This is a genomic window from Roseateles rivi, assembly GCF_043555845.1.
GTDB classification, from domain to species: domain Bacteria; phylum Pseudomonadota; class Gammaproteobacteria; order Burkholderiales; family Burkholderiaceae_C; genus Roseateles; species Roseateles rivi.
Genome location: NZ_JBIGHZ010000005.1, coordinates 281998 through 397340, shown reverse-complemented (window position 1 = coordinate 397340; position 115343 = coordinate 281998). Strand labels below are relative to the sequence as shown.

The following is a 115343-nucleotide window of genomic DNA, read 5'->3' as shown; positions in this document are numbered from 1 at the left end:
GGGAGTGGATGTCGAGCCGGTGTTCGATGCTGCTGATGCGTGCCTGCACCCAGCGGTTGCCGTGGCGCACCCAGTATTTGCGGCCCACTTGCGCGGGTTCGGTGTCCAGCCAGGCCAGCGTGGCCTGGAACTCTTGCACGGGTGTGGCGCTGCCGGGTGTGGCCACCCAGTCGCCGCGGCTCACGTCGAGCTGGCGGTCCAGCACGATGCCGGCGGACTCACCCGCCACGGCGTGTGCCACCACCTCGCCCGCGCGGCGCACTTCGGCCACCACGGCGCGCTCGCCGCTGGGCAGGATTTGCACTTCGTCACCGGCTTTGACTTGGCCGTGCGCAATGCGGCCCCACAGCACGCGTGCGGTGTTGCCCACGCCTTCGCCGTCCTTGGCCACGTATTGCACGGGCTGCAGCAACTGGCCTTGCACGGGCTCTTGCACGCTGGGCAGCGACTCCAGCACCTGCAGCAGTGAGGGGCCGTTGTACCAAGCCGCGTCCAGCGGCGCGGTGACGTTGTCGCCGCGCAGGGCCGAGACCGGCACGATGGCGCTGAAGGCGATGCCTGCTTCTTGCGCAAAGCGGCGCAGCGCGGCGGCGACTTTGGCAAAGCCTGTGCCGGGGTCGCCCAGGGCGTCGATTTTGTTGATGGCAAACACGATGGAGGGCACGCGTAGCAGGTGCGCCAGCAGGGTGTGGCGGCGCGTTTGCGGCAGCAGGGCGACTTCGGCTTGATCGAGGTCGAGCTTGGTCACATCCACCAGCACCACGGCGGCATCGCTGCCCGCAGCGGCGGTGACCATATTGCGCGTGTACTGCTCGTGGCCCGGGGCGTCGGCAATGATGAACTTGCGCGCGCGGGTGGCGAAGTAGCGGTAGGCCACGTCGATGGTGATGCCTTGCTCGCGCTCGGCCTCCAGGCCGTCGGTCAGCAGCGAGAGGTCGATGGGCGCGCCTGCAGCGCGCTTCTCCAGCGTGTCGAGCTGGTCGGCCAAGATGGCGCGGCTGTCAAACAGCAGCCGGCCAATGAGGGTGCTCTTGCCGTCGTCCACGCTGCCGCAGGTCAGGAAACGCAGGGCGCGGTGATGGGTGTCGACGTCGGCTTGGTGGACGATTTCGGGGGCGGTCATCAGGGCACTCATGATCAGAAATAGCCTTCTTTCTTGCGGCGCTCCATGGAGGCCTCGGAGGTGCGGTCGTCCATGCGCGTGGCACCGCGCTCGCTCACCGTGACGGTGAGGGTCTCGGCCACGATGTCTTTGGCGTCGCGTGCATCGCTCTCCACGGGGCAGGTGCAGGTCATGTCGCCCACGGTGCGAAAGCGCACGGTGGCGGTTTCCACCTGCTCGCCCGCTTCGGGTGGGGTGACGTCGGTCAGCGGCACCAGCAGGCCTTTGCGGCGGATGACCTGGCGCTCATGCGCGTAGTAGAGGCTGGGCAGCGGGATGTTTTCGCGGGCGATGTAGAGCCACACGTCCAGCTCGGTCCAGTTGGAGATGGGGAAGGCACGGAAGTGCTCGCCGGGACGGATGCGTGTGTTGAAGAGGTTCCACAGCTCGGGGCGCTGTTCTTTGGGCTGCCATTGGCCGAAGCTGTCGCGGTGGCTGAAGATGCGCTCTTTGGCGCGGGCCTTTTCCTCGTCGCGGCGTGCGCCGCCGATGAGCACATCAAAGCGGTGCTCTTCAATGGCTTCGAGCAGGGTCACGGTCTGGTGGCCGTTGCGCGACTCCAGGGGGTGGGCCAGGCGCACCGTGCCGCGGCGCATGGAGTCCTCCAGATGCGCCACCACCAGGCGGTCGCCCAGCTCGGCCACGCGCTGGTCGCGGAACTCAATGACCTCGGGGAAGTTGTGCCCGGTGTCCACGTGCAGCAGCGGGAAGGGCAGCTTGCCCTTGAAGCGGCCGCTGTGCTCGGGGTCGCGCATTTTGAAGGCCTTCTCGGCCAGATGCAGCACCACGCAGGAGTCTTTGCCGCTGGAAAAGAGCAGGCCGGGGCGCTCAAAGCTGGCGGCCACTTCACGCAGGATGAAGATGGCTTCCTCTTCCAGATGGTCCAGGTGGCGGTGGTCCACCGAGGTCAGCAGGTGTTGCAGTTGGGTCGGAGCGTTCATGATGCGGTGCTCGAGAAAAATTCAGTTCTTGTGGTGCGTCTGGTGCAGGCCGCACTCTTTGGCGCTTTCTTCCCACCACCAGCGGCCGGCGCGGAAGTCTTCGCCCACGGCGATGGCGCGCGTACAGGGCGCGCAGCCGATGGAGGGCATGAACTCGTCGTGCAGCGCGTTGTAGGGCACGTCGTGGGTCTGCACGAAGTGCCAGACATCGGCCCAGCTCCAGTCCGCCAGCGGGTTGATCTTGTCGCGGCCCTGGCCGTCGGGCTCGACGTGGGGCACGTCGGCGCGGTTGGCGCTTTGCTCGCGGCGCAGCCCGGTGATCCAGGCACTGCGTGCGGCCAGCATGCGGGAGAGCGGTTCGAGCTTGCGCACGCCGCAGCAGGCTTTGCGCAGCTCAATGCTTTCGTACATGGCGCGCTCGCCGTGGTCGCGCACAAAGCTCAGCACGGCTTCTTGTGCCGGAGCAAACACGGTGACGCGGCGGCCCCAGCGCGCTTCGATGGCGGGCAGCAGCGCCAGGGTTTGCGGGTGCAGCGCGCCGGTGTCCAGCGTGGCGATGTCGGTGGGCAGGCCCTCTTGCGCCAGCAGCGCGGTGATGACCATGTCCTCCACGCCCAGGCTGGAGGACTGCAGCAGGCCCGCGCCGTGTTGCTCGTGGGCCTGGCGCAGCACGCGCCTGGCCGTGGCCACGCGCTCCTCGTGGCCGGCCGTGTGGCGGGCATAGAGGGCGATGGCGGTGGATGCGGGGCTGCCTGGCAGGGGGCTCAGGGTGGCGAAGTCGCTCATGGTCTTGGGGCGCTGGCGGGGTGCGGGTTTGGGGCTCAGCCCTGCGCGAAGTGGGGCTTGGGCTCCACGGTGTCGCCCTGGTAGTGGCCAGGGAAGAAGGCCAGCGTGCGCTGGGCGGCTTCAATGCTTTGGTCGGCGCGCAGCACGGCGACGTCCACCCCCGTGCGTTGCAGCAGCAAGGCCATGTCCACCAGCACTTCGCCCGTGGCGCGGATTTCGCCCTGGAACTTCAGCCGCGTGCGCAGCAGCCGGGCCTGGGTGTAGGCGCGGCCATCAACCCATTTCGGGAATTGCACGGCCACCAGGCTGAGCTTGGGCAGATCGGCGGCCAGCGTCTCAACGTCCAGGTCGTTGGGCAGCTCCACGCCCACGGGCAGGCCCGCAGGCCAGTTGTCGCGCACGGCGTGCCATTGCTCCAGCGTCAGGAGCAGGTGGGGTGCGGCGGCGGGGTGAGGCACGGGCCCGTCCTCCCCGTGCACGCGGTGCCAGGGGTCGTTGTGGTCGGGGTTGTGGGCAAGCAGGAAGCGGATGCGGCTCATGGCGGGTCGGAGGCTGGAGTCGGTCTTCAGGCGTGTTGAGTGGCGCCCTCTCAGGCGCTTGGGGTGGCGGTGGTGGAGCGCACGGCGTTTGCGGCCTGCTTGAAGGGCTCCAGACCGACACGGCGCACGGTGTCGATGAAGTGCTCGGCGGCTTGGCGCTGGGCACGGAAGGTGTCGACCACGGCTTCCACCGCGTCGGCCACTTCGTCAGCGGCAAAGGAGGGGCCGATGACCTTTCCCGGCACCGGCGCACCCGACAGCGTGGAGCCGTCCGAGCCGCCCAGGGTGACTTGGTACCACTCGGTGCCGTCTTTATCCACGCCCAGAATGCCGATGTGGCCGCTGTGGTGGTGACCGCAGGAGTTGATGCAGCCGCTGATGTGCAGGTCGATGTCGCCCAGGTCATAGAGGGCGTCCAGGTCCTGGAAGCGCTCGGTGATCTCGGCCGCCACCGGGATGGAGCGGGCATTGGCCAAGGCGCAGAAGTCGCCGCCCGGGCAGGCAATCATGTCGGTGAGCAAGCCGATATTGGGCGTGGCAAAACCGTGCTCACGGGCCAGGGCAAAGAGGGCGGGCAGATCGGCCTCGCGCACCCAGGGCAGCAGCAGGTTTTGGTCGTGCGTGACGCGCAGTTCGCCGTGGCTGAACTGGTCGGACAGCGCCGCGGCGGCGTCCATTTGCGCGTCCGTGGCGTCGCCCGGGGGCAGGCCCACGCGCTTGAGCGAGAGCTGCACGCCGTAGACGCCCGCAAAGCGCGTGTGCACCACGTTGCGGGTGAGCCAGCGGCGGTAGGCCGTGTCTTGCACACCGGCGAGCAGGTCGCCACTGGCGCCTTCGTGCACGCCCTGGGGCAGGGTGAAGCTGGCGGCCACGCGGTCGAGCTCGGCCTGCGGGATGAGGTGCTCGTGCCCGGCCGGGTCGTCTTGCAGGATTTTGGCGAACTCGGCGTTGACTTCGTCAAAAAAGCGCTGACCTTCGGCCTTGACCAGGATCTTGATGCGCGCCTTGTACATATTGTCGCGGCGGCCCCAGCGGTTGTAGACGCGCACGACGGCCTCGATGTAGACGAGGATTTGCTGCCAGGGCAGGAATTCGGTGGCCACAGAGGCGATTACCGGCGTGCGGCCCATGCCGCCGCCGACCAGCACCTTGAAGCCGACCTCGCCCGCCTCGTTCTTGAGCAGCTGCAGGCCGATGTCGTGCCAGGCAATGGCGGCGCGGTCTTCCACGCTGCCGGAGATGGCGATCTTGAACTTGCGCGGCAAGAAGGCGAATTCGGGGTGCAGGGTGCTCCACTGGCGCAGCACTTCGGCGTAGGGGCGTGGGTCGACGATTTCGTCAGCCGCCATGCCTGCCAGCGCGTCGGTGGTGATGTTGCGGATGCAGTTGCCGCTGGTCTGGATGCCGTGCATGTCCACAGCGGCCAGCAGGTCCATCACATCGGCGGCCTGGGGCAGGGGAATCCAGTTGTATTGCAGGTTTTGGCGCGTGGTGAAGTGGCCGTAGCCGCGGTCGTAGTCGCGGGCAATGCGGGCCAACTGGCGCAGCTGTGCGGCCGACAGCACGCCGTAGGGCACGGCCACGCGCAGCATGGGGGCGTGGCGCTGCACGTACCAGCCGTTTTGCAGACGCAGGGGGCGGAACTCTTCGTCCGAGAGCGTGCCGGCGAGGTTGCGCTCGAGCTGGTCACGGAACTGTGCGGCGCGGGCGCGCACGAACTGGCGGTCGAAATCGGTGTAGGCGTACATCGCGATGGCTGGCTGTAGTGGGCGCGCCAAGACTCAACTGTCAGGGCGGCCATGGGATGAGCGGCGGAGTCTAGGGGTCTTCCATATATTTCAAAACTACATATTTGCATGATATGTATGCGAATATGAATATATGGGGTCAAAGCGCCGCCCAAATGGCAACGCCGCCCACAGCCGGTGAGGCGGAGGGCGGCGCGGGGCGCAGCGCGCTTGGGCGCTGCGGCGGTTGGGCTTAGGCGGCCTGGCGCTGTGTGGGCAGGCCGTGGCGCAGTTCGCCAAAGAGGTTGCGCGGGTCGGTCATGTCGGGGATCAGGCCCAGCTGTTGGCCCAGGCCCAGGGCCTTGGCCTGCTCGGCCAGCCAGCGCAGGGTGGAGAAGTCCTCCAGCGCGAACCCCACGGAGTCAAACACCGTGACCTGCTCGGCGCTGTGGCGGCCGCTTTCCTGGCCGTTGAGCACCTGCCAGAGCTCCACCACGGGGAAGTCGGCGGGCATTTGCTGCACATCGCCTTCGATGCGCGACTGCGGTTCGTACTCCACCACCACGCGGCCCATTTCCAGCACACCGCGGTGCAGCTCGGTCTTGCCGGGGCAGTCGCCGCCCACGCCGTTGACGTGCATGCCGGGGCGCACCATCTCGGGGGTGAGGATGGTGGCGTTGGTTTTGTCCGCCGTCACGGTGGTGACGATGTCTGCACCCTGCACGGCCTCGGCGGTGCTGGCGCACACCGTGAGCTTGAGCCCCGGCGTGCCCTGGAGGTTGCGCACCAGCTTGGCGGTGGCTTGCGGGTCGATGTCGTAGAGGCGCAGCTCTTCAATGCCACAGAGGTGGTGGAAGGCCAGGGCCTGGAACTCGCTTTGCGCGCCGTTGCCAATGAGGGCCATGACGCGGCTGTCGCTCCTGGCCAGCGCCTGTGCGGCCAGGGCCGAGGTGGCGGCGGTGCGCAGCGCGGTGGACAGCGTCAGCTCCGACAGCAGCTGGGGCTGGCCTGTGGCCACATCAGCGAGCACGCCAAAAGCCATCACCGTGGGCAAGCCGAAGCGGTGGTTTTTGGGGTGTCCGTTGACGTACTTGAAGGCGTAGAGCTGGGCGTCGGCGGCGGGCATGAGCTCGATCACACCGTCTTGCGAGTGCGCGGCCACGCGGGCGGTTTTGTCGAATTCGTTCCAGCGCAGATAGTCGGCGCGGATGTACTCGGCCAGTTGGCGCAGGCTTTGCGCAATACCGTGGTGGTGAACCAGGCGGGCGACGTCGGTGGTGCTCAAAAAGGTCGTCATAGGCAGGCGTGTTTGTTGTCGATGCCTGGATTCTTCTCAAGTCCAGTGTTAGCGAGAAGCCAATATACTGATCAAAATTTATTGAGCGTTGTGCAAAACGGCAGAGAAAAATGTCGTTTTGTGCAATTCGTGAAGCATTCGACAACCCAAATCGTGGGGGTGTGCTGCAGCCGCGCTGTGGCGAAACCTCGGGTTTGTGCTAGGGGAGGTGCGGTGGTATGGATACCTTGGATCAACAGCTCATTGCCCTGCTGCGCCAGGACGCGCGCGCCAGCGTGGCGACCCTGGCGCACAAGCTCAAGGTCTCGCGCGGCACGGTGACCAACCGGCTCACCAAGCTGGAAGACGCCGGGCTGATTGCGGGCTACACCGTCAAGCTGCGCGCGGACATTGCGCCCAAGGCCATAGCGGCTTGGTGTTCGATTGCCGTGGAGGGCAACCGCACGCGCGAGGTGGTGGGCATCTTGATGGGCGAGCCCGGCGTGAGTGGGTTGTTCGACACCAACGGCCGCTGGGATTTGCTGGCCGAGCTGCGCGCTGAAAGCCTGGCCGAGCTGGCCGAGATCCTGGAGCGCGTGCGCCTGATCAAGGGCATAGGCGCCACCGAGACCAGCATCCACTTGCAGACTTACAAGCTCTCCTGAGCTTTCGGGCGGCAGGCTGGCGCCGCCAGTGCGTTCAAGGTGCGGCCGTGATGCGGTGGCGCAGCTCCCCGGCCAGCAGCGGCGTGGGGCGTTGCGCCGCCCAGTCGGGCTGGCTGGCGCCCCAAAAGCGCGAGAGCGGGTGCCCGCTCTGACCGCCGGGCAGGGCCAGTATGGCCAACTCTTCGCGCCCGGGCGAGACCACCAGGCGCTGCGATTGCCCAAAAGCCGGTGCGCTCACGTGGGGCAGGTGGCCGTCGCCGCCTTGCGCTTTGCTGGGCATGTTCAGCAGCGTCCCGATCAGGGGCAGGGATTTGCTCAAGGGGTGTTGCAGCTGGCTGCGGTTGTGCTCACCCCAGCGTGCCTGCGCCAGTGAGCCGCTTTGCTGGGTGATGTCGGCCACGGCCGCGTCGAGCTGCGCCAGCAGCAGGGCCTCCCAGCTCTTGAAGCCCGCGGGCAGCAGGTGCGCCGGGCGCTGGTCCAGGGCGGCGGCGGCGCTGTATTCAAACGTGGCCGGCCAGGCGGCAGCCTGCTCGGATTTGTTTGGTTTGGTGGGCACGAAGGGGGCGCTCCATTGCGTCCACAGCAGGTTGAGGGTTTTCTGGCGCGTCAGGCGCAGCAGCCAGTAGGCGGCTGAGTCGGCGTCGGCGCGGCCATTCCATTGCTGCAGCAGGGTGGCGGCCTCGCGGTGCGCAGGGCTTTGTTGCAGCAGCGGCAAGAGGCGCTGGGCCCAGCTCTTCATGAAGCGCGCTTCGTCGTCCAGCTGCAAGGCGGCCATGCTGGCTTCGTCATGCAGGGGGCGTTCGCTGAGGCGGTCGCGGATTTGCTGGGTGCGCGCCCCCAGGTCAAAGGCGCCCGCGCCGATGAGCTCGCTGCCAGCGCCGCCCAGCTGGCGGCTGTTGGCCGTCCACAGCTGACCCGAGGCGGGCTGGCGGATGAGCGGCACCTGAGAGGCGGGCAGCCAAGCTGGCGGCGGTGCGTCAGCGTTCAGAAAGTGCGCGTAACGGTCGGCGCCGCTGCGGGGCTGCCAGAGGCGGCCGCTGAGCGTCCAGGCGATCTGGCCTTGGCGGTCGGCCACCATGAAGTTCTGGTGCGGCATGCCCGCGCGGCGGGCGATGTCGGTGGCCTCGTCAATGCTGCGCGCTTGCAGCAACTCGTCCAGCGCAAGGTTGAAGGCTTCGCCCGCATGCGCCACCCAGCGCAGCGCAAATTCGCGCTGGCCTTCGCGGCGCAGCAGCGGTGCGCCTTGGTACTCCCGCACCGTGATGGGGTGCGGCGCCTGGCCTTTGACGCGTATGGTTTCCTCGTGTTGGGTGAGTGTGGCTTTGGGGTCTACCTCCAGCCACTCAAACCACTGCCCGCCCGCATTGGTAAAGCCCCAGGCAATGTGGCCGTTGCTGCCCACCACCAGGGCGGGCAAGCCTGGCAGCGTGACGCCTGCCGCACGCAGGGCTTGGGCGCCGCTGCCCAGCTGCAGCTGGGCGCGATACCACAGGCCCGGCACGCTGAGCTTGAGGTGCATGTCGTCGGCCAGCAGGGCGCCACCGTGGCGGCTGCGCGTGCCCGCCACCGCCCAGTTGTTGCTGCCGTACAAGGGAGGGGGCTCAGCGTTGAGCGCTTGCGCGGTGAGTTCGGTGGCGCGTGCGCGGCGCAGGTCCAGCAGTTCGGGCCCGGGCAAGGGCGCTGCCTTGGGTGTCACGCCGTCGAGCGTGGCGTCCCAGCGGCCGCCCTGGGGGTGGAAGAAGTCCAGCAGGGCGTCACCCGCTTGCTCGCGCAGCCAGGCACGCTCGAACACTTGCTCGTAATGCCGTGCCTGCAAGGTGAAAAACATCTCGGCCACGACCAGGGCGGAATCGACAGGCTGCCAAGGCTGTGGTGTCTGGCCCAGCAGCCAGTACGCCCAGGGCCGCGCTGGCAGGGCCTGGAGCCCGGCGTTCACGCCCTCGGTGTAGGCACGCAGCAGGGCAGTTTCGCTCGCGCTGAGGCTTTCCAGGCGCTGCTGCAGCCGTGCGCGCATGCGGTGCTGTCGGCGCTGCACATCGCGCTCCAGGGCTTTGTCGCCGAAGAGCTCCGAGAGCTCGCCTGCGGCCGAGCGCCGCGTGAGGTCCATCTCGAAGAAACGGTCTTGGGCGTGGACAAAGCCCAGGCCGCGCGCCAAGTCCTCGCGCGTGGCGCCTTCCAGCACCACGGTGCCGCGGGCGTCGCGCCCAATGCTCATGGCCGAGCTCAAGCCCGGCAGCGTCAGGCGCCCGTCCAGCTGCGCCAGGCTGGCGCGCAGCAGGGCCCACGCCGCCAACGTGGCCAGCAGCAGGGCCAGCAACAGGCCTAAAGCGATGCGCCAGACCCAGCGCCATTTGCGTGGGGCCACTGCACTTGTGACGGAGAACTCGGGGGCGGGAGGCATACCCATGTCTTTCTGCTGACTTTTGATGGGTTCATTGGCGCACAAGGGCGCTCGCTTGGCCTCTCAGGCCTTTCCCTAGAATCCACGACATGTCGAATTCGATAAAAACAATTGATTGCGCAGCGTCGCGTCGCCAACTCCTGGGGCGTGCGCTGGCCGGTGGCTTGGCGGCGGGCTTGTCGGCCTGCTCCGTGATGGCGCCACCGCCGCCCGCACCCACGCCCGAGCCCCCAAAACCCGCCACACCGCCGCGCCCACCGCGGCTGGGCTTGGCGCTGGGCGGCGGCGCGGCGCGGGGCTTTGCGCACATCGGCGTGCTGCAGGTGTTGGAGGAGGCGGGCATCAAGGTGGACTTGCTGGCGGGGACCTCGGCGGGCAGCCTGGTGGCCTCGCTCTACGCCTCGGGCAAGAGCGCGCGCGAGCTGGCCCAACTGGCTGAGGCCATGGACGAAGGCGCCATCACCGACTGGACTTTTCCCATGCGCGGCCTGATCCGCGGCGAGGCCCTGGCGCGCTATGTGCGCCAACAAACCGGCGGGCGGCTCATTGAGCAACTGCCCCTGCCGCTGGGCGTGGTGGCAACTGATCTTTACGACGGCTCGGCCGTGCTGTTTCGCTCAGGCGATGTGGGCACGGCGGTGCGCGCCTCATCCAGCGTGCCCGCGGTTTTCCAGCCCGTGAAGATTGGCGAGCGCGAGTATGTGGACGGCGGGCTGGTCTCACCCGTGCCGGTGCGTTTTGCGCGGCAGATGGGCGCGGAGCTGGTGCTGGCCGTGGACATCAGCGAGCCGCCGCAGCCCAAGCCCCCGGGCGACGCCATGCGCATGCTGCTGCAGACCTTCTCCATCATGGGCCGCTCCATCAATCAGTTCGAGCTCAAAGACGCTGATGTGGTGGTGCGCCCGCGCCTGGACGGCGTGGGTGGGGCGGACTTTGGGGCGCGGCGGCGCAGCATTCAAGCCGGCCGGGAAGCTGCCCTGGCCGCCTTGCCGCAGCTGCGTCGGCTGCTGGCGCGCAGCCGCTAGCGCCACGAAAAAGGCCCAGCACGAATGCTGGGCCATCAAAGGTGCCAAGGGGAGTCAGTCCACCGGAGGCACCGAGGAGACAAACTCGTGTCGATCAGGCCGCGGTGGTGCCGCGCTTGGCGCCGTTGCGTGCAGCGTTTTGGCTGGCCTTCACCGCCGTCGAGGTGACGGCATTGAAGTTGGACTCAGCCAGCTCGGTGGCTTGCTTGGCGGCCTTTTGAATGCTTTCGTAGGCGTTGTTGGCAGCGGCCATGGCGGACTTCACCAGAGCCACAGCGTTTTCGCTGCCAGCCGGGCCGTTTTTGGCGGCGGAGTCCACCACGGCGTTGGCCTTTTTCTGCAGCTCAGACACTTGAGCTTCAGCCAGCTTGCCGAATTCGGCACCGGTGGCGGAGGCGATGTCATAGATGTGGCGGCTGTAAGCGGCAGCCTTCTCGGCGCTGGGTTGCAGCAGGGAGGCTTGCAGAGCCAGCAGCTCTTGAGCGTCCTTCACCGACAGGGCGGCTTGCACGGTTTCAGCGGTTTCGCTCAGGGCGGTCTTGGCCACTTGAAGGTTCAGCTCGACGAGCTTTTCAACACCTTCAAAGGCTTTGCCGGTCAGGCCAAACAGGGTTTCCAGGTTGGCTTTGTGGGCGGCGACAATTTGTTCGGCGGTCAGCATGATCAGTCTCTCCAGAGGCGGGTTGATTGGGCTGTTGCATCAAATGCTGCACTGCAACATGAGTGAAGTATAGAAAGCTCAAACAGGAATGCAAGCCATATTTTGTGCACTGCAGCATATTTCTCGCCAAAACAGGGGATGCCTGTGCCGGCAGACGCAGCATGCCGCCGCACTGTGTCGCCGCCATGACGCTGGGCGGACCCTCGTGGCGCGCTTGCGCTAAGGTGGGCGCACCATGCTGGCTTTCTATAGCGACCACCACCCGCTGGGGCTGCCCGAGCAGCACCGTTTTCCGCAGCACAAGTACGCTGCGCTGCGCGAGGCGCTCATGGCTGAGCCTCGCGGCTTGCGCCTGCAGGCGGCGCCGACGGTGTCGCCGCAGACCTTGATGCTGGCGCACACGCCGCAGTACATCGAGGCGGTGCTGCAGGGCCAGCTCAGCGAGGCGGCGCAGCGCGAGATCGGCTTTGCCTGGTCGCCCGCTTTGGTGAGCCGCTCGCTGCACTCGGTCGGCGCCACGGTTGCTGCTGCAGAGGCCGCAATGAAGGAGGGGTTGGCTGCGAATTTGGCTGGTGGCACCCACCACGCCTATGCCGACCGCGGCAGCGGCTACTGTGTGTTCAACGACGTGGCCGTGGCCGCACGGCTGATGCAGTCGCAGTGGCGCGACACCCACGGCTCGCAGCGGCCGGGCTTGCGGGTGCTGGTGATTGATTTGGACGTGCACCAAGGCAATGGCACGGCGGCGATTTTTCGCGACGACCCCAGCGTGTGGACCTTCTCCATGCACGGCGAGCGAAACTTCCCCTTTCGCAAAGAAGCGAGTGATCTGGATGTAGGGCTGCCCGACGGTTGCACCGATGCCCCGTATCTGGAAGCGCTGGACCAGGCCCTGGAGGCGCTGCAGGCCGGGCCCCTGGAACAGGGCCAGGCGGCGCCCTGGCTGGCTTTCTACCTGGCTGGTGCTGACCCTCACGAAGGGGACCGCATCGGGCGGCTCAAACTCAGCACAGAGGGCATGCGCCAGCGCGACGAACGCGTGCTGCAGTGGCTGCGCCACCGGCGCATTCCCGCCGCACTGTGCATGGCCGGTGGCTATGGGCAGGATGTGCCGGCCATGCTGGCCGTGCAATGCAACACGCTTTGGACTGCGGCGCAGAGCTGGGCACAGTGGCAAGACGTGGTGCACCAGCAAATCGGGGTCTCTGTACCCTGAAGACGACAGGCCGGCCAACTGGCGCGAGGCCCGCGTTGGCTCTGGCATGCTGTGAACAGAGTCAAAAAAACGCTGTCTGGAGATTGCATGAGCCTGCCACGCGAGTTGCCCGATCCCTTTTTGCCCCCCACACCTGCCCAGACCGAGGCAGTGGACGCAGCGCTGTTGACGCGCCGCTCCATGCGCGCCTTCTTGCCCAATGCGGTGCCGCGGCGCCTCATTGAAGAGCTGCTGCTGGTGGCGTCGCGGGCGCCGTCGGGCACCAACACCCAACCCTGGCAGGTGCATGTGCTCACGGGCGCGGCCAAAGAGCGCTTGAGCAGCCGCATCCAGGCGGTCTATGCCGACCCCGAACAGCTGGCCCAGCACACCGAGGAATACGCCTACTACCCCAGCCAATGGGTCTCGCCCTACGTCGACCGGCGCCGCAAAGTGGGCTGGGATCTGTACGGCTTGCTGGGCATTGCCAAGGGCGACAAGTTCCGCATGCAAGCCCAGCACGCGCGCAATTTCGATTTCTTCGATGCGCCCGTGGGCCTGGTGTTCACCATCGACCGCGTCATGGCGCAGGGCAGCTGGCTGGACTACGGCATGTTTTTGCAAAGCATCATGGTGGCGGCGCGTGCGCGCGGTCTGCACACCTGCGCGCAAGCGGCGTTCACGCAGTTTCACCGCATCATTGCTGACGAGCTGCAACTGCCCGCCGAGCACATGGTGGTGTGTGGCATGTCGCTGGGCTGGGCCGACCCGCAGGCGGTGGAAAACCAGCTGGTGACCGAACGCGCCGCGGTGGCGGAGTTCACTCACTTCCGCAGCGAGTAAGCGCGCGGCCCATGTCCCGTGCTGCACGAGCACGGGAGTTTCCCCAGGTGAGCCCGCACGCGGCCCGAGCAGGCCTGTGTGCGCGGCATCATGCGGGGCATGAAATTCTTGAACCTTTGGGTGGGGCTGGCCCTGTTGGCTAGCGGTGGGCAGGCGCAGGCCGCGGGCCTGGATGGCGCGGCACTCAGTGCGCTTTGGGGCTTGCCCTTTGCCGGCATGCTGCTGTCGATTGCGCTGGCACCGCTGTGGGTGCCGCACTGGTGGCATGCGCATTACGGCAAGGTGGCCCTGGGCTGGGCCGCGCTGCTCTTGCTGCCGCTGGCGCTGCATATCGGCGCGGGCCAGACGGGCGCCTTGCTGCTGCACATGCTGTTGGGCGAGTACCTGCCCTTTGTGGTGCTGCTGTGCGCGCTCTACACCGCGGCGGGCGGCATCTATGTGCGCGGCAATTTGCATGGCAGCCCCGCACTCAATGCCGGGCTGATGGCCTTGGGCGCCTTGCTGGCCAGCGTGATGGGCACCACGGGGGCGTCCATGCTGCTCGTCCGCCCGCTGATTCGCGCCAACGACCAGCGAGCGCGCTCGGCCCATGTGTTTGTGTTTTTCATCTTCATCGTCAGCAATGCCGGTGGGGCGCTCACGCCGCTGGGCGACCCGCCTTTGTTTCTGGGCTTTTTGCAGGGTGTGAGCTTTGGCTGGACGCTGCAGCATCTCTGGCCGCACACCTTGTTCTTGGTGGCGGTGCTGCTGGCTTTGTTTGTGGTGGTGGATGCCTGGTTCTTCCGCCGCGACCCCGCCTTGCCGCGCGACCCCACGCCGGACGACCACCGCTTTGGTGTTGAAGGTGCCATCAATCTGCTGCCCCTGGGCTTGGTGGTGGCGCTGGTGTTGATGAGCGGGCTGTGGCACAGCAGCGTGGTGTGGCAGGTGGCGGGCGTGGAGCTGCCGCTGCAAGCCGTGGTGCGCGATGTGGGCTTGGTGGGGGTGACGCTGCTGTCCTTGGTCATCACCCCCCGCGTGTTGCGCCAGAAAAACCAGTTCTCCTGGGGCCCCATGCAGGAGGTGGCCAAACTCTTTATTGGCATCTTCGTCACCATGCTGCCGGTGCTGGCCATGCTCAAAGCCGGTGAGGCGGGGGCCTTTGCGGCCGTGGCCCGCGCCGTGACGGGCGAAGACGGCCAGCCGCGCGCCTGGGCCTATTTCTGGCTGACCGGCAGCTTGTCCAGCTTTCTGGACAACGCGCCCACCTATCTGGTGTTCTTCAATCTGGCCGGTGGCCAGGCGTCCTGGCTGATGACGCAGGGGGCTCAGGTGCTGGTGGCCATTTCAGCCGGTGCCGTGTTCATGGGTGCCAACAGCTATATCGGCAATGCGCCCAACTTCATGGTCAAGGCCATTGTGGAAGACCGCGGCATCGCCATGCCCAGCTTCTTTGGCTATATGGCCTGGTCCAGCGCGATCTTGCTGCCGCTCTTTGGGCTCATGACGCTGATTTGGTTTGTTTGAGCACTTCACAATGCCCGCCATGCAGCCCCATATCCTTGTCACGCGACGCATCTTTCCCGAAACCATCGAGCGCCTGCGCGCCCATGCCGTGGTGGACTGGCATGACGCCGACACGCCCTTGAGCCCCGCGGAGCTGGTCCAGCGCTTGCAGGGCAAGGTGGCGGTACTGGGCTCCAGCACCGAGCGTTTTGACGCTGAATTGCTGGCGCAATGCCCGCAGCTGAAGGCGGTCTGCCTGCTCACCGTGGGCTACAACAATGTGGACTTGGCGGCCTGCGCCGAGCGCGGCGTGGCGGTGAGCCATGCGCCCGATGTGCTGACCGAAACCACTGCGGACTTCGGCTTTGCGCTCATGCTGGCCGCAGCGCGGCGGGTCAGTGAGAGCGAGCATTTCCTGCGCGCCGGGCGCTGGGGCGATTGGTCTATCGACCTCTTTGCCGGGGCCGAAGTTCACGGCCGCGTGCTGGGGGTGTTGGGCATGGGGCGCATCGGCCAAGCCATTGCACGTCGCGCCCACCGGGGCTTTGATATGCCCGTGCTCTACAGCAACCGCAGCCCGCTGCCCGCGCAGCGCGAGGCCGAGCTGGGCGCACGCTGGGTGGACCGCAGCACGCTGCTGCAGCAGTCGGACCACGTGATGGTGGTGACCCCCTACACGCCGCAAACCCACCACCTGGTGGGCGCGGCCGAGTTGGCGCTCATGAAGCCCACGGCCACGCTGACCAATATCGCGCGGGGTGGGGTGGTGGACGATGCCGCACTGGCCCAGGCCCTGAGTGAAGGACGCCTGGCCGCCGCGGGCCTGGATGTGTTTGAGGGCGAGCCCGAAGTGCACCCCGCGCTGCTGCGCTGTGCCAACGTGGTGCTCACCCCGCACATTGCCAGCGCCACCCAAGGCACACGCCGCGCCATGTGCGAAGTGGCGGCGGACAACCTCATTGCCGCGCTGCACGGCCAGCCGCTGCCCACACCAGTGCCGGGATCGTGAGGGTGCCATGACAGGCGCAGGGCTGGCCGCCTGTGCTTATGCCTGGGCCAACTGCACCTGCAGCGCACCCAGGGCTTGATGCAAAGGGGAGATGGGGCTGGACATGGCTGCTACAGGGTTGGCGGTACCACCCGCAAGCATCAGCGACCTGCGGGCGCATGGCACTGGAGCAGCCGCTGGCCAGCAAGCGCATCGAGGGCCATCAGCCCAGCGCCGAGTTCCTGGCGGACATGGAGGCCATGGTCGACAGTTAGCTCAGCGCCGAGGAGGTGCGGCGCAGGATCATTGAGCGGGCGCGGGCGGCGGATCGGCGGGTGGGGACTTAAGATTTAAGACTTGCCCCTGATTTCCTCTGTACGAACGCCCATCATCAACGGAGCAAAAAATAGCTGATGACGCCAATGGCAAGAACAACCACTATGCAGTACGCAATACGCCAGCCTCTCGACATGGCCCGATATTGCTCATCACGCATCCCAGGAGCAGGCATCGATCACTTCCCCTTCTTTTCGGTGCTCCACCCGAGTCCCATTCGGGTCAGGTCTTGCATTTTGCCAAAACCATCCCCCATTTCGCCACAATCCGACTCACCCGGGACACCGACAAGCCGACTTCCCGCGCGATGTCCGATAACGAATGATGTGACTCTCGGTGCGCGCGCACGAGTGCCTCGTCGCGATCAGCGCAGGCATCCAGCCATTGACGCACACTCATCGGCGCTGCTCGCTGGGCACGGGGAATGTCTGTTTGACCTTCCTGTTCGGCAGACATCGCTGCCTGCATGCGAGCAACGAACTCCGCATCGCCAAGATAGATTTGCTGTCGCAAAGCCTCGTCCCACAATCGCACCGCATGCCCCGCCGCCACGTGGCTGGCATAGCGTTCTGCGGCCAGCGCTGCATCCTTCGGCGATTGCACCTCACGACCCAGCAACGTCTGCCAGACGCCGAGCCTGTCCAGCCACGCAGGCGCGTTTGCTAGTCCCGTGTGCGCTGCAAAACTTGACCACGCCCAATCTCCCGCCGACGTCACCATGCGCGCGCGCACTGGGTTGAGTTCGATGTATCGACACACCTCCAGCAAATACGCCTCGCGGTCTACCAGCACCGCCTTGAATCTTCCCTGGAACAAATGTCCAACCAGCCCGTGGCGTCGGTTGTACCGCTGCGAATACACCCCATTGATGTGTCGCATCACCAGCGACAAATTCGCCGCCCGGGTATGCACCAGCAAGCGGTAATGGTTGCCCATGAAACACCATGCGAGCACCGACGCATCAAACCGATCCAACGCCGCGCCCACCACCTCCAACAACGCTGCTCGGTCTTCATCGTCCTCGAAGATCGGCTCGCGCCGATCGCCTCTCGACGTCACGTGATACAACGCGTTGGGAAACTCGATACGGAGGGGATGGGCCATGAAAACATACTATACTCATAAATGGGCAAAAGGCAAGACCTGACCCCAATCTCGACGATGTAATCCACTAAAGGCAAGAGAATCCGCCGTAAGGTGGATTCTCTTGCCTTTAGTGTGACAAAAATTTTCAAACGTCTTAAGATTGCATGAAAAGTCTGCAGTTGTATTTTGGCACTTTTGCAATTGAGATGGAAATCTACTGCAAATTTATTGCCGACTGGATAAAAGAGTTTTTGGGTGGAACTCCAGAAGTAGCGCTCCCTAATGACTGGTTTAGCTCGAATGAAATTCTTAGCTATGCGGAAATAAGGAGATCATCCAAGTTTGAAAACGTTGACAAAACAAGCTGGAAAGACCTAAATTTCGATCGGTACGTCTCATTGATCGCGGGAAATGGAAGCATACTTGCAAAGCAGATAATTTGCAAAAGAATAATTTATGGCCAATCCGCCGAAGACATCAAAGAGTACATAAATTGGCATCTTGAAGCGGGCATGTATGCAACTTCACTAATAGGTCCTCGTTGCAAGCCGCTTCAAAAAATTTCTCACGACTTAGTGCCAGCCATCTTCCTTGAACACTTGCCAAAGATCCCAGTCACGACGCGAATGGTCGTGTTCTATGTTGGCCTCCTAATTTTAAGTGCTACGGCCGCATTTTTGGGCACTCCATCCCTTGGAGCACTCGGCGCATTTGCGGCTTTTCTGTTTTACGCAACCGTTACCGTACGAACCTTCGCCGACTATTGCAACTGGACAAGATTGCAGGACTCCCTTACTCGCCTGCTGATCGTTGCTGAAGATTTGATGCGGCCAGATATTGCAGGCTACCTTCGCACCAAAGAGGAGGTCGGCGAATGGAGAACTGAAATCGCAAGCATTCGTAGAAGGATATCACCACCCGTCAGCAGTGGAATTTTCATTGTTGGCGACTATATCCAAATGTTCACATTGAGAAATCACTGGCAAGCTCACAAAAAACTATCAATTGTTCGTGAGAACATGTCATTTTTTGAGGCCGTCTTCAAATTCGTTGCGAATTCGGAAGCAGATTTCGTACTATATGAGCACATTAGACAAAATTCCACCTACATCAGTTGGCGAAAGCAGTCATTATTCAAAGAATTTAGGTTTGATGACCTTTTGAACCCAAATGAATTAGGTGGCGAACCAATGTCTGTAAACTGCGCAGGTACAGGTGCATTTATCACTGGGGCCAATGGTGCGGGGAAGAGCACGCTGCTGCGAGGACTTGCCATGAATTTTGCCATTGGAAATTCACTTGGTTTTTGCTACGCAAAATACGCATGCATTCCAAATGCACCTGTGAGAACAAGCATGGTCGGCTCGGATGAGCCCATCGCAGGCTTGAGCTTATATATGTCGGAAATGCTAAGAACAAGTGAAATATTATCGGATGTTCAGGCTCGTGTATGCGTATGTTTCTTTGATGAAATTTTTAAGGGGACAAATTACGTTGAGTCTCTAGCCTGTGCTGCAGCGATTCTTCGATATCTGGAAGTCAATGCAATCGCAATTTTCTCCTCACATCACATTGAGCTTGGTGAGTATATTTCCAGAAAATTTGATCGATTTCGTCTCATCAAGGAGGGAGGCAGGGTTTTAGAGGCGGGGATCATTAGTAAAACAAATGGAATTGCAATGATGGCAGAATTTAATATTCCAAAATCCATCATCTTCGATGCGGAAACTATTTCAACGCACATGACGACAAAGCTGGCCAGGACAAATTCTGGCGTAAGCCTCCCCTGAAAACGAAAGCGTCGAGCGTCTAGGACAACCATCGAACGGCACGAATCGGTAATGCCGATAGAGTTCGGCTTTGGTTTCTTGGGTGTCACAGAGCGCGGGTACTCCACCACCCCAGAGTCCCGACCCATTATTTATGGAAAATATGAGTAGTTTAGCAAGCACACTTTTTGTAGTAATTACGATGGCGGCATCTTTTTTCATCCATAACCTTTTTGATATATCTATCTATTCATCTTCAGCCACCGCTCTATTATTAAACTTGCTCGCCCAAATGGCCATGGGATTTTTGGTTGGAATTGCCGCCATTTCTTTCTATCTGGTCGCCTCAGCAAAAATCCACGCCCCCAATTCCCCCAAATTCGACATCGGTAATGTCGATAGAGTTCGGTTTTGATTTCTTGGGTGTCCCAGAGCGCGTTGGATCCCAGAGCGCGTCGAACTGAGCATCAGGGGAGTTGTCGTAAATTTCCAGGCTAACCCTTGCGTGGAATTCGTGGAATTCGGGGTCAAGTCTTAAATATTTACCCTCTGCACCCCAAGGCTAGTCGGCAAGCATACTTGCCTTCATGTCTCGTCCTCTGCGTATCGAGTTCCCGGGTGCGCTGTAACACGTGACCGCGCGCACAAAAATCGGCGCAGGCCTTAATTCTTAAGTCCGGGCCTGTCGATCCGTGCCCTGGGCGCGCAGGATGATCCGCCGCCGCACCTCTTCCTCACAAAGCCCCCCGGTGATGAACGCCTCCATATCGGCGAGGAACGCCGGGGTGGGCTGATGGCCCTCGATGCGGCTGCTGGCCAGGGTCTGTTCCAGGCACATGCGCCGCTCTGCGCTCAGGTGTACAGCTGGTCTTCCTGCCCGAGGCGACAATCCACCCATGACTGTGATCGAGATGCTGATGTTGGGCGGACTGGCCGTGGTGCTGGTTCTGGTGTGGTGGAACGGGCGGCGCCAGCAGATGCAGAGCGAAGCGCCTGTGACAGCTGAGGTGCTGGCGCAGCAGGCCCAAGCCGTGGTGCAGCTGTTGGGCGGCCCGCTGGCGCGCCTGGAGCGTGAGCTGCGCGACGAAATGGCCCGGGGCGCCACGCAAGACCGGCAAGAGCTGTTGGGCCAGCTGGTGCAGTTCCAGCAGACCCTGTTGACGCAGGGCGAGGCCGCCGCACGCACCCAGAACGAGCACATTCACCACCTGCGCGAGCAGCAGGCCCAAGCCCTGCAGCGCCTGGCCGATGCGCTCACCGACCAGCTGCGCACGCAGTCGCAAAGCCAGGTGCAAAGCCAGACCGAGATGCGCCAGAGCATGGAGCAGCGCCTCACCCAGGTGCAGGTGCAGGTGGACCAGCGCTTGGCGGCGATTCAGCAAGACAACGAGAAAAAGCTCGAGCAAATGCGCGCCACCGTGGACGAAAAGCTCCACGCCACGCTGGAGCAGCGCCTGGGCGAGAGCTTCAAGCATGTGGCCGACCGACTGGAGCAGGTGCACAAGGGTTTGGGCGAGATGCATGTGCTGGCGCGTGATGTGGGCTCGCTCAACCGCGTGCTCAACAACGTCAAGACGCGCGGTATTTTTGGCGAGGTGCAACTGGCCGCGCTGCTGGAGCAGGTGTTCACGCCCGAGCAGTACGCCGCCAACGTGGCCACGGTGCCGGGCTCGAGCGAGCGGGTGGAGTTCGCCATCAAGCTGCCCGGTGCGGTGGAGGGCGGTGTGCCGTTGTGGCTGCCCATTGACGCGAAGTTCCCGCGCGAAGACTACGAACGGCTGCTTGACGCGCAAGAGCGCGCCGACCTGCCCGCCGCCGAGGCTGCGGGCAAGGCCCTGGAGCTGCGCCTGCGCCTGGAGGCGCGCACCATCCGCGAGAAGTACATCGCGCCGCCGCACACCACCGACTTCGCCATGCTGTTCGTGCCCACCGAAGGGCTGTATGCCGAGGCGCTGCGCCGCCCCGGTTTGGTGGAGAGCCTGCAGCGTGAGTTCAAGCTCATGCTGGTGGGGCCCACCACCTTGCTGGCCACGCTCAACAGCTTGCAAATGGGCTTTCGCACCCTGGCGCTGCAAAAGCGTTCGGCCGAGGTGTGGGAGGTGCTGGGTGCGGTCAAAACCGAGTTCGACAAGTTCGGCGAGGTGCTGGCCAAGACCAAGAAGAAGTTGGCCGAAGCCAGCAACACCATCGAGGCCGCCGAGCGGCGCGCGCGCGTCATGGGGCGCCAGCTCAAGAGCGTGGAGGCCATGCCGGGGCAGCAGGCTCAGCAGTTGCTGGGCCTGGACGATGAGCCCGACGCGCTGCCTGAATCGGACGCCGATTGAGCGCCGCGCTCACCCCTGACCACAGCGCCAGCAGCAGACTGCCGCCGCGCTTTGTGTGGCTGGTGGCCACGCTGGTGTGTCTGCACGCCAGCATGGCCACCACGCGTGTGGCGGCCAGCTTGTGGGTGTTGCGCCAGGGCCTGGGCGAATGGGCCGTGGGCTTGGTGCTGGCTTCTTTTGCGGTGGCGCCCATGTTTTTGTCCATGTGGGCGGGGCGACAGGCGGACCGCTATGGCCTGCGCCGGCCGCTGCGCATCGCCCTCGTCATGGCCTTGGCCGGGGCGCTGCTGTCGGTGGTGTTTGGTCAGCTGTGGGCGATTGCGCTGGCCTGCTTGCTCACTGGCGGGGCGCTGTCGGTGGGCGCAGTGGGCATTCAGCGCGAGGCCGGGCGCATGGCGCCTGATGCGGACACGCTCAAGCGCTTGTTCTCCTGGATCTCGCTGGGCCCGGCGCTGTCCAACACCCTGGCCCCGCTGGCGGCGGGCTTGCTCATTGACTGGCAGGGCTTTGGCGCGGCTTTTGCGCTGGCCCTGGCCTTGCCGCTGCTGGCGGCTTTGTTGGCAGCGCGCATACGCGCGCAGCGCCCGCCCGCCTCAGTGCAGGCCCAGACGCCTGGGCGTGCCTGGGCCTTGCTGCGTGAACCGCAGTTGCTGCGCCTGCTGCTGGTGAACATCATCCTGGCGGCCTGTTGGGATGCCCATGGCCTGGTGGTGCCCGTGGTGGGCCATGCGCGTGGCCTCAGCGCCTCGGCCATCGGCGCGGTGTTGAGCAGCTTTGCCGTGGCCACCATTGCCGTGCGCCTGTTCATGACGCGCTGGAGTGGAGGGCTGGACGAGCTGCGCGTGCTGCGCCTGGCCATCGTGGTGTCGGCCGCGACGTTGGCGGTCTATGCCTGGTTGCCGGGCACGGCGGGTTTGATGCTGGGTTCGGCCTTGCTGGGGGTGGCTTTGGGTTCGGTGCAGCCCATGGTGATGTCTTTGCTGCACCAAGTGGTGCCCGCCTCGCAACAAGGGCAGGCCCTGGGCTTGCGCATGACAGCCACCAACGCAGCCACCGTGGCCATGCCGCTGGGCTTTGGTCTGTTGGCAGCGGGCACGGCCGCCATGGCGCCGCTGTGGCTGATGTCGGCCATGCTGGTGGTGGCGCTGCGCGCTGCGCAGGGCTTGCGGCAGCCGAAAGATCACGCAGGGCCAGACGTCGAGGGTTGATGCGGTCAAACCCGCACCCCAGCTTCTGGGGGATTCCGACTTTTGGGGGTGCTGTTTTGCGCACCTTTTGACCCTGGCCAAGCGGCGCGTGTCGGATGATGCGGCCACCCTGAGGGCGCGTGTTGGTGTGCTGCTTCTCGGGGCCATCGCAACAAGGAGACATTGTGAAGAACACCCATCTGGGTCCCGCCCTGCATGCACTTGCCCTCGCGTTGAGCTTGGCCTGGCCCATGAGCACGCTGGCAGCCCCGGCCAAAGCAAGCACGCCCAGCACGCAAGCAGCCGCCAAACCCCAGCTGGCTGTGCGCGCCGAGTTCGTGCGGGAAATGGGTGGGATATCCGAGTACCGCCTGCCCAACGGGCTGCAGATTCTGCTCTTTTCCGACGAGGCCCAGAGCACCACCACGGTGAACATCACTTACCGCGTGGGCAGCCGCCACGAGGTGGTGGGTGAGTACGGCATGGCCCACTTGCTGGAGCACTTGCTCTTCAAAGACACGCCCAAGCACAAAGATATTCCCGGCGCCATGGCAGCGCGCGGCGTGCGCTTCAACGGCACGACCACGGTGGACCGCACCAACTACTTCGGCAGCTTTAATGCCAAGCCCGAGACCCTGGACTTTGTGCTGGCGCTGGAAGCTGACCGCATGGTGAACAACCCAGTGGCTCAGTCCGACCTGGACAAGGAAATGTCGGTGGTGCGCAATGAATTCGAGCGCGCCGAAAACCAGCCCATGCAAGTGCTGTCGCAGCGTGTGGCCGCCGCAGCCTATGCCTGGCACCCCTATGGCAAACCCACCATCGGTTCACGCAGCGACATCGAGAAGGTCTCCATCGACAAGCTGCGCGCCTTCTATAAGCGCTACTACCGCCCGGACAACGCCACCTTGTTGGTGGCAGGCAAGTTCGATGTCGAGGCCACGCTGGCGCGCATCCAAACGCATTTCGGCCCCGTGGCTCGGCCTGCCGAGCCCATCGTGCAGCCCTATACCGTGGAGCCCGCGCAAGACGGTGAGCGCAGCGTGGTGGTGCGTCGCGTCGGTGGCCAACCCCTGTTGCTGAACCACTACCACGTGCCCGCCATCAGCCACCCGGACACACCGGCCCTGATTGTCTATAGCGCCTTGCTGAGCTTGCGGCCCAGTGGGCAGCTCTACAAGGGCATGACCGAGACCAAGAAGGCGTTGGGTGCGGGCTTGCAAAGTGGCGGCGGTGTGGAGCCCGGTGGGGCAAGCCTGTTCGCTGTGTTGCCGCCTGACGCGGACGTGGACAAGATCGAGCGCGAGCTTCAAGACATCGTCGAAGGCCGCAGCCTCAAGCCCTTTGACGAAGCCCAGCTGCAGCGCGTGCGCGATATGGTGGCTTTGGGCTACCGCGAGGCGATGAAGAATCCTGAAGGGCTGATTCAAAGCCTCTCCGGCTTGGTGGCCGCTGGTGATTGGCGCTTGCTGTTTCAGCTGATTGAGGACCTGCCCAAGGTGACCCTCGCTGATGTCGAGCGCGTTCGCAAGCACTACTTCCGCGCCGCCAACCGCACCAGCGGGCGCTACCTGCCGGCCCAGGAGGTGACACGGGTGGAGATTCCTGCTGCACCGCCTCTTGTCCAGCGTTTGGCCGACCTCAAAGGGCCGCCCAAGGTGGAGCAGGGCGAGGTGTTTGAGCCCACTCCCGAGCGCTTGACCCAGCGCACCCAGGTGCAACGCCTGCCCAGCGGCATTGAGCTGCTGTCACTGAACAAGCAAACGCGCGGCAACACTGTGGTGCTCAAGCTCGACCTGCGCTGGGGTGAGCGTGACGCCACCTTTGCCCGGGCGGGCACCGATGTGGTGGCCCAGCTTCTGAGCGAAGGCAGCGCCTCGCTGGACAAGCAGGCTCTGCAAGACACCATGCTGAAGCTGCGGGCCAACCTGTCCGTGGCCAGCGAGGACCAAGGGGCCACGCTGACCCTGACCACTGAGAAAGACACCCTCATCCCTGCGCTCAAGATTGCTGCCGAGCTGATGCAGCAACCGCGCTTGCCGCAGGACGCGCTGGAGCGCGTGCGAAAGAGTGTGCTGGCTTCGCTTCAAGGCGCCCGGCAGGACTTGGGGGCTTTGCGCCGTGAGGCGGTGCGTGAGCACTACAACAAGGCCTATGGCGTGAGCTATGGCCACCCCGACTACCAACAGAGCTTGGATGACCGCATCTACAAAATCCAGAAGCTGACGCTGGAAGAGGTGCGGGCTTTCCATCAGGACTACTGGTCAGCCAACGAGGCGCGCGTGTCCGTGGTGGGGGCTTTGCCCGAGGGCCTGGCTCAGGCCGTGGAGCAGTACTTCGGCAGCTGGAAAAAGCCCCAGGCAGCACGTTTTGTTCGCCATGAGGCCAAACACCAGGCCGTGCCCAGCGCGCGCTTTGACGTGGTGGCCAAAGACAAGGCCAACGCGGTGGTGCATCTGCAGCAAAACCTACCCATCAGCCAGCGCGATGCCGACTACTCCGCCTTGGTGCTGGCGGCGCAGGTGTTTGGCGAGAGTGGGCTCAGCAGCCGCCTTTCGCAGCGCGTGCGGCAAAAGGAAGGCCTCAGCTACGGCATCAGCGCCGATTTGAACGCCCCCTACTGGGGTCAGGCCGGTGATTTGAGCATTTCGGCCAGCTGCGCACCCGACAAGCGCGACGCCGTGCTGGCCGCTGTGCAGGACGAACTGCAGCGTATGCAGCAGCAGCCCATCAGTGCCGAAGAGCTCGAGCGTGCCCGCACCCAGCTGCTGGAAGCGCGCAAGCAAGGGCGCAGCGCTGAGTCCAACCTGGCCGCACAGCTGCTGAACCAGGCCGCACGGGGCACGAGCTGGGCCGATGTGCAGGCCTTTGAGCAGGCACTGCGCGCTGTCACGCCCGAGCAGGCCAGTGCGGCCTGGCGCCGCGTGGTGCGCAGCGACGGGTTTGTGATCTCCACCGCCGGAGATTTCAAGTCCTGAGAGCGTATTTCCAGTGTCAGACTGAACCCGACATTACCCCCTTGATTGAGGGGGTATCGGGTGCGGCAGTGAGCGCGCAGGATGCGAGGCTAGAGCACCGCTCGCGATGGCGAGCACCCCGAGCCGATGGGGTGCGTCTTGCGGCGGGCGTCCATGTCTGATCCATGTCTGTATTGCCTGCGCCTGTTGACCTCACTGATGCGGCCCGGCGCGCTGTAAGGGCGTGCAAGGGCCTGCTGCTGCTGCAGGTGCTGGTGTTGTGCGTGATCTATATGGATTGCGTCGATGTGCGGGCGGCTGCCACCAAGGCGGTGTACACCGGCACAGTCTTTGCCTTGGTGAGCTGGTACATCGCCCGCGTCACGCCCTATCCCATCAACCGGCAAGGGCGCATGCTCTTGTTCGTGAACTGCATTGCCTTCCCCTTGTTTTGGCCCCTGCGATTGGCCACTTTGCAGGGTTTGCTGGACTACACGCAGTGGATGGGATTTTGGGGGCTGGCAGTGGGCGGTGTGATGGCCTGCTATGCGTATGAGGAGTTTGCGCGGCTGGAGTCGCGAACGCGCGAGCCTGGCGTCACCGCTGATGCAGCCCTCAGTGGCGTGGCGGTGTGCTGCGGTTTGGGTCTGGCGCTGTTTCGCGTGGTGGAGCGCGGCGTAGCTGTCGCACCAGCGGAGGTGTTGGTGGTGGCGGCGCTGTTGGTACCCACCATCGTGGTTCTGGTGGGTTTGGTGGTGACCATCACTCCAGCTACGGGCGGTCTGGTGTGGTCAGATCTGCCCCGCATTGTGATGGTGCTGGGTGTTTGCGTGATGTTCCTGTCCTACGCCGCGATGGCTGTAGCCGAGCAAGCGGTGGGAGGGGATGTTTTGGCCGCGCAGTGGTCACGGGTGTTTTACTTGGCGACGGTGGTCGCCGGTACCTGCTCCTTGTGGCTGCTTTTGCTGCCCCAAGCACCGCCGCCCGCCGCGGCGCTGCCTGTGGGCTTGTCTCAATCGAGCCGAACGGCAGCAGCCCTATGCCTGCTGGCCTTGCCCTTGGGGCATTGGGGGGCGGTGACGTTTGACCCGGCGCACTTGCCGCCTGCCGACGCTTACATCATCGCAGCCGTGCTGTGCATGGTGGGCTTGACGGCCCGTCTGATGGCGCTGGTTCTCAGCACCGCACGGCTGCGCGATGAGTTCCGCTTTCAAGCCCTGCACGATCCCCTCACCGGCCTGCTCAATATGCGTGCCGTGAGCCCACATTTCGGCCAGAGGGAGAAGGGCGATGGCCCGGAGCCTCTGGTGATTTGCATTGATTTGGACGATTTCAAATCCATCAATGACTTGTACGGTCACCTGGTGGGCGACGCCTTGCTGATTCAGGTGGCACACCGCTTGCGCGATTTGGCGCAGCGCCTCACGCCGCGCTTGAGTGACGCCGTGCAGGTGGCACGCATTGGGGGCGACGAGTTCCTCATGCTGCTGCCGGGGCTGCACGACGAGGGGATGTTGGTCGCCGACATGGTGAGCAAGGAGCTGGACCGCTGGTGGCTGCTGGGCGAGCACCGTATCTATGCCAGAGCCAGCGTGGGCTGGGGCCAGCATGCCGACTGGGTGCAGGCCCGCAAACAGGCAGACGAGCGCATGTATGCCGAAAAGCGCCATGCGCCAGCCACGCCCTTGCTGCCTGAACCCGCCAACTCCGTGCAGCGCCAACGCATGCGCGAGTGGCTACACGGCTGTTTGCAAAACGCTGCGGTGGTGGTGGCGCTGCAGCCCGTGGTCAGCCTGCAGCATGGTGGCGTGGTCTGGTACGAGGCCTTGGCGCGGCTGCAGCACCCCGAGCAGCATGGACGCTTGCTCTTCCCGCGCGAGTTCATGGATGTGGTGCGCAGCGATGGCAGGCACGAGGAGCTGTTTCAAGCCGTGGCCTATCAGTTGATGCAGGCGCGTTCGCGCTGGGAGGGGTTGAAGGTCTCGATCAATATCGAGCCCAGCTATTTGCAAGGCCGTGGCCGCGCACAGACGCTTCACGAGGTATTGAGCAAAGCGGGCTTGAGCCCGCATGAGCTGACCATTGAGTTGGTGGAATCGACAGAGCTGGAGGGCCCGGCCCTGCGTGAGGCACTGCTGCAGTTGCGCGAGCTGGGCTACACCCTGGCACTGGACGACTTTGGCGTTGGCCACAGCAATTTGATGCGCTTGATGGAGCTGCCCATCACGGTGCTCAAGGTCGACGCCAGCTTGCTGCAGGCGGCCGTACAGGGCGACGAGAGCCTCATTCTGGCCGTCATGCGCGTGGCCCAGCAGCGTGGGCTGACCCTGGTGGTGGAGGGGGTGTCGGATGCGCGCCACCGCGATGTGGCGCGCCGCTTGGGCGTGGACTTCGCCCAAGGCTTTGTGCTGGGTTTGCCCCAGCTGCTGCGCCCGCGCTTGGTCACGGCCTAGCGGCGCGTGCGGCTGCGGCAGCGCAAGCCTCAGGCGCTCATGCCCTGGTGGCGCAGCAAGGCGTCGATCTGCGGCTCGCGCCCGCGGAAGGCCTTGAAGTTGTCGATGGCGTCGCGCGCGCCACCGGCCTCCAAGATGTGCTGCAAAAAGCGCCGCCCGGTGGCGGGGTTGAACACGCCTTCTTCTTCAAACGCGCTCCAGGCGTCGGCGCTGAGCACCTCGGCCCATTTGTAGCTGTAGTAACCCGCCGAATAGCCGCCCGAGAAGATGTGCGAGAAGCTGTGCTGAAAGCGGTTGAAGGCCGGTGGCGGGTTGACGGAGGCCTCGCGGCGCACCTCGTCCAACACGGCTTGCACGCGTGCTTCCTGGCCGGGTTCGGCATGCAAGCGCATGTCAAACAGCGCGAACTCGATCTGGCGCAGCGTCTGCAGCCCGCTTTGGAAGTTCTTGGCCGCCAGCATCTTGTCAAAGAGCGCGCGCGGCAGCGGCTCGCCCGTGTTCACATGGCTGGAGAGCTGCTGCAGCACCTCCCACTCCCAGCAGAAGTTCTCCATGAACTGGCTGGGCAGCTCCACCGCGTCCCACTCCACGCCGGAAATGCCTGACACCCCCAGCTCGTCCACCTGCGTGAGCAAATGGTGCAGGCCGTGGCCGAACTCGTGGAAGAGGGTGGTCACGTCGTCGTGCGTGAGCAAGGCGGGCTTGTCGGCGCTGGGGGCGGCGAAGTTGCACACCAGCTGCGCCACGGGGATTTGCGCGGTGCCCTCGGGGCGTGCCCAGCGGCTGCGCACCTCGTCCATCCAGGCGCCCGGGCGCTTGCCGGTGCGGGCATAGAGGTCCAGATAGAACTGCCCGATGAGCACGCCTTGGCGCTCCAGGCGGTAGAACTTGACCGTGTCGTGCCAGACCTCGGCCTGGCCTTCGATGACCTTCACGTCAAAGAGGCGCTCGATGATGTCGAACAAACCCGCCAGCACGCGCGGCACGGTGAGGTATTGGCGCACCTCCTGGTCGCTGAAGGCGTAGCGCGCTTCCTTGAGCTTTTCCGACACATAGGCCTGGTCCCAGGCCTGCATGTCGGCCAGGCCCAGCTGGGTGGCGGCGAACTCGCGCATCTCGGTCAGGTCGCGCTCGGCATAGGGGCGGGCGCGGGCGGCGAGGTCGCGCAAAAAGCCCAGCACCTGCTCGGGCGACTGGGCCATCTTGGGCACCAGGGAGACTTCGGCAAAGCTGCGGTAGCCCAGCAGCTGCGCTTCTTCCTGGCGCAGTGCCAGCAGCTGCTGCATCAGCGCGCTGTTGTCGTGCTCGGGCTTGGCGCCGAGCTCGCTGGCGCGGGTCACGTAAGCGCGGTAGAGCGTCTCGCGCAGGCCGCGGTTTTGGGCGTACTGCATCACCGGGAAGTAGCTGGGGAAGTGCAGGGTGAGCTTGTGGCCCGCTTGGCCTTCGGCCTCAGCGGCAGCACGGGCGCTTTGCACCACATCGGCCGGCACACCGTCCAGCTCTTGAGCACTGGCGTAGTAGGCAAAGCCGTCGGTGGCGTCCATCACGTGCTCGGAGAACTTCTGCGCGGCCTCGGCGGCGGCTTCTTGAATTGCCGCAAAGCGCTCACGAGCCTGGCCCTGCAGCTCCGCGCCCGAGAGCACGAAGTCGCGAATCCAGTGCTTGAGCGCTTGCTGGCGGGCCGGGCTCAGGCTGGCGGCATGGGCCGCGATGGCCTTGTACTTGGCGTAGAGCGCCTCGTCCGCACCCAGGGCTGTGTAGAACTCGGTGACGGGGGGCAGCATGGCGTTGTAGGCCTCGCGCAGGGCCGGTGTGTTGGCCACGGCGTTGAGGTGGCCCACAGCGCCCCAAGCCACGCCAAGGCGCTCGGTGGCCACGCTCAGCACGCGGCTCAGGGTGTCGTAGTCGGCAGCAGTGGCGGGATCGGTGGCCTGGGCCAGTGCGGCGCGGGCTTCGGCCAGCAGCTGCTCAATGGCGGGCTGGATGTGCTCGGGCTGAATGCTTGCAAAGGCCGGCAGCAAGGCCGTAGACAGCAGGGGATTGCTCATGGCGCTTCAAAAGGTGTTGGGCAAAAGGTGCGCCATCTTAGGGGTGGTGCCAGCCTGTCGCTCGCGCAGACACGACCAACACGCTGTCGGGGCTCTTTCGTTCCAGGTCTTGAGTTGAGTGCAATAATGCGAACAATTCGCAATAGCAATTGGTGTTTCGCTGCGCTGCGAAATCAAACAGGGGTGCCGCGGCCACGCGCGCAGCCAAGGGAGGGGGGTTATGCACATCAAAGAAATCGTGTCGCGCACGGCAGCGGCATTGCTGGGCAGCTACATCGCTTGCTGGGGCCTGGCGGCCTTTGGCATTGCGCTGGCGGTGACCTTGGGCGCGGACTTTGAGGACGCCCAGGCCGTCGCGGCCATGCTGGTGTTCCTGGTGTTTCTCTGTGGCTTTTTGTGGGCCTTTGGCACGCAGCGCCTGGCCGCGGTGTGGCGCGTGCAAATGGGGCTGGGGTTGGTGCTGACGGTGCTGGCTCAGTGGCTGCAGCAGCGCTTGGTTTGAGTTTTTGAGGGAGTGACGATGTCGCCGAATTTCCGTCAGTCCATGGCCTGGGTGCACACCTGGTTTGGTTTGGTCGTGGGCTTTGTGCTGATCGTGGTGTTCTTCTTCGGCACGCTGTCGGTGTTTGATCGCGAGATTGACCGCTGGTCGCTGCCCAACACCCGCTTCGAGCCCCAGCCCATGCCCTCGTTTGACAAGGTCTTGCTCCCGGCAAGCCGTCTGGCCACACCCACGGACGAGGCCATGGCTGAGGGGCAGGCACTTTCCAAAACGCCTCTGCCTTCGCGCCAGGACTTGGTGGCCGATGAAATCTGGGCCTACACCACCCACCGCGACCCGCTGCTGCGCATGGGCGTGGACTTTGCCGTGCCCAATCCCATAGACCCGCACGCCCACAACCACATTGGGAGCGATTTGACGATCGACCCCCGCAGCGGTCAGCCCATCAGCAGCAGTCAGCTGGCCTTGGGCACGGGGTTTATCTTCCCCATGCACTACTCGCTGCATTTGCATTGGGCGCATCTGGGCATCTGGCTGGTGGGCTTGTGCGGCCTGGTGCTGATGGCGGGTTTGGTCAGCGGCGTGGTCATTCACCGCAAAATCTTTCGCGAGTTCTTCACCTTCCGCCCCAACAAGCATTTGCAGCGCAGCACGCTGGATTTGCACAACCTCACCGGCGTGGTGGCACTGCCGTTTCACTTCTTCTTCGGTCTGACGGGGCTGATGATTTTTGCGGCCATCTATCTGCCCATCACCGACACCCAGCTCAAGCCCCTGCATGAGCGCCACGAGGCTGCCGCGCACGCCGCCAAAGGCTTGCCCGAACACCGTGCGGGCGTGGCCGCACCGCTGGCCTCGGTGGACGCCATGGTGCAGGACGCCAAAGCGCGCTGGGCTGCACGCGGCATGCCTGGCGAGGTGGGTTTTTTGCAGATCCACCACCTCGGTGATGCGAACAGCTACGTCAGCCTGCACCGCGCAGGCAGCGACCGCGTGGCCTTGGTGGGGCAGACCATTCACTACGCAGGCGCCACGGGGCGTTTGCTGCACGAGGAGCCCGAGCGCTCCAAGGCCGCAGGCCTGCACGAGTTCTTTGTGGGCTTGCATCTGCAGCACTTTGAGCACTGGGCGCTGCGCTGGCTCTACGTGCTGGGCGGCCTGCTGGGTTGCGCCTGCATTGCCACAGGCTTTGTGTTCTTTGTTGAGAAGCGCAAGGCTCAGCATGCCCGCCAAGGGCGCAGTGGCGCGCGCTGGGTGGACGCGTTGGCGGTGACCAGCGTCACAGGCATGGTGCTGGCGACCTTGGTGCTGTTGTGCAGCAACTGGGTGCTGCCCACGCAGCTGTCCGAGCGGGCGCAGTGGCAGGAGCGCTTGTTCTGGGGGGCATGGCTGCTGAGCTTCGTGCATGCGGCTTGGCGCAGTGCGCCGGTGGCTTTGGCACGGCGCAACCCGGCCTGGGCCGAGCAGTGCTGGGCTGTGGCTGCTCTGGCGCTGCTGGCGGTGCTGCTCAACGCCTGGGCTACGGGCGATGCGCTGTGGCGCACGCTGCCCCAAGCCTATTGGCCTGTGGCGGCCATGGACATCTGCTTGCTGCTGACGGCAGGGGTGTCTGCTTGGGCGGCACGGCGCCTGGGTCGTGCGCGTCAGGGCCAAAGCGCGACTGTGACGCCACTGCGCCAGGAGGGTGCCCATGCTTGAGCTTCATGCTTCTACCGTGTTGCTGCTGGCCGCGGTGCTGTGCAGTGTGCTGGGCATGGCCTGCTTGGCGCTGAGCCAAGAAGCCCACTGGCTGGCTGTGCTTCCCAAAGCCCAGGCGCTGAACCTGCGCCAGCAACGCCTGGCGCGCGTGCTGGGGGGCATGGCACTGCTGGGCGCTGCGCTGCTGTGCGGCCAGGCCGACCACATCAGCATGGCCGTGCTGGTGTGGCCTTTGCTGCTGAGCGCCGCCGCAGGCCTGGTGGCCTTCAGCTTGAGCTGGCGCCCACGCAGCTGGGGGCTTTTGGCCGCATTGCTGCGGCGCTGCTGATTTGTCTTGCGCAGCCCCTCCCTGGGTTGCGCCCACCTCATGTGGCCCGCCATCGCCAGTGCCGCGAACTTTTGTACTGATATGTCCGGACACCGTTTCTTGCTCCAACCCAAGCCTGTGACCCTCGCCACCTTGGCCCTGCTGTGCAGTGCCCATGCGGCTTCCTGGGCGCAGACCCAAGCACCCGCCACACAGACTCAGGCCGAAGAGGCTTCCCTGCCCACGATCAAGGCTCGCGCCAAGCGCGAGTCCAGCGGCTACACCGCGAGCCAAAGCCGCTCCGCCACGGGCTTGAACCTCAGCCTGCGCGACACCCCGCAGGCCGTGAGCGTCATCACGCGCGAGCGCATGGATGACGCCGGCATGGCCACCATGGCCGACGTGTTTCGCAGCGTGCCGGGCCTGTCCGTGGTTGGCAATGACAGTGGCCGCTCCACCATCAGCGCACGCGGTTTTGATGTTGAGAACCTGCGCCTGGATGGCATGCCGCTGGAAACCAGCTGGGGCTATCTGGAGCGTCTGGCGACGCCAGCTTTTGAGTCGGTGGAGGTGACGCGCGGCGCTACGGGGCTCACCGCCGGGGAGGGAAACCCCTCCGCCACCATTTCCATGGTGCGCAAGCGCGCGCAGGCCCGCGCCCTGACCGGGCAGCTGCGACTGGCTCTGGGCACACAGGCCCTCAAGAGCGGCACGTTGGATCTCAGCACCGCGCTCAACAGCACGGGCAGCGTGCGCGCACGGGTGGTGGCTCACGCCGAGCACCGCGACGGGCATCTGGATTTGGAGCAGCGCCGCACCCACCAATTCTTCGTCACCGCAGAAGCCGATCTGAGCTCCGCCACGCGCCTGACTCTGGGGCACCTCTACAACCGCAGCGCCATCGATGGCGGCTACTGGGGTGGTCTGCCCCTGTACTACAGCGACGGCTCGCGCACCCACTTCAAGCGCGGTGCCACCACGGGTGTGCGTTGGAACGAGTGGTACGAAACCCTCAACTCCACCTTTGTGAAGTTGGAGCATCAGCTGAGCAACGATTGGCGTGTACAGGCTGAGCTCAGCCGCGACCACGGAGACGCGCACTACAAGATGGTGTGGGCCACCGGAGAGGTGGACCGTAAAACCGGGCTTGGACTCACGGGCATTCCCTATTTCTGGGAGCCACGCCCGCATCAGCTCAACGCCATGGTGGGGCTGCAGGGCAAGTTCCAGGCTTGGGGACACAGCCATCAGGTGTTTGCCGGCTTGCAGCGCTTGAGCGCGCCCGGCGGCTGGAAGAACCGCGACCTCGTGGGCGATCCGCCAGCCATGGAGTCTTTGCACCAGTGGACTGGCAACTGGACGCCACCAGCGGTGAGCGAGGTCTACAACGGCGGAGACAGGCAGACCACGCAAACCGCCGTCTATGTGGCCAGCCGCTTGCAGATCAGGGACGACGCGCGCGTGATTTTGGGCATGCGCCTGTCGGACTACCGCTTCAAGCAAGAGGTGGGCGCCTGGAACCCCGAGCCCTATGGCATTCGCCACAAGAACGTGCTCACGCCCTACGGCGGCTTGGTGTGGGATTTGAGCTCGGGCGTGTCGGCCTATCTCAGCCACTCCAGCATCTTCAAACACCAAGCCGCTCAAGACCGGCATGGCAAGTACCTGGACCCCATCGAGGGCGTGAGCCAAGAGCTGGGTCTGAAAGGCGAGTGGTTGGGCGGCGACTTGCAGGCCTCGGCCACGGCCTTTCGCATTGAGCAAAACAACTACGCCGTGCCAGACCCCGGGTACAAAGTGCCCGGCACCGCCGACGACGCCATGCGTGGGGTGCGTGGCGTGAATTCGCGCGGCGTGGAGCTGGAGCTGACGGGTCAGCTGCAGCCCAATTGGAAGTTGGGGGCCTCGCTGAGCCACTTCCGTGTCAGCCATCCCGAGGGCGAGGTGGTTTTGGCCCATGTGCCGCGCACACTGTTCAAGCTTCACGCCCAGCATCGCCTCAGCGGTGTGTTGCAGGGATGGCATGTGGGCGCTGAGCTGCAATGGCAGGGCAGTGATCGCTATGAAGCCGAGAACCCTGCAAGCAAGGCCCAAGAAGCCATCGGTCAGAAGGCCTACGGCCTCTTGGGGCTGACGGCGCGCTGGGACGTCACGCCCAAGTGGCAGTTGCAGCTCAATGTCGACAACGCGCTGGACCAGCACTACCGCCAGATGCATGCGTGGAGCCCAACCTATATGGACGGAGCCCCCCGTAGCATCAAGCTGGGCTTGAGCGGGCGCATCTGAAACTCAAGGCCCGCACCCACGCGGGCCCTGGCGCGTCACGCCTGAGCCGAGCGCAGCCACGCGCTCGGCAGATTCCAGCGTGTTGACCAGCCGCATGGCGATGGGCTCGGGGCCCACGCCGCTGGCCGGTCCGCCTCAGCGCGGCTCATTGGCCTTGCGCAGCAGCTCTGCGCTGCATTCACCTCATGTGGCCCGCCATCGCCAGTGCCGCGAACTTTTGTACTGATATGTCCGGACACCGTTTCTTGCTCCAACCCAAGCCTGTGACCCTCGCCACCTTGGCCCTGCTGTGCAGTGCCCATGCGGCTTCCTGGGCGCAAGCCCAAGAGCCCAGCGCACAGACTCAGGCCGAAGAGGCCTCCCTGCCCACGATCAAGGCTCGCGCCAAGCGCGACTCCAGCGGCTACACCGCGAGCGAAAGCCGCTCCGCCACGGGCTTGAATCTGAGCCTGCGCGACACCCCGCAGGCCGTGAGCGTCATCACGCGCGAGCGCATGGACGACGCCGGCATGGCCACCATGGCCGATGTGTTTCGTGCAGTGCCTGGGTTGGCAGTGTTAACCAATTACGGCGATGGTGCCTCCGTCAGTGCGCGCGGCTTTGAGGTCAACAATTTGCGCCTCGATGGCATGCCACTGGATACCAGCTGGGGCCATCTGGACCGACTGGCGACCGCGGCGTTTGAGTCGGTGGAAGTGACCCGAGGGGCCGCCGGGCTCACGGCGGGCGTGGGCGACCCCTCGGCCAGTATCTCCATGGTGCGCAAGCGCGCGCAGGCCCGCCAGTTTGAAGGCCAGGTGGCTCTGACGCTGGGGACGCAGGCGCAGCGCGGTGGCACGCTGGACCTGAGTACCGGGCTCAATCGCGAGGGCAGCCTGCGCGCACGCGTCGTCGCGCATACCGAGCATCGGGACGGGCATTTCGACCTGGAGCGACGCCGCACCCAGCAGCTCTTGATCACGACCGAGGCCGACCTGGGCTCTGCGACGCGCCTGACGCTCGGTTACCTTCACAACCGTGGAGACGTGGGTGGGGGCAGCTGGCAGGGGCTGCCGGTGTTCTACTCCGACGGTAGCCGCACGGCCTTCAAACGCGGTGCGACCCTGGGGGTGAGTAGCAGCTTTCGGAACGAGACGCTCAACTCCACTTTCCTGAAGCTCAATCACCAGCTTTCGCCTTTGTGGCGCCTGCAGGCCGAAGTCAGCCGAGACCAAGGCGCGGTTGATTTGTCACAGGTGTGGCTGACTGGGGAAGTGGATCGTGGGACGGGACTGGGTTTGAGTGGGGAGCCTTCCGTTTATTGGAACAGACCTCAGCAAGTCAACGCCATGCTGGGCTTGCAAGGGCATTTTGATGCGTGGGGGCGCCGGCATGAGCTGAGCGCAGGCGTGCAGCGCCTGAATGCAAGCATCGGTTGGCAGGGCAGAGATATCGTCGGCCCTAAGCCTGCGATGGAGTCGCTGCACCAATGGCGTGGGCTGTGGTTGGCACCACCCTTGGGTGAGGTCTACAAGGGCGGTGATTACCACATCACGCAAACCGCAGGCTATTTGGCCAGCCGATTGCAGCTCAGCGATGCGGCCAAACTGATCCTGGGCGCGCGCGTGTCGGACTACCGCCACCAGCAGGAAGTCGGAGCCTGGAGCCCCGAGGCTTACACCGTGCGCAATCAAAACGTGGTGACGCCTTATGGCGGCCTGGTGTGGGACCTCAACGAACAGATCTCCGCCTACCTCAGCCATGCCGGCATCTTCAAGCATCAGGCGGAACGCGACCGCAATGGCAAATACCTCGACCCGCTGCAGGGGCAGAGCCAGGAGCTGGGCCTCAAAGGGGAATGGTGGGATGGCAAGCTGCAAGGCGCGCTGACCTTGTTCAACGTTGAGCAGCACAACTTTGCGGTGGAGGACGTGGGCTTCAAGGTGCCCGGTACTGCTGAAACGGCCAAACGTGCGGTGCGTGGCGTGCGCTCTCGGGGTGTGGAGTTGGAGCTCCATGGGCAGCTCAGCCCCACATGGAAGCTCAGTGGCTCGCTGAGTCACTATCGCGTGCGCCACCCCCAGGGTGAGGTGGTGTTGGCCTATTTGCCGCGCAGTCTGTTCAAGCTGAGCACGCAGCATCGACTCAGTGGCGCTTTGCTGGGCTGGCATGCGGGCGCCCAGCTGCATTGGCAAGGTGCTGACGAGGTGTATACCGATCATCCGGTCAGCAAGCAGTCGGTCTATGTGGGGCAAAAGTCCTTTGCCTTGCTGAATTTGAACCTGCGCCGCGATTTGGGCCGCCAGTGGCATGCCCAGCTGAACATCGAGAACGCGCTGGATCGGCGTTATCGGCAGATGTCATGGGGCGACGCCAACTACAAGGATGGCGCCCCGCGAACCGTCAAGCTGACGCTCAACGGTCGCTTCTGAAGGCCAGCTGCTGCGCCGCGTGGGGGGCGAGATCAGCCCGCCACGCGCTCGGCAGATTCCAGCGTGTTGACCAGCAGCATGGTGATGGTCATGGGGCCCACGCCGCCGGGCACGGGGGTGATGTGGCTGGCGACTCGCTTGACGCCTTCGAAATCAACGTCGCCGCAGAGCTTGCCCTCGTCGTTGCGGTTCATGCCCACGTCAATGACCACGGCGCCGGGCTTGACCATGTCGGCGCGCAGCACATCGCGCTTGCCCACGGCGGCCACGATGATGTCGGCTTGGCGCGTCATGGCGGCCAAGTCCGCCGTGCCGCTGTGGCAGATGGTGACCGTGGCGTTGGCCTGCAGCAGCATCATGGCCATGGGTTTGCCCACGATGTTGGAGCGCCCAATCACCACCGCATGTTTGCCGCGCAGGTCTTTCATGCCGATGCTCTCCAGCATCTTCATGCAACCGTAAGGGGTGCAGGCCTTGAAGCCCACTTCACCCACCATCAGCGCGCCCGCGCTGGCGATGTGAAAGCCGTCAACATCCTTGGCCGGGGCAATGGCTTCGATGACTTTGTGGTCGTCAATGTGCTTGGGCAAGGGCAGCTGCACCAAGATGCCATGGATGCTCGGGTCCTTGTTCAGGGCGTCGATGCGGGCCAGCAGCTCGGCCTCGCTCAGGCTGGCTTCGTACTTTTCCAGCACGGAGTGCAGGCCTGCGTCCTGGCAGGCCTTGACCTTGTTGCGCACATAAACCTGGCTGGCTGGGTCTGCACCCACCAGGATCACGGCCAGGCCGGGCTTCACACCCTTGGCGGTCAGCGCGGCGGCGCGCTGGGCCACTTCGCCGCGGAGTTGCTGGGAGAGGGCGTTGCCGTCGATGAGGGTTGCGGACATGTCTGGGGTCTCCGTAAAGACTGTGTATTGTCGGGACAAAAAGCAAAAGGCCGCTGCAACAGCGGCCTTGGTGGGAGCCAGTTTGGGTGGGGCGACCGCTCAGGCCTTGGCTGTTGCGCCCAGCGCGATTTTGAGCAAATCGGCGACGGTGTTGGCGTTGAGCTTCTCCATGATGTTGGCGCGGTGCGCCTCCACGGTTTTGATGCTGATGCCCAGGTCGTCGGCAATTTGCTTGTTCAGGCGCCCGGCCACGATGCGCTCGAGCACCTGCGCTTCACGCGAGGTCAGGCGCGACAGCAGCGCGTCGCGGCTGGCGGCCTCTTGCTGCGTGGCAAAGGCCTCACGGGCGCGCTCGAGCATGCGCTCGACCAGCGACACCAGTTCGTCTTCTTTGAAAGGCTTCTCGATGAAATCGATAGCCCCTTTTTTCATGGTGGTCACGGCCATGGGCACGTCGCCGTGGCCGGTGATGAAGACGATGGGCAGGGGGCTGCGCTTTTCAATGAGCTTGTCTTGCAGCTCAAGACCGCTCATGCCGTCCATGCGGATGTCGCAGATCAGGCAGGCGACTTCGCGGGTGTCGAGTCGAGCCAGGAAAGCTTCGGCGGAGTCAAAACATTTGACCCTGTAGTCTTTGCCTTCCAGAAGCCATTGCAGCGAATCGCGCACGGCTTCGTCGTCATCGACCACGTAAACATTGCCCTTTTTTGGAATCAAGCTCATGGTAGTGCTGTGGAGTTATGCGTGGGGCCCGAGGTGGACTCGGGGCGCGAGACGTCGACGGGGATGGTGAAGGCGAAGCGACACCCGACCACGGCAGTCCCATTGTATAAGTTCTCGGCCTTGATCCTGCCTTGATGGGACTCAACGATGGAGCGGCATAACCCTAGGCCTATGCCCAAACCATCTGTCTTGGTGGAGTAGAAGGCTTCGTACATGCGCTCAATCACTTCCTGTGGTAGGCCTGGGCCCATGTCGGTGACCGAAAACTCAATATTCGGGCCCAGGTCTTGTGTGTGTTTGGGTACCACACGCAGCTCGATGTGGCGGCGCGAAGGGGGTAGGCCCGCATTGTCTATGGCTTCGGCTGCGTTCTTGAGCAGGTTCAGCAAGACCTGCTCAATCAAGATCGGGTCCACCATCATGGTGGGCAGGCGCTGCGCCACGTAGGCGTGTATGGCCACGGAGCGGCGGCGCAGCTCGATGCTGGCCAGCTCTACCGCATCTTCCACAATGGCCGAGGCGTGCGCGGTCTGGCGCTGCGGTTCGCTGCGTTTGACGAAGTTGCGAATGCGGTGGATGACCTGGCCGGCGCGCTGTGCTTGCTTGGCGGTCTTTTCCAGGGCGCCAAGCAAGTCGTCTTTGGAGATGGTGTCGGCGCGCACGCGCGAGACCATGCCGTTGCAGTAGTTGGTGATGGCTGTCAGCGGCTGGTTGAGCTCGTGTGCCACGCTGGAGGCCATTTCGCCCATGGTGATGAGTCGGCTGGTGACCTGGGCTTTTTCGGCCTGCTGCTGCGCCAGAGTCTCGGTGCGACGGCGCACGGTGATGTCTGTGGCGATGAGCATTTGCGCCAGGCGCCCGTCGGTCCAGGCCAAGTAGCGGCCGCGCACATCAAACCACATGTCCAGGGCTTCGATATAGACCTCGCGCGGGTCGGAGCCTGCTTCGGTGAGCTGCTGGGTGGGCAGCCCGGAGTAGTCGTCGACTTCATCGGCGAGATGCTCATCTTCGCCACGCTCGGTGCGTTGGCCCGCAAGCTGGTTGTGCCCGCCGGGGTCGGCGCCAAACCACAGGCGGTAGCTGCGGTTGGCAAACAGCAGCTCGCCTTGCTGCACCGACAGTACCGACACGGCCGCTTCCAGGCCTTCGAGCACGGTGGTGAAGCGCTCGTGCGAGGCGCTGAGCTGGTCGCGCACGCGCTTGGCCTCGGTGATGTTGGTCATCGAGGTCATCCAGCCGGTTTGCTTGCCCTTGGGGTCAATCAGCGGCGAGACGTACATGCGTGCATCAAAAATGCTGCCGTCCTTGCGCATGACCTTGACCTCGGCCCCGCCTGCCGGGCTGCGGCCCTGCATTTCTTGGTGCAGCAGGCGCAGGTTTTCGTCGTGGCGGTCCGGGGGCCAGAAGGGGAAGGGGGGCTTGCGCCCCATCAATTCGACCTCTGAAAACCCCGTCATGGCGCAAAACGCTGGGTTCACATAGCTGATGCGCGTGTCCAAGTCCATGGCGCGCATGCCCGTGAGCATGGAATTCTCCATGGCGCGGCGGAAATTGGTCTCGGCCGAGAGCGCGTTTTGCACCTGGGCGCGGCGGCGCATGTGTTTCCAGGTGCCCAGCAGCATCCACACTGTCAGTGTGGACAGCGCCACCACCATCCAGAACAAGGTGTTGCTGATGAGGCCAATAGAGGTGCGGTAGCCCTGGCCGCGCAGCACCAGACCGTTCATGGCCGGTGCCATGGGGACCTCGTGATAGATGGGCGCTCGTGCCAAGCGCTGGCCCGGCATGGGGGTGACGGTGGCGGCAATGATTTGGTCGCGTGCGTCCAGCACCACCACGGCGTGGCGTGCGGCCACGTCGGCGGGCACATAGAAGCGCAGCAAGGCCTCCACCGAGTATTCAGCAATCAGCACGCCGGAGAAGCCGCTGCGGTCGGTCAGCGGCACTTGCAGCTGGAACACCGTGGCGTTGTTGGCGTCGGTAAAGGAGGGCGAGTACTTGGGCTGACGGCTGTCGCGCGCGGCCTGGAAGGCTGCCTCAGGGGCGGAGCCCAGCATGCCATTGGGTAGCGAGGGATCTTCGCCGTCGAGGTGGGGGAGTTGGTCGGTCTCAAAGCCTGCAGCGGCGACGCTGGCGCGGCGCTCGCGCTTGGGGCCCAGCCAGGTGATGTGGGTGATTTCGGGGCGCAGCCGCGCAAAGGCAGCGGCTTGGGCCCCAAAGTCTTGCGGCGTGATGGCGCGCGTGACCACGTCGCGCGCCAGGCGCGCCAGATGCTCTTGGTTCTCCACCAGGCGCAAACGCAGTTGCATTTGCACCACCTCGGTATCGCGTTTGACGGCCTCGGCCTCGCGTTCGTTTTCTTCATTGCGCAAGTACCAGAAGGCCGCAATGATGGCCGCTAAAAACAGCGCCACCGACAGCAACGGCCCGAGGGTGGCAAAGCGGTCTTGGCGGGAGGGGGACTGGCGACGCCACCAGCTCATTGCCAGGCGTCGGGCGGGAAGGTTGAGGCGACGTACGGCGTCCGATAGGGCGGAGGTCAAGGGCATGGGGTGATTATCCCGACCGCTGACTGGCCCACCGCCAGCGTGGGCGGTCTGTGCCCTGGGTGAAACCCGAACAATTTCATATTACGAAATACAATCGCGCTATTTGAAAAAATTTGGACTTGTGCGAAACTTCCTTCGACTCTTTCGAGAGTCGGGGAGGTGCTCGCCCGTGTTGCCCGTGTAGTGGGGGTGGCTTGCGTCTCTACCGTCCAACCCCAGTACAGGAGACACCTCTTATGTCCGCGCAGTCACCGTCGGCACCCGGCCAGGCCGCTCCCGATACCGATGCTGTCGAAACCAAGGAATGGCTGGACGCGCTGAGCGCCGTCATTGGCGAGGAGGGCGGTGAACGCGCCCACTACCTGTTGAACCAGCTCATTGATCACGCGCGCCAGGCCGGCATTGATGTGCCGTTCTCGGCCAACACGGCCTATATCAACACCATCCCGACCGACCAGGAAGAACGTTGCCCTGGCAATATCGAGATCGAGAAGCGCCTGCGCGCCTACATGCGCTGGAACGCCATGGCCATGGTGGTGCGTGCCAACCGCCTGAACCCGGACGATGGCGGTGACCTGGGCGGCCACATCGGCTCGTTTGCCTCGCTGGCCTCCATGCTGGGTGCGGGCTTCAACCACTTCTGGCACGCCGAGAACGAGAACCACGGCGGTGACCTGCTCTACATCCAGGGCCACAGCTCCCCCGGCGTCTACGCCCGTGCCTTCCTGGAAGGCCGCCTCAGCGAAGCGCAGCTCGATAACTTCCGTCAGGAAGTCGATGGCAAGGGGCTGTCCAGCTACCCGCACCCCAAGCTGATGCCCGAGTTCTGGCAGTTCCCGACCGTCTCGATGGGCCTGGGCCCCTTGATGGCCATCTACCAAGCGCGCTTCCTGAAGTACCTGCACGCCCGTGGCATTGCTGACACGGCCAAGCGCAAGGTCTGGGCCTTCATGGGCGACGGCGAGATGGACGAGCCGGAAAGCCTGGGCGCCATTGGTCTCGCCGCACGCGAAGGCCTGGACAACCTGGTCTTCGTCATCAACTGCAATCTGCAGCGCCTCGATGGCCCGGTGCGCGGCAACGGCAAGATCATCCAGGAGCTCGAAGGCGAGTTCCGCGGCAGCGGCTGGAACGTGATCAAGCTGATCTGGGGCAAGGGCTGGGACGAGCTGCTGGCGCGCGACAAGTCCGGCAAGCTCAAACAGCTGATGATGGAAACCCTGGACGGCGACTACCAGGCCATGAAGGCCAATGACGGCGCCTTCATCCGCAAGAACTTCTTCGGCAAGTACCCCGAGACGCTCAAGCTGGTTGAGCACATGAGCGACGAGGAGATCTTCGAGCTGCGCCGTGGTGGCCACCAGCCCGAGAAGGTCTACGCAGCGTTCCACCGTGCGCACCACAACACCACGGGCCAGCCCACGCTGCTGCTGGTCAAGACGGTGAAGGGCTACGGCATGGGCAAGGCCGGTGAAGGCAAGAACACCGTGCACCAGACCAAGAAGCTCACGGACGACGACATCAAGCACATCCGCGACCGCTTCGGCATTCCCATCCCGGACAGCGAGCTGCCCAAGATCCCGTACTTCAAGCCGGCCGACGACACGCCGGAAATGCGCTACCTGCACGAGCGCCGCCAGGCCCTGGGCGGCTACCTGCCCAAGCGCCGCGTGAAGGCCGATGAGACCTTCGAAGTGCCGCCCCTGGAGACCTTCAAGGCTGTGCTGGAACCCACTGCCGAAGGCCGTGAGATCTCCACCACGCAAGCTTATGTGCGCTTCCTGACGCAGCTGCTGCGCGACAAGGCCCTGGGCCCGCGCGTGGTGCCCATCCTGGTGGATGAGGCCCGCACCTTCGGCATGGAAGGCCTGTTCCGCCAGATCGGTATCTACAACCCCAAGGGCCAGCTCTACACCCCGGTCGACAAAGACCAGGTCATGTACTACCGCGAGGACAAGGCCGGCCAGATCCTGCAAGAAGGCATCAACGAGGCAGGCGGCATGGCCTCCTGGATCGCCGCGGCCACGTCGTACTCGACGAACAACCGCGTGATGGTGCCCTTCTACGTGTATTACTCGATGTTCGGCTTCCAGCGCATTGGCGACTTGGCCTGGGCTGCGGGTGATATGCAAGCGCGTGGCTTCCTGCTGGGCGGCACCTCGGGCCGCACCACGCTGAATGGCGAAGGTCTGCAGCACGAAGATGGCCACAGCCACATCCTGGCGGGCACCATCCCCAACTGCATCTCCTACGACCCGACCTTCGCGCACGAAGTGGCAGTCATCCTGCACAACGGCCTGCAGCGCATGGTCGTGAACCAGGAGAATGTGTTCTTCTACCTCACGCTGCTGAACGAGAACTACGCCATGCCAGGCCTGACGGCCGGCACCGAGGGCGAGATCTTGAAGGGCATGTACCTGCTGCAAGAGGCCAAGGCCGATGCGGCGCTGACGGTGAACCTGCTGGGCTCGGGCTCCATCTTGCGCGAGTCCCTCTTCGCCAAGGAATTGCTGGAGCAGGACTGGGGCGTGGGTGCTCACGTGTGGAGCTGCCCGAGCTTCAACGAGCTGGCCCGCGACGGCCAGGACGCCGAGCGCCACAACCTGCTGCACCCCACGGGCGAGCAGCGCCAGTCCTTCGTGGCCAAGCAGCTCTCGCGCACCAGCGGCCCGGTGGTGGCCTCGACCGACTACATGAAGAACTATGCGGACCAAATCCGTGCCTTCATCCCCGCCGGTCGCAGCTACAAGGTGCTGGGTACGGACGGTTTCGGTCGCAGCGACTTCCGCAAGAAGCTGCGCGAGCACTTCGAGATCAACCGCCACTACATCGCGGTGGCGGCGCTCAAGAGCCTGGCCGACGAAGGCAAGCTGCCCGCAGCCAAGGTGGCCGAGGCCATCGCCCGTTACGGCTTGAACACCGACAAGATCAACCCCCTGTACGCCTGAGTGGGCACTCGCGGTGAGGGCGCGGCAGGCTGACAAAGCCCGCCCCGCCCGCCACACCGCGCCGTTGGAGACAAGACATGGCATTGGTAGAAGTCAAGGTTCCTGACATTGGCGACTTCAAAGACGTCGCCATCATCGAGCTGCTGGTCAAGCCCGGCGACAAGATCCGCGTCGAGCAAAGCCTGCTCACCGTGGAGAGCGACAAGGCGTCGATGGAGATTCCCTCCAGCCACGCTGGCGTGGTCCAAGAGCTGCGCGTGAAGCTGGGCGACACCGTCAACCAAGGGCAGGTGCTGCTCTTGCTCGAAGCCAGCGATGCCGCGGCCCCAAGCGCGCCCGCACCGGCTGCTGCTGCACCTGCTGCGCCCGCTGCGGCGCCGGCGCCTGCCGCTGCACCAGCTGCTGCGCCCGCCGCCGCTGGCCTGGTGGAGGTGGTGGTGCCCGATATCGGCGACTTCGACGAAGTGGCCGTCATCGAGCTGCTGGCCCAAGTCGGCCAGAGCGTGAATGTGGAGCAAAGCCTCATCACCGTGGAGAGCGACAAGGCCTCCATGGAGATTCCCTCCAGCCACGCCGGTGTGCTCAAGCAGCTGCTGGTGAAGCTGGGCGACAAGGTCCGCAAGGGCAGCAAGATCGCCGTGCTGGAAGTGGTGGGCGCTGTTGCCGCTCCCGCTGCTGCGCCGGCCGCTGCAGCGCCTGCTGCGACGGCCTCGTCGGCACCTGCGGCGGCCCCCGTGGCCGTGGCCAGCGTGGCGCTGCCCGCGCACGACCCCAGCGCGCCCAAGGGCAAGCTGCCCCACGCCAGCCCCAGCGTGCGCAAGTTCGCGCGTGAGCTGGGCGTGCCGCTGGCCGAGGTGGCTGGCAGTGGCGCCAAGGGCCGCATCGTGCAGCAAGACATCGAAACCTTCGTCAAGAAGGTCATGAGCGGCGCGCTGCAAACCGGCGCGCAAAAGGCTGCGGCACCCGCAGCCAGCGGTGGCGGCGCACTGCCGGGCTTGCTGCCTTGGCCCAAGGTCGACTTCGAGAAGTTCGGCCCCATCGAGCGCAAGGAGCTGGGCCGCATCAAGAAGATCAGCGGCGCCAACCTGCACCGCAACTGGGTGGTCATTCCGCATGTGACCAACCACGACGATGCCGACATCACCGAGCTCGAAGCCTTCCGCGTGCAGCTGAACAAGGAAAACGAGAAGAGCGGCATCAAGGTCACCATGCTGGCCTTCATGATCAAGGCCGCCGTGGCCGCGCTCAAGAAGTTCCCCGAGTTCAACGCCAGCCTCGAAGGCGAGGGCGACCAGCAAAAGCTGGTGCTCAAGCAGTACTTCCACATCGGCTTTGCCGCCGATACGCCCAACGGCCTGGTGGTGCCCGTGATCAAAGACGCCGACAAAAAAGGCATCTTCCAGATCAGCCAGGAAATGTCCGAGCTGGCCAAGAAGGCCCGCGACGGCAAGCTGGGCCCGGCCGACATGCAAGGCGGCTGCTTCAGCATCTCCTCGCTGGGCGGCATTGGTGGGCGCTATTTCACGCCCATCATCAACGCCCCGGAAGTGGCCATCATGGGTGTGTGCAAGAGCCAGATCGAGCCCAAGTGGGACGGCAAGCAGTTCGCGCCGCGCCTGATGCTGCCGCTGTCGCTGTCGTGGGACCACCGCGTCATCGACGGCGCTGCGGCTGCGCGCTTCAACGTGTACTTTGCGTCGCTGCTGGCGGACTTCCGCCGCATCGCGCTGTGACCCAGGAGAACCTGACATGGCATTGGTAGAAGTCAAGGTTCCGGACATTGGCGACTTCAAAGACGTCGCCATCATCGAGCTGCTGGTCAAACCCGGCGACCGCGTCGCCGTGGATCAAAGCCTGATCACCGTCGAGAGCGACAAGGCTTCGATGGAAATCCCCTCCAGCCACGCTGGCGTGGTGCAAGAGCTCAAAGTGGCCCTGGGCGACAAGGTCAACCAAGGCACGCTGCTGCTGGTGCTGCAAGCCGAAGGCGCGGCGCAAGCCGCTGCACCTTCCGCTCCCGCACCTGCTGCTGCGCAGGCCGCACCGGTGGCTGCTCCGGCACCGGCACCGGTGGCCAGCAGCTTTGCGGGCAGCGCCGATGTGGAGTGCGACGTGCTGGTGCTGGGCGGTGGCCCCGGCGGCTACTCAGCGGCCTTCCGCGCGGCTGACCTCGGCCTCAAAGTGGTGGTGGTCGAGCGCTACGCCACGCTGGGTGGCGTGTGCCTGAACGTGGGTTGCATCCCCTCCAAGGCCTTGCTGCACGTGGCTGCGGTGATGGACGAAGTCAGCCACATGGCTGATCTGGGCGTGGACTTCGGCGCCCCGGCCGTCAACATCGACAAGCTGCGCGGGCACAAAGAAAAAGTCATCGGCAAGCTCACCGGCGGGCTGGCGGCCATGGCCAAGATGCGCAAAGTCACCGTGCTGCGCGGCGTGGGCCAGTTCGTGGGCGCCAACCACCTGGCGGTGGAAGCCACCGAAGGCGAGGGCACCCAGCGCAGCGGCGCCAAGCAAGTGGTGGCCTTCAAGCGCGCCATCATTGCCGCAGGCTCCCAAGCCGTGCGCCTACCCTTCCTGCCGCAGGACGATCGCATCGTTGACAGCACCGGCGCCCTGGCCCTCAAGGCTGTGCCCAAGAAGATGCTCATCATCGGCGGCGGCATCATCGGCCTGGAAATGGGCACCGTCTACTCCACGCTGGGCGCACGCCTGGATGTGGTGGAGATGATGGACGGCCTCATGCAAGGCGCCGACCGCGACCTGGTCAAGGTCTGGGAAAAGATGAACAAGCACCGCTTCGACAACATCATGTTGAAGACCAAAACGGTGGGTGCCGAGGCCACGCCCGAGGGCATCAAGGTGCAGTTCGAAGGCCTGGATGGCACGAAGAGCGAGGGCGTGTACGACCTCGTGCTGCAAGCCGTGGGCCGCACGCCCAACGGCAAGAAGCTCGGTGCTGAAAACGCTGGTGTGGCCGTGACCGACCGCGGCTTTATCAACGTGGACGTGCAAATGCGCACCAGCGCTGCGCACATCTTCGCCATTGGCGACATCGTGGGCCAGCCCATGCTGGCGCACAAAGCCGTGCACGAAGCCCATGTGGCCGCTGAAGTGATTGCGGGCGAACTGCTGGGCGACGCCAAACTCGCCAAAGCCCAGTTCGATGCCCGCGTGATTCCGAGCGTGGCCTACACCGACCCCGAAGTGGCCTGGGTGGGCTTGACCGAAGAGCAGGCCAAGGCCCAAGGCATCAAGGTCAAGAAGGGCCTCTTCCCCTGGGCTGCATCGGGCCGCGCCATTGCCAACGGCCGCGACGAAGGCTTCACCAAGCTGCTGTTTGACGACAGCCCCGAAGCCCACGGCCACGGCAAGATCCTGGGCGGCGGCATCGTCGGCACCCATGCGGGCGACATGATCGGCGAGATCGCCCTGGCCATCGAAATGGGCGCTGACGCGGTCGACATCGGCAAGACCATCCACCCCCACCCCACGCTGGGCGAAAGCATCGGCATGGCGGCGGAAGTGGCGCATGGCTCCTGCACGGATGTGCCGCCGGCGCGCAAGTAAGCCAGCCTACCTGTCGTTTTGACGGAGTCTGATCCGTGGACGTTTGTATTGCCCCCGCAAATACCGTGTTCGGTGATGCGGGGGCAAGACCAATGGCACCACCGATTCGCCTGCGGAAATCGCCAACCGCGACACCGATTTACCGGTCTCGTCCGCAGGCCGCACAAGCGTTGCCTTCCCTTGAGCCAACCAATGTCTGCGCGCCAATAGGGCATCTCAATCCCAGCAGACACACTACACCTTGTCATCGTTACGTTCCTGCCCCTATCTTCAAAGATTAGCAATGGGCGGAGTCCGCTCTGTGACGGCCGCCCCCGATTTTCTGGTGCTCAGTCACCTTTTGCTTGCGCCAAAGGCGTTACAACCGCCTCTATCATCCAGCCCCGGCGCCATACGTCACATAAAAACAATTTCATAGGAAGATAAATACCTAGCTGCGTGGCGCGCTGGGTGCTAGTGCTTTTCCGCCTCTGTCATGGCAGTAATCAAGTTTTCTGGATGCCCAGTCGGCATCATCGCCAGCAATCTGATCCTCGGCACGGACTCAGACTTCGTCATCAATGCAGCATTGGCGCCGCAACACCTGTGGTCAGGTCAAAGCGCGCCTGCGCTGACGCCCGTGCGTGCGCATGGGCGCCAACTCCCAGCTCACCCATACCTTGGGCGGCACCTCCATCGATGTGGACTGGTGCATCCGCGTGCGCGAGCTGGGCCTGGCCGTGCGAAATGTGCACCTGCTAAGCATGGTGCACCACGAATCCAAATCACTCGGGTTTGACTTCATGAACGAGCGCAAGCAAAAGCGCGGAGCATGAGCGGGACCAGATCTTGCAAAGGTATCCCAGGCACTTTACGGGCGATGATGCGCGGTCTCCACGGTTGAGTGGCTGGTCGGGTGCGCAGAAAGGCCTCTTGTACTAATTTGATTTGCCGCGTCTTTTTTGTCAGCTTAGGTCTGATAGATTTATTTTTAGATTGTGAGGATGAAAATGAAAGTCAATCAATTGCAGATAAGTGGAAATATATTCCGTAGACCAAAATATTCTGCGCCATCTGCCTGGCATGCTCATGTGCCATTTATGTTGTGGCTGGTTTCAGTAATCAGGCCGAAGAACTTCGTAGAGCTTGGTACCCACTTCGGGGTCTCATACTTCTCGGCCTGCCAATCTGTGGCTGACCTGGAAATCCAATGTGCTTGCTACGCGATTGACAGTTGGAAGGGGGATTCGCAAGCTGGTTTCTATGACGAGTCTGTATATGAGTCAGTTAGAAAGTACAACGACGAAAACTATAGGGCCTTCTCCAGTCTCATTCGGAGCGACTTTGAGGCTGCAGTGAGTGGTTTCGAAGATTCAAGTGTCGATCTACTGCATCTCGATGGACATCATTCATATGAGTCAGTGTCAAAAGACTTTGAAAATTGGTTTCCAAAATTGTCAGAGTCAGCAGTGGTCATAATGCATGATACAAATGTTAGAGAAAAGAACTTTGGCGTGCATAAATTCTATTCTGAGATATCGAAAAAATACAAATCGTTTGAATTTATTCACGGGCACGGGCTAGCCGTAGTGCTTGTTGGGAAGGAAACCAAGCATCGATCTGAGTTCCAAGAATTGCGGAAGATTTGTGGAACAAAACAAGCCCTTCAAGATGCGCGGGACTTATTCTCGTTACTCGGTGAAGGGGCAGAGAACCGATGGAAGCTTAGTGCCGCTCAAGATGAGTTGGTCAAGCGAAGAAAGGAAGTTTCCATTCTTCGCGCAAGAAATAAAGAAGCTCTGGAAACGAAGGGGGCATGATGGTGTCGGACGCATATTTGGCAAAAATCAAGGGTTCCGAGCTCTTTGATGCGGACTGGTATAAAAAGACATATTCAATAGAAGTAGAGCAAGCTCTCCACTACTTGACAGTTGGATATACCGAGGGTTGTCAGCCATCATTGCATTTTGATGGGGATGAATACTGGCGCCGATACCCAGACGTACGGATGGAGAATTTCAACCCGCTCTTGCACTACTTGGTTCACGGAAAATCAGAAGGCCGAAGATATGTATCGGTTGCAAATCCGATCAAGTCGAAGGTTGTAAAGACATCTATCGAAGCGAACACCGTGCCCAAGCCTCTGGCAAAGGCTGAAGTCAAAGTTGCTGCAGCAAAGCCGGCAGCGCTAAAAGGTGCATTAAACACTCAAAAAAATAACGAAACATTTGTTAAGGGGTGGCTGGCGCTGATAGGTGACGAAGCGCCTAGAAGGGCTAAGCTGGTCATTGATGGAGAGGTGTTTCTTGTCGATGCCAATATATATCGGGCGGATCTAAAGAAGAATAATATAAATTCAGGAAAGCATGCGTTCGAATTTGTGCCGCCTATATCGATGATCGATGGGCGGGCGCATAAAGTAGAGTTAATCGATGAGGCAACTAGCGCCTCAATCGCATCGGCGAACTTTACTTGGCGGCAGGAGAGGGCGTTCTCCGACTTTCAAGGCTTCATGTGTCAATCGATGCTGTCGCCACTTATAAGTGCGCCATTTCGCGAAGAAGATAAACGCTGCTTTGCATTCATGGAGAATGTTACTAGGTCCCTTTGTTCTAGGGCAGAAAAATCACAAAAGCCGCTGGTATCTGTCGTTATGCCAATGCATAACCGGCAGACTACCGTTGCGTGGGCAATTCAGTCGGTACTCGATCAGACGTATGGGAATTTTGAACTAATTATCGTTGATGATGGTAGTTCGGATGAATCGGTATCCGTTGTTAAGGGAATAGATGATACTCGAATAAAGTTGCACATCTTGCCTGAGTGCGGAGGAGTTTCCAGAGCTAGAAATATTGCGGTTCAGCAATCTATAGGCGAATACATATTTTATTTGGATTCTGACAATACCTGGCGTAAGGAATATTTGGCCGCCATGGTTGGTGCATTTGACGCTCTGCCAACGGCGGATGCGGTATGCAGTGGGCAACTGTTGTATAGAGGTGATCAGCCCGAGCCGTTTGCAGCGCGGTTTGGGTCTGTAAATATATCTCTGCTCAAAAACAGAAATTACGTCGACATGAATGCGTTTGGGCATCGGCGCGAGGTTTTTGAGAGGCTTGGTGGTTTTGATGAGGCGCTAAGGAGATATGTTGATTGGGATTTGATATTGAGGATATCTGAATTTGGTGGGTTGTATTCAATTCCCGTGCTATTAAGTAATTACTATTACGATAAGGCGCCAAATGCGATTACCAACGACCCAACGCACATTGCGCACATTAATGTAGTGCGAGAAAAAACGAGCGCCCGTGCCAAAAAACGCGAGAAAAATAAAATAGATGCGCCAGATGTGGTGCGTCGAAAGGTAGCGATAATTATCCCCAGCTATCAGGCGCTTGAAGATATTTTGGAGTGCATCGATTCAATCACTTCTCAGGGTATATCAAGTTGGTGCGAGATAATTGTTGTCGATAATGCATCGGAGGCTCCGGTTGTCGAGTCCCTTCGCAAGCTGCAGGAGGCGGGGCAGATCACACTAATTGAAAATTCATTCAATTATGGATTCACATATGCTGTGAACCAGGGTATTGCTTGTGCGCCGGCCGAAGCAGACATCGTTCTTCTCAATAACGATGCTGTAGTTTCGGCTGGTGCACTTGAGCATCTTCAGGACTTTGCTCTAAGCTCTAACGAGTGCGGTTTGGCAGTGCCTGCACAAGTTTTGCCTGGAGGGACGAAGACAATTGGTGATCACGTTCCACATGCCGATGGGAATTTCGAGTGTGATGTAAATATTTCAGCGCATCACAAGAATATCTTGAAGGTCCCTCTATTTTTCAATGGCGGCCCGTTAGAGATCTCATTTGCGCCATTTTTCTGCGTCTACATAAAGCGTAGTGTTTTAGATCGTACTGGTTTACTTGATGCTGAGTTCGGGCGGCACTACAGGTCTGACAGGTTGCTGTGCGATTATGTACGTCATATTTTGAACATGAAGATATTTCATGTTCCGCAATCTATCATTTACCACAAGTTGCAACGCTCCACCGACGGCATGAGAGATTCGGGAGAAAAGACTAAGGAGTTCACCTACATCTTCAAGAGAAACCAATGGGAACCAGAGGTGAGAGACAGGTTGGGCTACGTGGACGCGCCGTGGGACTTGTTTTAATCTGACTGGAAAAATTATGATTGGCTTACTGGAGTTTTATTCGGCTGAAAGGATTTCAGGGTGGGCTAGGTTGCCATTGGAGGGTGCGGACTCCACGCTTTCAATCTTCCTTGACGGCAAGAAAGTAGGGGAGGTCAAGCCTGACTCATCGGAGTCTGGAGGAAGTTCAGGGGGACGGTTTTCATTTGCGCTAGATTTGGAAGTTAATCCACTCACTGCCGTTCGAGTTGAGGTGGTCACAACTGGTAGCGGTAAACATCTTCAGAACTCCCCAGTCAGAACTGTCTTTCCGTCGCCAGAATCGATGGCACAAGTAATCGTCGGAAAGGATGACTGGTTGTTCCTCGCAAACGACTCCAATAGGTCACATGAGCAGATGCGAGGTGAGGCCAAGCTTGGTTCAGATTTTGGAGACAGGTGGGAGCGGTTCGGCCATGGGCTTAATGAGATCGAATCGACAGGGGTTCGATGTTTTCTAATGGTTGTGCCGAACAAGGAATGTATCTACCGAGATGAGGTCTCTCCATTTCTTGATATTTCGCAGTCCCGGCCATTGTTTGAAGTAGAGGCCGCACTATCTAGATCGTGGAAAGGATTTGGTAGGCGATACCGATATCCCATCCATGCCCTCACTGATGCTCGTTATTCAGGGGCATTCCCTAAGGGGGACACCCACTGGTCAACTTACGGGGCTTGGTTAGCCTTTAGGGAGTTATTTGAGACTGATTATCCAGAGGAAGTCAAGGCGCTTGAATTGGAAATTGAGAGAGCGGGCTGGGCGGATCGGATGGAGCATGGGGATTTGGTCTCGAAAATGGGGGCGTTGTGCGTTGAACCAAAGAAGACAGCCAAGATTAGAGGCCCGAAGGTGCGGCAAACAAATGGTTTGAATAATTCAGGCTCTCAGATACATGCGGTCGATGCGTCAGTCTTGCACCCTCGGAAGATTCTCTTCATAAGAGATTCTTTTGGCTCTGCACTGATGCCTTTTGTAGGTCGTGCGTTTGGTGACGTAATGCTATCTTGGACAGGTAATGTGTCAAAGAGATTGTTAGATCTCTACAAGCCTGATGTTATTTTCATTGAGCGAGTTGAACGCTTTCTTGTGCGCCCAAGTGAAGTGGTCGCCGAAGAAGTCAACGACTTTGCCTTCATTGAATGAGGCCTAGCTTTCTATGTCAATCGTAGTCACTGGCGGCGCCGGCTTTATCGGCAGCAACTTTGTGTTGGACTGGCTGGCCCAGTCTGATGAACCCGTCCTCAATCTAGATGCGCTGACTTACGCAGGCAATTTGGCCAATCTGGCGTCGATGCAGGGCAACAGCCGCCATGTTTTTGTGCATGGTGACATTGGCTACAGGGACTGGTTGATCAACTGCTAAGGCGATCTGATCCCGCTCAGCGTCTACGGTGCTACCACTCAGGTAAAGCCAATAATTTATATAGCGTCAAATCAGGTGAGGAAAAATGAAAATCGCAGTAGCAGGCACAGGTTATGTTGGCCTTTCAATCTCGGTGCTGCTGGCCCAGCACAACGAGGTGGTGGCCTTGGACATTGACCAGGCCAAGGTGGACATGCTGAACGACAAGATCAGCCCCATCCACGATGTTGAGATCCAAGAATTTTTGAGAAACAAGGCCTTGAGCCTGCGCTTCACGCTCGATAAGGAGCGTGCGTATCGGGGGGCAGACTACGTGGTGATTGCCACGCCCACCGACTACGACCCCGAGACCAATTACTTCAACACCAAGTCGGTGGAGGCGGTGGCGCGTGATGTGCTTGCCATCAACTCGAATGCCTTGATGGTCATCAAGTCCACGGTGCCGGTGGGCTTTACTGCAGGCTTGTGCCAGAAGCTCAACACGCAGAACATCGTGTTCTCGCCAGAATTTCTGCGCGAGGGCCGGGCGCTCTACGACAACCTGCATCCCTCTCGCATTGTGGTGGGCGAGCAAAGCGCCAGGGGCGAGTCCTTTGCGCGCTTGCTGGCTGAAGGCGCCGTCAAGCAGGGCGTGCCGATCCAGCTTACCGGCTCTACGGAGGCCGAGGCGATCAAGCTCTTTGCCAACACCTACTTGGCCATGCGCGTGGCCTACTTCAACGAGCTGGATACCTACGCTGCCACACACGGACTGGATACGCGCCAGATCATCGACGGCGTGTGCCTGGATCCGCGCATTGGCAGCCACTACAACAACCCCAGCTTCGGCTATGGCGGCTACTGCCTGCCCAAAGACACCAAGCAGTTGTTGGCCAATTACGCCGATGTGCCGCAGAACATGATCGAGGCGATCGTGAATGCCAACACTACGCGCAAAGACTTTGTGGCCATGGACATCGTGCGCCGCAAGCCGAAGGTTGTTGGCGTGCACCGCCTGATCATGAAGGCCGGCTCCGACAACTTCCGGGCCAGCAGCATCCAAGGGATTATGAAGCGCATCAAGGCCAAAGGCATTGAGGTCATCGTCTACGAACCCGAGCTGAAGGATGATAAGTTCTACGGCTCGCGTGTGGTGCGCGACCTGACTGGCTTCAAGGCCGAAGCCGACCTCATCGTGGCCAATCGCCGCGTGCCCGAGTTGGATGATGTGAGCGACAAGATTTACACCCGAGATCTGTTCGGCGGAGATTGAACCCTGGGACCTAAGGAACCTCTGCATTAACCCCGTGCAAATCAGCTACCGCGCGTGCTGAGTCGCTGAGACGATGGAGGGCATGAAGCAAACGAGTCTGGGCCTGGGGCAATCGAGCAAGCGCACGCGCCGGCGTGTGTTTCTCGAAGAGATGGATCGCGTGGTGCCATGGAATGAGCTGGTGGCGTTGATCAGCCCGTACATGCCCGAAGGTCGGCGCGGTCGGCCACCGTTTGCGGTGGAGGTGATGCTGCGGGTTCATTTCATGCAGCAGTGGTTCAACCTGAGTGACCCGGCGATAGAAGAGGCGCTGCACGACATGGCGCTGTTTCGGGACTTTGCGGGCCTGGAGGGCTGGGAGGGAGCAGGTCACAAGGTGGAGCACCCGTTTCGGGTGATCAAGCGCCAGTTTGGGCATGTAAAGGTGCGCTACCGCGGACTGGTCAAGAACACGGCGCAGTTGCACGCGCTGTTTGCGCTGTCCAACCTGTGGATGGTGCGCCGCCAATTGGGTGGGGTGCAGGCATGAGTGCGCCTGCAAACTGCCAAGGGGCCGCCGCAGCGGTTCATGCGCATCGAAATGTGGCAAATGCCGCTGCCGATGAAGCAGAAATCTTGATCAACTCGCCTCTGACGACGCCTCGCATGACTGGGGGCGATTAATGCAGAGGATCCCTAGGTCGACCCGAGGCGCAGCTTCAGCGCTAGGCCCAGGCAACCCAGGGCGAAGCTGCAGGCCGACCCGGCGGCGCTGATCTCCTCAAGCTCGGCCGCCATGGCCTGCGCCCAGGGCGCCTGTGTTTTAGGCATGAGGGCCAGGCATGCGCGCATCAGCCCCCGTGCGAGCATCAGTCTCAGCCCGGTTTGCGCGGGGCGGCTCATGAGGGTTTGGCCGATGACCGCGGCGCCGCAGCCCAGCCGGCTTGGGGCTCGGCAGCCTGGCGACGCGCTCGCGCTTGTTCGAGCGCGTCGCCCATGCCGGCCAGCCAGGCACGGCCCGCTGGCGTCAGCCGGTAGGCCGCCAGCCCATGCGCGTCGCGCCAAGCACAAGGCCTCAAAACCGCAACCTTGACGCACGCTGCACGCTTTCAAACACAGCCCGCAGCGCGCTGTCGATTGCGCAGCAGCTGCGCGCTCAGCGGGCGGGCAAGCCTGCCTACGCCATTGGCAGGTTTGGGCCCCAATGGCAGCAAAACACCGCACTTTCTTGCCCTTTGCTTTCTATGCATATGCGCGTTTCTTCTGGGCACGACTCCTGCTTACGACTGAGGTGATGCTGGCATTTCGGCCTCTCCGAATTCATGCGCAATTCAGGCCGCATGCAGGCGTATTTGATTTGTCCAATGACAACCAAAAAGGGTGCTTCGTGCGTCGAATCTCTGCTCAGTCCTCTTCTACTTCTGCCGCCTTGCGCGCCCTGCGCCTGCCGGCCATCCAAGCCCAAGCACTCGGACCGGTGGCCGCCGCCGCCCTGGCCACCTGCTTGAGCCTGTCAAGCCACGCACAGTCCAATCCAGCAGTGCCTGCAACTCAAGCGGTGCCGACGGACCAGGCCAACAAGGACGACAAGGGCCCCCAGCAAGACAAGGTCCCCGAGCAAGACAAGGCCGGCAATAGCGGCGTGGCCACACCGGCCGCTGGCACCTTGGCACTGGAGGGCATCACAGTGCGCAGCCGCAATCGCATCGAAAGACTGCTGGACGTTCCAGTGTCGGTCTCTGTGGTGCAGGGCGCTGAGATTGACCGGCTCAGCGCCTACGGCATTGAAGACCTGACCAAACGGGCGGCCAATGTGTCATGGAATCTGGGCAATCAGCGCACCAGCAGCATTTCGATTCGCGGGGTCGGCAAGGTCGGGCAGACCGAGGCGCAAGATCCCAGCGTGGGCATCATCGTTGACGGTGTCAACTATGCCTACAACGCACTGACCTCCAGCTTTGACTTTGTGGACATTGATTCCGTGGAGGTCACCCGCGGCCCGCAGGGCACCTTGCTGGGCAAGAACACCAGCGTGGGCACGGTGATCTTCACCACCAAGCGCCCCTCTTTCACGCCCACGGCGGACTACAAGATTGAGTTTCGCCAGCGCGACGGCCTGTTCGCCTCCGGCGCGGTGGGTGGGCCCATCATTGACGATTTGCTGGCCTACCGCTTTGCCTTCTCGGTCAACCGGGGCGAGGGCGATATCAGAAACCGAGCCCATCCGGACATGACCTTCACCAACAAAGACCGGGTCTCAGGCCGTGCACAGTTTCTCTTGACCCCCAGTCCTGATTTCAGCGCCAGGCTGGCTTTTGATCTGCAACCCCGGGCTGGCGAGGCCACCAATGGCCGTGTATTCCCAAAGCGCATCACCACGCCCTATCTGAATGGCGAGCCGGTGTCACAGTCGGTGTCGCGTTATGAGAGGCGCTGGTTCAAGGACAACAAAGCCTACACGCCCGAATTGGCTGAGACCAATATCATCCGCGACGGGGCGCGCCCACTGGTGACCGGCAGCCGGGGTGCCACGGCCGAGTTGAACTGGAAGCTGCCCGAGCACAGCATCACCTCGATCACCGCCTACAAGGACTACCACTTCAACGCCTACAACGACGAGAACTCGCCCTTTGACATTGGGCGCAACTCCGGCGGCTTCTACATCGACTACAAGCAGCTCAGTCAGGAGGTTCGGCTCAGCTCGGCGGTGGGCGGTTTGGTGGACTACCAGACCGGCATCTACCTGCTGGGCGTGAAAAATAAGGCCACCAACTACCGGGGCTATGGCAACGATGCGGGCGCTTTCTCGGCCAGTGACTCGCAATATGCGGCCCTGGACGCCGATGGCAATGGCCGTTATCTGCTGCTCAGCTCGCTGGCCAATCTGCGTGGCGCCCTCAACGGTACCGGCGGGCAGGAAAGCATTCGCAACAAGAGTGCGGCCGTGTTTGCTCAGGCCAACTGGCACTTGGGCGACAAGTTCACATTGACCACCGGTGTCCGCGTCACCCGCGAAGACCGCCGCAACACCACCCAGACCCAGATCATTGACCAAGGCAGCGCGCCTGAGCTCAATCCCTCCAGCGTGAACGGCGTCAAACTCGGTGGCTTTGATTCCTACTGGAACAACGGCGCGGCCGACCGCTGGGTGCTCAACGGCAGGGTGGTGGTGGCGGGTACCGCCGGCGCCATCCTGGTGCCCGCAGGCGGCTATGCCCTGACCACCGACAACCGCGACACTGCCGCTGTGGCCACGGGTCAGGCGCAGGCCGATTTTGCGGCCAAGAAGTACTTCAATGCCAGCAGCTGGTCTGCCCTCACGCCGGAGCAGAAGAAGCAGCTCTATTTTGCTCAGACCATCCGCAAAAACGCCGTGGGCCAGCTCTGGAACCCGGTAGACGGCACGCCTTACAAAGCCACCCAGCCGACGCTTTTGATCAGCCCCAGCTACAAGCTGGACCGCGATATCAATACCTACTTCTCCTTCCAGCATGGCGAGAAGGCCGGCATTGCCCAGGTCTTCAACGGCAGTCCCTATTCGGTGGAGGCGGAGAAGACCAATAGCTTTGAACTCGGTTTCAAGTCGGCCCTGCTGAACAGGCGACTGATCCTCAATGCCGATGTGTTCCTGTCCAAGGTCAGCAACTACCAGCAAGGGGTGCGCATCATTGACACCAAGGCCACGGAGCAGGCGAAAGCTGCCGATCCCAAGGCCATCCCGATCTACTCAGGCATCACCGGCAATGTGCCGCGCGTCAAACTCTATGGGCTGGAGTTTGATGGCCTCTATAGCGGCCTGCCCAACACCACGCTGCGTTTCTCCGGTGCCATCAACGAGGCCAAGTTCGCCAAGTTCCCCAACGCGGCATTCCCAGCCGAAGAAGGCAATGTCGCGGTGCCAGCGGGCAAAGACTTGAGTGGCCGCACCATGGCCGGAGCCCCCAAGTTCAGCTTCAATGTCGGGGGCGATTACAACCTGCCCATTGGCAGCGACCATGTGCTGCGCTCCAGCGCCAATGTGGCCTACACCAGCAGCTACCTCTCGGATGGATCCTTGTCCATCTACTCCAGGGTGCCGGCCAATGTGCTGGTGGACGCCTCGCTGGGATTTGGCAAGCTCAACAAGAGCTTTGAGGTGGTGATCTTGGTCAAGAACTTGTTCAACAACAAGACAGTGATGAGCCAGAGTTGGGGCGAATACGCGCCGGCCCTGCCACGCACCGTCGCAGTGGCCTTCTCGACCCGCCTGTAAGTTCCCCATAGCGCCCGCCTCTAGGAGGTGCTTGCGGCCCATGCCGCAAACAGGGGAGCGCAGCCGCGCCCCCTGTGTTCACTTGCTTACTCAATTTCCCCATACACCGATTTGCCCTCGACACAGGCCAGCGCTTCCGGCTCCGTGGCCGGTGCAGCCCCAGCCAGCGTGGCTGCGGTAGAGCGACGCGATCTGCGCGTCAGCATCCATGCCATGGTCTCATTGGCCCTGGCCATCGAAATGGGCGCTGACGCCGTGGACATCAGCAAAACCATCCACCCGCACCCCACGCTGGGCGAGAGCATCGGCTTGGCGTCGATGCCGCGCTGCTCAGGCTAGGGCTGATTTGGCCTTTGCCGCCGCCGCCGCTTCGCGCAGCTTGTCCTTCTTGCTCTTGCGCAGGCCTTTGACGCCGCCGGTGGCAGGCGGGGCGGCGTCAAGATCGGTGGGCTCGAACCCGGCAATTTGCTCACGCACCACCCGCTGCGCCTGGCGCTTTTCGATCAGCCGGAAGTGCGCCTCTCCGTTGCTGCTGTGGCCGCTGACAAAGCTGATGGCTACGCCGTGCTCGCCCGCCCGGCCCACGCGGCCAATGCGGTGGGTGTAGTCGGCGGTCGAGCGCGGCAGGTCGTAGTTCACCACCACGGGCAGGTTTGGAATGTCCAGGCCGCGTGCCGCCACATCGGTGGCCACCAGGACTTGGATTTCTGAGCTCTTCAGCGCGGCCAAGACCTTGGTGCGCCCGCCCTGACTCAATTCGCCGTGCAAGGCCGCGGCATTGATGCCTTGCTTCCAGAGTTTGTCCGACACGTGTTCGGTCGCGTATTTGCTGGCCACAAACACCAGCACCCGCGTCCAGCCTTCGGTCTGCAGCAAATGGCGCAGCAAGGGCGTGCGGCGGCTTTCATCCACTTGAATCGAACGCTGATGAATGGCGGCGGCGCACTCGGGCTCGGCCGCAATCGTGATGCGTTCAGGGTTGTTCAGCAGCCCCTCGGCCAGCGCCTGCACTGCTGGCGCAAATGTGGCCGAGAAAAACAGGTTTTGGCGTGCTTGGGGGCATAGCGCCAAAACCTCTTGCAGCTCATCGGCAAAGCCCATATCGAGCAAGCGATCGGCCTCATCCAAGACCAGCGTCTTGACGGCCGACAGGTGCAAGGCATTGTGGTCGAGCAGATCGAGCAGGCGCCCGGGCGTGGCCACCACGATGTCGGCGTTGCCGCGCAAGGCCATCATCTGCGGGTTGATGGAAACACCGCCGTAGACGGTGACCACCTTGATCGGCACTGGCAAGTCCTGCGCCAGCACCTGCAGCGCCTCGCCGATTTGCGCCGCCAATTCACGCGTTGGCACCAGCACCAAAGCGCGCGTCTGGCGCACGCCAGCGCCACGTTGCAGCAGCAGGTTTTGCAAAAGCGGCAAGGCAAAGGCCGCAGTCTTGCCGGAGCCGGTCTGCGCCAGCCCCAACACATCGAGGCCACGCAATATGACGGGAATGGCGGCGGCCTGAATCGCCGTGGGCGCTTGATAGCCCTGTTCGCGCACGGCGCGGATGAGGGCGGGCGACAGGCCCAACGTAGCAAATGACATGAACAGGCCTTGGGCAAGAAACAAGGCGCGATTTTAAGGACGGCTCACTCAAACAAAAAGCGCCCTGATCCTTCAGGGCGCTTTGTAGGGGCTGTGCTGCGGCTGGGGCTTTAGCGCACGCGGCCGTCTTTCCAGGCGCCCAGCAGTTTGTCGTAGGCAATGGTTTCGCCCTTGGGTTTTTCGTTGGCCAGTTTGGCCCAGGGGGCGCCTTTGTCAGAGAGCCATTTGGCGGCGGTTTCTTTCTTGTTGAGCTTGGGCGCGCACTTGGCCATGCCAGCGCGTTCCAGGCGGGCCAGCACTTGGTCCATGTCCTCGGCCAGGCTGTCCATGGCGGCTTGCGGGGTTTTCTCGCCGGTCACGGCCTGGGCCACGTTCTTCCACCAGAGCTGGGCCAGCTTGGGGTAGTCGGGCACGTTGGTGCCGGTGGGGGTCCAGGCCACGCGCGCCGGGCTGCGGTAGAACTCGACCAGGCCGCCGTATTTGGCGGCGTTTTTGGTGAAGTAGTCGCTGCGGATGTCGCTGTCGCGGATGAAGGTCAGGCCCTGGATGCTCTTTTTCAGGCTGGTGGTTTTGGCGGTGATGAACTGGGCGTAGAGCCAGGCGGCGGCCGTGCGGTTGGCGTCGTGGTTGGCGAAGAAGGTCCAGCTGCCCACATCCTGGTAGCCGTTTTGCATGCCTTGCTTCCAGTAGGGGCCGTTGGGGCCGGGGGCCATGCGCCACTTGGGCGTGCCGTCGGCGTTGACCACGGGCAGGCCGGGCTTGGTCATGTCGGCGGTGAAGGCGGTGTACCAGAAGATTTGCTGCGCAATCTGGCCCTGGGCGGGCACGGGGCCGGCTTCGCCAAAGGTCATGCCGGTGGCTTCTTTGGGGGCGTATTTCTTCATCCAGTCCACGTACTTGGTCAGCGCGTAGACGGCGGCAGGCGAGTTGGTGGCGCCGCCGCGGGCCACCGAGGCGCCGGTGGGCGTGCACTTGTCGGCTGCCACGCGTATGCCCCACTCATCCACCGGCATGCCGTTGGGAATGCCCTTGTCGGCCGTACCGGCCATGGACAGCCAGGCGTCGGTGAAGCGCCAGCCCAGCGAGGGGTCTTTCTTGCCGTAGTCCATGTGGCCGTAGATGGGCTTGCCGTCGATTTGCTTCACGTCGTTGGTGAAGAACTCGGCAATGTCTTCGTAGGCGCTCCAGTTCAGCGGCACGCCCAGCTCGTAGCCGTACTTGGCTTTGAACTTGTCCTTCAGGTCTTTGCGCTCGAACAGGTCGGCGCGGAACCAATAGAGGTTGGCGAACTGTTGGTCAGGCAGTTGGTAGAGCTTGCCATCGGGTGCGGTGGTGAAGCTGGTGCCGATGAAGTCCTTGAGGTCCAGCCCCGGGTTGGTGAATTCCTTGCCCGCACCGGCCATGTAGTCGGTGAGGTTCATGACCTTGCCGTAGCGGTAGTGGGTGCCGATGAGGTCGGAATCGGAGATCCAGCCGTCGTAAATGCTCTTGCCCGACTGCATGGAGGTCTGCAGCTTCTCGACCACGTCGCCTTCCTGAATCAGGTCGTGCTTGACCTTGATGCCGGTGATGTCCTCAAAGGCCCGGGCCAGGGTTTTGGCTTCGTACTCGTGGGTGGTGATGGTTTCGGACACCACGGCCACTTCCTTCACGCCGCGGGCCTTGAGCTTTTTGGCGGCCTCGATGAACCACTTCAGCTCGGCCATTTGCTGCTCTTTGCTCAGCGTGCTGGGCTGGAACTCGGCGTCGATCCATTTCTTGGCCTCGGCCTCGCCCGCCCAGGCGCTGTGCGCCACGCCCAAGCTCAGCAGCAGGGCTGCGCTGGCAACGGCGGTGAATTTGCTTTTCCTGACTTGCACGTTCGTCTCCTTGATTGAACCAAGATATCCCCCCGAACAGCGCAACAAGGCCCCGGGGAATGGAGGGCCGGATCAGGCAGACGGGCCCGCCCGCAGCGGGGCTTCAGCCCTTTCGCATGATCAACACCAAGAGCGCCACTGACGCGGCGAAACTGAACCACACGCTGGGCTCGCTCTGCAGCGCGAGCCACTCGGCCATGCGCCCGGCCAGGCCCACAAAAGCCAGGTTGAGGTAGGCCGCCGCCAGCAAGCCGATGAAGAGCCGGTCGCCGCGCGTGGTCTTGAGCGGCAAAAAACCTTTGCGCAGCGTGGTGGGGGACTTGAGCTCCCACACCGTCATGCCTATGAGCAGCAGAGCGATGCCGCTGAAGAACACGGCCACCGGTGTGGTCCAAACCATCCAGTCAAACATGCCTCACTCCTCCAATGCACACCATCGGGCAGGCGCTAGGTGGGGTCATACCCGCCCCATGGCAAAGCCCTTGGCGATGTAGTGCCGCACAAACCAAATCACGATGGCGCCGGGCACGATGGTCAGCGTGCCTGCGGCGGCCAGCGTAGCCCAGTCCATGCCCGAGGCGCTGACGGTGCGCGTCATGGTGGCGACGATGGGCTTGGCGTTGACGCTGGTGAGCGTGCGCGCCAGCAGCAGCTCCACCCAGCTGAACATGAAGCAGAAGAAGGCCGCCACGCCCACCCCGGCTTTGATGAGCGGCAAAAACACGGTGAGGAAAAAGCGCGGGAAGCTGTAGCCGTCGATGTAGGCGGTCTCGTCGATTTCGCGCGGAATGCCGCTCATAAAGCCTTCCAGAATCCACACCGCCAGTGGCACGTTGAAGAGCAGGTGGGCCAGCGCCACGGCGATGTGCGTGTCCATCAGCCCCAGCGTGGTGTAGAGCTGGAAGAAGGGCAGCAGAAAAACCGCGGGCGGCGTCATGCGGTTGGTCAGCAGCCAGAAGAACACATGCTTGTCACCCAAAAAGCTGTAGCGGCTGAAGGCATAGGCCGCGGGCAGGGCCACGCTGACGGAGATGACGGTGTTGATGGCCACGTAAATCAGGCTGTTGATATAGCCCGAGTACCAGGACGGGTCGGTGAAGATGGTCTTGTAGTTGTCCCAGCTGGGGTGCTGGGGGAAGAAGCTGAAGCTCGAGAGGATTTCCTGGTTGGTCTTGAAGCTCATGTTCACCATCCAGTAGATGGGCAGCAGCGTAAAGACCAGGTAGGCGATCAGGAAGAGGGTTCGCTTTTTGAAGCGGCGGTCATCCATGCTGGGCCTCGCTGTCGGTGCTGCCCAGGGCCTGCATCCAGTTGTAGAGGATGAAGCACAGCAGCAGGATGATGAGGAAGTAAATCAGCGAGAAGGCGGCGGCCGGGCCCAGGTCGAACTGGCCCACGGCTTTTTGCGTCAGGTACTGGCTCAGAAAGGTGGTGGCATTGCCCGGGCCGCCGCCGGTGAGCACAAAGGGCTCGGTGTAGATCATGAAGCTGTCCATGAAGCGCAGCAGCACGGCAATCATGAGCACGCCGCGCAGCTTGGGCAGCTGGATGTAGCGGAACACGGCGAACTTGCTGGCGCCGTCAATGCGCGCGGCCTGGTAGTAGGCGTCGGGAATGGAGCGCAGGCCCGCAAAGCACAGCAGTGCCACCAGCGGTGTCCAGTGCCAGACATCCATCACCAGCACGGTGAGCCAGGCGTCGGTGGCGTTGCCGGTGTAGTTGTAGTCCACCCCCAGCGCCTGCAGCGTGGCGCCCAGGAGGCCGATGTCGGCGCGGCCGTAGATTTGCCAGATGGTGCCCACCACGTTCCAGGGGATGAGCAGCGACAGCGCCACCAGCACCAGCACGGCCGAGGCCTTCCAGCCCTGGGCGGGCATGGACAGGGCCAGGGCAATGCCCAGGGGAATTTCGACCGCCAGCACCGCGCCCGAAAAGCCCAGCTGGCGCAGCAGCGCGCCGTGCAGCTCTTCGTCGCGCATGACGGCGGCAAACCACTCCACGCCCACGAAGACGCGGCGCTCGGGCGAGATGATGTCTTGTACCGAGTAGTTCACCACCGTCATCAGCGGCAGGATGGCCGAGAAGGCCACGCAGATGAACACCGGCAGCACCAGAAACCAGGCTTTTTGGTTGAGGGGTTTGGTGCTCATGTGCTGGGGGCCTCGGCGGTGCTGATGAGGCGCTCGTCGCGCCCGTAAAAGCAGGTGTGGGGGCCCAGCACCTGCAGCCAGACGGCGCTGCCCGGCGCGGGCGGCTGGCTTTGCGCGGGCAGCCGCACCTTGAGCGTTTGCCCGCCCGCGCGGGCGCTCAAGAGCCAGTAGGTGCCAATGTCTTGCACCTGCAGCACCTGCGCGCGCAGCGCCTCGGGCTGGGCGCTGGGGCTCACGCGCACATACTCCGGGCGCACGCCCAGGGTGAAGTCGCCCGCCGCTTGCAGCAGCTGCTGCGGGGCGTGGGGCGGCAGGGGCAGTTCTTGGTCGGCCAGCGCCAGCACGCCGGGCTGGGGGCAGCGGGCGGGCAAAAAATTCATGCCCGGCGAGCCGATGAAGTGGCCCACAAACACATGCTGGGGCTGCTCGAAGAGGGCGTGGGCCGTGCCCATTTGCACCGCGCGGCCGCGCGACATGACCACGGTTTGGTCGGCAAACGTCAGGGCCTCCACCTGGTCGTGGGTGACGTAGATGAGCGTGAGCTTGAGCTCGTGGTGAATTTGCTTGAGCTTGCGCCGCAGCTGCCACTTCAGGTGCGGGTCAATGACGGTGAGCGGCTCGTCAAACAGCACGGCTGACACGTCTTCGCGCACCAGGCCGCGCCCCAGCGAGATTTTTTGCTTGGCATCGGCCGTGAGCCCGGCGGTGCGCTGGTCGAGCTGGGCGCTGAGCTCCAGCATCTCGGCAATCTGCCCCACGCGGGCTTGGATGCGCGCTCGTGTGAGGCCCCGGTTCTTGAGCGGGAAGGCCAGGTTCTCGGCCACGCTCATGGTGTCGTAGATGACCGGGAACTGGAACACCTGGGCGATGTTGCGCTGCTGGGGCGACTGCGCGGTGACGTCGCGCCCATCAAAACTCACCGACCCCTGCGAGGGCTGCAGCAAGCCGGAGATGAGGTTCAGCAGCGTGGTCTTGCCGCAGCCCGAGGGGCCCAGCAGCGCGTAGGCGCCGCCGTCTTCAAAGCGCATCTTCAGCGGCAGCAGGGCGTAGTCGGCCTCGCTTTGGGGCTTGGGGCGGTAGGCGTGGGCCAGGTCCAGGTCGATGCAGGCCATCTCTTCAGCCTCCGCGGCGTTGCGGCGCCAGCAGCAGCGCGCCGTGGGCGTCAAACACATAGGCTTGGGCAATGTCGGCGTAGAGGCTCAGCGCCGCACCCAGCTCGAAGTGGTGCACGCCGCTGAGCTGGGCCACCAGCTCGCCCTCGGCGCAGTGCACGTGCACAAAGGTGTCGGAGCCCGAAATCTCGGCCAGCTCCACGCGCCCTTGCAAGGCCAGCTCGCCCGCGCCGCCGCCCTCAAGCCGCAGGGCGTGGGCGCGCAGGCCCAGGGTCAGCGGCCCTTGCAGCGCCTGGGGCAGGGCCTGGCCCAGCGCCAGCACCAGGCCGGAGTTCAGGCGCAGGCCCTGGCCTTGGCCCAGAGCGGGCAGCAGGTTCATGGGCGGGTCGCTGAAGGCGCGTGCCACGCGCAGCGAGGCCGGGCGGTGGTAGACCTCGGCCGTGGGGCCGTACTGCAGCAGCTCGCCCGCGTCCATCACGGCGGTGTAGCCGCCCAGCTGCAGGGCTTCGGCGGGCTCGGTGGTGGCGTAGACCACGGTGGCGTCGCCACTGGCAAAGAGCTGGCTGAGTTCCTCGCGCAGCTCTTCGCGCAGCTTGTAGTCCAGGTTCACCAGCGGCTCGTCCAGCAGCATCAGGGGTGCGCCTTTGGCCAGCGCGCGCGCCAGGGCCACGCGCTGTTGCTGGCCGCCCGAGAGCTGGGCGGGCAGCTTGTCGAGGTGCATCTCGATGTGCAGCTTCTGGGCCAGCGCGTCCACCTGTTGGTCGATGCTCAAGCCGCGCGGCAGGCCGCCCGCGCTGGTGCGGTGCAGCTTCAGCGGCGAGGCAATGTTGTCGCGCACCGTCATGGACGGGTAGTTGATGAACTGCTGGTAGACCATGGCGACATTGCGCTGGCGCACGGGCAGGCCGGTGACGTCTTGCCCGTCCACCAGCACACGCCCGGCGCTGGGTTTGTCCAGCCCGGCCATGAGGCGCATGAGCGTGGTCTTGCCCGCCTGGGTGGCACCCAACAGCACGCTCACGGCCCCGGCTTGCAGCGTCAGGTCCAGCGGGTAGAGGTGCTGGGCCGCACCCACCCGGTGGCTGAGGGCTTGCAGGCTGAGTTGCATGGTCGCGGGTCTCCTGGCTTCAAGCGGGGTTCTGGGCCAGCCAATCGGCCACGGCCTGGCGCTGCTCAGCGCTGTAGTGCAGGCCGAGCTTGGAGCGGCGCCACAGCACGTCCTCGGCGCTGAAGGCCCATTCCTCGCGCTGCAGGTGCTGCAGCTCGGCTTCGTAAAGCCCCGGCGCCACCTCGGCACCCAGCGCGCGGGCGCTGCCTGCCTGGCCCAGCACGCGCTCCACGCGCGCACCGTAGGCGCGGCACAGGCGCTGTGTCAGGGCCGGGGGGAGCCAACCATGGCGGCGCTGCACGGCGTTTTGCAGGCGTTCAAAGTCGCGGTCGGGCCGCTCGGGCGGGCCTATCCACTCACGCAGGTCGCCGCCGGGCAGGTGGGCGCCCAGGGTCCAGGGTGCACGGGCTTGGCCCAGCAGGGCGCTGAGTTTGTCGGCGGCTTCTTCGGCCAGCTTGCGATAGGTGGTGATCTTGCCGCCCCACACCGTCAGCAGCGGGGCGCCGTCGGCATGGGTTTCCAGCAGGTAGTCGCGCGTGACGGCCGAGGGGTCGCCCGAGACATCGTCCAGCAGCGGGCGCACACCGGCGTAGCTCCAGCACACCTCCTCGCGCTGCAGGGGCTGGGCGAAGTAGCGGCTGGCCTGCTCGCACAGGTAGGCAATCTCCTGCTCATCAATGGCCGCGCGGTTCAGCCCGGCCAGTGCCGCCGGGGCCAGTTCCACATCGGTGGTGCCAATCAGGGTGAAGCGCTGCTCGTAGGGGATGGCGAAGATGATGCGCTTGTCGGGGTTTTGGAAGATGTAGGCGTGGTCGTGCGTGAAGCGGCGCGGCACCACGATGTGGCTGCCTTTGACCAGGCGCAGGTGCTTGGTGGCCAGGGCCTCGCCCTGCGCGGGCCGTGCCACCTCGCGCAAAAAGCTCTCGGCCCAGGGGCCTGCGGCATTGACCAGCGCGCGCGCATGCACCTGGCGTGGGCCTTGCGGGGTCTGCAGCGTGGCCAGCCAGCCGCCGCCCTGGGCCGCGGTTTGGCGCTGCACGGCGGTGACGGGGCTGCGCGTGAGCAGCTCGGCGCCGCGCTCGAGCGCATCCATGGCGTTGGCCAGCACCAGGCGGGCGTCGTCCACCCAGCCGTCGGAGTACACAAAGCCGCGCCGGTAGCTGGGCTTGAGCGGCTGGCCCAGCGCCGAGCCCGCCAGCACCACGCTGCGGGAGCCCGGCAGCACCTCGCGCCGCGCCAGGTGGTCGTAGAGGAAGAGGCCCGCGCGGATCATCCACGCCGGGCGCATGCTGGGGTCGTGCGGCAGCACAAAGCGCAGCGGCCACATCAGGTGCGGGGCGCTTTTGAGCAGCACCTCGCGCTCCTGCAAGGCCTTGCGCACCAGGGCGAACTCGTAATGCTCCAAGTAACGCAAGCCCCCGTGGATGAGCTTGGTGGAGGATGAGGAGGTCTGCGCCGCCAGGTCCGAGGCCTCGGCCAGCAGCACCTTCCAGCCCCGCCCGGCCAAGTCGCGGCAAATGCCCACGCCGTTGATGCCGCCGCCCACCACCAGCACGTCCCAAGGCGGCGCATGCGGCGCATGCGGCGCTGCAGGGCTGGCGGCGTTGGGGCTGGCGTGCGGGTGTGGGTGCAATTGGCCGACCTCGGTTGGGGGCGAACTTTCGAGGTTCGCGAACCTGTGCTTCCTTTTTCGTTTTAACGCGTTAGTGCGCGATGTGCGCTGGGGTATACCCGTCTGATGCTTCGTTTTGCTTCGTTTTAGGCTCTTGGGCGTCCCAACCCGGTGCCCCCGTGGCGCCTGAAGCTGTCCGCCATGATGCCCAGCCACCCCCGTCAAAACGAGTTGCTGCAAGAGGTCAGAGCCCGGGGCACGGTCAGCGTGGAGGCCCTGGCCGAGCGCTTTGGCGTGACGCTGCAGACCGTGCGCCGCGATGTGCAGCGGCTGGCCGAGGCTGGCCTGGTGGCGCGCTTTCACGGCGGTGTGCGCGTGCCCGCCAGCACCACCGAGAACATTGCCTACCGCCAGCGCCAGGCCCTGCAAGCCGAGGCCAAGGCCCGCATTGCCCGCGCCGTGGCCCAGCGCATTCCCAGCGGTTGCTCGCTCATCCTCAACCTGGGCACCACCACCGAGGCCGTGGCGCGCGCGCTGCTGCAACACAAGGGGCTGCGCGTCATCACCAACAACCTGAACGTGGCCAGCATCCTGGCCGACAACCCCGACTGCGAGCTGGTGATGGTGGGCGGCACGGTGCGCCACCGCGATCGTGGCGTGGTGGGCGAGGCGGCGGTGGACTTCATCCGCCAGTTCAAGGTGGACATCGGCCTGATCGGCATTTCCGGCATTGAAAGCGATGGCAGCTTGCGCGACTTCGACTACCGCGAGGTGATGGTGGCGCGCACCATCGTCGAACACTCGCGCGAGGTCTGGCTGGCCGCAGACCACAGCAAGTTCAACCGCCCGGCCATGGCCGAGGTGGCGCGCCTGCCGCAGATCGACCTCATCTGCACCGACGCCGCACCGCCTGACCCCTTTCCAGCCCTGCTGGCCGAAGCCGGCGTGGAGCTGCTGCTCGCGCCCTGATGCACCCACCCCACGGAGGCCCGCCCCATGACCTATTTGCTTGCCCTGGACCAAGGCACCTCCAGCTCGCGTGCCATCGTGTTTGATGCCCAGGGCCGCATTGCCGCCATGGCCCAGCGCGAGTTCCGCCAGATCTACCCCCAGCCCGGCTGGGTGGAGCACGACGCGCTGGAGATCTGGGACACCCAGCTCGCCACCGCGCGCGAGGCCCTGGCCAAAGCGCAGCTCAAGGCCGCCGACATCAAGGCCGTGGGCATCACCAACCAGCGCGAAACCACCGTGCTGTGGAACCGCAAGACGGGGCAGCCGCTGCACAACGCCATCGTCTGGCAAGACCGCCGTGCCGAGCCGCGCTGCGCGCAGCTGCGCGAGCAGGGCCACGGCGCGCTGGTGCAAGGCAAAACCGGGCTGGTGATTGATGCCTACTTTTCCGCCACCAAGCTGCAATGGCTGCTGGAGCACGTGCCCGGCGCGCGCGCCCAGGCCGAGCGCGGCGAGCTGGCCTTTGGCACCGTGGACAGCTGGCTGCTCTGGCGCCTGACCCGCGGCGAGGTGCACGCCACCGATGTGAGCAACGCCGCGCGCACCATGCTCTTCAACGTGCATGACAACCGATGGGACACCGAGCTGCTGGCGCTGCTGGACATTCCCGCCTCGCTGCTGCCCAGCGTCCACCCCTCAGCGCACGACTTTGGCCGTGTGGCCGCCGAGCACCTGGGTGCGCCCATCCTCATCGGCGGCATGGCCGGGGACCAGCAAAGCGCACTGTTTGGCCAAGCCTGCTTCAAGGCGGGCATGGCCAAGAACACCTACGGCACGGGCTGCTTCATGCTCATGCACACGGGCCAGCAGTTCCACAGCTCGGCCAGCGGCCTCATCACCACCAGCGCCGCCCAAACCGGGCCCACGCCCGAGTTCGCGCTGGAAGGCAGCGTGTTCATCGGCGGCGCCGTGGTGCAGTGGCTGCGCGACGGGCTGCACGCCATCGACAGCAGCGCCGAAGTGCAAGCCCTGGCGCAAAGCGTGCCCGATAGCGGCGGCGTGCTGCTGGTGCCTGCCTTCACCGGCTTGGGCGCCCCCTACTGGAAGCCCGAGGCGCGCGGCGCCATCGTGGGCCTCACGCGCGGCAGCACCATGGCCCACATCGCCCGCGCCGCGCTGGAGAGCATCGCCTTCCAAAGCGCCGCTCTGTTGCAAGCCATGAGCGCGGGCACCGTGACCGAGTTGCGCGTGGACGGCGGCGCCTGCGTCAACGACTTGCTCATGCAATTCCAGGCCGACTTGCTGGGCATTGCGGTGGTGCGCCCGCGCGTGACCGAAACCACAGCCCTGGGCGCCGCCTACCTCGCTGGCCTCACCAGCGGCCTCTACCGCAACCTCGACGAAATCGCCACCCACTGGCAAGCCGAACGCGTGTTCCACCCCCAAATGCCCCGCGACCAAGCCGCCGCCCTCATGGCCGGGTGGGAGCGGGCGGTGCGGCAGGTGTGTGCATCCTGACCCCGCAGCAAGCCCTGCAGTGGGCGCAAAACAAGGCCCTGGAATAGATGGGCTCACAGGTGGTTCTCCGCGCATGAAGGTGGTGTTGATTTGCGCAGCGGTGGAGTTGCTGTTGTTTTTTGCAGGTCTTGCCCTGACGGGTAGTTTGGTGTGGGGTCTGTGTTTTGCGGTTTTTGTCGGCCCGGTATCCCTGTGGCTGGCTCCTGGGCTTTGGGACCAATTTCGAGGTCAAAGGCAGCCTCGAAACAAGGGTGTGTCGCGCATTTCAAACTAACCCGCCCTCTAAACTGCCCTGATCCTGCGGGAACTGCGGGGGGAGGGACACAGTGATGGGCGCTTGGAACAAGGGTCTCAAGGCGGTAGGCGCTTTGGGGGTGGCTGCGGCTTTGCTGGCGGGTGGCTGGTGGGGCTGGAAGCAGGGGCCGGGGCAGGTGACCGGTGAGGGCGAGGAGGGCAGTGCGGCAGCGTTTGCGCTGGTGGACTGCAAGCCGCGCATGTTTGATGGCGCGCCCGCTTTGGCGGTGAGCTTCACCCAGCCGCTGGCGCGTGACCAGGACTTTGCCCGGCTCTTGAGCGCCAGCGAGTCGGGGCCCGATGAGCGGCCAGAGCAAGCGCAGCCCCTGGCGGGGCGCTGGGTGTTGGGGGACAACCCCCGCGTGCTCTACCTGCCCTACGTCAAACCCGAGCGCAAGTTCCGCGTGAAGCTGGATGCAGCGCTGGCTGCGCGCGCGGGTGCCACGCTGGCCACGCCGCAGCAGTGCGAGGCCTTGAGCGAGGCCATGCCCGATGCCTACTACTTCGCCAGCCGTGGCACGGTGTTGCCCGCCGAGATCAATGGCGGCTTGCCCGTGGTGACGGTGAACACGCCGGAGGTGGATGTGCAGTTCCTGCGCATCCGGCCCGAGCGTCTGAGCGAGTTCCTGGACCAAGTGGGCGGCCAGCGCCAAGCCTCGGGCTCAAGCCATGCGGGCGAGGGCGATGAGGAGGAGGGCGGCTACCACTACGAGGACCCCGGCCGACGCCTCAAGGGCAGCACACCGGCCTATGTGCTGGACGAGCTGCGCGCCATGGCCGACAGCGTCTACATCGGGCGCTTCAGCACCGATGAGCGGCCCAACCGCCGCAATGTGTCCTTCCTGCCGGTGGAGCGCATTGCACCGCTGCAAGAGCCCGGCATCTATGTGGCGGTGATGAACGCCCCGGGCCGTTTTGGCTGGGACTACCAAGTGACGCACTTCTACGTGACCGACATCGGCCTGCACCTGCGGCGCCATGCGGCGCAGCTGGATGTGTTTGCCACCTCGCTCAAGCAGGGCACGGCGCTGTCGGGCATCGAGCTGACCCTGGTGGACGCAGCGGGCAAGGCGCTGCAGCAAGTCAAGAGCGATGGCCAGGGCCATGGCGTGTTCACGCAAAAGCTGGACCAGGCCCGCGTGGTGCTGGCGCGGCGTGGCGACAAAGAGATGTCGGTGCTGTCGCTGCGCGACGCGGCGCTGGACCTCTCGGAGTTCGACGCCGTGGGCCACCCCTCGCGCAACAACAAGCTCTTTGTCTACGCCGGGCGCGACCTGTACCGCCCGGGCGAGCGCCTGCAGGTGTCGGTGCTGGGCCGCGATGCCGACGGGCGCGCCTGGGCCAAGCCCTTGCCCCTGACGCTGAACCTCAAAAAGCCCGACGGCAGCAATGCCCAAACCCTGCTGGCGCGCCCGCACGCCAGCGGCACGGGCTACTACCAGGAGACCTTGAACCTGCCCGCCGATGCGCCCACCGGACGCTGGCTGCTGCAGGCGCGCGTGGACCCCGCGGCCAAGCAGCCCGATGCGCAGTGGAGCTTCCAGGTGGAGGAGTTTTTGCCCGAACGCCTGAAGCTGCAGCTCACCGCGCCCGAGGCCGTGATGCTCGGCGCGGGCGAGCTGAACGTGGCCGTGCAGGGCGACTACCTCTACGGCGCCCCGGCAGCAGGCAACCGCGTGCTGGCCAGCCTCCACACCGAGCGCCAGACCAACCCCCTGGCGCGCCAGCTGCCGGGCTTTATCTTTGGCGACTTCGCCGACGACAACGCCAAAAAGCGCACTGACGCGGGCGAGGTGCAGCTCGACGAGCAGGGCCGCAGCAGCTTGAGCTTCACGCCCGAGCTGGCCGAGCGCCGCTCGCCCATGCTGCTGCGCACCAGCGTCTCGCTGCTGGAGAGTGGCGGGCGGCCGGTGGTGCGCTCGCTGGAGCGCAGCTGGTGGCCGGCCGAGCAGCTGCTGGCCATTCGCCCGCTGTTTGACCGCCATGTGGTGCAGGAGGGCAGCCTGGCCCAGTTCGAGCTCACGCGCGTGGATGCGGCCGGCCGCTTCAAACCTGCGGCCGATTTGCAGCTCAAGCTCATCAACGAAGAGCGCCAGTGGTACTGGCGCTATGACGACGGGCGGGGCTGGAATTCGGGCTTCAACTCCCACGACGAGCTGGTGGAGGCGCGCCAAATCAAGCTGGACAAGCGCAGCACCCTGGCGCTGCCGGTGCGCTGGGGCCGCTACCGCCTGGAAATCACCGACCCCAGCACGCGTCAAACCCTGCGCTACGCCTTCTACGCGGGCTGGGGCGCGCAGGACGCCGACGATGTGGGCAACCGCCCTGACCGCGTGCAGCTCAAGCTCGAAGGCGCGCCCTTCAAACCGGGCCAGACTGCCCGACTGGCGATCAAGCCGCCGCACGACGGCCAGGCCGTGGTGACGGTGGAGGGCGACCGCGTGCTGTGGAGCGAGCGCCTGGCGGTCAAGGCCAGCGGCACCACGCTGGAAATCCCCGTGGCCGAGGACTGGAAGCGGCACGACCTCTACATCACCGTGGCGGCCTTCCGCCCCGGCAACCAGGGCGACAAGGTCACGCCGGCGCGCGCGCTGGGCCTGGTGCACCTGCCCTTGTGGCGCGAGGACCGCAAACCCAAGGTCGAGCTCAAAGTGCCTGCCAAAACCAAGCCCGAACAGGTGCTGCCGGTTCTGGTCAAGGCGCCGCAGCTCGCTGGGCAAGCCGCGATGGTGACGGTCTCGGCCGTGGACGTGGGCATTCTCAACATCACCCGCTACAAAACGCCCGACCCGCAGGACTTCTTCTTTGGCAAACACCGCTATGGCGCGGACCTGCTGGACCTCTACGGCAAGCTGATCGAGAAGATGGAGGGCAATGCCGCGCGCCAACGCTTTGGCGGCGATGCGGGCCAGCGCGACACGCAAAGCCTGCCGCGCAAGGTGCTGCTGGTCGATCTCTTCAGCGGCCCGGTCAAGCTCAACGCGCAGGGCGAGGCCACGGTGCCGCTGTCGCTGCCCGATTTCAACGGCACGCTGCGCGTGATGGCCGTGGTCGCCAGCGCCGACAGCTATGGCAGCGCCGAGGCCGAAACCGTGGTGGCCGCGCCGCTGGTGGCGGAGTTGTCGCTGCCACGCTTTCTCGCGCCGGGCGACAAGGCCAGCATTGCGCTGGACGTGAGCAACCTCTCGGGCAGCCCCCGCGAGGTGAAGGCACGCCTGGAGGCCGACGGCCCGCTGCGCGTCACGGCCCAGCCCGGGGCGGTGCAGCTGGCCGACAAGCAGCGCCAGGTGCTGACCTTCCAGGTGGAGGCCACCGAAGCCGCCGGGCTGGTGCCGCTGCGCCTGCTGGTGCAGGCCGGGGACCTCAAGCTCAAGCGCGAAGCCGCCTTGCAGCTGCAGCCGTTGACGCCGCTGCAGCACGACATCAAGCGCATGCGCCTGGAGCCCGGCGCCACGCTCAAGCTCGATGCCGGGCTTTTGGCGCCGTACTGGCCGGGCTCCGCCAGCGCCAGCCTGAGCGTGTCTGAGCAGCCGCCCATCAATCTGCGCGAGCAGGTCAAAGGTCTGTTCGGCTACCCCTATGGCTGCCTGGAGCAAACCACCAGCGCCGCCTACCCGCTGGCGCTGATTGATGACGACAGCGCCAAAGCCCATGGCCTGAAGCCGCTGGCGCGCGAAGAGCGCGTCAAACGCCTGGACCTGGCCTTTGGTCGTCTGGCCAGCATGCAGCAGCCCAAAGGCGGCTTTGGCCTGTGGAGCAGCTCAGACTCCTATGAGGCTTGGCTGTCGGCCTACGTCACGGGCTTTTTGCAAGACGCCAAAGAAGCGGGCTTTGCCCCGCCCGAGGCCCTGTACGCCCGCGCCACCGACCACCTTTTGGAGCAGTTCCAGCGCAGTCCCAACCTGCAGCTGCAGCCCCGCAAGGCCGAGCCCGAGCGCGACAGCAACGGGCGCGTGGCGGACGAGCGCGTGCTCAACGACCTGCGCCAGGCCCACCAGCGCCTGGCTGAAGCCGCACACGCGGGCTATGTGCTGGCGCGCGCCCAAAAAGCGCCGCTGGCGGTGTTGCGCACCCTGTACGAGCAGTACCGGGGTAACGCGCGCTCGCCGCTGCCGCTGATTCACCTGGGCCTGGCGCTCAAGCTCATGGGCGACGAAGCCCGCGCCAAGCAGGCGCTGGACGAAGGCGTGCGCCGCAGCTATGGCATCAACCCGACCACGGGGGCGGACGCGTGGGGCGAGTGGCTGGGCGACTACGGCAGCCGCGTGCGCGACCAGGCCATGGCCTATGCGCTGCTGCACCGCCACGCCATCGCCCACGAGCGCCGCGAAGGCCTGCTCTACGACCTGGTGCCCGATCTGGAGCACCGCCGCTACCTCTCCACGCAAGAGCGCCTGGCGCTGCTGCTGGCGGTGCGCAGCGCCCAAGGCCAGAGCGACGCCCCAGGCTGGCGCGCCAGCCTGCAAACCGCAGCCGCCGCACCCGAGGTGCTGGCGGGGCAGGGCGTGCAGCAGCGCGAGCTGCCCGCCGCCAAACTCAGCGCGGGCCTGGTGCTGAAGAACGAGGGCAAGGGCGCGCTGTTCGTGGAAGTGCAGGCCCAGGGCTACACGCTCAAGCCCCCACCCGCGCGGGACGACGCCATCCGCATCGAGCGCCAGCTCTTCAGCGTGGATGGCAAGCCGGTGAGTGCGCGCAGCTTCGTCACCGGCGAGATGCTCATCGTGCGGCTGCGCGCCACTGCGGCGCGAGCCATCAAAGACGGGCTGATCGTGGACCGCATTCCCGCGGGCTTTGAGGTGGAAAACCTCAACCTCAGCCAAGGGCCCCAGGCCGGGGAGTTCAGCGTGGAGGGCACCAATATCGGCGAGGCCAACGCCAGTGCGCGCATCGTCCACACCGAGTTCCGGGACGACCGCTTCGTTGCCGCCGCGCGCCTGGACGGGCGACCGCTGGAGGTCTTCTACCTGCTGCGCGCCGTCACCCCCGGCCGCTACCAGGTGCCCGCGCCTTTTGCCGAGGACATGTACCGGCCCGAGCTGCGCGGTGTCGGCAAAGCCGAGGCCGACATCACCGTGCACAGCAAGAAGTGACGCTGCTGCAAGGCTGGCGCTGGCCTGGGCGGCGCCGCACCAGGGTGCTGCTGGCGCTGCTGGGGCTGGCGGCGGCGCTGCTGCTGCTGCTGGACCAGCTCTTTCCCCTGCCCGCAGCGGCCTGGCCCGAGAGCCCGGCGCGGCGCCCGCTGCAGGCCATGGTGGTGCTGGCCGAGGACGGCACGCCGCTGCGCCACTGGCCGGGTGCGGACGGCGCCATGCGCCACCGCGTGAGGCTGGAGCAGGTCTCGCCCCTGTACCTGCAGGCGCTGCTGCAGTATGAGGACCGCGCGTTTTGGTGGCACCCCGGCGTCAACCCCGCGGCCCTGCTGCGCGCGGCCTGGCAATGGGTGCGCGCGGGGCAGGTGGTTTCGGGCGGCTCCACGCTGACCATGCAGGTGGCGCGGCTGCTGGACCCCGACTGCGCCGACCGCCAGCGCAATATGCACAGCTGCGCCACCCGCACGGCCGGGGCCAAGGCGCGCCAACTGCTGCGCGCGCTGCAGCTCGAATGGCATTTGAGCAAGCAAGACATCCTGACCCTCTACCTCAACGAGGCGCCCATGGGCGGCATGGTCGAGGGCGTGGAAATGGCCGCACAGGCCTACCTGGGCAAGTCCGCGCGCGAGCTCTCGCACGCCGAGGCTGCGCTGCTGGTGGCGCTGCCCCAAAGCCCCTCGCTGCGCCGGCCCGACCGCCATGCGCAGCGCGCCCAGGCCGCGCGCGACAAAGTGCTGCAGCGCCTGCTGGAGCAAGGCGTGTGGAGCGCGCAAGAGGTGCAGGACGCGCGGCTGGAAAAAGTCTTTGCCCCGCCGCTGCGCGCCCGTGTGCTGGCGCCGCTGCTGGCCGAGCGGCTGCGCCAGCGCGCTCTGCAGGCCGGTGCGGCGGTGGTGCCCTCGCTGCTGGACGCGGGCTTGCAGCAGCGCCTGGAGCAGGTGCTGCTGGACCGGCTCAACACCCTGCCGGAGTCTGTGTCCATCGCCGCGCTGATCGTGGACAACCGCGACGGTGCCGTGCGCGCCTACGCGGGCTCGGCAGACTTTGCCGACATGAAGCGCGCCGCCCATGTCGACATGGTGCGCGGCCTGCGCTCGCCGGGCTCCACGCTCAAGCCCTTTCTCTACGCCATGGCGCTGGACCAGGGCCTTTTGCATTCCGAAAGCCTGCTGGTGGACGCGCCGCAAAACTTCGGTGGCTACGCGCCGGGCAACTTCCAGGCGGACTTTTCCGGGCCGGTGAGCATGTCGGAGGCGCTGCAGCGCTCGCTCAACGTGCCTGCGGTGGATGTGCTGGAGCGCCTCGGCCCCGAGCGCTTTGCCGCCCAGCTGCGCAGCGCAGGTTTGCGCCTGCAGTTGCCGGCCAACGCCGCACCCAACCTCAGCCTGATTCTGGGCGGGGGCAGCACCCGGCTGGAAGAGCTGGTGGGCGCCTACACCGCGCTGGCGCGTGGCGGCGTGGCCTTGGTGCCGCGCCTGCAAGCCAGCGATGCACTGCGCCCCACACGGCTGATGAGCGAGGGCGCGGCCTTCATCGTGCGCGAGATTCTGGAAAACGGCGGCCGCCCCGGCGCGCCGTTTCGCGAGTCGGGCGCGCGCGTGGCCTGGAAAACCGGCACCAGCTTTGGCTTTCGCGATGCCTGGGCCCTGGGCGTGACCGACCGCTACACCCTGGGCGTGTGGATGGGGCGCCCCGACGGCACGCCCAACCCCGGCCACTTCGGCGCCAACAGCGCCGCGCCGCTGCTGCGCGACCTGGCCGACCTGCTGGGCCCGCAGCAGCTGGCCCCACGCCGCCAGCCCGCCAGCGTGCAGGTGGCCCCCATTTGCTGGCCGCTGGGGCGCTTGGCCAGCAGCACACCGCCGGAGCAATGCCTGCAGCAGCGCAGCGCCTGGCTGCTGGATGGCGCTGCCCCGCCCACGCTGCCCGAGCGCGGCAGCACACAGGGCCTGGAAGTGAGCGTGATGGTGGACGCCGCCGCGCGCCAGCGCCTCTCAGCCGACTGCGCCGCACCCGGCGCGCGCACGCTGGTGGCCGTGCGCTGGCCCACCTTGCTGCAGCCCTGGATCGAACCCAGCGCGCGCCATTGGGCCGAGCGCCTGCCCTGGCGCGCCGGTTGCCGGGGCGAGGGCATGGCCGGCCCCAGCGCGCGGCTGCGCTTGGTGGGGCTGGAGTCCGGCAGCGTGCTGCGGCCCACGCCAGGCCAGGCGCACGTCCGCCTGCCCGTGCAAGTGCTGGGCGCCCAAGGCGCTGTGGCCTGGCTGCTGGACGGCCAGCTGCTGGACTGGCAGGACAAGGGTCAGCCCGGCCACGGCCGCTTGCTGCTGCAGCCCAAGCACAATGGCGAGCAGCAACTCACCGCGCTGGACGAGCAAGGTCACTACGCGCGGCTGCGCTTCACGGTGCAAGGACTGCCCCCATGAGCCAAGCCCTGCCGACCTATTTCCTCTCCCACGGTGGCGGCCCCTGGCCCCTCCCGCCCATTGGCGCGCCGGCAAATTGCTGGCCCACTCACACCAAGACCATATGCGCCCCTGCTACAGGCCTGCTCAAGTCCATGCCCCAGGGCTGCAGACTGGACGCGCAAATCGATGATGCCGACGCCATGGCGCGCGAAATGGCCCATTGGCCGTTCACTTGCACCATTCACCAATCCAAGGCTTTGCGGGAGGCCGTGCTGCGCCTGGGGCAAGACTTGCAGCGCATGGCAGCGCGCGGTGGGCGCCGTGTCACTGGCATGATGGCGCCCACTCAGATTTTGGGAGAGCAGTCATGTTCAAGTTGATGTCGGTATGGGGCGCGCTGCTGCTGGCGCATGGGGCGGTACAGGCTGCGCCGCAGGCTGAAGCATTGCGCTTGGAAGTGGTGGCCAAGGGGCTGGACCGGCCGTGGGCCGTGGCCTTTTTGCCGGGGGGCGAATTCCTGGTGAGCGAACGCCCCGGCGCGCTGCGCGTGGTCAGTGCGCGTGGGGACATTGGTGCGCCCATTGCCGGGCTGCCTGCGGTGGACTTTGCGGGGCAGGGCGGCTTGCTGGATGTTGTGCTGGACCGCGACTTCGCGCGCAGCCGTGCGCTGTCGCTGTGCTTCACCGAGCCCGGCAGTGGCCAGGACAGCGGCAAGAACGGCACGGCGCTGGCGCGCGCCAAGCTCAATGCCGCAGGCACGGCGCTTGAAGACCTGCGGGTGATTTTTCGCCAGCAACCCAAGATGGAAGGCCGCCACCACTTTGGCTGCCGCGTGGTGGAGTCTGCCGATGGGCGCCAGCTCTTCCTGACGCTGGGCGAGCGCTACAAAGGCATGCAGCAGGCGCAGACCCTGGACAACCACCTCGGCAAGGTGGTGCGGGTCGATAAATCCGGCCAGGTCCCCGCTGACAACCCCTTTGTGCGCACCCCCGGCGCCTTGCCAGAGATTTACAGCCTGGGCCACCGCAACCCGCAAGGGGCGCTGCTGGACGCGCAAGGCCAGCTCTGGGTGCATGAGCACGGCCCGCAAGGCGGCGACGAAATCAACCGTGTCCTGCCCGGACGCAACTACGGCTGGCCCGTCATCACCTACGGCGAAAACTATGGCGGTGGCGCCATTGGCGAAGGCCTCAAGGCCAAGCCTGGGCTGGAGCAACCGGCCTGGCAGTGGACGCCCTCCATCGCACCCTCGGGCTTTGCGCAAATCACCAGCGACGCCTATGGCGCAGCCTGGAAGGGCAGCTTTGTGGTGGGCTCGCTCAAATTCCGCCAGGTGCAGCGCATTGCAGCTGCCGCTGAAGAGGGCCGCCTGGGCCCGCCCGAGGTGTTGATCGAAGACATCGGCCGCGTGCGCGACGTGCGCCAGGGCCCCGATGGCTTCATCTACGTGCTGACCGAGGATGCACCGGGGCAGCTGCTGCGCTTGAAGCGCTGAGCACCAACGCCGCATTGAAGTCTCGCTGCAGCAAAACCTGGGCTGTGCTCGGAACGAATTTCGACAGCCTGCACTGCACATTCGAAACGAGCAAAACAGGCAAGGAAGCGCCGGACTCATGACGACACCCGCCAAGCCCGCTGCCCCAGTTTCTGGGAAGCCCTTTGTTTCTGGCTGAAGCTGGGCTTTATCAGCTTTGGCGGTCCTGCGGGGCAGATCAGCGCCTGCATGCGAGTTTTTGCCGCGCATCGACGTGACTCAGTATCATCCACGGAACGCGTCCTGATGATGGATGGCGGGCGGATAACCGAAATTTCAGTTCAAGAGGCAATGGATGCAATTTCTTAGGATGGGAAGAAAACTCCTCTTGGCAGCAGTTTTCTCACTGTCACTGCTGCCCCATCAATCAGCAGCTTGCAAGATCGATCCCGCTCTAGGACGTATTGACGGAAGCTGCTTGCCCGACAAGACTAAGATCACTCCAAGCAGTGCTGTTTTCCTCTACATTCCCGGGACTGAGGGAGTTGCTGACTTTGCGACCATGCGTGTTGTATCGCCAGCAAGCAATCCGATATGGTTTCTCTCTACATTGCTGGAAACGACTCATATAGGGATTTCTGTATCGACATCTGCCCTACCTCGCGTGCAAGCATGCATGGACAATGTAAGCAAAAAGGTGCGCACCCTCGCGGAATATCAGCAGTACTGCGTCTCTCCTGAAGCCGTCTCGCGATTTGAATGGACTGATGCTCATGACCAAGTAGAAAGAGCACTTGATAGTGCACGTGGACTTGCAAAGGAGCTTGATCGACCATTGGTAATTTTTGCGATTTCTCACGGCTGCAACCATGTTGCAAAACTTGTTCGAGATGGTTTACTGCGTGACGACCCCCTGGTATTGATGAATTGCGCTGGGGAATCAATTCGCCTCACCGCAGTTCTGCAGGCATCTAAATGGACGCATTGGAATGCGCTCCAAAGGCATGGAATGGGGAATTCGCTTGCGGAACTGAAAAGCCTACGACTACGGTCTGAGAATTGGCGAGAAATTATCCCCAAGGCGCTTGTGGATAACGCAATGAGCTATTGCCAAGACATGAGGCTGAGTGAGGAAAATTGCCAGCGCGATCAAATTGGACAATCTATCTTTGTAGAAGCACTGAGTCAGCTAAGTTTGTTGAACCAAATTGACAAAGGGGACCTTGAATTCGGGGACTACAATAGATTGTGGCAGATGCTTGGTCAGTATTCTGTTCCCAGGGAGAATTTGAATCGGTTGATTTTTGGCGATAAAGATAGCTTGAAAATGCGTCTTGAGATGAATTCTTGGTATAAGCCAAGTTATATGGCAGGGCTGCTGCAACAAGACGCGGCCTATCGATCGTTGGTGGGTTATCTCGGGTCGATCACTTATCTAACCTCGGACTGGGACCCGCTGGTGCCACAACAGCCCTCCTACTGTTCCAGCGAAAGTCCGCATTGCCGCGACGTCGTGCTTGACGCCTGCCTGCATGAGCTTCCCAGCGGGCCTGGGTCTTGTGCCTCCCAACTCTTGCGCGAGATCCGCTACGTGCTTGGATCGGAAGCAGTGCCTAGAAGGACGTCTATACCCTTGCAGTGAGCGGCAGCTCGCTTCTTGGTAACGTCGCCAAAATGAAATTGGCCGGAGTGCGCTCTTTACGCCAAATTTGTTGCACTCCAGGCATGAGGTCACTCCGCGAATTGCCTTCAAGGATGTTTGCGACTTTCATTTGCAACGCAACTGGAATGGGTGACGTCCATCATGGATAAATATGAGCACCATGATGCTGGAATCATGCCAACGGAGGCTCGGCGGGCGTCAATATCTGAAATGGATTCGATCTCTCCGCACACAATCGATTGGGAACGACCCTGCATACAGATTTGTGAGCCGTAGCGTTGGGGGCGACCCTGCGCAACGGCAATCCTATCGTAGAGTATTGCCCAATGACGTTTTGGCAGTTCGCCTGCCTCGGCGGCTTCTTGAATCACTGGCATGTAGCGGAGTTGAAAATCTGTAGAAGCGTGCTGGACGATTAAAAACGCACTCTGTCCTGCCAAAGTTCCAAAGGCTGTTTGGGATGGCCAGCCGCATCGCTGCACCAAGTCGTCGAGTTCGCTCTGTAACTTATTTTTTTCCAAATCTACCTCGGCATTAGCCCGCTCATAGTCTGGTCGCGGAATGCCGTTCGGAAATTTTTCAGAAAGATCCGTTAATATTTTGATGGCGTTTTGATCGCGTTGCAGCCATGTGTTGGTTGTTTTTATTTCAACTTGCCAATTGCATGGGGTATCTGTTTGAAATTTTCGTGGAGTAGTGTGATGTTCTTTTGTAAGGTCGCCGGAGTGGCATGGTGCAATAAATAGGAGCATCGAGGATTTGATAAATATTAAATATTTAATCAACATGTGTTTTGATGCTCTGTTTGTGGTGACTGGTGGATGACTAAGGGTGCTGGGCGAGTGCATCGCACTGTTTGCGCATGTGGAAGTTAATGGGCGAATTGTGAGCATTTTCATAAATCAGAATGTACCGTTTTGGTCCGTCATTCATGCGGGCAGCGCCACCCCGGCGATGTGGGCCTTGCGGGTGGCCTCACCTAGAGTGGTAAAGGCAGTCAATATGCCGCATAAAAACAAGGCCTCTATCGCCACCCAACGAAAACCCATGGATGTGCTCGGTCGTATGCCACCAAGATATTGACTGCTTTGGGCGGCTAGGGCGTTTGCCTGAATATGGAAGACATGGATAATTTATTTGCGGAATGCAAATGGCATGCCAATATTTGACTTCGAACCAGTGTCGCTAGTTCATTAAAGCCGTGTCAATTATGGCGACCTGTGTCAGGGACAGGGTTATTGCTGACGCTTTGGTGGAATATCAATTCCATTAACCACGTCGTGTGCGAAATTCGCCCGAAAGTTCTATACGAAACCGCTGCATCACACCCCCAATGGGCTGTACAAGCGCGAGGCGACGCACACGGTGGCGGGCCCGAGCCCGATGCGCCGTTGGCGATGTTCAAGCTGATGCTGCTGGGCCAGTGGCACGGGCTGTCGGACACGCAGCAGGAGCCCGCTGGGTCAAGAAGGGGCACAGATGCGTTCTTTGGCTACCGCGGCTACAGCGCGGTGGACACGGAGGACGGCTACATCGAACACGTCGAAGTGCACCCGGCCAACCAGGCCGAGGTGAACAAGCTGCCGGGCCTGGTGGACGCGCTCATCGAGCAAGGCATCCAGCCCGAGGGCGTGTTGGTCGACAAGGGCTACGCCAGCGCTGTATCGACCCAGCGGTTTCTGCACAGATCAGGCTGCTAAAGCATAAGCCTCAGCGGGTGTTTTCATGCCCAGCGCCTGGTGCGGCCGCCGGTATTCAGCCGCTTCGAGCGCAGCCCGGGCCGGTGTAGCCCAGACGCAGCCCCCCCCTCAGTGCGCGCCACCCGCATCCACGGCGGTGGCGGCGAGCTTTGGAGGGCGCTGGGTCAGCCAGATGGCGGTGATGAGCAGGATGAAGATCAGCGCGGAGGCCAGGAAGATGTCGTCGGCGGCGCGGGACTCCCACAGCGTGGTGGCGATGGAGGTGCCCATGGCTCCGGCAGTGATGCGCACAAAGTTGGAGAGGCCTGCCGCAGCGGGCAGGCGATCGGGTGTGATGCCGTTGAGCGCGAGTGTCAAGGCCTGAGGAGACCGTACCGGTGGGGCGCCCGCGCGGCGCTCAAGCCGGGCGCTGGAATCGAATGTCGGCCTGGGTGCTAAAGGCTAGATCGGCGAAGCCGATGCTGGCCAAACTACCCGAAACCACCACGGCCAGAGGCCGGTCAGCCGCTCCATACAGCCCCAGGGCCTGACGCACCGTGCTGACGTCGTGCACATGAATGTCCACCGCGACGAGCGCTTCACCAAAGGCCGCCACCTGGGTGTCTAACGCTGCGACGCCGCTGCCGACCAGCCGCCCCTGAAGGCGCAGCTGTAGCTGCACCCCTGTCAAGGACAAAGACCAGCGCTGGGCGTTGTGCACGCGCAGCTGCAGGTGCAACGGCATGGTGTCGCGGCTGGGGGCAGCACCGGGCTCGGCACTGGCCACAGCGACGCGCACTGCGCTTTGGGCGTTGGTGCTGGCACAGCCGCTCAGCAGGTAGCTGGTGGCCCAGGCCAGGGGGAGGGTGGTCAGCGTGGTACGCATGAGCGCCCGGCGTTGGATGAGGCTAGGCTTTGGGGTCACCATTTGTCGTCGTCCTTGCTGGTGGTGGATGGCGCGGTATGACGCTGTGCAGGCTCGGTTGTGGGCTTTGGGGTGCGAGCTGACTTGGCGACCGTGGCGTCGCTCAAGGTGGGTTTGGTGCTCGCAGAGTTGGGCGCAGGGGCCAACTCTTGGCGCAGCTCGAGCGCTCCGGGAGCCACACCCCCTAGACTGCCCGGGGTGCCACCCGAGAGACGGCCATAGGCGATATGGGCAGTGACTCGCTCGATCAGTACCTCGCAGCAGGCCGCTTCGCTGCGGCCCAGAGATTGCCCGGTTTGTGGGTCTTTCAGTTCGGCGCCCAGTCGTACCACGGCGTAGCGCGAGCCCTCGCGCAAAGCGCTACTGCCTTGGCTTAGTACCACCTGATCGCCGTCGCGCTGCACCACGCTGACTGGGAAAGTGCGGCGCATGATGGACGCGACCACTTGCTGAACCAGGTTGTTAATCATGGTTTCCATGGCCTTGCGTCCGTCCACCCCGCTGCTCAGGGTGGTTGGGGCGGTGGCTGGCAACTGGCCTTGCAGCGTGTCAGCCACCAACACCTGGCGTGTAGGGACACTCACCAGCTTCTGGCTGATGGCCCAGCCGCCCGAGTAGCTCACCAGCTCTCGGTCTGAGGCTCGCAGTGCTTGAGCGTGGCGCCGGTAGGCCATCTGGCTAACCGTGCCCGTCCACAGAACATCCGCGCTAGCGACCTGGGATCGCTTGGCGCGTTCCGCTGCTGGTACTTGGCCGCTTTCAATGAGCGACAGCTCTTGCGCCAGTTCTGCACTGACATCGCGGTCAAGCAGGGCGAAGCGCCCAGTGCTGAGCAGGGTGTCGGCCACGCGTTGGCGCACCATGGCGGCCACCTCGTGGGATGGCACGGTCAAGTCACCGAACACCAGGGTGGACGAGGCAAAGCGTGGTGGAGTCACCACCAGCTTGAGCTTCTTCAGGCTCTCGGGGGCGGCAAAGCTGGCCACATGGGCTTCGATCTGGGCTTTGTAGCGCTTGTCCACCAGCCCGGGCTCAGTCAAGTCCAGCAGCTTGAAGTGCTGCACCACGCCGCCTGAGCGCTGGGTGAGCTCGTCTACAAAGGCCTGCCCCTGCAGGGCCTGACGGTCCTTGCCCAAGGTGGCTTCCAAGCCGATACGCGCCTGCAGACTGTGATGGTCGATGGTCGCACCGTTGACTTGCAGTACCGCCAGGCGCAGTGCCTCTGACACCGCTTCTGAGGCGCTGCTACCAAAACCCGAGGCCGTGACTTTGACGGACTGCAGGGCTCCGACTTGGGCCGCCATGCTGCTGTTTGTCTGACCGGCGCCTGATGCTGCGCTCGATGCTGGATGTGAGTCTTGGGTCTTGTTACAGCCCACCAGGGTCGCACACACGACCAGCGGTAAGACCGAGTACTTCCATGTGGTTGGCGTCATGGCCAGCCCCCTTGTCGTTGGCAGTGAAGTGGGGCGCCCTGGCAGGCGCCCAGGGTTTACAACGCGGCCATGGCCTGCGTGGCGTCGGGCGGGACGGGGATGTCGTTGCTCTTGGCAAAGTCCACGGCGCTCTTGAGCGCGCTGCCCAAATTTTTGGCGCCACTGGGGAAGGTCTTCACCACATAGCTGCCTGACTGCAGCTTCGGCAGCTCAATGGGCGAGGCCGAGGCCAAACCATTGGAGAAGTTCTGCACTGGGGTGCGCATGGCTACGTACTTGATGACGCCTTTGCCCAACTGTTTCAGACCTTCAGAGAACTTGGCTTTGGCAGCCTTGTCCAGTTTGGGGGATTTGGCCATTTCCTCAGCCACGGCGTTGCTGGAGTCTTGTGCGACCTTGTCCGCATCAGCCAAATTGCCTTGTGTGGCACCGTCGCCCAGCGCGCCTGCGGTGGCGCGCGCGGTGGCTGCAGCCTCCTTCAGGCCCAAGGCCACGGCCATGGTCGCGTTGGCCACAAGAACTTCTTTGTTGGCGCCCACATAGGAGCGCACGATTTGAGTTTGCTGACCTTCCAGATTGCCAGAGGCCGCTGGCGCGTTGCTGGATTTGTTGAGGCCCAGATTGGGCAGGCCCAGTTGGGCGTGGCTGGTCAGCGGCAGGATCAGAGCGCTCGCAAGCACAAGACGGGATAGAGAGATGTTCATGATGAAGGATTCAAAAGAATAGAGGTGCCACCCCCATGCGCTTGGGCACGGCGGCGGCGTTCAAGGCTTAGCGCATGCCGATGTTGGTGAGTTGGGCACTGAGGTCGCGTGCGGCGTTGTTGGCTGCCAGCTTGAGCGCGTTGGTGCGCGCTTCGTCGTCGGAGGCGCCCACGCCGGCGTACTGCACCGGGCCCACCGAGGCGATGGTGTCCGGGATGCTTTGGCTAATGTCCAGCACCTTGGCATTGACCGTCACTGCCACACGGCGCATGCCGGTGGCCGGGTCCTCGTCAGCCAGATTCACGTCCAACGTGCCCAGCGCCACGAAGGGAATCTTGGCGGTGCGCATGCCTTGCACGACAGAGGCCAGGGTCGCAGGCTTGAGGTCGTTGCCGGCGCGGTAATCGTCTTCTACCGTGGCCAGTTTGAACTGGCCATTGGTGTAGGGCTCGATCAGGGCTGCCTCGCTGACTTTGTAGCCCGCCTTGCTGAAGGTGGCCGTGAAGATCTGGTTCAGGTTGGCGCTGGGGATCAGACGCCAGGTCGACTCAGCAGCCTTGCGTGTGGTGCTGCCACCGGTCTCGATGGACTGCGTTTCGCTCATGGAGGACTTGGATTGCGAGCTGCGCGAGGCGTTGGTAGCCACTTGCCCTTTGCGTACCTTTTCGCCTTCATTGCTTTGAGCAGAGGCGCTATCGGCTTGTGCGTATTCCTGTTTGACCTCAGCTTTTTTGTAGACGCGGTCGTCGAAAGACTTCACCGAATCCACTTGGCGGGATACCACCAGGAAGGCCAGTGGCGAGCGCTCGGCGCGACCGGCCTTGGCCACAGCCGAGTTGGCCTTCACGGCGTTGCGCAGATTGGCCACATTGAGCGAGACCTTCACAGCCACGGTGTACTGCTGGGTGCTGGGGTTGTCTTCTTCGGCCAGCACTGTGCTGTCGAGGATGTAGCGGTCGGGGTCGGCCAGAATCTTGTCACGCACGGCGTCGAAGTTGGCGGCCTCGGTTTCGCCAGCTTCTGCGTAGTACATCTCCACAGCCTTGAGTTGGGCCTTGGAGAGAGCTTGTACCTTGGCGTCGGCAGGGGCGGACTTGCCTTTGTAGGTCACGGTGGCCTTGCCACGTGCAGCCTGAACTTGGGCCAGAGCGCCCACGCTGACGCTGAGCGCGACCAGGGCGATGAATAGGGTACGAATCACTTGCATTGCTTGATCAATTCACGGGTGTCAGAAATATGGCGCTCGATGTCGGGCGCGGCGGCTGCGGACTTGACCCAGGCGTTGCCTTGTCCGTCCAGGGCTTGCCCCAGCTTCACGAACATCAGGTTGATGGCGTCGTAGAAGGCAGGGAAATCGTCAACATAGTTCTGCGTGGCCGGCACCAACTTGACCTCGCCGTTTTTCAGCGCGGTGTCCAAGTATTTGCGGCCCAGCAGGGGTTCTTCGATCTTGATCTGCGCGTAAGCGCCGTAGATGTAGCTCACTCCGGCGGCCGCTTCACCGTACTTGACCTTCTTGAAGCCACTGAGCTCCAGGCTGATTTCGTAGTCGGGCTTGGGCAGCTTGAGGTTGAACACATCGCCGTCGGCAACGCGCATGGACATCACGTTGCCAATGGCATAGCCCTTGGAGAAGGGAATGATGGGCACCCCAGCGCGGGTGGACAAGGCTTCGCCGAGCATGTCGGCTGCCCAGGTTTGCACGCCTGCGGGCGCGTTCTTGATCGATTCCGGGATGAAGGGCAGGGCTTCGGGTTTGACGGTGACCTGGCTGACTTGCAGCAGCTTGGAAGCTGAATCCGGAACCTTGGCTTTGGCCAGCGTGGCTGCAAAGCGACCCAACACGCCAGGCTTGCCCGCAGTGCCTTCATAGACCAGGGCCACTTTCGAGAGGATTTCTTCTTCGGAGGGGTCTTCGCGGTAGTTGTCCAGTGCAGCAAAGCTGACCGGGTAGGCGCGTACCACGCTCATGGACTTGAAGTCGAAGAACAGCACCTGCCCCTTGATCAGAACCATGAGCTTGCGCACGTCACCGAAGCGCTCGACGGACACGGTTTCGGCATTGACCACCAAAGCTACGGCCAGCGCTTGGTCGGCACCCTTGAGCTCGGCGATTTGCGGAACTAGATCGAAGTGCTGGGGTGGAGCGGCGCTGGTGGCCTGCCACAGCTGTTTGTTCAGCGGCGTGCCTGAGGCCTTGAGACGGGCTTCGTATTGCTTGGAATAGGGGAAGCGCTTGGCGATGCTGGAGGCGTCACCGGAATAAGCAAAGCCCGCCAGGGCCACGCCTTTGGTCTGCGCTATGGCATTGGCACCTACCAAGGCCAACGCACACAGACTCCATCGTAGGGCTTGGGTGAGTACTCCCTTGATGCCCTGGAATTTTGACTGGTTCACAACATGACTTCATCGCAGTTACGGCGGCGCGAATTCTGAAGTCGGGCTCTTGTGTCCGAATGTCACCGGTGTCATGTTTTGCGACCTCATGTCGCTGCAATCGCGGCCACCTAAGTGGGGTGAGGACCCTCTTTGGGGTGTAACTCACTGAGCGTGGGCCGCGTGCACGATGTGCGCCAGGGTCCCTATGGCTGGCTGTGTGGGCTGAGCGACGAGCGGCGGGGGGCTTGGCTGCTGCTCTAACGCTGAGCAAGCAGCCCTGGGTGGCCCTCAGTGCGCGCCACCCGCATCCACGGCGGTGGCGGCGAGCTTTGGAGGGCGCTGGGTCAGCCAGATGGCGGCGATGAGGGCGATGAAGATCAGCGCGGAGGCCAGGAAGATGTCGTCGGCGGCGCGGGTGAAGGCTTGCTGGTCGATCAGGCGGTTGATCTGGCTCCAGGCTTGCTCCGGGCTCAAGCCGCTGGCTTGCAGCGTGGCCAGGGTTTGACCGGCGATGGGGTCGCCCAGGCTCAGGCGCTCCACCATGTGGTGGTGGTGCAGCGTGGCGCGGGACTCCCACAGCGTGGTGGCGATGGAGGTGCCCATGGCTCCGGCAGTGATGCGCACGAAGTTGGAGAGGCCTGCCGCAGCGGGCAGGCGATCGGGTGTGATGCCGTTGAGCGTGAGCGTGGTGAGTGGGATGAAGAAGAAGGCCAGGGCCGCGCCTTGCAGCAGGGTGGGCACCATGATGGTGGCGAAGTCGGTTTGGGTGGTGAAGTTGGCACGCATGCCCAGCACCACGGCAAACATCACAAAGGCAAAGCTGGCCATCAGGCGCGGGTCCACGCGGCTGATGTTTTTGCCCACCACGGGCGAGAGCAAGATGGCCAGCAGGCCCACGGGGGCGAGGGCCATGCCTGCGTCAGTGGCGGTGTAGCCCATGTACTGCTGCAGCCACAGCGGCAGCAGCACCACATTGCCAAAGAAGAGCCCGTAGGCCACCGACAGCGTGGTCGTGCCGAAGAGGAAGTTGCGCCGCGCAAACAGGCGCAGGTCCACCACGGGGTGGTCGTCGGTCAGCTCCCAGGCCAGGAAGACGGCAAAGCCCACGGCGGCGGTGAGGGCCAGGATCTGGATCTCGCCGCTGGCAAACCAGTCCAGCTCCTTGCCTTTGTCCAGCATGATTTGCAGCGCGCCCACCCACACCACCAGCAGGGCCAGGCCCACGCCGTCGATGGGGAGTTTGCGGGTGGCGGTTTCGCGCTCGCGGTAGACGCTCCAGGTCAGAAAGGCGGCAAACAGGCCCACGGGCACGTTGATGTAGAAGATCCAGGGCCAGGAGACGTTGTCGGTGAGCCAGCCCCCCAGCAGCGGCCCCACCACCGGGGCCACCAGCGTGGTCATGCCCCACAGCGCCAGCGCCGTGCCGGCTTTGGCGCGTGAGTAGCTGGACAAGAGCAGGGTTTGCGAGAGCGGGATCATGGGCCCGGCCACCAGGCCTTGCAGCACGCGGCAGGCCACCAGCATTTCCAGCGAATGCGCAAAGCCGCACAGCCAGGAGGCCAGCACAAAGAGCAGCACGCTGGCGGTGAAGAGGCGCACCGCACCAAAGCGCTGTGTGAGCCAGCCCGTCAGCGGCACCGAGATGGCATTGGCCACGCCAAAGCTGGTGATGACCCAGGTGCCCTGCACCGGGCTCACCCCCAGGTCACCTGCAATTGCGGGCAGCGACACATTGGCGATGGACGTGTCCAGCACGTTCATGAAGGTGGCCAGCGACAGGGCCATGGTGCCCAGCACCAGCTGGGCTCCCTTCAGGGGTTCGGGCTGGGCCTGGGGGGCTGCGTCGTTGGGGGTGTCAGCGCTCATGGGCGGGGGCCTCAGGCGTGGGGCTTGGCGGCGGCCTGGGGCAGGGCCTTGGCGTGGGCCCCGGCGTTGGCGCGGATGATGCGCGCCACGTCCGCATCGGCCTCGGCATTGGCTTTGTCATAGATGGCGGTTTGCGCGGCGGGCGTTTGGCGCGGTGCTTGCACCAGGCTTGCGCCGCTTTGGTCTTGCACGTCCACCGTGACGTTCATGGACAGGCCCACGCGCAGCGGGTGCTCGGCCAGCTGCTTGGTGTCCAGTGCAATGCGCACGGGCACGCGCTGCACCACCTTGATCCAGTTGCCAGTGGCGTTTTGCGCTGGCAGCAGGGCAAAGGCCGCGCCCGTGCCGGCCGAGAGGCCGACGATGCGGCCATCAAACTCCACCGCCTTGCCGTACACATCGGCCACCAGCTTGGCTTTTTGGCCGATGCGCAGCCGCGCCACCTGGCCTTCCTTGAAGTTGGCATCCACCCAGGCTTGCTGCAGGCCCACCAGGGCCATCAGCGGGGCACCCGCGGCCAGGCGCTGGCCCAGCTGCACGCTGCGGCGCGCCACCCAGCCGTCCACCGGTGCGAGCAAGGCGGTGCGCTGCTGGGCCAAAAAGGCCTCGCGCACGCGGGCGGCGGCGCGCTGCACATTGGGGTGCTCGGCCAGGCTGGTGCCGTCGGTCAGCACCTGGTTGGAGGCCAGCTGCTGCTGCGCGGCTTGCAGGGCCGATTGCGCTGCGCTCAGCGCTGAGCGGGCGGCCGTCACTTGCGCGTTGACATGCTCGAACTCCTCGCGGCCCACGGCGCCGCTGTCCAGCAGCGGTGCGCGGCGCTGCGCGTCGGCGCTCAGGCGTGCCAGCTCGCTTTGGGCGCGCTGCACATCGGCCTCTCGGCTGCGGATTTGCGCCTCCAGCGTGGCGTTGTTGGCGTAGAGGGTGCGCACCTCACGCACGGTCTGGGCCAGCTGGCTTTGCGCCTGCTCCAGCGCCACGCGGGCATCGGCCGGGTCCAGGCTCACCAGGGGCTGACCGGCTTTGACGAAGTCGGTGTCCTCCACATGCACAGCGCGCACCGTGCCGCCCACCAGGGGCGTGACTTGCACGATGTTGGCGTTGACGTAGGCGTTGTCGGTGTTCTCCACGCGGCTGCTCACCACCCATTGGTAGGCCGCATAGGCCCCCAGGCCCAGCAGCAGCGCCAGGCTGATGGCGGTCAGGGCTTTTTTGCGGGGCGATGCGGGGGCGGCGGTGCTTGGGGTGTTCTCGATAGCGCTCATGGCCTGCTTTCTTGGATGGGGCTTGAGGTGTTTGTCGTGTGTGGGGGGCTCGGGCAGGGGGGCGGCTTACCAATGCCCGCCCAGGGCGCGGATCAGGCCCACCTGGGCCTCCAGGGTTTGGCCGCGCAGCTCCAGGCTTTGGCGTTCTTGCTGCAGCACGCTGCCCTGTGCGCTCAGCACGGCGAGCTTGGAGCCCAGGCCCGCGTCAAAACGCTGAGCCGCCAGTGCGCGCGTGGCGCGGGCGTTGTTCAGCAGGGCCTGCTGTTCGCTGTGCTGGCGCTGCAGGGACTGCAGGCTGGCGAGCTGGCCGCTGGCTTCGCGCACGGCCTCCAGCACGGCGGCGTTGTAGGCCGCCACCGAGGCGTCCAGCTCCGCCGCCGAACCCTTGAACTGCGCCCGCAGCCGCCCGGTGTCGAACAAGGGCAGGCGCAGCGAGGGGCCCAGGCCGTACTGCAGGCTGCCCGCTTTGAGCACTTGGTCCAGCCCAATGGCGCTGAAGCCCGCAAAGGCTGTGAGGCTGAGGTTGGGGTAGAACTGCGCGCGCGCCACGGCCAGCTGCTGCGTGCTGGCCTCCACGCGCCAGCGCGCGGCCACCACATCGGGGCGGCGGCCCAGCAAGTCCAAGCCCAGCGCGTCCTGCCCTGCCGCGGCGGGCAGGTCCAGCGCCGCGGGCAGCTGTGGCGCCAGTGTGGCCAGGGCCTGCGGGCTTTGGGCGCTCAGGCTGGCCAGCTGCTGGCGCAGCAGCGTGGCTTGTTCGTCCAGAGCCCAGACTTGGCGGCGCAGCTCGGGCAGCGGGGCCTCGGCGCTGCGCGCCTCAAGCCCGGTGTCCAGCCCGGCGGCCACGCGCTGGCGCACCAGCGCCAGGGTTTGCTCGCGCTGCTGCAGCTGCTGGTTCAGCAACTCTTTGTGCGCCAGCGCCTTGGCCAGAGCCAGGTAGCTGCGCGCCAGCTGGGCCGAGAGCATGAGTGCGGCGGCCTCGCTCTCCGCTTGAACAGCGCGCGCCTGACCCAGGGCCGCTTCCAGCTCGGCGGCGTGGCGCCCGAAGAAGTCCCAGTCATAGCTCACACCCGCTTGCACGGTGGCGGTGGTGCGCAGGCTGCCCGCCAGCGGTGGCGGGTAGAGGCCGTGCTCGGGGTAGCGCTGGCGCGTGACGTCCACCCCGGCACCGATGAGCGGCAACTCGCTGGCCCGCGCGCCCTCCACCAGCGCGGCGGCGCGCTGCACGCGCGCTCTGGCCTGCGCCAAGCTGGGCGACTGGGCCAGCGCGCGCTGCATCAGCGCATTGAGCTGCGGGTCTTGGTAGCGTGTCCACCAGGCCTTGGCTTCGGCGCTGGCAAAGGCCTCGGCCGGGCTTTGCTGCGCGGCCAGGCCCACTTGCTCAGGTGCCAGCAGCGCGGCGCGTGGCGCGACGTGGGGCATGGGCGCGCAGGCCGTCAGCGCAAGGCCAAGCACGGCCAGCAGCAAGGGCCAGGTTCGGGCGTGGGGTGGCGTGGGGTGGGGTAGGGCAGGCGTCATGGTGTGCGGGTGTTGTGCGCTTGGGGGTTTGCGCTGGCCTGGGCTTGGGCCTTCTCCAGGGCTTCGCCGTTGTCGATCATGCGCTGCAGCAGGCTCAGCAGCAGCAGCCATTCCTCATGGCTGAAGCCGCTGAGGTGGGCGTTGAAAACATCAGACAGCACGGTGTGCATTTGCGAGGTCAGCTGCATGCCGTCCTCGCTGAGCGAGACCATCACCACGCGGCGGTCTTGCTCGGAGCGCTCGCGCTGGATCAGCCCCTTGGCCTCCAGACGGTCGAGCAAGCGGGTGAAGGCGCCGGCGTCCACTTCCAGCTCGCGCGCCAGTTGCACGCTGCTGCTGGTGCTGTTGGGGCCGCTGTGGCGCAGGGTGATCAAGGTGGCCAGCTGCGAGTGCGTCAGCGCCACCCCCTGCAGGCGCAGGCTGGCTTGGCGTGTGATGGATTGCTTGAGCTTGCGCAGCATCCAGCCCAGGCTCTGGCAGCGCTGGTAGGTCTCGGGGCGATAGAACTGAACGGGGCTGCTCGTGCAGGGCTCAGGCTTGGACTTCGATTTGGGCACGGTGTCTGCTTCGGGAGTGACTTGCCACAGGCTGGCGTGCTGAGGCACGTACTGCCACTTCAGCAAGGTGGGCAAGTTAGTTGCCTAGGCAATGATTGTCAAGGCAATGAGTTGGCAACCCCCTCACCCAAGTGATGGCCAGACAAAGTTCAAGTCAATCCAGTTCTAGACAAAAAGTTCTAGAACAACTATTCTGAAAACCATGAACCTACCGCCCAAACCCACATCGGCTGAGCTGGACTTGCTGCGCGTGCTATGGCGCACAGGGCCAGCCTCGGCCCGCCAAGCCCATGAGGCGCTGCGCGAAGAGCGTCCTGACGTGACCGAGGCCAATGTGCTGCGCCAGCTGCAGCTCATGCATGCCAAGGGCTTGTTGAAGCGCACCGAAGACCAGCGCCCGCATGTCTACTCACCCGCGCAGGCTCAGGACAAGATGCAAACCGCGCTGCTGCGCGATGTGGTGCACAAGCTCTTTGCGGGCTCGGCCAAGGCCCTGGTGCTGGCGGCGCTGCGCAGCGAGGTCAGTGCCGCTGAGCGCGATGAAATCGCCCGGCTGCTGCAAGAGGGCGGTGCCGAACTTGAAGACCCGGCCAAGCCCACCACCAAGGGCCAGCCTAAACGGAGCGGGCGATGAGCGCCGAAGCCTGGGGCGCCCACTTGCCCCTGGGCGTGCAGGTGGCCAGCGATGTGCTGCTGGCCCTGTGCTGGCAGCTGGCGCTGCTGGGCGCGGTGCTGGCGCTGGGCCTGCGCGTTCTGCGCAGCGCGCCTGCCCAGTGGCGCTACGCCTGGTGCGCCGCGGGCTTGGTGGCCACGCTGCTTTTGCCCCTGCTGCTGTGGCTGGGGCATGAGGCCGTGACCCCACCTTGGGCTGAAGCCGCGCCTGCTGCGCAGGCCCAGGCCCAAAACCCATGGCCGGGCGAGATCAACCCCAGCCTTCCAGGCGAGCGCAGCTTGCGCGAGCCCACGGCGGCCCAGCCCCAGCCGCTGTGGCGCTGGGGCCTGGCGCTGCTGTGGGGCGCGGGCGTGCTGTTCATGGGCCTGCGCCTGGCTCTGGCGTGCTGGGGGGTGCAGCGCTGGCGCCGCCTGGCGCTGGATGCGCCGCAGTCCTGGCAGCTGCGGCTGCAAGCCTTGGCGCAGCGCGCGGGCCTGCGCCGCGCGGTGCAGCTCAAGTGTTTGAGTGGGCCCCACGCCGCCGTACTGCGCAGCCCCATCACCTTTGGCGTGCTGCGCCCCGTGGTGGTGCTGCCCGCCAGCCTCTTGAGTGGCCTGCCTCCGGCCTTGCTCGATGCCTTGCTGGCGCACGAGCTGGCCCACATCTGCCGCCATGACTACCTGGTCAACCTGCTGCAAAGCGTGGTTGAGGCGCTGCTGTTCTTCCACCCCGTGGTGTGGTGGCTGTCGCGGCGCCTGCGCCACGAGCGCGAATTGGTGGCCGACGCCCTGGCCGCGCAGCTGCTGCAGTCGCCCCGCCAGCTTGCCCTGGCGCTGCAGGCCCTGGCCCAGACGGCTGAGGCTGCAGGCGCAGCACCCTGCCGCGCCGCTCACCCCGCCGTGGCCGCCCATGCCGGGCCGCCGGGCGAGCTGCTGCAGCGCGTGCGTGCCTTGCTGCAGCCGCACCGCGCGGCGGCCCAACCCTGGCGACCCTGGGCCGCGGCGCTCTTGCTGCTGAGCTTGGGGGCGGTGCTGGCTGCCTTGCTGCACAGCCGCGCCACGGCGCAACAAGCCCCCACAGCGGCAGCTGCCACGCCAGCGCCGGCCTGGCAGCTGCCGCCCGCGCTGGCCCTGGCCTCGCCACGCGTGCTGGTGGTGGATGAAAGCAGCGGCGCCGTGCTGCTGGCGCGGGGCCAGACCGAGGTGGTGAGCGCAGCGTCCATCTCCAAACTCATGACCGCGCTCTTGGTGCTGCAAGCGGGGCAGGACTTGGACGAGGTGCTCACCGTCACGCCGCGCATTGCCAAAACCCTGGAATACAGCAGCTGCGATTTGCAAGCGGGCGAGCGCATGACGCGCCGCGTGGCCTTGCAGCTGGCGCTGCGCCGCTCCGACAACCGCGCGGCCGAGCTGCTGGGCGTGAGCTTTCCCGGTGGCAAAGCGGGCTTTGCCCGCGCCAGCGACGCCCTGGCCCAAAGCCTGGGCCTGAAGTCCACCGTCTTGCACGACCCCACGGGCGTGGATGCGCGCAATCGCTCCAGCGCTGCAGACATTCGCCTGCTGCTGCACGCCGCGGCGGCGCAGCCCGAGATCCTTCGCGCCAGCGGTGGCAGTGCGCTGGAGGTGCAAGTCAGCGGCAAGCCGCGCGAGACGCACCACACCTACCCGCTGGTGGAGCGCCCGGGCTGGGACATCCCGCTGGCCAAAACCGGCGCGCTGGAGCATGCGGGCAAAAGCGTGGCCCTGCAGCTGCGCCACCAGGGCCGCTTGCTCACCGTGGTGCTGCTGGGCGCTCCGCAATGGGAGGACCGCGTGCGCGACCTCGAGGTCATACGCGCGCTGCTGCCTACTTAAACCGCTGCTGGATGCGCCAGCTTTTCTGCCGCCCCTCGGGCTCCATTCCTTCACCCCCTCTCGCCAGCTTTTGAGGCGGCAAAGCGCCGCCTCAGGGCCGCGCTTTGCCGCATGAAAACCCTTCACCCCTTCGTCGCCACCGCCGGGCTGTGCTTGCTGCCCCTGGCTGGACTCCAAGCCCAAACGCTGCCCGAGCCCCCCGTGGCCGCATCGGCCCCCCAAACCCTGCAGCGCGTGCAGGTGCAAGGCGCCAGCCACGGCCTGCTGCATGCCGAGCTGGGCGTGCAGCGCGTGGTGCTGGCCACTGAGCTGCTGGCCCTGCACGACACCCGGCTGGGCGACGCGCTGGCGCGCCTGCCCGGCGTGCGCATGGAAGCGGGCCGCCCGGCGCTGCTGGGCATGGGCAGCGGGCGCACGGCACTTTTCATCAACGGCCGCCGCGCGCCGCCGGACTTGGTGCTGGACGACATCGCGCCGGAGCAGATTGCCCGTGTCGAAATCATCCAGGGCGGCTCGGCGCTGAGCGCTGGCCAGGGGCTGGCGGGCAGCGTCAATCTGGTGCTGCGGCCCGCACCCAGCCAGGCCACACAGCAGCTCAAGGCCGACAGCCAGTGGCGCGGCGCTGCCAACACGCGGCTGCAGTGGCGCCGAGGCGGCCCGCTGCCCAGCGGCATGCCAGGGCAACTCAGCTGGGGCACGCAGCTGCAGCTGCAAGAGGCCAGGCCCAGCGAACGCAGCCAGATGCAGCAAAGCCTGGACGCCGCGGTGTCTGAGGAGCAGGAGCATGGGCGCGCCAACACGCGCCAGGCGCAGTGGGCGGCCGATTTGGGCTGGCAAGGCGAGGGCGGCAGCAGCCTGCGCTACTTCCACCAGCTTGGCCGCGAATGGTTGGAGCGCAACACCCGCGTGGTGGGCTTGGCGCCGCCGCCGCAGGCTCACCCGCTGTGGGTCGAGGACACGCGCTACCAGCGCCAGCGCAACACGGCGCGCCTGGGCGTGGATGCGCTGCACCAAAGCGACTCGGGCCTGCGCTGGCAAGGCCAGCTCTCCACCCAGCTGACGCGCCAGCAGGTGCGTTTTGAACTGCAGCGCGGCCCGCGCCAGGAACTCACTCCGGGCCAGATGCAGGACAGGGCCTGGCAAGCCAGCTCCACCTGGGACGCCGAGCTGGGCCCGCGCCACCGCCTGAGCTTTGCCCTGCAACACCACGCCCAGCAGCGCGACGAAGTGCGCCAGCAACTGCTGCCCCTGGATGCCGCCAGCCGACTGGCCCTGCAGGCCGAGACCGCCCTGAGCGCTTGGGCTCTGGAGGACGAAATCACCCTCAGCCGCGAACAGCAACTCAGCTGGGGTTGGCGCCAAGAGTACTGGCGCGCGCGCAGCCAGGAGCAGGCCCAGCACCACAGCGCAGGCTTGCCCACGCTGCAGTGGCGCTGGGCCCAGGGGCCGCGCAGCGTGCGCCTGGGGCTCAGCCGCAGCCTGCGTGCGCCGCTGCCCGCGCAGCTGCAAGCCCGGCCCTTTACCTTGCCAGAGAACACGCCCCTGCTGCCCGACCGGCTGGGCAACCCGACGCTGCGCCCCGAAAGCGCCTGGGCGCTGGACGCGCAGTTCAGCGGCAAAGCGCAGACCGGCAGCCTCTGGAGCCTGAGTGCCTTTGTGCGGCGCATCAGCCAGCCCTGGACCCAGCAAACCCGTTGGGGCCCCAGCCCCTTGGGTGGCCTGCGCTGGCAGCGCAGCCCCGTCAACGCGCAAGGTGCTTGGGTGCAGGGCCTCAGCGGTGAGTGGGTCAGCCCTGCCCAGTCGGGCTGGACCTTGGCTCTGCAGGCCCAATGGCAGCACAGCCGCATGTGGATGGCGGTTGAGTCTCCTCTGCAATTGGCTGGCACCGACGCCCGGCCCTGGGGCTGGAGCGCCAAGTTGAGCGGCCCGCCAACCGCGCTGGGCCGCTGGCAGCATGGCCTGGCCTGGCAAGGCGGTCCCCGGCAGAGGCAGGCCCCGCTGGAGGTGTTCTCCAGCACCCCCGCGCTGAACTGGACCAGCCAGCTGCAAGGCCGCTGGGCCGGGGCTGCCGCCCATGTGCGGCTGGAGCTGCCCCTGCGCTGCCCCAAGCAAACCCAGACCTATGGCCTGGATTGGCGCAGCACCCAAGACACTTGCGTGCTGAGCCTGGCGCTGGGAGCGAGCTATTGAGGGTGAGCGCGGCGTTCACCCCCCCCCAAAAAAAAACATAAAACGGGGTGCGCCCTGTATGACGCACCCCGCGTTGCCGACCCCAGGCGGGGCCGCTGCTTTACCAGCCCAGACCCAGGCTGTAGCTGCCAGCGCCGCCGCTGTAGCGCAGCACGCGCACAAACAGGGTCAGGCTGCTGCTGCCGCTGTTGACGTAGCTGATCTTGTCGCTTTGGCCCGCCGGGTTTTGGCTCGTGGCCAGCTGGGTGCCGCTGGCGTTGTAGAGCACGAGGTCATAGTCCAGCGTGGCGGCTTGTGAGAGCGTGGCGCTGAGCGTGCGACCCGCAGGCAGGCTGATGCGGTAGTAGTCGGTGTCGGTGGTGCTGGAGAGGCTGCCGCTGACCGTGCCCGGCGCGCTCACCACCTGAGCGGCCGCGCGGCTGTTGTTGGGCTCCAGCTCCGTGATGGTGGTGCCGCCCCCACCGCCGCCACCGCCTTGGATGGCGGTGATGGCAGCGTTGGCGTCCAGCAAGCCCGTGCCGCACTGGCTGCAGGTGCCGGGGAAGGGCCGCGCGCTGTTTTTGAGTGCTGCGCTGATCTCGTCCGGCGTGGCCGTGGGCTTGACGCTGTAGAGCAGTGCGGCCACGCCCGCCACATGGGGGGCGGCCATGGAAGTGCCCTGGTAGTAGGCGTAGTTGTCTGCGCCAGGTGTGCTGGTGCCGGCGTTGAGCGTCGACAAAATGCCGTTGCTGGCGCTGGCGCGCACATCGCCGCCGGGTGCTGCCAATGCCACCACGCTGCCGTAGTTGGAGTAGTAGGCGCGCGCGCCGTAGCGGTCGGTGGCAGCCACCGTCACCACGCCTGCGCAGCTGGCGGGCGAGAAGTTGGCGGCGTTGGCATTGGAGTTGCCCGCAGCCACAATGACGCTGGCGCCGCGTGCCCGTGCGCCGTTGACCGCGTTTTGCGTGGTGGTGTCGCAAGCCCCGCCACCGCCCAGCGAGAGGTTGAGCACCTTGGCTGGCGTGGGGTTGGCCGGTGCGCCCGCAACGCTGCCGCCCGAGGCCCAGGTGATGCCGTCGGCAATGTCGGAGGTGTAGCCCCCGCATTTGCCCAGCACCCGTACGGGCTGCACTTTGGCGTTGAAGGCAATGCCCGCAATGCCCAGCGCGTTGTTGGTCTTGGCCGCAATGGTGCCCGCCACATGGGTGCCGTGCCAGCTGGAGTTGCTGGCGGGGTCGCCCGCCTGGCATTCGCCCGCAGCGGCCCAGTCACCGGGGTCACTGGCGTCAGCGTCGCGACCATTGCCATCGTTGGCAATGGACAGCGCGGTGATCATGTCGTAGCCCGTCACGGTCTGGCCGCTCAAGTCGGCGTGGGGCCGTATGCCGGTGTCCAGCACGGCCACCACCACGCCGGCGCCTGTGGCGCGGTCCCAGGCGGCTGGCGCGCGAATGCCGCCGGTGGCCTCAAACAAATCCCACTGCGAGTTGTAGCTGCTGTCGTTGGGCGTGAGCAGCGGGTACATGCGCCGGTCGGGTTCGGCGTATTCCACATTGCTGTCCTTGGCCTTCAACTCAGCGGCGAGCTGCTGCAGCTGCGCCAGGCTCAGATTGCGGTCCAGCTTGAAGACATGTGCCCCCGTGCCCATTTGGCGCAGCAGTGCCAGGCGTGCGCCCAGCGGCGCGGCCAGCTGTTGGGCCTTGGCGGTGCGGCCCTCCATCTGCGCACTGGGCACGGCAAGCGCTTCGAGGGCTCTGCCCGTGCGTTGGCGCACTTCGGTGCTGGCGTCGCGGTACTTCACGATCAGTCGATCGCTGGTCTGCGCGTAGGGGTTTTCGGGTCGGTCGATATCCCGGGCTGACACGCCGGCTTGCGCGGCACTGAGGGACATCACACACAGCGCCGCAGCGGCGCAAAGAGGCTTCAAACGCAACATCCTGACTACTCCAGATGAGCCTCCCGGGGGGCGTGGTTGGGCCCCGGGATGAAGACGACGGCCCGGTGGGACCGCCTGAAATTCCAGCATGCGCTGGCGCAGCGCATGCTGGGGTCCAACAGGCATTTGGACCCGTTGGTGAGCGGCGAGTTTAGGCAGGCTATGCATACCCGACTAAGCCACTGATGTTGGCCTCACAGCCCTCGCGTAAGCAGGGATTGCGCAAGCACAGACCCTGTTGTTGATCGAGCCTGAGGCTTTGGGCTGACTCGGGTCCACCTCTGGCCGTGGCCGAGCGTGGCAATGCTTGCCTGCAGCATAGGCTGAGGCAAAGGTCTGCAGGATGCGGCTTCAGTGCAGCGCGGCTCGCACGCTGGCGCAGTCGGCCACGCCGTGGCGGTCCATCTGCACGTGCAGGCGCTGGCCCAAGCTGATGGCCTGCCATTGCGCCTGAGGCAGGGCGCATTCCCACTGCGTGCCGCTGCGGCTTTGCAGCTGCAGCCAGTAGTGTTCGTGGCGCTGGGCGGCGCGCTGGGCGCCCAGGCCGTCGGGGCCTGGGCCTTGCAACACGGGTTGTGGCCAGCGGGGTGATTGCGTCCAGGGGCCTTCGGCGCTGGCTTGGTAGTGAATGCGCCAGCTTGGGGCTTGGTAGCGGCAGTGTTCGGTGGGGGTGCCGGTGTCGGGGTGGGGCACGCGGCGGCGCTGCACGTCGCGGGCTTGTGGCGGCATGGCGGTGCACCAGTCCGAGGCAGATTCCAGCTGCAGGCGTTCGATGTCGATGTCGCGCTGCCAGCGCTTGCCCACGACCTCCACATTGCCTGCAATAGGGCCCCAGCCCCACCAAAGCCCGGCTCCGGCCGTCAACAGCACCAAGCCTGCCAGCACGCGAGGGCGAAACAGGCTGTTGGCGGTGTAGCTCACGGGCTGCAGGTGGGTGGGTTCAGCGTGGGGCCTGGCTGGCACTGGCCACATAGCGGGCCAGGGCTTCGATGTCTTCAGCGGGCAGTGCCGCAAAGCTGGGCATGGCGCCCATGCCGCTTTGTAGCACGCGGCGCACGCGCTGCACGTCGGGCTTGAGCTCGTCCAGCACGGGGCCGATCTGCCCCTCGCTGCCTGCGGCGGCCAGGGTATGGCACAAGGCGCAAGCGGGCTGTACCTGCTTGAAGAGCAAGGCGCCGCGCTGCAGCAGCGCGGCTTCGGTGGCGTCCGTGCGGCTTGGTGCAGCCGATGGGGCACTGGCTTTTGCTGCTGCGTTTGGCGCCTGCGCGGCGCTGTGCACTGGGTGCAAGGCTGCTCCCAGTGTCAGCAGCAAAGCGGCCCAGCGCATGGCCCGTGGCTGCACCTTGGTCATCAGGCCACCGTCACGGTCACGCCGTGGTCGCGCCAGCTGTTGTTGTTGTAGCCCTGGCTGTTTTCTTCGCGTTGCTCGGGCTGGGTGTTGCCGGCCACGTCGGTGGCGCGGCTCATCAGCGCGTGCGTGCCGCTGCCCAGCGTGGCGGAGACCACAAATTGGCGCCAGGCAAAGCGGCCCAGATCCGGCCCCACCAGGCGTGCGGCCTTCCAGGTTTTGCCACCGTCGGTGGAGACTTCCACGCCCTTGACCGCGCGCGTGCCACCAAAGGCCACGCCGTGGATTTGCACCAGGCCTGCTTGCAGCGTGCCGTCTTCGGGCAGCGGGCCGTTGATCCAGGACTTGACGCCCATCTCCCACACCGAGGCTTGCTCGGGCGAGCTCTTCTCGCCGGGCGGGGTCATGCGGTAGCCGTGGGCCATGATCTTGGCCTTGGACTCGCTGCTGGTGAAGGCCACGCGCTTGACGTATTTGATGTTGTTCACGCCTTGGTAGCCCGGCAGCACCAGGCGCAGTGGCGCGCCGTGGGCCAGGCTCAGGGGCTCGCCGTTCATCTCCCAGGCCAGCAGGGCGTCGTCCAGGGCCTTGATGGGCACTGAGCGCTCGACGATCACGCTGGCGGGGTCCACGCCCTCAGGGATTTTTTCGCCGCCAGTGCCCGTCACAAAGCGAGCGCCATCGGCCAGGCCGCCCAGCGCCGCCACGACATTGCGCAGCGGCACGCCAGCCCACAGCACGCAGCCTGCTGCGCCCACTTGCCAGGGGGTGCCGCTGGGCTTGCTGGGGAAGAAGCCGCGGCCATTGCCCGAGCACTGCAGCACGGTGGCCACGGTGTCCAGCCCCAAGGTTTTGAGCTCGCCCAGCGTGAGGCTGCGCGGCTTTTTCACGCCTTCGATTTCGAGCACCCAGGCGTCGCGGTCTTGCAGCACGGCGGCGTCCACGGGCGGCAGGTTGTTGCGCACATAGAGCTGCGGGCTCGGCGTGATGACGCTCGCGCCAAAGGCGCTGCGGCGCGTCTCGATGGTGTTGCTGGTGTGCACGATCAGGGCGTTGGCGTCCTTCCATGCCGCATAGCTCGGCAGGGGCTTGGCCGCAGCAGTGGCCACGGCTGTTTGCGCCTGCGCGCCGCGCGTGAAGCTGGCCAGCCCCAGGGCGCTCAGGGCAGCAGCGCTGCCGCCCAGCAGCATGCGGCGCCCGGCATTGGGGTGGTTTGGTTGGGATGTGGACATGGATCCTCCTGGGTGTTGTGGGTATGGACGTCGAGCATTGTGGCGGTGCCGGTCTTGCGCTGTGCGATGACCGAGCCTTGCAGCGCCACATAGCCGCCCAATTGTTCGGATCGCGTACGTTGCAATAGGCGATTGATGCATATTCGCCGCTCACAAACAAGAGGGCAGTCGGCTGGGATGAAGAAGATTTTCAAGGACGTGCGTCTTTGCGTGATGTTGGGCGTGGTGGGGTGTGCGGGTGTCTCGGCTTGGGCGCAGACCCAGGCTTTGCAGGTGCTCTACGCCGTGGAGCCCACGGCACGACGCGCAGCACTGGATGTGTCGCAACCCACGGTGGAAGCGGCGCTGGGGCGGGCCGTGGGGCGCGAGGTGGAGTTGACGGTGAGTCAGGATCTCACCGATGCCATGCGCGCCACGCGCAGCACGGGCTATGACGTGTTCATTGGCCCAGCACAGATTGCGGCCTCGGCGCTTGCGCGCGGCTATGAGCTGCTGGGCGCCACCTCGCCCAGCGAGGCCTATGTGCTGGTGAGCCGCACTGAGTTCAAGCAACTCGCTGCGCTCAAGGGGCAGCGTCTCTATTTGCCGCAGCAAGATTCCATCTATAGCTACATGGCGCGCGGCTTGTTGAACCAGGCTGGCTTGTCCATGCAGCAAATGCAAGTGCGCCACGAGCGCATTCCCCAGGCCGGACTGACGGCGCTGTCATTGGGCGTGGCCGATGCCACCGTGGTGCGCGCCAGCGATTGGGAGGCCTGGCTGCGCGAACAGCCCGCGCAGGCGCATGTGCTGAGCACGCTCGGCGGCGTACCCGGTGGGGTGTCGGTGGTGGTGAGCAAGTCTTTGCCCGCCGAGCAGCGCCAGCGGCTCTCGGCTTGGTTTGCCGCGCCTGCGTCGCGCGCGGGGCTGCCGTCGGCACGCTACCGTGCTGAGGCGGCGGACTATCAGCGCGTGGCCGAGCTGGGCATCTTCACCCCCACCAGCCTGCCGGGCGTGACTCGCGTCAGCGCACAGCAGGCGCTCAAGTTGCAGCAAGGCGGCGCGGTGATTGTGGACACGCGCATCAAGAAGGAATTTGATGCATTGCGAATTGCTGGCGCGGTGTGGCTGCCCTATCACGAGAAAAGTCTTAAGGACGTGGCCTTCAAGGTCGAGCAGGATGATTTCAGCGCGCTGGACAAAGCGGCCTACACCAAGACCCAGGCGCTGGTGTTTTCCTGCAATGGCGCGGAGTGCTGGAAGTCATACAAGGCCGCCAAATGGGCGCGCGCGGGCGGCTACAGCCGGGTTTACTGGCTGCGCGGTGGTCTGCCGGAGTGGAAGGAGCAAGGGCTGCCCTTGCAACCTAGCACTGCCAGCGGCCACTGAGGCGCGGCGTCCAGGCTGACGCAGTCTCAGGTGCCATGCGCGTCCATCAGCTCGGTGTAGGTGTCGCGCCAGTGCAGCAGCTCGTCGGCGTCGATGTGCAGCCAGTTCAAGGCCAGGTCTTTGTGGGCCTGCCAGTCGGCATCCTCGGGCATGGCCTCGTGCAGGCGCATCAGGTGCTCGGCCACCAGCCCTGCGGCAATGAGGGTGCGCACTTCGGAGTCGACCGTGGTGTCGCCAAGCGCTTCCATGTCGTGGTGCAGGCGTATGGACTGCATCAACTCACCGCGCAGGTGCCAGGCCCGAGCCACCAGTGCCCCGACCACGGCGTGATCGGTGTGATGGTTGGCGTTTTCCGTGGCGATGAAGGGCCGGTCGATGCGGGCTGCCGCTTCCACCAAGGTGCTACCGTAGCTGCGAAAGCTCTGCAGCAACACCGGCATGCCCACATGCAGAAACAAGCCGTGGTTGTGCGCCAAATCCATGCACATGCCTGGCAGATGGCTGGCGATGTGGCGCATGGCCAGTGCGCGTTTGGCTGAGCGCTCCCAAAAGCGCGCCAGATGCGGGCTGTGTACGGGCAGGGCGTGGCGCACCAAAAAGGCCGCCATGACGCGTGCGGCTTCGTCCAGACCTAGGCGGTTGAGGGCTTGGCCCACGCTGGTGCAAGGCGGGCCATCCACACGGTGCAAAGGGCTGTTGGCCAGGCGCAGCAGCGTGGCCGACATGGCAACGTCCGATTGCGCAATGCTCGCCACAGCGGCCAAGTCTTGGGGCGAGGCCTCCATGGCCTCACGCAGTTGCAACAGCAACTGCGGACAGGGGGGAATTTGGACTTGTCTCAGGGCGCCATCGCGCCGCGCAAAGTCCAGTTCACTGGTGATGGATGTCAGGGATTTGGCGCTCATGGTCTGGCCCAGGATTCAAGCGTTCGACAAAAAATGCCGATCACCAAGATGTTGGATTATTGGCACGTCGCTGTGAATAAAACGAGTGAACAAATAGGGAATCAGCCACTTGGTTGTCTGCTTGCTCCCTGTGGAGGAATATGCGCGGGCATGATGACTTCGGCCCAGTGCACGGATCACATCTGAATGCCCCGTCGTTTCTCGAAAATCTTGGCTCTGATGGGTGGGTGGCCGCTGCGCCGTGCCGCCGGCGCGCTGCTGTGCGTCTTGCTACTGGGGCCGCTATTGGTCAGCGCCTGGGAGCCCGAAACTTTCTTGGACGCCGCCGCCAAGCTCAGTCCACGCACCCAGCAACGTGCTCGTGCACTTGTGCAGCTCATCGAAAAGGGCAGTGCACAGTCCGATGAGGCGCGTTTGACGCTCGTCAACAACTACTTCAATCAGAACATCGAGTTCTACACCGACCAGGAAACTTGGGGGGTGGAAGACTACTGGGCCACGCCTTTGGAGTCGCTGGAGCAAGGGCGGGGTGACTGTGAGGACTACGCCATTGCCAAGTACTTCACTTTGCTTGCCATGGGAGTGCCTGAGCCTCGTTTGCGGCTGGTCTATGTGCGGGCCATGTTGCATGGGCGCCCGCAGGCACACATGGTGCTGGCCTACTATGCACAGGTGCAAGGCGAGCCGCTGGTGTTGGACAACTTGGTCGCTGATGTCCGCGCGGCCTCACAGCGGCCGGACCTCGCGCCTGTGTTCAGCTTCAACTCTGAAGGCCTGTGGCATGGTGTGGGTGCAACCCGCGCCGGAAATCCGCTGCAGCGTTTGACGCAATGGCGTGATCTGATCGGACGTCTGCGCGCACAAGGATTCTGACGACGATGAGCAATCGACAAAGTGCAAAGCTCCTGAAGGAGCCAGGAGGGTGCAGGCTATGTCCTTGATCCGACAAATATGGCTGCTGGTGCTCGGCGCGGTGGTGTTGGCGCTGGTAGGGAGTGTGGGGGTGTCAACCCACACGCTGCGTGACTTGCTGCAAACCCAATTGGCGGTGAAAAACAACGACAACGCCAATGCGCTGGCGCTGGCCATGTCGCAGCAGCAAGGCGACGTGGAGCTGATGAGCCTGTTGGTGAGCGCGCAGTTCGACGGTGGTGCGTACGAAAGCCTGCGCTGGCGCGATCAACAAGGCCGCCTGGTGTATGAGCGGCGGGCCCATACCGAGCCCCAACAGGCACCCGCGTGGTTTGTGCAGCTGCTACCGATTCAGGCTGCTCCGGGCTTGGCCAAAGTCTCCAATGGCTGGAGCGCTATTGGCGAGGTGGAGGTGCGCAGCCACACCGGCTATGTGCATGACGCGCTGTGGAACAGCCTGCTTCACAGCACGCTGTGGCTGGTTGCTGTGGGTTTGGTGGCCAGCGTGATGGCCAAGTTGGTGCTGCAGCGCCTGCGCCGACCCGTGGACGCCGCCGTGGCTCAGGCCGACGCCCTGGTTCAGGGGCGTTTTGAAGCGCAGCCCGAGCCTGATGTGCCGGAAATGAAGCGCCTGGGCCAAGCCATGAACACCATGGTGGCGCGCGTGCAGCAAATGTTTGAAGGCCAGGCCGAGCAACTGCGCCAGCTGCATCAGCAGCTGTTGTGCGACCCGCTCACTGGCGTCACCAACCGCGCGCAGTTTGTGGCCGAGCTGAACTCGGCTTTGCACCGCGACGATGCGCCGCTGCGTGGCGCATTGCTGATGGCGCGCGTGCGCGATCTCTCCACGCTCAATCATGTGCTGGGGCGGCAATCTGTGGACGTGGCGCTGCAGACGCTGGCACAAGCGCTGCAGGTCTACCACGGGCGCGTCAATGGTTGTTTGGTGGGGCGGCTCAATGGCAGCGATTTCGCATTGTGGCTGCCCGTTCCTGATGTGGCTCAGGAGACGGCCGAAGCCCTGAGCTCTGCGCTGCACACCAGCTTGTTGCCCATGTCCACCAGCATTCGGGTGGCGCTTGGCGTGGTGGAGCTGCCGCGCCAGCGGCCGCTCAGTGCCTGGCTCAGTGCCGCTGATGCCGCACTGGCCCAGGCCGAGCAAAGCGATCAAGGCGTCAAGCATGTGATTTCGGTGGATGTCACTGAATCCCAGCAGCAGGGCGAGAGGGCATGGCGCCAACACATCTTGGAAGCGCTCAGCAGTGGGCAGCATCGCATCATTGAATACCCCTTGCTGGACCGCCAGGGACGCTTGCTGCATCTGGAATGCCCCATGCAGCTGCGCCTGCAGCCTGAGGGTCCATTTGAGCCGGCCGCGCGCTGGCTGCCTCTGGCTGTGCGCAGCCGACTGAGCGCTGACGCCGATTTGCACGCCGTGCAGCATGCCTTGACGGCCAGCGCCGGTGATGGCCAACGCCGTGGCATCAATGTGGCACCGGCTACGCTCAGCGAAGACAGCTTCCTGGCGCGGCTGCGTGCGCTCTTGCAAGAGCATAGTGCGGCGGCGACGTTGCTGGATATGGAGCTGGCGCAAGCGGCCGTGCTGCTCAACCTGGAGGCCATGCAGGAGCTCAGCCGCTTGGTGCGGCCTCTGGGGGTGCGACTGGGCGTGGAGCACGCCGGGGCCGAGCTCACCCGCGTGGAGCGGCTCTACGCCGTGGGTCTGGACTACGTGAAGCTCGACAGCTCGGTGTGCGCCGGTGTGGCGGTCGATTCACCCCGCGCGGCCTTTGCGCGCAGCATGGTGGCGCTGCTGCACAGCTTGGATTTGCAGGTCTATGCCGAAGGCGTGCGCGAAGCGGCGGACGCGCAGGTGCTGTGGGAGTCTGGCTTTGACGGCGTGACCGGCCCCTGGGCCACGGCCCACGGCAACACCGCCAAGGGTTGAGTGCTCAGGCTTTAAGCGATGTCCGCGCAGTGCAGGGTGTAGCCCTGTGCCGCGCGGCGTTGGCTGAAGAAGTGCTGCAGCGTCTCGCGCACGGTGTGAAAGGCAATCTCGTCCCAGGGGATTTCGTCCTCAGCAAACAGCCGTGCTTCCAGCGTTTCGGGGCCGGGGTCAAAGTTGGGTGAACGCAGCTGAGCCAGGTAAAACAAATGCACCTGCCCGACCCGCACCACATTGAGCAGGCAGTAGAGCGGGCCCAGTTCGATGTCCGCACCCGCTTCTTCCTCGGTCTCGCGCAGCGCCCCTTGGGCTGTGGTTTCGCCCAGTTCCATAAAGCCTGCGGGCAGCGTCCATTTGCCCAGGCGCGGCTCGATCGCGCGGCGGCATAGCAGCACGCGGTCCTGCCACACGGGCAGGGTGCCCACCACATTGATCGGGTTTTCGTAGTGAATCGCGCCGCAGGCGCCGCAGACCGCTCGCTCGCGGTTGTCGTCAGCAGGCATGCTGTAGGCGATGGCACCGCCGCAGCTGGGGCAAAAGTGGTAGCGACGTTGCGAAATCATGAGGCTCAGTGTAGCCCGCGCCGTGTCTGGCGCATGGCATCATCCACAGCCTCAACTCGGTCAACACGTACGCGATTCGCCCCATGCAGCTCTACAACTACTACCGATCTTCTGCGTCTTACCGGGTGCGTATTGCGCTGGCGCTCAAGGGCTTGGAGTACGTCTACAAGCCCGTTCACCTGGCGCGCGATGAGCACCTCGCTGAGTCCTACGCGGCCGTGTCGCGCTCGCGCTTGGTGCCCCAGCTTCAAGACGGCGAACACGCGCTCAGCCAGTCGCTGGCCATCATCGAGTACCTCGACGAAACCCACCCCGAGCCGCCGCTGTTGCCCAAAGACCCGCACCACCGCGCCTATGTGCGCGCCCTGGCGCTGGACATTGCCTGCGAAATTCACCCGCTCAACAACCTGCGCGTGCTGCGCTATTTGGTGCGGGACTTGGGGCTGAGCGAGGAGCAGAAGAACCGCTGGTACCAGCACTGGGTCGACACCGGGCTCACCGCGGTGGAGCAGCGCCTGACGCATGAAGGCTTGAGTGGCGCGTTCTGTTTTGGTGAGCAGCCCGGCCTGGCCGACTGCCTCCTGGTGCCGCAAATTTACAACGCCAAGCGCTTCAATTGCCGGCTCGATCATCTGCCCACCCTCATGGCCATACACGATCGCTGCATGGCCTTGCCAGCGTTCTCTCAAACGGCACCCGAGCTCTGCCCCGACGCGGATTGAGCCCCTATGGCCCTGCCACCCCTCCAGCCTGTGCCCCAGGCGCCGAATTGGCCGTCAGCGTCCAGCACCTGGACTGAGGAGGATGGGGCCCTGCACCCCGATTGGCTGCTGCCGGACTGGGCGGCCCCCCACGCCCGCGCCTTCATGACAACGCGTGCTGGCGGTCAGAGTTCGGGCATGTACGACAGCTGCAACGTCGGCACCTACGTCCAAGACGACCCTGCTGTGGTGGCGCTCAACCGCCAGCGAGTCGCCGCTGCGGCGGGTGGGAGCCCCATCTTTTTGCAGCAGGTGCACGGTGCTGAGGTGCTGCACTTGAGCACAGCGCATTTGAGCGGCGGGGCAGCCCTCCGGGCCGATGCGGCCATCAGCACTGACCCTCGGCTGGCTTGCGCCATTCAAGTCGCCGATTGCCTGCCGGTGTTGTTTGCCGCACCTGGTGCGGTGGGTGCGGCCCATGCGGGCTGGCGTGGCCTCGCCGCAGGTGTTCTCGAGCGCACCGCGGCGGCCTTGTGCGCGGCCAGCGGCTGTGCTGAGTCAGCGCTTCAGGTCTGGTTGGGCCCCTGCATTGGTCCTGCGGCCTTTGAGGTGGGGGCAGATGTTTTGCAGGCTCTTGGTCTGCCTGTGGTGCGTCACGATCAGCCCCTGTGCCGCTTCCAAGTCAATGAACAGGGGCAAGACCGCTGGCGCCTGGATTTGGCTGGGTTGGCTCGCCTGCGCCTGCAGGCCGTGGGTGTGAAACACATCAGCGGTGGGCACTGGTGTACTTACAGCCAGCCCTCACGTTTTTTCTCCTTCCGCCGCAGCCCCCCCAGCGGGCGCATGGCCGCTGTCGTGCGCCTGCTCGGCAGCCAAGGCTGAAGCCTCGGCGCGCTGCCGGGCGGCACGCCGCTGCGGCGTGCCCAGTACGTAGAGCAGTACCGACAGCGGCAACACGCCGTAGAGCAGCAGGGTGAACACCGCGCCAAGCACACTGCCTTGTGGGCTCATGGCCTCGGCGATTGTCATCATCAAGACCACGTACATCCATGCTATGGCTATCAGGTACATCGTGATGGTTTCCTCGGGTTACATCGAATTTGTCACGCCAGGGTAAGTTAGGCTTACTACAAGTGTGAGTTACCTAAACAACAGGTTTCGGGTAATTGTCAATCGGTGGATGCAGTCGCACGTGCGCTAGGCGGCTTGGTTAATCCTGAAGCATTGAACGTGAGGTCTGGAATGAGTACGCAGCGCAGCCGCGATGACAGCGCGGAACAGCCGGGCAAAGCCCGGCGCAAGAGCCCAGCCAAGGCGGCAGCCCCAGCCCCTGGTGGCAAAACCCGAAGCAAAGTCCCCCCGCCCCGAGAAGCCGTAGCTCCGCCTGCGGCTGCTACTGGCTCTGAGCGTCAGGCTGCAGCACCCCAGCCCGATTGGGCAGCCTGGACGCGGGGTATGGAGCCTCTGTTGCACGGTTGGACAGGTCTCAAGCCCCAGACTGATGCCTGGGTGAAGCTCCAGCACGACTATGTCGAGCGCGCTTCAGCACTTTGGACCAAGGCCATGCGCGAGGCCAGTACGTCTGAGGCGGCCACTCCAGTCAAGCTCGCCGATCGCCGCTTTGCCAACCCTGCCTGGGCCGCCAGCCCCAGCGCGGCCTTCACGGCGGAGCTGTACTTGCTCAACGCCCAAACCCTGCAGCGCATGGCCGACCAGGTGCAGGGCGACGCCAAAGCCCGGGCGCGCCTGCGCTTTGCTGTGCAGCAGTTTGTAGACGCCAGCGCGCCGAGCAACTTCCTGGCCTTCAACCCCGAGGCCCAGCAGCTGGCACTGCAGTCCGGTGGCGAAAGCCTGGCACGCGGCATGCAGATGCTGTTGGCCGACCTGCAGCGCGGGCATGTCTCGCAGACCGATGAAAGTGCGTTCGAGGTGGGCCGCAATGTCGCCACCACCGAAGGCGCCGTGGTGTTTGAAAACGAGTTCTTCCAGCTGCTGGAATACAAGCCGCTCACGGCCCAGGTGCATCAGCGGCCTTTCTTGCTGGTGCCGCCCTGCATCAACAAGTTCTACATCCTGGACCTGCAGCCTGAAAACTCCTTGATCCGCTACGCCGTTGCGCAGGGTCACCGCACCTTTGTGCTGAGCTGGCGCAACCCCGATGAACACTGCGCGAACTGGCGCTGGGACGACTATGTCGAGCAGGCTGTGATCCGTGCCATTCACGAGGTGCAGGCCATCAGTGGGCAGGACAAGATCAACGCCTTGGGCTTTTGCGTGGGCGGCACCTTGCTCAGCACGGCGCTGGCGGTGCTGGCTGCGCGTGGCGAGCAGGCCGCGGCCAGCCTGACCTTGCTGACCACGCTGCTGGATTTTTCCGACAACGGGGTGCTGGACATCTTCGTCGACGAAGCGGCAGTGAAGCTGCGCGACATCACCATTGGCGAGCAATCGCCCCGCGGCCCGGGACTGCTCAAAGGCCAGGAACTGGCCACCACCTTCAGCTTTCTGCGCCCCAACGATTTGGTGTGGAACTACGTGGTGGGCAACTACCTCAAGGGCGAGGCGCCGCCGGCCTTTGATTTGCTGTACTGGAACGGGGACGCCACCAATCTGCCCGGTCCCATGTACTGCTGGTATTTGCGCCACACCTACTTGAACAACGAGCTGTGCCGCCCCGGTGCGCTGCAGGTGTGCGGTGAGTCGCTGGATCTGGGTGCCATCGAGGCCCCGGTCTACATCTACGGCTCGCGCGAAGACCACATCGTGCCCTGGGATGCCGCCTACCGCAGCACGCAAATCCTCAAGGGTGAAAAGCGCTTTGTGATGGGTGCCTCGGGCCACATCGCGGGGGTGATCAACCCACCGGCCAAGGGCAAACGCAGCCATTGGCTACCCGGCAGCAAGGCCTTGCCCGCCGACCCTCAAGCCTGGCTGGCACAAGCCAAAGAGCAGCCAGGCAGCTGGTGGACCGACTGGTCGAAATGGCTGGCCGGGCATGCCGGGCCACTCAAAACTGCGCCGCGCCAGTACGGTGACCGGCAGCACCCGGTGATTGAAGCCGCGCCGGGCCGCTATGTGCGCCAAAAGGCTTGATGGACTGATTTCTGACTACCGAAGTGAGACAAACAAGATGAGCAGCAAGCAAGACATCGTCATCGTCGCCGCCGCGCGTACCGCCATCGGCAAGTTCGGTGGCACCTTGGCCAAAACACCGGCCAGTGAACTCGGTGCCGTGGTGGTGGCCGATCTGTTGCGCCGCACCGGCGTTGAGGCCGCCGCCGTGGGTGATGTCATCCTCGGGCAGGTGCTGACCGCTGGTTGCGGCCAAAACCCCGCGCGTCAAACCGTCATCAAAGCGGGTCTGCCGCACGCCGTGCCGGCCATGACCATCAACAAGGTCTGCGGCTCCGGCCTCAAGGCCGTGATGCTGGGTGTGCAAGCCATTCGCGATGGCGACAGCGAGATCGTCATTGCCGGTGGTCAGGAAAACATGAGCTTGTCGCCGCACGTGCTGCTGGGCTCGCGCGACGGCCAGCGCATGGGCGACTGGAAGATGCTCGACACCATGGTGAACGACGGCCTGTGGGACGTCTACAACCAATACCACATGGGCATCACCGCCGAGAACGTGGCGCGTGAATTCGGCATCAGCCGCGCGCAGCAGGACGAGCTGGCGCTGGGCAGCCAGCAAAAGGCTGCCGCGGCGCAAGACGCTGGCCGCTTCAAGGACGAAATCGTGCCCGTGCGCATTGCCCAGAAGAAGGGCGACCCGCTGGTGTTTGAGGCCGACGAGTTCATCAACCGCAAGTCCAATGCCGAAGCGCTGGCGGGCCTGCGCCCCGCTTTTGACAAAGCGGGCAGCGTCACGGCGGGCAATGCTTCGGGCCTGAACGACGGCGCAGCGGCCCTGATGCTCATGAGCGCGGCCAAGGCCCAACAGCTCGGGCTCACGCCGCTGGCGCGCATCGCCAGCTATGCCTCGTCTGGCCTGGACCCCGCCACCATGGGCATGGGGCCGGTGCCTGCTTCACGCAAGGCGCTGGAGCGTGCGGGCTGGCGCGCAGCCGATCTGGACCTGCTCGAAATCAACGAAGCCTTTGCGGCTCAGGCCTGCGCCGTGCACCAGCAAATGGGCTGGGACCTGAACAAGGTCAACGTCAACGGCGGTGCCATTGCGCTGGGCCACCCCATCGGTGCTTCGGGTGCGCGCGTGCTGGTCACGCTGGTGCATGAAATGACCAAGCGCAATGCCAAGAAGGGCATTGCCTCGCTGTGCATCGGCGGCGGCATGGGTGTGGCGCTGACGGTGGAGCGTTGATCGTTCAACCCGCAGTTTTGTAGGAAGACGCCCTCATTTCGACGCAAGTGCATTTCAGGCTGTAGGCCCTGTCAAACAAGGGGCGCAAGGGACCCTCAGCCGTACACAAAGCCTCGGAGGCGAAGGAGAAGCAAGATGAGTCAGCAAAAAGTTGCATACGTCACGGGCGGCATGGGTGGCATCGGTACCGCCATTTGCCGCAAGCTGCACGCCCAGGGCTTCAAGGTCATCGCTGGTTGCGGACCCAGCCGCGACCACCGCAAGTGGCTCGAGGAACAAAAGGCCGATGGCTACACCTTCTACGCTTCGGTGGGCAATGTGGCGGACTGGGACTCCACCGTGGAAGCCTTTGGCAAGGCCATCAGCGAGCATGGCGCCATTGATGTGCTGGTGAACAATGCCGGCATCACGCGCGATCGCATGTTCCTGAAGATGTCGCCTGAGGATTGGAAGGCCGTGATCGACACCAACCTCAACAGCATGTTCAACGTCACCAAGCAAGTGGTGCCGGGTATGGTGGAAAAGGGCTGGGGCCGCATCATCCAAATCAGCTCGGTCAACGGCGAGAAGGGTCAGGCCGGTCAGACCAACTACTCCGCCGCCAAGGCCGGTATGCACGGCTTCACCATGGCGCTGGCACAGGAGCTGGCCAACAAGGGAGTGACGGTCAACACCGTGAGCCCGGGCTATATCGGCACGGACATGGTGCGTGCCATCAAGCCGGATGTGCTGGAAAAAATCGTCGCCACCATCCCCGTCAAGCGCCTGGGCACGCCCGATGAGATTGGCTCCATCGTGACGTGGCTGGCCGGCGAGGACAGCGGCTTCACCACCGGTGCAGATTTCTCCTGCAACGGTGGTCTGCACATGGGCTAAGGCTCAGTGCGTGGCGGGCTCGTCGTCGTCGCCGTTCAAGTCGGCGGCGAGCCCTTGCTGCAGCCAGAACAGGCGCAAGTCCTGTGCTGTGAAGAGGGCGTCGTCCACCAGGGTGTTGTGGTCGACTTCTTCGGGCTGCTCGTATGAGGCCGCAATGTATTGCGCGCGCTCGTCGCTGCCCACGGGCAGTTGCAAGGCGGCCAGCGCCTGAAGCATCACTTCCAGCTGCTCGGCCGCTTCGCTGTCTTCTTCCAGCTGCCATTCCGGGCGCTGGGCGGCTTGCAAAAAGCCGTCGGCCCACATCACGCCAGCAGCGGGCAGGCGCTCGGCCAGTTCGGCGGTGATCAGGCCTTGCTCGATCAGCGCGCGCTTGGCTTCGTCGTCGATTTCAGCAATCAGCGGCGTGAGGTGCATCTGCTCGGGTTCGTCGATCAGGCGTTGCGGTTCCACGCTCTCGGCGATTTCGTTCCAGCGCAGGTGCAGCGCTTCCACAAAGGCCTCGGTCTGCTCTTGGGCTTCCAGGGCGGCGGGCCAGTCTTGGCCAAACAGCGCGTCCATGGCTTCGACAGGCGCGACCACGTCCGGGCCCACGGCCAGGGCGGTCAGGTAGCCGTCCAGCGTGTCCAGGCTGACCGCAGGGGCGCCGCCTTCAACGGCTGACGCCACGAGGGC

89 protein-coding genes and 2 pseudogenes (2 of these 91 only partly in view) are annotated in these 115343 nt (G+C 64.3%); 48 read left to right on the top strand and 43 right to left on the bottom strand.

What is annotated here, in order from left to right; translation table 11 throughout:
• The 6 genes from ACG0Z6_RS14425 to ACG0Z6_RS14400 form a co-directional block, all read right to left on the bottom strand.
• A protein-coding gene (locus tag ACG0Z6_RS14425; RefSeq protein ID WP_394462588.1) for a sulfate adenylyltransferase subunit 1 crosses the window boundary here: on the bottom strand, positions 1–1123 show its 5' portion. Its footprint begins 170 nt before the window's first position; the window shows 1123 of its 1293 coding nt (coding positions 1–1123); the start codon lies at positions 1121–1123; the stop codon falls past the left edge of the window.
• 14 nt (positions 1124–1137) lie between these two features.
• On the bottom strand, positions 1138–2103 hold the full coding sequence (gene cysD / locus ACG0Z6_RS14420; protein ID WP_394462586.1) for a sulfate adenylyltransferase subunit CysD: 966 nt from the start codon (positions 2101–2103) through the stop codon (positions 1138–1140).
• A 21-nt stretch (positions 2104–2124) separates the two neighbouring features.
• Entirely contained in the window at positions 2125–2889 is a 765-nt protein-coding gene (locus ACG0Z6_RS14415) for a phosphoadenylyl-sulfate reductase (protein WP_394462584.1), read from the bottom strand.
• 35 nt (positions 2890–2924) lie between these two features.
• On the bottom strand, positions 2925–3428 hold the full coding sequence (locus ACG0Z6_RS14410; RefSeq protein WP_394462582.1) for a DUF934 domain-containing protein: 504 nt from the start codon (positions 3426–3428) through the stop codon (positions 2925–2927).
• 50 nt (positions 3429–3478) lie between these two features.
• Positions 3479–5176, bottom strand: a complete 1698-nt coding sequence (locus tag ACG0Z6_RS14405) for a nitrite/sulfite reductase (RefSeq protein ID WP_394462580.1) — start codon at positions 5174–5176, stop codon at positions 3479–3481.
• A 232-nt stretch (positions 5177–5408) separates the two neighbouring features.
• Positions 5409–6452 (bottom strand): ornithine cyclodeaminase, encoded by a 1044-nt coding sequence (locus ACG0Z6_RS14400; protein WP_394462578.1) that lies wholly within the window; start codon positions 6450–6452, stop codon positions 5409–5411.
• Between the two features lie 218 nt (positions 6453–6670).
• Here ACG0Z6_RS14400 and ACG0Z6_RS14395 point away from each other — a divergent pair, with 218 nt between their 5' ends.
• Positions 6671–7096: an Lrp/AsnC family transcriptional regulator gene (locus ACG0Z6_RS14395; RefSeq protein WP_394462576.1), complete on the top strand. Its 426-nt coding sequence runs from the start codon at positions 6671–6673 to the stop codon at positions 7094–7096.
• Between the two features lie 34 nt (positions 7097–7130).
• Here the strand turns inward: ACG0Z6_RS14395 and ACG0Z6_RS14390 are convergent, their stop codons facing one another.
• Positions 7131–9503: a penicillin acylase family protein gene (locus ACG0Z6_RS14390; protein WP_394462574.1), complete on the bottom strand. Its 2373-nt coding sequence runs from the start codon at positions 9501–9503 to the stop codon at positions 7131–7133.
• Between the two features lie 83 nt (positions 9504–9586).
• On the opposite strand from ACG0Z6_RS14390, the gene ACG0Z6_RS14385 reads away from it, so the two are divergent.
• Complete coding sequence (locus tag ACG0Z6_RS14385) at positions 9587–10522, top strand: patatin-like phospholipase family protein (protein WP_394462572.1); 936 nt, start codon at positions 9587–9589, stop codon at positions 10520–10522.
• 94 nt (positions 10523–10616) lie between these two features.
• Here the strand turns inward: ACG0Z6_RS14385 and phaP are convergent, their stop codons facing one another.
• Positions 10617–11183: a TIGR01841 family phasin gene (phaP, locus tag ACG0Z6_RS14380; RefSeq protein WP_394462569.1), complete on the bottom strand. Its 567-nt coding sequence runs from the start codon at positions 11181–11183 to the stop codon at positions 10617–10619.
• A gap of 235 nt (positions 11184–11418) precedes the next feature.
• On the opposite strand from phaP, the gene ACG0Z6_RS14375 reads away from it, so the two are divergent.
• The 4 genes from ACG0Z6_RS14375 to ACG0Z6_RS14360 all read left to right on the top strand — a co-directional run bounded on the left by ACG0Z6_RS14375 (position 11419) and on the right by ACG0Z6_RS14360 (position 15715).
• Positions 11419–12399 (top strand): histone deacetylase family protein, encoded by a 981-nt coding sequence (locus tag ACG0Z6_RS14375; protein ID WP_394462567.1) that lies wholly within the window; start codon positions 11419–11421, stop codon positions 12397–12399.
• A gap of 87 nt (positions 12400–12486) precedes the next feature.
• Complete coding sequence (locus ACG0Z6_RS14370; RefSeq protein WP_394462565.1) at positions 12487–13221, top strand: nitroreductase; 735 nt, start codon at positions 12487–12489, stop codon at positions 13219–13221.
• A gap of 99 nt (positions 13222–13320) precedes the next feature.
• The gene (locus ACG0Z6_RS14365; RefSeq protein WP_394462563.1) at positions 13321–14727 is read left to right on the top strand and encodes a sodium:proton antiporter; all 1407 of its coding nucleotides are present in this window, start codon (positions 13321–13323) and stop codon (positions 14725–14727) included.
• Positions 14728–14746: 19 nt separating this feature from the next.
• Entirely contained in the window at positions 14747–15715 is a 969-nt protein-coding gene (locus ACG0Z6_RS14360; RefSeq protein WP_394462561.1) for a 2-hydroxyacid dehydrogenase, read from the top strand.
• 467 nt (positions 15716–16182) lie between these two features.
• Here the strand turns inward: ACG0Z6_RS14360 and ACG0Z6_RS14355 are convergent, their stop codons facing one another.
• On the bottom strand, positions 16183–16296 hold the full coding sequence (locus ACG0Z6_RS14355; protein WP_394462558.1) for a hypothetical protein: 114 nt from the start codon (positions 16294–16296) through the stop codon (positions 16183–16185).
• Positions 16253–17134, bottom strand: coding sequence for a transposase (locus tag ACG0Z6_RS14350; RefSeq protein ID WP_394462556.1), 882 nt, complete (start codon positions 17132–17134; stop codon positions 16253–16255). The genes ACG0Z6_RS14355 and ACG0Z6_RS14350 overlap by 44 nt, the downstream gene beginning before the upstream one ends.
• Before the next feature lie 146 nt (positions 17135–17280).
• Here ACG0Z6_RS14350 and ACG0Z6_RS14345 point away from each other — a divergent pair, with 146 nt between their 5' ends.
• A complete protein-coding gene (locus ACG0Z6_RS14345) occupies positions 17281–18906 on the top strand; it encodes a MutS-related protein (protein ID WP_394462554.1) in 1626 nt (541 codons plus the stop codon).
• A 142-nt stretch (positions 18907–19048) separates the two neighbouring features.
• The gene (locus ACG0Z6_RS14340; RefSeq protein ID WP_394462552.1) at positions 19049–19300 is read left to right on the top strand and encodes a hypothetical protein; all 252 of its coding nucleotides are present in this window, start codon (positions 19049–19051) and stop codon (positions 19298–19300) included.
• 255 nt (positions 19301–19555) lie between these two features.
• On the opposite strand, the gene ACG0Z6_RS14335 is transcribed toward ACG0Z6_RS14340, so the two are convergent.
• Complete coding sequence (locus ACG0Z6_RS14335) at positions 19556–19723, bottom strand: antitoxin VbhA family protein (RefSeq protein WP_394462550.1); 168 nt, start codon at positions 19721–19723, stop codon at positions 19556–19558.
• Between the two features lie 58 nt (positions 19724–19781).
• Between ACG0Z6_RS14335 and ACG0Z6_RS14330 the strand changes: the two genes are divergently transcribed.
• The 4 genes from ACG0Z6_RS14330 (at position 19782) to ACG0Z6_RS14315 (ending at position 27806) form a co-directional block, all read left to right on the top strand.
• Entirely contained in the window at positions 19782–21209 is a 1428-nt protein-coding gene (locus ACG0Z6_RS14330; RefSeq protein WP_394462548.1) for a DNA recombination protein RmuC, read from the top strand.
• A complete protein-coding gene (locus ACG0Z6_RS14325; RefSeq protein WP_394462546.1) occupies positions 21206–22417 on the top strand; it encodes an MFS transporter in 1212 nt (403 codons plus the stop codon). The genes ACG0Z6_RS14330 and ACG0Z6_RS14325 overlap by 4 nt, the downstream gene beginning before the upstream one ends.
• Before the next feature lie 164 nt (positions 22418–22581).
• Complete coding sequence (locus tag ACG0Z6_RS14320) at positions 22582–25374, top strand: M16 family metallopeptidase (RefSeq protein ID WP_394462544.1); 2793 nt, start codon at positions 22582–22584, stop codon at positions 25372–25374.
• A gap of 164 nt (positions 25375–25538) precedes the next feature.
• Entirely contained in the window at positions 25539–27806 is a 2268-nt protein-coding gene (locus tag ACG0Z6_RS14315) for an EAL domain-containing protein (protein WP_394462542.1), read from the top strand.
• 29 nt (positions 27807–27835) lie between these two features.
• On the opposite strand, the gene ACG0Z6_RS14310 is transcribed toward ACG0Z6_RS14315, so the two are convergent.
• Positions 27836–29854 carry a M3 family metallopeptidase gene (locus ACG0Z6_RS14310; RefSeq protein WP_394462540.1) on the bottom strand — a complete coding sequence of 673 codons (2019 nt, stop codon included), beginning with the start codon at positions 29852–29854 and terminating at the stop codon, positions 27836–27838.
• Between the two features lie 220 nt (positions 29855–30074).
• Between ACG0Z6_RS14310 and ACG0Z6_RS14305 the strand changes: the two genes are divergently transcribed.
• From ACG0Z6_RS14305 to ACG0Z6_RS14285, 5 genes are all read left to right on the top strand, one after another.
• The gene (locus ACG0Z6_RS14305; protein WP_394462538.1) at positions 30075–30356 is read left to right on the top strand and encodes an iron uptake protein; all 282 of its coding nucleotides are present in this window, start codon (positions 30075–30077) and stop codon (positions 30354–30356) included.
• Between the two features lie 18 nt (positions 30357–30374).
• Positions 30375–32054 carry a PepSY-associated TM helix domain-containing protein gene (locus tag ACG0Z6_RS14300; protein ID WP_394462536.1) on the top strand — a complete coding sequence of 560 codons (1680 nt, stop codon included), beginning with the start codon at positions 30375–30377 and terminating at the stop codon, positions 32052–32054.
• Complete coding sequence (locus ACG0Z6_RS14295; protein WP_394462534.1) at positions 32047–32382, top strand: DUF3325 domain-containing protein; 336 nt, start codon at positions 32047–32049, stop codon at positions 32380–32382. Before ACG0Z6_RS14300 ends, ACG0Z6_RS14295 begins: the two co-directional genes overlap by 8 nt.
• Positions 32383–32463: 81 nt before the next feature.
• The gene (locus ACG0Z6_RS14290; protein ID WP_394462532.1) at positions 32464–34647 is read left to right on the top strand and encodes a TonB-dependent siderophore receptor; all 2184 of its coding nucleotides are present in this window, start codon (positions 32464–32466) and stop codon (positions 34645–34647) included.
• A gap of 227 nt (positions 34648–34874) precedes the next feature.
• Positions 34875–37058 (top strand): TonB-dependent siderophore receptor, encoded by a 2184-nt coding sequence (locus ACG0Z6_RS14285; protein WP_394462530.1) that lies wholly within the window; start codon positions 34875–34877, stop codon positions 37056–37058.
• Between the two features lie 32 nt (positions 37059–37090).
• Here ACG0Z6_RS14285 and folD read toward each other — a convergent pair whose 3' ends face one another.
• From folD to ACG0Z6_RS14270, 3 genes are all read right to left on the bottom strand, one after another.
• Positions 37091–37945 (bottom strand): bifunctional methylenetetrahydrofolate dehydrogenase/methenyltetrahydrofolate cyclohydrolase FolD, encoded by an 855-nt coding sequence (gene folD / locus ACG0Z6_RS14280; RefSeq protein WP_394462528.1) that lies wholly within the window; start codon positions 37943–37945, stop codon positions 37091–37093.
• Between the two features lie 99 nt (positions 37946–38044).
• The gene (locus ACG0Z6_RS14275; RefSeq protein WP_394462526.1) at positions 38045–38668 is read right to left on the bottom strand and encodes a response regulator transcription factor; all 624 of its coding nucleotides are present in this window, start codon (positions 38666–38668) and stop codon (positions 38045–38047) included.
• On the bottom strand, positions 38665–41217 hold the full coding sequence (locus ACG0Z6_RS14270; protein WP_394462524.1) for a PAS domain S-box protein: 2553 nt from the start codon (positions 41215–41217) through the stop codon (positions 38665–38667). The genes ACG0Z6_RS14275 and ACG0Z6_RS14270 overlap by 4 nt, the downstream gene beginning before the upstream one ends.
• Positions 41218–41453: 236 nt before the next feature.
• On the opposite strand from ACG0Z6_RS14270, the gene aceE reads away from it, so the two are divergent.
• The 10 genes and pseudogenes from aceE (at position 41454) to ACG0Z6_RS14220 (ending at position 55045) form a co-directional block, all read left to right on the top strand.
• The gene (gene aceE / locus ACG0Z6_RS14265) at positions 41454–44165 is read left to right on the top strand and encodes a pyruvate dehydrogenase (acetyl-transferring), homodimeric type (protein WP_394462522.1); all 2712 of its coding nucleotides are present in this window, start codon (positions 41454–41456) and stop codon (positions 44163–44165) included.
• Positions 44166–44242: 77 nt separating this feature from the next.
• The gene (gene aceF, locus ACG0Z6_RS14260; RefSeq protein WP_394462520.1) at positions 44243–45898 is read left to right on the top strand and encodes a dihydrolipoyllysine-residue acetyltransferase; all 1656 of its coding nucleotides are present in this window, start codon (positions 44243–44245) and stop codon (positions 45896–45898) included.
• Positions 45899–45914: 16 nt separating this feature from the next.
• Positions 45915–47732: a dihydrolipoyl dehydrogenase gene (gene lpdA, locus ACG0Z6_RS14255; RefSeq protein ID WP_394462518.1), complete on the top strand. Its 1818-nt coding sequence runs from the start codon at positions 45915–45917 to the stop codon at positions 47730–47732.
• A gap of 629 nt (positions 47733–48361) precedes the next feature.
• On the top strand, positions 48362–48547 hold the full coding sequence (locus ACG0Z6_RS14250; RefSeq protein ID WP_394462516.1) for a hypothetical protein: 186 nt from the start codon (positions 48362–48364) through the stop codon (positions 48545–48547).
• A gap of 174 nt (positions 48548–48721) precedes the next feature.
• Positions 48722–49531, top strand: coding sequence for a class I SAM-dependent methyltransferase (locus ACG0Z6_RS14245; RefSeq protein ID WP_394462514.1), 810 nt, complete (start codon positions 48722–48724; stop codon positions 49529–49531).
• Positions 49528–51882: a glycosyltransferase gene (locus ACG0Z6_RS14240; RefSeq protein ID WP_394462512.1), complete on the top strand. Its 2355-nt coding sequence runs from the start codon at positions 49528–49530 to the stop codon at positions 51880–51882. The genes ACG0Z6_RS14245 and ACG0Z6_RS14240 overlap by 4 nt, the downstream gene beginning before the upstream one ends.
• 16 nt (positions 51883–51898) lie before the next feature.
• Positions 51899–53044 (top strand): alginate O-acetyltransferase AlgX-related protein, encoded by a 1146-nt coding sequence (locus ACG0Z6_RS14235; RefSeq protein WP_394462510.1) that lies wholly within the window; start codon positions 51899–51901, stop codon positions 53042–53044.
• Positions 53045–53057: 13 nt separating this feature from the next.
• Positions 53058–53278, top strand: a pseudogene (locus ACG0Z6_RS14230) (GDP-mannose 4,6-dehydratase); the annotation flags it as partial.
• A 71-nt stretch (positions 53279–53349) separates the two neighbouring features.
• A complete protein-coding gene (locus ACG0Z6_RS14225) occupies positions 53350–54516 on the top strand; it encodes a nucleotide sugar dehydrogenase (RefSeq protein ID WP_394462508.1) in 1167 nt (388 codons plus the stop codon).
• A gap of 82 nt (positions 54517–54598) precedes the next feature.
• Positions 54599–55045 (top strand): transposase, encoded by a 447-nt coding sequence (locus ACG0Z6_RS14220; RefSeq protein ID WP_394462506.1) that lies wholly within the window; start codon positions 54599–54601, stop codon positions 55043–55045.
• A 146-nt stretch (positions 55046–55191) separates the two neighbouring features.
• Here ACG0Z6_RS14220 and ACG0Z6_RS14215 read toward each other — a convergent pair whose 3' ends face one another.
• Entirely contained in the window at positions 55192–55326 is a 135-nt protein-coding gene (locus tag ACG0Z6_RS14215; RefSeq protein WP_394462504.1) for a hypothetical protein, read from the bottom strand.
• Positions 55327–55924: 598 nt separating this feature from the next.
• Here ACG0Z6_RS14215 and ACG0Z6_RS14210 point away from each other — a divergent pair.
• Positions 55925–58747, top strand: a complete 2823-nt coding sequence (locus ACG0Z6_RS14210; protein WP_394462502.1) for a TonB-dependent receptor — start codon at positions 55925–55927, stop codon at positions 58745–58747.
• A gap of 111 nt (positions 58748–58858) precedes the next feature.
• Entirely contained in the window at positions 58859–59086 is a 228-nt protein-coding gene (locus ACG0Z6_RS14205) for a hypothetical protein (protein ID WP_394462886.1), read from the top strand.
• Here ACG0Z6_RS14205 and ACG0Z6_RS14200 read toward each other — a convergent pair.
• From ACG0Z6_RS14200 to glpD, 8 genes are all read right to left on the bottom strand, one after another.
• A complete protein-coding gene (locus tag ACG0Z6_RS14200; protein ID WP_394462500.1) occupies positions 59078–60337 on the bottom strand; it encodes a DEAD/DEAH box helicase in 1260 nt (419 codons plus the stop codon). The two genes, ACG0Z6_RS14205 and ACG0Z6_RS14200, sit on opposite strands and share 9 nt — an antisense overlap.
• A 110-nt stretch (positions 60338–60447) precedes the next feature.
• Entirely contained in the window at positions 60448–62196 is a 1749-nt protein-coding gene (locus tag ACG0Z6_RS14195) for an ABC transporter substrate-binding protein (protein ID WP_394462498.1), read from the bottom strand.
• A gap of 103 nt (positions 62197–62299) precedes the next feature.
• The gene (locus tag ACG0Z6_RS14190) at positions 62300–62608 is read right to left on the bottom strand and encodes a DUF2160 domain-containing protein (protein ID WP_394462496.1); all 309 of its coding nucleotides are present in this window, start codon (positions 62606–62608) and stop codon (positions 62300–62302) included.
• Positions 62609–62653: 45 nt separating this feature from the next.
• The gene (locus tag ACG0Z6_RS14185; RefSeq protein WP_394462493.1) at positions 62654–63466 is read right to left on the bottom strand and encodes a carbohydrate ABC transporter permease; all 813 of its coding nucleotides are present in this window, start codon (positions 63464–63466) and stop codon (positions 62654–62656) included.
• Positions 63459–64346 carry a carbohydrate ABC transporter permease gene (locus tag ACG0Z6_RS14180; protein WP_394462490.1) on the bottom strand — a complete coding sequence of 296 codons (888 nt, stop codon included), beginning with the start codon at positions 64344–64346 and terminating at the stop codon, positions 63459–63461. The genes ACG0Z6_RS14185 and ACG0Z6_RS14180 overlap by 8 nt, the downstream gene beginning before the upstream one ends.
• Entirely contained in the window at positions 64343–65458 is a 1116-nt protein-coding gene (locus ACG0Z6_RS14175; protein WP_394462876.1) for an ABC transporter ATP-binding protein, read from the bottom strand. Before ACG0Z6_RS14175 ends, ACG0Z6_RS14180 begins: the two co-directional genes overlap by 4 nt.
• Positions 65459–65462: 4 nt before the next feature.
• Positions 65463–66566: an ABC transporter ATP-binding protein gene (locus tag ACG0Z6_RS14170; protein WP_394462488.1), complete on the bottom strand. Its 1104-nt coding sequence runs from the start codon at positions 66564–66566 to the stop codon at positions 65463–65465.
• A gap of 19 nt (positions 66567–66585) precedes the next feature.
• Positions 66586–68199 (bottom strand): glycerol-3-phosphate dehydrogenase, encoded by a 1614-nt coding sequence (gene glpD, locus ACG0Z6_RS14165; protein WP_394462486.1) that lies wholly within the window; start codon positions 68197–68199, stop codon positions 66586–66588.
• 183 nt (positions 68200–68382) lie between these two features.
• Here glpD and ACG0Z6_RS14160 point away from each other — a divergent pair, with 183 nt between their 5' ends.
• The 7 genes from ACG0Z6_RS14160 (at position 68383) to ACG0Z6_RS14130 (ending at position 81549) form a co-directional block, all read left to right on the top strand.
• Positions 68383–69147, top strand: a complete 765-nt coding sequence (locus ACG0Z6_RS14160) for a DeoR/GlpR family DNA-binding transcription regulator (RefSeq protein ID WP_394462874.1) — start codon at positions 68383–68385, stop codon at positions 69145–69147.
• Positions 69148–69174: 27 nt separating this feature from the next.
• Entirely contained in the window at positions 69175–70647 is a 1473-nt protein-coding gene (gene glpK, locus ACG0Z6_RS14155; RefSeq protein ID WP_394462484.1) for a glycerol kinase GlpK, read from the top strand.
• A gap of 329 nt (positions 70648–70976) precedes the next feature.
• Complete coding sequence (locus ACG0Z6_RS14150) at positions 70977–76031, top strand: alpha-2-macroglobulin family protein (RefSeq protein WP_394462482.1); 5055 nt, start codon at positions 70977–70979, stop codon at positions 76029–76031.
• A complete protein-coding gene (gene pbpC, locus ACG0Z6_RS14145) occupies positions 76028–78451 on the top strand; it encodes a penicillin-binding protein 1C (protein WP_394462479.1) in 2424 nt (807 codons plus the stop codon). Before ACG0Z6_RS14150 ends, pbpC begins: the two co-directional genes overlap by 4 nt.
• Positions 78448–78813: a hypothetical protein gene (locus ACG0Z6_RS14140; protein WP_394462477.1), complete on the top strand. Its 366-nt coding sequence runs from the start codon at positions 78448–78450 to the stop codon at positions 78811–78813. Before pbpC ends, ACG0Z6_RS14140 begins: the two co-directional genes overlap by 4 nt.
• A complete protein-coding gene (locus ACG0Z6_RS14135; RefSeq protein ID WP_394462475.1) occupies positions 78801–79928 on the top strand; it encodes a PQQ-dependent sugar dehydrogenase in 1128 nt (375 codons plus the stop codon). The genes ACG0Z6_RS14140 and ACG0Z6_RS14135 overlap by 13 nt, the downstream gene beginning before the upstream one ends.
• Positions 79929–80262: 334 nt before the next feature.
• Complete coding sequence (locus ACG0Z6_RS14130) at positions 80263–81549, top strand: hypothetical protein (protein ID WP_394462473.1); 1287 nt, start codon at positions 80263–80265, stop codon at positions 81547–81549.
• Between the two features lie 107 nt (positions 81550–81656).
• On the opposite strand, the gene ACG0Z6_RS14125 is transcribed toward ACG0Z6_RS14130, so the two are convergent.
• The gene (locus tag ACG0Z6_RS14125; protein WP_394462471.1) at positions 81657–82358 is read right to left on the bottom strand and encodes a DUF6624 domain-containing protein; all 702 of its coding nucleotides are present in this window, start codon (positions 82356–82358) and stop codon (positions 81657–81659) included.
• A 609-nt stretch (positions 82359–82967) separates the two neighbouring features.
• On the opposite strand from ACG0Z6_RS14125, the gene ACG0Z6_RS14120 reads away from it, so the two are divergent.
• Positions 82968–83270 (top strand): transposase, encoded by a 303-nt coding sequence (locus tag ACG0Z6_RS14120; protein WP_394462469.1) that lies wholly within the window; start codon positions 82968–82970, stop codon positions 83268–83270.
• 108 nt (positions 83271–83378) lie between these two features.
• Here the strand turns inward: ACG0Z6_RS14120 and ACG0Z6_RS14115 are convergent.
• The 10 genes and pseudogenes from ACG0Z6_RS14115 to ACG0Z6_RS14070 form a co-directional block, all read right to left on the bottom strand.
• Positions 83379–83624: pseudogene (locus ACG0Z6_RS14115) on the bottom strand (MFS transporter); the annotation flags it as partial.
• A gap of 43 nt (positions 83625–83667) precedes the next feature.
• The gene (locus ACG0Z6_RS14110) at positions 83668–84135 is read right to left on the bottom strand and encodes an LEA type 2 family protein (RefSeq protein WP_394462468.1); all 468 of its coding nucleotides are present in this window, start codon (positions 84133–84135) and stop codon (positions 83668–83670) included.
• Positions 84136–84170: 35 nt separating this feature from the next.
• Positions 84171–85478, bottom strand: coding sequence for a CsgG/HfaB family protein (locus ACG0Z6_RS14105; RefSeq protein WP_394462466.1), 1308 nt, complete (start codon positions 85476–85478; stop codon positions 84171–84173).
• Positions 85479–85666: 188 nt separating this feature from the next.
• Complete coding sequence (locus ACG0Z6_RS14100) at positions 85667–86314, bottom strand: hypothetical protein (protein ID WP_394462464.1); 648 nt, start codon at positions 86312–86314, stop codon at positions 85667–85669.
• A 67-nt stretch (positions 86315–86381) separates the two neighbouring features.
• Positions 86382–87521: a hypothetical protein gene (locus tag ACG0Z6_RS14095; RefSeq protein WP_394462462.1), complete on the bottom strand. Its 1140-nt coding sequence runs from the start codon at positions 87519–87521 to the stop codon at positions 86382–86384.
• Positions 87512–88711, bottom strand: a complete 1200-nt coding sequence (locus tag ACG0Z6_RS14090) for a hypothetical protein (RefSeq protein ID WP_394462460.1) — start codon at positions 88709–88711, stop codon at positions 87512–87514. The genes ACG0Z6_RS14095 and ACG0Z6_RS14090 overlap by 10 nt, the downstream gene beginning before the upstream one ends.
• 270 nt (positions 88712–88981) lie before the next feature.
• Positions 88982–90559, bottom strand: coding sequence for a DHA2 family efflux MFS transporter permease subunit (locus tag ACG0Z6_RS14085; protein WP_394462458.1), 1578 nt, complete (start codon positions 90557–90559; stop codon positions 88982–88984).
• A gap of 11 nt (positions 90560–90570) precedes the next feature.
• Positions 90571–91821, bottom strand: coding sequence for an HlyD family secretion protein (locus ACG0Z6_RS14080; protein WP_394462456.1), 1251 nt, complete (start codon positions 91819–91821; stop codon positions 90571–90573).
• A 66-nt stretch (positions 91822–91887) separates the two neighbouring features.
• Positions 91888–93336, bottom strand: coding sequence for an efflux transporter outer membrane subunit (locus ACG0Z6_RS14075; protein WP_394462454.1), 1449 nt, complete (start codon positions 93334–93336; stop codon positions 91888–91890).
• Entirely contained in the window at positions 93333–93968 is a 636-nt protein-coding gene (locus tag ACG0Z6_RS14070; protein ID WP_394462452.1) for a MarR family winged helix-turn-helix transcriptional regulator, read from the bottom strand. The genes ACG0Z6_RS14075 and ACG0Z6_RS14070 overlap by 4 nt, the downstream gene beginning before the upstream one ends.
• A gap of 127 nt (positions 93969–94095) precedes the next feature.
• Between ACG0Z6_RS14070 and ACG0Z6_RS14065 the strand changes: the two genes are divergently transcribed.
• The 3 genes from ACG0Z6_RS14065 (at position 94096) to ACG0Z6_RS14055 (ending at position 98588) form a co-directional block, all read left to right on the top strand.
• Complete coding sequence (locus ACG0Z6_RS14065; protein WP_394462450.1) at positions 94096–94527, top strand: BlaI/MecI/CopY family transcriptional regulator; 432 nt, start codon at positions 94096–94098, stop codon at positions 94525–94527.
• Positions 94524–96398 (top strand): M56 family metallopeptidase, encoded by a 1875-nt coding sequence (locus ACG0Z6_RS14060; RefSeq protein ID WP_394462448.1) that lies wholly within the window; start codon positions 94524–94526, stop codon positions 96396–96398. Before ACG0Z6_RS14065 ends, ACG0Z6_RS14060 begins: the two co-directional genes overlap by 4 nt.
• 111 nt (positions 96399–96509) lie before the next feature.
• Complete coding sequence (locus ACG0Z6_RS14055) at positions 96510–98588, top strand: TonB-dependent receptor plug domain-containing protein (protein WP_394462446.1); 2079 nt, start codon at positions 96510–96512, stop codon at positions 98586–98588.
• Between the two features lie 100 nt (positions 98589–98688).
• Here ACG0Z6_RS14055 and ACG0Z6_RS14050 read toward each other — a convergent pair whose 3' ends face one another.
• The 4 genes from ACG0Z6_RS14050 to sorT all read right to left on the bottom strand — a co-directional run bounded on the left by ACG0Z6_RS14050 (position 98689) and on the right by sorT (position 103083).
• Positions 98689–100503, bottom strand: coding sequence for a S8 family peptidase (locus ACG0Z6_RS14050; protein ID WP_394462444.1), 1815 nt, complete (start codon positions 100501–100503; stop codon positions 98689–98691).
• Positions 100504–100854: 351 nt separating this feature from the next.
• Complete coding sequence (locus ACG0Z6_RS14045) at positions 100855–101424, bottom strand: hypothetical protein (protein ID WP_394462442.1); 570 nt, start codon at positions 101422–101424, stop codon at positions 100855–100857.
• Positions 101425–101443: 19 nt separating this feature from the next.
• The gene (gene sorU / locus ACG0Z6_RS14040; protein WP_394462440.1) at positions 101444–101854 is read right to left on the bottom strand and encodes a SorU family sulfite dehydrogenase c-type cytochrome subunit; all 411 of its coding nucleotides are present in this window, start codon (positions 101852–101854) and stop codon (positions 101444–101446) included.
• Positions 101854–103083, bottom strand: coding sequence for a SorT family sulfite dehydrogenase catalytic subunit (gene sorT, locus ACG0Z6_RS14035; RefSeq protein WP_394462438.1), 1230 nt, complete (start codon positions 103081–103083; stop codon positions 101854–101856). The genes sorU and sorT overlap by 1 nt, the downstream gene beginning before the upstream one ends.
• A gap of 177 nt (positions 103084–103260) precedes the next feature.
• Here sorT and ACG0Z6_RS14030 point away from each other — a divergent pair, with 177 nt between their 5' ends.
• Positions 103261–104451: a rhodanese-like domain-containing protein gene (locus ACG0Z6_RS14030; RefSeq protein WP_394462436.1), complete on the top strand. Its 1191-nt coding sequence runs from the start codon at positions 103261–103263 to the stop codon at positions 104449–104451.
• Between the two features lie 26 nt (positions 104452–104477).
• Here ACG0Z6_RS14030 and ACG0Z6_RS14025 read toward each other — a convergent pair whose 3' ends face one another.
• Entirely contained in the window at positions 104478–105356 is an 879-nt protein-coding gene (locus tag ACG0Z6_RS14025) for an HDOD domain-containing protein (protein ID WP_394462434.1), read from the bottom strand.
• 186 nt (positions 105357–105542) lie between these two features.
• Here ACG0Z6_RS14025 and ACG0Z6_RS14020 point away from each other — a divergent pair, with 186 nt between their 5' ends.
• Together ACG0Z6_RS14020 and ACG0Z6_RS14015 are read left to right on the top strand one after the other, a co-directional pair.
• Positions 105543–106229 carry a transglutaminase-like cysteine peptidase gene (locus tag ACG0Z6_RS14020; RefSeq protein ID WP_394462432.1) on the top strand — a complete coding sequence of 229 codons (687 nt, stop codon included), beginning with the start codon at positions 105543–105545 and terminating at the stop codon, positions 106227–106229.
• A gap of 58 nt (positions 106230–106287) precedes the next feature.
• The gene (locus tag ACG0Z6_RS14015) at positions 106288–108216 is read left to right on the top strand and encodes an EAL domain-containing protein (RefSeq protein WP_394462430.1); all 1929 of its coding nucleotides are present in this window, start codon (positions 106288–106290) and stop codon (positions 108214–108216) included.
• Between the two features lie 11 nt (positions 108217–108227).
• On the opposite strand, the gene ACG0Z6_RS14010 is transcribed toward ACG0Z6_RS14015, so the two are convergent.
• On the bottom strand, positions 108228–108776 hold the full coding sequence (locus ACG0Z6_RS14010; RefSeq protein ID WP_394462428.1) for an NUDIX hydrolase: 549 nt from the start codon (positions 108774–108776) through the stop codon (positions 108228–108230).
• An 83-nt stretch (positions 108777–108859) separates the two neighbouring features.
• On the opposite strand from ACG0Z6_RS14010, the gene maiA reads away from it, so the two are divergent.
• Positions 108860–109498 (top strand): maleylacetoacetate isomerase, encoded by a 639-nt coding sequence (maiA, locus tag ACG0Z6_RS14005; RefSeq protein ID WP_394462426.1) that lies wholly within the window; start codon positions 108860–108862, stop codon positions 109496–109498.
• A 6-nt stretch (positions 109499–109504) separates the two neighbouring features.
• On the top strand, positions 109505–110359 hold the full coding sequence (gene pgeF / locus ACG0Z6_RS14000; protein ID WP_394462423.1) for a peptidoglycan editing factor PgeF: 855 nt from the start codon (positions 109505–109507) through the stop codon (positions 110357–110359).
• Here the strand turns inward: pgeF and ACG0Z6_RS13995 are convergent.
• Positions 110279–110509: a hypothetical protein gene (locus ACG0Z6_RS13995; protein ID WP_394462872.1), complete on the bottom strand. Its 231-nt coding sequence runs from the start codon at positions 110507–110509 to the stop codon at positions 110279–110281. The genes pgeF and ACG0Z6_RS13995 overlap by 81 nt on opposite strands.
• A 423-nt stretch (positions 110510–110932) precedes the next feature.
• Here ACG0Z6_RS13995 and phaC point away from each other — a divergent pair, with 423 nt between their 5' ends.
• From phaC to phbB, 3 genes are all read left to right on the top strand, one after another.
• Positions 110933–112570 (top strand): class I poly(R)-hydroxyalkanoic acid synthase, encoded by a 1638-nt coding sequence (phaC, locus tag ACG0Z6_RS13990; protein WP_394462420.1) that lies wholly within the window; start codon positions 110933–110935, stop codon positions 112568–112570.
• A gap of 37 nt (positions 112571–112607) precedes the next feature.
• Positions 112608–113795, top strand: a complete 1188-nt coding sequence (locus ACG0Z6_RS13985) for an acetyl-CoA C-acetyltransferase (RefSeq protein WP_394462418.1) — start codon at positions 112608–112610, stop codon at positions 113793–113795.
• A gap of 135 nt (positions 113796–113930) precedes the next feature.
• On the top strand, positions 113931–114671 hold the full coding sequence (phbB, locus tag ACG0Z6_RS13980) for an acetoacetyl-CoA reductase (protein WP_394462416.1): 741 nt from the start codon (positions 113931–113933) through the stop codon (positions 114669–114671).
• 3 nt (positions 114672–114674) lie between these two features.
• On the opposite strand, the gene ACG0Z6_RS13975 is transcribed toward phbB, so the two are convergent.
• Positions 114675–115343, bottom strand: the 3' portion of a protein-coding gene (locus ACG0Z6_RS13975) for a UPF0149 family protein (protein WP_394462414.1). 54 nt of this gene lie beyond the right edge of the window; only the last 669 of its 723 coding nucleotides appear in the window; the start codon falls outside the window, past its right edge; its stop codon occupies positions 114675–114677.

What these genes read in the sequence shown, in the direction of transcription:
- cysD (WP_394462586.1), bottom strand. Translation starts at nt 2,103, where the DNA reads ATGAACGCTCCGACCCAACTGCAACACCTGCTGACCTCGGTGGACCAC.
- ACG0Z6_RS14415 (WP_394462584.1), bottom strand. Translation starts at nt 2,889, where the DNA reads ATGAGCGACTTCGCCACCCTGAGCCCCCTGCCAGGCAGCCCCGCATCC.
- ACG0Z6_RS14410 (WP_394462582.1), bottom strand. Translation starts at nt 3,428, where the DNA reads ATGAGCCGCATCCGCTTCCTGCTTGCCCACAACCCCGACCACAACGAC.
- ACG0Z6_RS14405 (WP_394462580.1), bottom strand. Translation starts at nt 5,176, where the DNA reads ATGTACGCCTACACCGATTTCGACCGCCAGTTCGTGCGCGCCCGCGCC.
- ACG0Z6_RS14400 (WP_394462578.1), bottom strand. Translation starts at nt 6,452, where the DNA reads ATGACGACCTTTTTGAGCACCACCGACGTCGCCCGCCTGGTTCACCAC.
- ACG0Z6_RS14395 (WP_394462576.1), top strand. Translation starts at nt 6,671, where the DNA reads ATGGATACCTTGGATCAACAGCTCATTGCCCTGCTGCGCCAGGACGCG.
- ACG0Z6_RS14390 (WP_394462574.1), bottom strand. Translation starts at nt 9,503, where the DNA reads ATGGGTATGCCTCCCGCCCCCGAGTTCTCCGTCACAAGTGCAGTGGCC.
- ACG0Z6_RS14385 (WP_394462572.1), top strand. Translation starts at nt 9,587, where the DNA reads ATGTCGAATTCGATAAAAACAATTGATTGCGCAGCGTCGCGTCGCCAA.
- phaP (WP_394462569.1), bottom strand. Translation starts at nt 11,183, where the DNA reads ATGCTGACCGCCGAACAAATTGTCGCCGCCCACAAAGCCAACCTGGAA.
- ACG0Z6_RS14375 (WP_394462567.1), top strand. Translation starts at nt 11,419, where the DNA reads ATGCTGGCTTTCTATAGCGACCACCACCCGCTGGGGCTGCCCGAGCAG.
- ACG0Z6_RS14370 (WP_394462565.1), top strand. Translation starts at nt 12,487, where the DNA reads ATGAGCCTGCCACGCGAGTTGCCCGATCCCTTTTTGCCCCCCACACCT.
- ACG0Z6_RS14365 (WP_394462563.1), top strand. Translation starts at nt 13,321, where the DNA reads ATGAAATTCTTGAACCTTTGGGTGGGGCTGGCCCTGTTGGCTAGCGGT.
- ACG0Z6_RS14360 (WP_394462561.1), top strand. Translation starts at nt 14,747, where the DNA reads ATGCAGCCCCATATCCTTGTCACGCGACGCATCTTTCCCGAAACCATC.
- ACG0Z6_RS14350 (WP_394462556.1), bottom strand. Translation starts at nt 17,134, where the DNA reads ATGGCCCATCCCCTCCGTATCGAGTTTCCCAACGCGTTGTATCACGTG.
- ACG0Z6_RS14345 (WP_394462554.1), top strand. Translation starts at nt 17,281, where the DNA reads ATGAAAAGTCTGCAGTTGTATTTTGGCACTTTTGCAATTGAGATGGAA.
- ACG0Z6_RS14340 (WP_394462552.1), top strand. Translation starts at nt 19,049, where the DNA reads ATGAGTAGTTTAGCAAGCACACTTTTTGTAGTAATTACGATGGCGGCA.
- ACG0Z6_RS14335 (WP_394462550.1), bottom strand. Translation starts at nt 19,723, where the DNA reads ATGTGCCTGGAACAGACCCTGGCCAGCAGCCGCATCGAGGGCCATCAG.
- ACG0Z6_RS14330 (WP_394462548.1), top strand. Translation starts at nt 19,782, where the DNA reads ATGACTGTGATCGAGATGCTGATGTTGGGCGGACTGGCCGTGGTGCTG.
- ACG0Z6_RS14315 (WP_394462542.1), top strand. Translation starts at nt 25,539, where the DNA reads ATGTCTGTATTGCCTGCGCCTGTTGACCTCACTGATGCGGCCCGGCGC.
- ACG0Z6_RS14310 (WP_394462540.1), bottom strand. Translation starts at nt 29,854, where the DNA reads ATGAGCAATCCCCTGCTGTCTACGGCCTTGCTGCCGGCCTTTGCAAGC.
- ACG0Z6_RS14305 (WP_394462538.1), top strand. Translation starts at nt 30,075, where the DNA reads ATGCACATCAAAGAAATCGTGTCGCGCACGGCAGCGGCATTGCTGGGC.
- ACG0Z6_RS14300 (WP_394462536.1), top strand. Translation starts at nt 30,375, where the DNA reads ATGTCGCCGAATTTCCGTCAGTCCATGGCCTGGGTGCACACCTGGTTT.
- ACG0Z6_RS14295 (WP_394462534.1), top strand. Translation starts at nt 32,047, where the DNA reads ATGCTTGAGCTTCATGCTTCTACCGTGTTGCTGCTGGCCGCGGTGCTG.
- ACG0Z6_RS14290 (WP_394462532.1), top strand. Translation starts at nt 32,464, where the DNA reads ATGTCCGGACACCGTTTCTTGCTCCAACCCAAGCCTGTGACCCTCGCC.
- ACG0Z6_RS14285 (WP_394462530.1), top strand. Translation starts at nt 34,875, where the DNA reads ATGTCCGGACACCGTTTCTTGCTCCAACCCAAGCCTGTGACCCTCGCC.
- folD (WP_394462528.1), bottom strand. Translation starts at nt 37,945, where the DNA reads ATGTCCGCAACCCTCATCGACGGCAACGCCCTCTCCCAGCAACTCCGC.
- ACG0Z6_RS14275 (WP_394462526.1), bottom strand. Translation starts at nt 38,668, where the DNA reads ATGAGCTTGATTCCAAAAAAGGGCAATGTTTACGTGGTCGATGACGAC.
- ACG0Z6_RS14270 (WP_394462524.1), bottom strand. Translation starts at nt 41,217, where the DNA reads ATGCCCTTGACCTCCGCCCTATCGGACGCCGTACGTCGCCTCAACCTT.
- aceE (WP_394462522.1), top strand. Translation starts at nt 41,454, where the DNA reads ATGTCCGCGCAGTCACCGTCGGCACCCGGCCAGGCCGCTCCCGATACC.
- aceF (WP_394462520.1), top strand. Translation starts at nt 44,243, where the DNA reads ATGGCATTGGTAGAAGTCAAGGTTCCTGACATTGGCGACTTCAAAGAC.
- lpdA (WP_394462518.1), top strand. Translation starts at nt 45,915, where the DNA reads ATGGCATTGGTAGAAGTCAAGGTTCCGGACATTGGCGACTTCAAAGAC.
- ACG0Z6_RS14250 (WP_394462516.1), top strand. Translation starts at nt 48,362, where the DNA reads ATGGGCGCCAACTCCCAGCTCACCCATACCTTGGGCGGCACCTCCATC.
- ACG0Z6_RS14245 (WP_394462514.1), top strand. Translation starts at nt 48,722, where the DNA reads ATGAAAGTCAATCAATTGCAGATAAGTGGAAATATATTCCGTAGACCA.
- ACG0Z6_RS14240 (WP_394462512.1), top strand. Translation starts at nt 49,528, where the DNA reads ATGATGGTGTCGGACGCATATTTGGCAAAAATCAAGGGTTCCGAGCTC.
- ACG0Z6_RS14235 (WP_394462510.1), top strand. Translation starts at nt 51,899, where the DNA reads ATGATTGGCTTACTGGAGTTTTATTCGGCTGAAAGGATTTCAGGGTGG.
- ACG0Z6_RS14225 (WP_394462508.1), top strand. Translation starts at nt 53,350, where the DNA reads ATGAAAATCGCAGTAGCAGGCACAGGTTATGTTGGCCTTTCAATCTCG.
- ACG0Z6_RS14220 (WP_394462506.1), top strand. Translation starts at nt 54,599, where the DNA reads ATGAAGCAAACGAGTCTGGGCCTGGGGCAATCGAGCAAGCGCACGCGC.
- ACG0Z6_RS14215 (WP_394462504.1), bottom strand. Translation starts at nt 55,326, where the DNA reads ATGCCTAAAACACAGGCGCCCTGGGCGCAGGCCATGGCGGCCGAGCTT.
- ACG0Z6_RS14200 (WP_394462500.1), bottom strand. Translation starts at nt 60,337, where the DNA reads ATGTCATTTGCTACGTTGGGCCTGTCGCCCGCCCTCATCCGCGCCGTG.
- ACG0Z6_RS14190 (WP_394462496.1), bottom strand. Translation starts at nt 62,608, where the DNA reads ATGTTTGACTGGATGGTTTGGACCACACCGGTGGCCGTGTTCTTCAGC.
- ACG0Z6_RS14185 (WP_394462493.1), bottom strand. Translation starts at nt 63,466, where the DNA reads ATGGATGACCGCCGCTTCAAAAAGCGAACCCTCTTCCTGATCGCCTAC.
- ACG0Z6_RS14180 (WP_394462490.1), bottom strand. Translation starts at nt 64,346, where the DNA reads ATGAGCACCAAACCCCTCAACCAAAAAGCCTGGTTTCTGGTGCTGCCG.
- ACG0Z6_RS14175 (WP_394462876.1), bottom strand. Translation starts at nt 65,458, where the DNA reads ATGGCCTGCATCGACCTGGACCTGGCCCACGCCTACCGCCCCAAGCCC.
- ACG0Z6_RS14170 (WP_394462488.1), bottom strand. Translation starts at nt 66,566, where the DNA reads ATGCAACTCAGCCTGCAAGCCCTCAGCCACCGGGTGGGTGCGGCCCAG.
- ACG0Z6_RS14160 (WP_394462874.1), top strand. Translation starts at nt 68,383, where the DNA reads ATGCCCAGCCACCCCCGTCAAAACGAGTTGCTGCAAGAGGTCAGAGCC.
- glpK (WP_394462484.1), top strand. Translation starts at nt 69,175, where the DNA reads ATGACCTATTTGCTTGCCCTGGACCAAGGCACCTCCAGCTCGCGTGCC.
- ACG0Z6_RS14150 (WP_394462482.1), top strand. Translation starts at nt 70,977, where the DNA reads ATGGGCGCTTGGAACAAGGGTCTCAAGGCGGTAGGCGCTTTGGGGGTG.
- ACG0Z6_RS14140 (WP_394462477.1), top strand. Translation starts at nt 78,448, where the DNA reads ATGAGCCAAGCCCTGCCGACCTATTTCCTCTCCCACGGTGGCGGCCCC.
- ACG0Z6_RS14135 (WP_394462475.1), top strand. Translation starts at nt 78,801, where the DNA reads ATGTTCAAGTTGATGTCGGTATGGGGCGCGCTGCTGCTGGCGCATGGG.
- ACG0Z6_RS14130 (WP_394462473.1), top strand. Translation starts at nt 80,263, where the DNA reads ATGCAATTTCTTAGGATGGGAAGAAAACTCCTCTTGGCAGCAGTTTTC.
- ACG0Z6_RS14125 (WP_394462471.1), bottom strand. Translation starts at nt 82,358, where the DNA reads ATGTTGATTAAATATTTAATATTTATCAAATCCTCGATGCTCCTATTT.
- ACG0Z6_RS14120 (WP_394462469.1), top strand. Translation starts at nt 82,968, where the DNA reads ATGTTCAAGCTGATGCTGCTGGGCCAGTGGCACGGGCTGTCGGACACG.
- ACG0Z6_RS14110 (WP_394462468.1), bottom strand. Translation starts at nt 84,135, where the DNA reads ATGCGTACCACGCTGACCACCCTCCCCCTGGCCTGGGCCACCAGCTAC.
- ACG0Z6_RS14105 (WP_394462466.1), bottom strand. Translation starts at nt 85,478, where the DNA reads ATGGCGGCCCAAGTCGGAGCCCTGCAGTCCGTCAAAGTCACGGCCTCG.
- ACG0Z6_RS14100 (WP_394462464.1), bottom strand. Translation starts at nt 86,314, where the DNA reads ATGAACATCTCTCTATCCCGTCTTGTGCTTGCGAGCGCTCTGATCCTG.
- ACG0Z6_RS14095 (WP_394462462.1), bottom strand. Translation starts at nt 87,521, where the DNA reads ATGCAAGTGATTCGTACCCTATTCATCGCCCTGGTCGCGCTCAGCGTC.
- ACG0Z6_RS14085 (WP_394462458.1), bottom strand. Translation starts at nt 90,559, where the DNA reads ATGAGCGCTGACACCCCCAACGACGCAGCCCCCCAGGCCCAGCCCGAA.
- ACG0Z6_RS14080 (WP_394462456.1), bottom strand. Translation starts at nt 91,821, where the DNA reads ATGAGCGCTATCGAGAACACCCCAAGCACCGCCGCCCCCGCATCGCCC.
- ACG0Z6_RS14075 (WP_394462454.1), bottom strand. Translation starts at nt 93,336, where the DNA reads ATGACGCCTGCCCTACCCCACCCCACGCCACCCCACGCCCGAACCTGG.
- ACG0Z6_RS14065 (WP_394462450.1), top strand. Translation starts at nt 94,096, where the DNA reads ATGAACCTACCGCCCAAACCCACATCGGCTGAGCTGGACTTGCTGCGC.
- ACG0Z6_RS14060 (WP_394462448.1), top strand. Translation starts at nt 94,524, where the DNA reads ATGAGCGCCGAAGCCTGGGGCGCCCACTTGCCCCTGGGCGTGCAGGTG.
- ACG0Z6_RS14055 (WP_394462446.1), top strand. Translation starts at nt 96,510, where the DNA reads ATGAAAACCCTTCACCCCTTCGTCGCCACCGCCGGGCTGTGCTTGCTG.
- ACG0Z6_RS14050 (WP_394462444.1), bottom strand. Translation starts at nt 100,503, where the DNA reads ATGTTGCGTTTGAAGCCTCTTTGCGCCGCTGCGGCGCTGTGTGTGATG.
- sorU (WP_394462440.1), bottom strand. Translation starts at nt 101,854, where the DNA reads ATGACCAAGGTGCAGCCACGGGCCATGCGCTGGGCCGCTTTGCTGCTG.
- sorT (WP_394462438.1), bottom strand. Translation starts at nt 103,083, where the DNA reads ATGTCCACATCCCAACCAAACCACCCCAATGCCGGGCGCCGCATGCTG.
- ACG0Z6_RS14030 (WP_394462436.1), top strand. Translation starts at nt 103,261, where the DNA reads ATGAAGAAGATTTTCAAGGACGTGCGTCTTTGCGTGATGTTGGGCGTG.
- ACG0Z6_RS14025 (WP_394462434.1), bottom strand. Translation starts at nt 105,356, where the DNA reads ATGAGCGCCAAATCCCTGACATCCATCACCAGTGAACTGGACTTTGCG.
- ACG0Z6_RS14020 (WP_394462432.1), top strand. Translation starts at nt 105,543, where the DNA reads ATGCCCCGTCGTTTCTCGAAAATCTTGGCTCTGATGGGTGGGTGGCCG.
- ACG0Z6_RS14015 (WP_394462430.1), top strand. Translation starts at nt 106,288, where the DNA reads ATGTCCTTGATCCGACAAATATGGCTGCTGGTGCTCGGCGCGGTGGTG.
- ACG0Z6_RS14010 (WP_394462428.1), bottom strand. Translation starts at nt 108,776, where the DNA reads ATGATTTCGCAACGTCGCTACCACTTTTGCCCCAGCTGCGGCGGTGCC.
- maiA (WP_394462426.1), top strand. Translation starts at nt 108,860, where the DNA reads ATGCAGCTCTACAACTACTACCGATCTTCTGCGTCTTACCGGGTGCGT.
- pgeF (WP_394462423.1), top strand. Translation starts at nt 109,505, where the DNA reads ATGGCCCTGCCACCCCTCCAGCCTGTGCCCCAGGCGCCGAATTGGCCG.
- ACG0Z6_RS13995 (WP_394462872.1), bottom strand. Translation starts at nt 110,509, where the DNA reads ATGATGACAATCGCCGAGGCCATGAGCCCACAAGGCAGTGTGCTTGGC.
- phaC (WP_394462420.1), top strand. Translation starts at nt 110,933, where the DNA reads ATGGAGCCTCTGTTGCACGGTTGGACAGGTCTCAAGCCCCAGACTGAT.
- ACG0Z6_RS13985 (WP_394462418.1), top strand. Translation starts at nt 112,608, where the DNA reads ATGAGCAGCAAGCAAGACATCGTCATCGTCGCCGCCGCGCGTACCGCC.
- phbB (WP_394462416.1), top strand. Translation starts at nt 113,931, where the DNA reads ATGAGTCAGCAAAAAGTTGCATACGTCACGGGCGGCATGGGTGGCATC.